The organism is Cupriavidus sp. GW821-FHT07C08, assembly GCF_059419025.1.
Genome location: NZ_JBWKQZ010000005.1, coordinates 56241 through 169506, shown reverse-complemented (window position 1 = coordinate 169506; position 113266 = coordinate 56241). Strand labels below are relative to the sequence as shown.

At 67.6% G+C, this 113266-nt stretch carries 100 protein-coding genes (2 of these 100 only partly in view); 52 read left to right on the top strand and 48 right to left on the bottom strand.

Translation table 11 applies throughout. The annotated features are described in order from the left end of the window. The 3 genes in view from AC07UK_RS09075 to AC07UK_RS09065 are tightly spaced (at most 44 nt apart) and all read left to right on the top strand, a layout consistent with a single transcriptional unit that may run on beyond the window. Positions 1 to 747: the final stretch of an FAD-dependent oxidoreductase gene (locus AC07UK_RS09075; protein WP_436224538.1), read on the top strand. Its footprint begins 936 nt before the window's first position; only the last 747 of its 1683 coding nucleotides appear in the window; its start codon lies beyond the left edge, outside the window; it ends in the stop codon at positions 745 to 747. Continuing rightward, on the top strand, positions 737 to 916 hold the full coding sequence (locus AC07UK_RS09070) for a hypothetical protein (protein ID WP_494685875.1): 180 nt from the start codon (positions 737 to 739) through the stop codon (positions 914 to 916). The genes AC07UK_RS09075 and AC07UK_RS09070 overlap by 11 nt, the downstream gene beginning before the upstream one ends. Before the next feature lie 44 nt (positions 917 to 960). Next, positions 961 to 1431: a MarR family winged helix-turn-helix transcriptional regulator gene (locus tag AC07UK_RS09065; RefSeq protein ID WP_436224537.1), complete on the top strand. Its 471-nt coding sequence runs from the start codon at positions 961 to 963 to the stop codon at positions 1429 to 1431. 4 nt (positions 1432 to 1435) lie between these two features. Here the strand turns inward: AC07UK_RS09065 and AC07UK_RS09060 are convergent, their stop codons facing one another. Further along, on the bottom strand, positions 1436 to 1891 hold the full coding sequence (locus AC07UK_RS09060; protein ID WP_013954082.1) for a YccF domain-containing protein: 456 nt from the start codon (positions 1889 to 1891) through the stop codon (positions 1436 to 1438). A 387-nt stretch (positions 1892 to 2278) separates the two neighbouring features. On the opposite strand from AC07UK_RS09060, the gene AC07UK_RS09055 reads away from it, so the two are divergent. From AC07UK_RS09055 to AC07UK_RS09045, 3 genes are all read left to right on the top strand, one after another. Beyond that, positions 2279 to 3214 carry a 2-hydroxyacid dehydrogenase gene (locus AC07UK_RS09055; protein WP_494685874.1) on the top strand — a complete coding sequence of 312 codons (936 nt, stop codon included), beginning with the start codon at positions 2279 to 2281 and terminating at the stop codon, positions 3212 to 3214. A gap of 190 nt (positions 3215 to 3404) precedes the next feature. Further along, entirely contained in the window at positions 3405 to 3983 is a 579-nt protein-coding gene (locus AC07UK_RS09050) for a ComF family protein (RefSeq protein WP_494685873.1), read from the top strand. Positions 3984 to 3993: 10 nt separating this feature from the next. Beyond that, on the top strand, positions 3994 to 4554 hold the full coding sequence (locus tag AC07UK_RS09045; RefSeq protein WP_436224534.1) for a hypothetical protein: 561 nt from the start codon (positions 3994 to 3996) through the stop codon (positions 4552 to 4554). Positions 4555 to 4560: 6 nt separating this feature from the next. Here AC07UK_RS09045 and AC07UK_RS09040 read toward each other — a convergent pair whose 3' ends face one another. Genes AC07UK_RS09040 through zwf form a run of 5 tightly spaced genes read right to left on the bottom strand, consistent with a single transcriptional unit; the run spans position 4561 to position 9824 of the window. After that, complete coding sequence (locus AC07UK_RS09040; RefSeq protein ID WP_436224533.1) at positions 4561 to 5886, bottom strand: sensor histidine kinase; 1326 nt, start codon at positions 5884 to 5886, stop codon at positions 4561 to 4563. Further along, positions 5886 to 6599 carry a response regulator gene (locus AC07UK_RS09035; RefSeq protein ID WP_436224532.1) on the bottom strand — a complete coding sequence of 238 codons (714 nt, stop codon included), beginning with the start codon at positions 6597 to 6599 and terminating at the stop codon, positions 5886 to 5888. Before AC07UK_RS09035 ends, AC07UK_RS09040 begins: the two co-directional genes overlap by 1 nt. 2 nt (positions 6600 to 6601) lie before the next feature. After that, on the bottom strand, positions 6602 to 7615 hold the full coding sequence (gene glk, locus AC07UK_RS09030; RefSeq protein ID WP_494685872.1) for a glucokinase: 1014 nt from the start codon (positions 7613 to 7615) through the stop codon (positions 6602 to 6604). 36 nt (positions 7616 to 7651) lie between these two features. Next, positions 7652 to 8332 carry a 6-phosphogluconolactonase gene (gene pgl, locus AC07UK_RS09025; RefSeq protein ID WP_494685871.1) on the bottom strand — a complete coding sequence of 227 codons (681 nt, stop codon included), beginning with the start codon at positions 8330 to 8332 and terminating at the stop codon, positions 7652 to 7654. A gap of 34 nt (positions 8333 to 8366) precedes the next feature. After that, on the bottom strand, positions 8367 to 9824 hold the full coding sequence (gene zwf, locus AC07UK_RS09020; RefSeq protein WP_494685909.1) for a glucose-6-phosphate dehydrogenase: 1458 nt from the start codon (positions 9822 to 9824) through the stop codon (positions 8367 to 8369). Positions 9825 to 10052: 228 nt separating this feature from the next. Here zwf and edd point away from each other — a divergent pair, with 228 nt between their 5' ends. Continuing rightward, positions 10053 to 11900, top strand: a complete 1848-nt coding sequence (edd, locus tag AC07UK_RS09015; RefSeq protein WP_436224529.1) for a phosphogluconate dehydratase — start codon at positions 10053 to 10055, stop codon at positions 11898 to 11900. Here the strand turns inward: edd and AC07UK_RS09010 are convergent. Together AC07UK_RS09010 and AC07UK_RS09005 are read right to left on the bottom strand one after the other, a co-directional pair. Beyond that, complete coding sequence (locus AC07UK_RS09010; protein ID WP_436224528.1) at positions 11897 to 12853, bottom strand: mechanosensitive ion channel family protein; 957 nt, start codon at positions 12851 to 12853, stop codon at positions 11897 to 11899. The genes edd and AC07UK_RS09010 overlap by 4 nt on opposite strands. A gap of 460 nt (positions 12854 to 13313) precedes the next feature. Then, entirely contained in the window at positions 13314 to 14561 is a 1248-nt protein-coding gene (locus tag AC07UK_RS09005; protein ID WP_436224527.1) for an MFS transporter, read from the bottom strand. Between the two features lie 351 nt (positions 14562 to 14912). On the opposite strand from AC07UK_RS09005, the gene AC07UK_RS09000 reads away from it, so the two are divergent. After that, positions 14913 to 17081 carry a TonB-dependent receptor family protein gene (locus AC07UK_RS09000; protein ID WP_494685870.1) on the top strand — a complete coding sequence of 723 codons (2169 nt, stop codon included), beginning with the start codon at positions 14913 to 14915 and terminating at the stop codon, positions 17079 to 17081. A gap of 90 nt (positions 17082 to 17171) precedes the next feature. Here the strand turns inward: AC07UK_RS09000 and AC07UK_RS08995 are convergent, their stop codons facing one another. Together AC07UK_RS08995 and AC07UK_RS08990 are read right to left on the bottom strand one after the other, a co-directional pair. Then, positions 17172 to 18773 (bottom strand): peptide chain release factor 3, encoded by a 1602-nt coding sequence (locus AC07UK_RS08995; protein ID WP_494685869.1) that lies wholly within the window; start codon positions 18771 to 18773, stop codon positions 17172 to 17174. A gap of 173 nt (positions 18774 to 18946) precedes the next feature. Continuing rightward, complete coding sequence (locus AC07UK_RS08990) at positions 18947 to 20017, bottom strand: YihY/virulence factor BrkB family protein (protein ID WP_436224524.1); 1071 nt, start codon at positions 20015 to 20017, stop codon at positions 18947 to 18949. Between the two features lie 103 nt (positions 20018 to 20120). Here AC07UK_RS08990 and AC07UK_RS08985 point away from each other — a divergent pair, with 103 nt between their 5' ends. From AC07UK_RS08985 to AC07UK_RS08975, 3 genes are all read left to right on the top strand, one after another. Continuing rightward, positions 20121 to 20315, top strand: a complete 195-nt coding sequence (locus tag AC07UK_RS08985) for a hypothetical protein (RefSeq protein ID WP_235205753.1) — start codon at positions 20121 to 20123, stop codon at positions 20313 to 20315. 424 nt (positions 20316 to 20739) lie between these two features. Further along, the gene (locus AC07UK_RS08980) at positions 20740 to 20955 is read left to right on the top strand and encodes a hypothetical protein (protein WP_494685868.1); all 216 of its coding nucleotides are present in this window, start codon (positions 20740 to 20742) and stop codon (positions 20953 to 20955) included. A gap of 145 nt (positions 20956 to 21100) precedes the next feature. Beyond that, positions 21101 to 21490: a hypothetical protein gene (locus tag AC07UK_RS08975; protein ID WP_494685867.1), complete on the top strand. Its 390-nt coding sequence runs from the start codon at positions 21101 to 21103 to the stop codon at positions 21488 to 21490. 130 nt (positions 21491 to 21620) lie between these two features. On the opposite strand, the gene AC07UK_RS08970 is transcribed toward AC07UK_RS08975, so the two are convergent. From AC07UK_RS08970 to AC07UK_RS08960, 3 genes are all read right to left on the bottom strand, one after another. Continuing rightward, the gene (locus tag AC07UK_RS08970; protein ID WP_494685866.1) at positions 21621 to 22988 is read right to left on the bottom strand and encodes a sigma 54-interacting transcriptional regulator; all 1368 of its coding nucleotides are present in this window, start codon (positions 22986 to 22988) and stop codon (positions 21621 to 21623) included. 125 nt (positions 22989 to 23113) lie between these two features. Further along, entirely contained in the window at positions 23114 to 23584 is a 471-nt protein-coding gene (locus AC07UK_RS08965) for a hypothetical protein (protein WP_013954098.1), read from the bottom strand. Between the two features lie 711 nt (positions 23585 to 24295). Then, positions 24296 to 25672: an NCS2 family permease gene (locus tag AC07UK_RS08960; protein WP_494685865.1), complete on the bottom strand. Its 1377-nt coding sequence runs from the start codon at positions 25670 to 25672 to the stop codon at positions 24296 to 24298. Between the two features lie 419 nt (positions 25673 to 26091). Here AC07UK_RS08960 and AC07UK_RS08955 point away from each other — a divergent pair, with 419 nt between their 5' ends. The 3 genes from AC07UK_RS08955 to AC07UK_RS08945 all read left to right on the top strand — a co-directional run bounded on the left by AC07UK_RS08955 (position 26092) and on the right by AC07UK_RS08945 (position 29034). Beyond that, on the top strand, positions 26092 to 26295 hold the full coding sequence (locus AC07UK_RS08955; RefSeq protein WP_010811149.1) for a cold-shock protein: 204 nt from the start codon (positions 26092 to 26094) through the stop codon (positions 26293 to 26295). Between the two features lie 1478 nt (positions 26296 to 27773). Continuing rightward, entirely contained in the window at positions 27774 to 27923 is a 150-nt protein-coding gene (locus AC07UK_RS08950) for a hypothetical protein (RefSeq protein WP_436224520.1), read from the top strand. 16 nt (positions 27924 to 27939) lie between these two features. Continuing rightward, entirely contained in the window at positions 27940 to 29034 is a 1095-nt protein-coding gene (locus AC07UK_RS08945) for a replication protein RepA (RefSeq protein WP_078198664.1), read from the top strand. A gap of 177 nt (positions 29035 to 29211) precedes the next feature. On the opposite strand, the gene AC07UK_RS08940 is transcribed toward AC07UK_RS08945, so the two are convergent. Next, a complete protein-coding gene (locus tag AC07UK_RS08940; protein ID WP_006159056.1) occupies positions 29212 to 29415 on the bottom strand; it encodes a cold-shock protein in 204 nt (67 codons plus the stop codon). A gap of 389 nt (positions 29416 to 29804) precedes the next feature. On the opposite strand from AC07UK_RS08940, the gene AC07UK_RS08935 reads away from it, so the two are divergent. Beyond that, the gene (locus AC07UK_RS08935; protein WP_226797974.1) at positions 29805 to 30452 is read left to right on the top strand and encodes an AAA family ATPase; all 648 of its coding nucleotides are present in this window, start codon (positions 29805 to 29807) and stop codon (positions 30450 to 30452) included. Positions 30453 to 30454: 2 nt separating this feature from the next. After that, the gene (locus AC07UK_RS08930) at positions 30455 to 31468 is read left to right on the top strand and encodes a ParB/RepB/Spo0J family partition protein (RefSeq protein WP_494685864.1); all 1014 of its coding nucleotides are present in this window, start codon (positions 30455 to 30457) and stop codon (positions 31466 to 31468) included. Positions 31469 to 31519: 51 nt separating this feature from the next. On the opposite strand, the gene AC07UK_RS08925 is transcribed toward AC07UK_RS08930, so the two are convergent. Next, the gene (locus tag AC07UK_RS08925) at positions 31520 to 33091 is read right to left on the bottom strand and encodes a phage integrase family protein (RefSeq protein WP_494685863.1); all 1572 of its coding nucleotides are present in this window, start codon (positions 33089 to 33091) and stop codon (positions 31520 to 31522) included. Positions 33092 to 33603: 512 nt separating this feature from the next. On the opposite strand from AC07UK_RS08925, the gene AC07UK_RS08920 reads away from it, so the two are divergent. The 6 genes from AC07UK_RS08920 to AC07UK_RS08895 all read left to right on the top strand — a co-directional run bounded on the left by AC07UK_RS08920 (position 33604) and on the right by AC07UK_RS08895 (position 40908). After that, positions 33604 to 34461 carry a helix-turn-helix transcriptional regulator gene (locus tag AC07UK_RS08920; RefSeq protein WP_494685862.1) on the top strand — a complete coding sequence of 286 codons (858 nt, stop codon included), beginning with the start codon at positions 33604 to 33606 and terminating at the stop codon, positions 34459 to 34461. Positions 34462 to 34743: 282 nt separating this feature from the next. Continuing rightward, positions 34744 to 35202 carry a DNA-binding response regulator gene (locus AC07UK_RS08915; RefSeq protein WP_436224516.1) on the top strand — a complete coding sequence of 153 codons (459 nt, stop codon included), beginning with the start codon at positions 34744 to 34746 and terminating at the stop codon, positions 35200 to 35202. A gap of 124 nt (positions 35203 to 35326) precedes the next feature. Then, positions 35327 to 35641, top strand: a complete 315-nt coding sequence (locus AC07UK_RS08910; RefSeq protein ID WP_114135888.1) for a hypothetical protein — start codon at positions 35327 to 35329, stop codon at positions 35639 to 35641. Positions 35642 to 36177: 536 nt separating this feature from the next. Next, entirely contained in the window at positions 36178 to 37161 is a 984-nt protein-coding gene (locus tag AC07UK_RS08905) for a DUF1839 family protein (protein ID WP_436224515.1), read from the top strand. A gap of 510 nt (positions 37162 to 37671) precedes the next feature. After that, entirely contained in the window at positions 37672 to 38394 is a 723-nt protein-coding gene (locus tag AC07UK_RS08900; RefSeq protein WP_013951734.1) for a Crp/Fnr family transcriptional regulator, read from the top strand. A gap of 78 nt (positions 38395 to 38472) precedes the next feature. Beyond that, a complete protein-coding gene (locus AC07UK_RS08895; protein WP_436224514.1) occupies positions 38473 to 40908 on the top strand; it encodes a polysaccharide biosynthesis tyrosine autokinase in 2436 nt (811 codons plus the stop codon). A 120-nt stretch (positions 40909 to 41028) separates the two neighbouring features. Here the strand turns inward: AC07UK_RS08895 and AC07UK_RS08890 are convergent, their stop codons facing one another. The 4 genes from AC07UK_RS08890 to AC07UK_RS08875 all read right to left on the bottom strand — a co-directional run bounded on the left by AC07UK_RS08890 (position 41029) and on the right by AC07UK_RS08875 (position 46786). Next, positions 41029 to 42651, bottom strand: a complete 1623-nt coding sequence (locus tag AC07UK_RS08890; RefSeq protein WP_494685861.1) for a glycosyl hydrolase family 28-related protein — start codon at positions 42649 to 42651, stop codon at positions 41029 to 41031. 255 nt (positions 42652 to 42906) lie between these two features. Next, on the bottom strand, positions 42907 to 45138 hold the full coding sequence (locus AC07UK_RS08885; protein WP_211979518.1) for a polysaccharide biosynthesis tyrosine autokinase: 2232 nt from the start codon (positions 45136 to 45138) through the stop codon (positions 42907 to 42909). Beyond that, positions 45135 to 45608 carry a low molecular weight protein-tyrosine-phosphatase gene (locus AC07UK_RS08880; protein ID WP_013951738.1) on the bottom strand — a complete coding sequence of 158 codons (474 nt, stop codon included), beginning with the start codon at positions 45606 to 45608 and terminating at the stop codon, positions 45135 to 45137. Before AC07UK_RS08880 ends, AC07UK_RS08885 begins: the two co-directional genes overlap by 4 nt. 11 nt (positions 45609 to 45619) lie before the next feature. Further along, positions 45620 to 46786: a polysaccharide biosynthesis/export family protein gene (locus AC07UK_RS08875; protein WP_436224511.1), complete on the bottom strand. Its 1167-nt coding sequence runs from the start codon at positions 46784 to 46786 to the stop codon at positions 45620 to 45622. A 652-nt stretch (positions 46787 to 47438) separates the two neighbouring features. Between AC07UK_RS08875 and AC07UK_RS08870 the strand changes: the two genes are divergently transcribed. Further along, positions 47439 to 48692 (top strand): oligosaccharide flippase family protein, encoded by a 1254-nt coding sequence (locus tag AC07UK_RS08870; RefSeq protein ID WP_013951740.1) that lies wholly within the window; start codon positions 47439 to 47441, stop codon positions 48690 to 48692. A gap of 47 nt (positions 48693 to 48739) precedes the next feature. After that, positions 48740 to 49921 (top strand): hypothetical protein, encoded by a 1182-nt coding sequence (locus AC07UK_RS08865; protein WP_494685860.1) that lies wholly within the window; start codon positions 48740 to 48742, stop codon positions 49919 to 49921. Positions 49922 to 50014: 93 nt separating this feature from the next. On the opposite strand, the gene AC07UK_RS08860 is transcribed toward AC07UK_RS08865, so the two are convergent. The 3 genes from AC07UK_RS08860 to AC07UK_RS08850 all read right to left on the bottom strand — a co-directional run bounded on the left by AC07UK_RS08860 (position 50015) and on the right by AC07UK_RS08850 (position 53833). Continuing rightward, a complete protein-coding gene (locus AC07UK_RS08860; protein ID WP_494685859.1) occupies positions 50015 to 51178 on the bottom strand; it encodes an acyltransferase family protein in 1164 nt (387 codons plus the stop codon). A 130-nt stretch (positions 51179 to 51308) separates the two neighbouring features. Further along, a complete protein-coding gene (locus AC07UK_RS08855; RefSeq protein WP_436224507.1) occupies positions 51309 to 52625 on the bottom strand; it encodes an NAD(P)-binding domain-containing protein in 1317 nt (438 codons plus the stop codon). Continuing rightward, positions 52622 to 53833: a carboxylate--amine ligase gene (locus AC07UK_RS08850; RefSeq protein WP_013951744.1), complete on the bottom strand. Its 1212-nt coding sequence runs from the start codon at positions 53831 to 53833 to the stop codon at positions 52622 to 52624. Before AC07UK_RS08850 ends, AC07UK_RS08855 begins: the two co-directional genes overlap by 4 nt. 465 nt (positions 53834 to 54298) lie before the next feature. Here AC07UK_RS08850 and AC07UK_RS08845 point away from each other — a divergent pair, with 465 nt between their 5' ends. After that, positions 54299 to 55849, top strand: a complete 1551-nt coding sequence (locus AC07UK_RS08845) for a glucosamine inositolphosphorylceramide transferase family protein (protein ID WP_494685858.1) — start codon at positions 54299 to 54301, stop codon at positions 55847 to 55849. On the opposite strand, the gene AC07UK_RS08840 is transcribed toward AC07UK_RS08845, so the two are convergent. From AC07UK_RS08840 to AC07UK_RS08815, 6 genes are all read right to left on the bottom strand, one after another. Next, positions 55812 to 56930, bottom strand: coding sequence for a glycosyltransferase family 4 protein (locus AC07UK_RS08840; RefSeq protein WP_436224505.1), 1119 nt, complete (start codon positions 56928 to 56930; stop codon positions 55812 to 55814). The genes AC07UK_RS08845 and AC07UK_RS08840 overlap by 38 nt on opposite strands. Next, entirely contained in the window at positions 56918 to 58912 is a 1995-nt protein-coding gene (gene asnB / locus AC07UK_RS08835) for an asparagine synthase (glutamine-hydrolyzing) (RefSeq protein WP_494685857.1), read from the bottom strand. Before asnB ends, AC07UK_RS08840 begins: the two co-directional genes overlap by 13 nt. Positions 58913 to 58929: 17 nt before the next feature. Continuing rightward, positions 58930 to 60015: an NAD-dependent epimerase/dehydratase family protein gene (locus AC07UK_RS08830; protein ID WP_494685856.1), complete on the bottom strand. Its 1086-nt coding sequence runs from the start codon at positions 60013 to 60015 to the stop codon at positions 58930 to 58932. 60 nt (positions 60016 to 60075) lie between these two features. Further along, a complete protein-coding gene (locus tag AC07UK_RS08825; protein WP_228772429.1) occupies positions 60076 to 61353 on the bottom strand; it encodes a nucleotide sugar dehydrogenase in 1278 nt (425 codons plus the stop codon). 149 nt (positions 61354 to 61502) lie between these two features. Next, entirely contained in the window at positions 61503 to 62666 is a 1164-nt protein-coding gene (locus AC07UK_RS08820; protein WP_494685855.1) for a glycosyltransferase family 4 protein, read from the bottom strand. Then, positions 62644 to 63819 carry a glycosyltransferase gene (locus AC07UK_RS08815; protein WP_494685854.1) on the bottom strand — a complete coding sequence of 392 codons (1176 nt, stop codon included), beginning with the start codon at positions 63817 to 63819 and terminating at the stop codon, positions 62644 to 62646. Before AC07UK_RS08815 ends, AC07UK_RS08820 begins: the two co-directional genes overlap by 23 nt. 218 nt (positions 63820 to 64037) lie before the next feature. On the opposite strand from AC07UK_RS08815, the gene AC07UK_RS08810 reads away from it, so the two are divergent. Genes AC07UK_RS08810 through AC07UK_RS08790 form a run of 5 tightly spaced genes read left to right on the top strand, consistent with a single transcriptional unit; the run spans position 64038 to position 68728 of the window. Continuing rightward, on the top strand, positions 64038 to 64637 hold the full coding sequence (locus AC07UK_RS08810) for a sugar transferase (protein ID WP_013951752.1): 600 nt from the start codon (positions 64038 to 64040) through the stop codon (positions 64635 to 64637). Positions 64638 to 64693: 56 nt separating this feature from the next. Further along, entirely contained in the window at positions 64694 to 65878 is a 1185-nt protein-coding gene (locus AC07UK_RS08805; protein WP_114136263.1) for a DegT/DnrJ/EryC1/StrS family aminotransferase, read from the top strand. Beyond that, entirely contained in the window at positions 65878 to 66630 is a 753-nt protein-coding gene (locus AC07UK_RS08800; RefSeq protein ID WP_114136252.1) for a phosphatase, read from the top strand. The genes AC07UK_RS08805 and AC07UK_RS08800 overlap by 1 nt, the downstream gene beginning before the upstream one ends. Continuing rightward, a complete protein-coding gene (locus AC07UK_RS08795; RefSeq protein ID WP_494685853.1) occupies positions 66627 to 67706 on the top strand; it encodes a hypothetical protein in 1080 nt (359 codons plus the stop codon). Before AC07UK_RS08800 ends, AC07UK_RS08795 begins: the two co-directional genes overlap by 4 nt. Continuing rightward, positions 67703 to 68728 (top strand): GNAT family N-acetyltransferase, encoded by a 1026-nt coding sequence (locus AC07UK_RS08790; protein ID WP_494685852.1) that lies wholly within the window; start codon positions 67703 to 67705, stop codon positions 68726 to 68728. The genes AC07UK_RS08795 and AC07UK_RS08790 overlap by 4 nt, the downstream gene beginning before the upstream one ends. A 90-nt stretch (positions 68729 to 68818) precedes the next feature. Here AC07UK_RS08790 and AC07UK_RS08785 read toward each other — a convergent pair whose 3' ends face one another. The 5 genes from AC07UK_RS08785 to AC07UK_RS08765 all read right to left on the bottom strand — a co-directional run bounded on the left by AC07UK_RS08785 (position 68819) and on the right by AC07UK_RS08765 (position 74560). Continuing rightward, the gene (locus tag AC07UK_RS08785; RefSeq protein WP_494685851.1) at positions 68819 to 70888 is read right to left on the bottom strand and encodes a polysaccharide biosynthesis protein; all 2070 of its coding nucleotides are present in this window, start codon (positions 70886 to 70888) and stop codon (positions 68819 to 68821) included. A gap of 493 nt (positions 70889 to 71381) precedes the next feature. Then, positions 71382 to 72314, bottom strand: coding sequence for a glycosyltransferase family 2 protein (locus AC07UK_RS08780; RefSeq protein WP_436224495.1), 933 nt, complete (start codon positions 72312 to 72314; stop codon positions 71382 to 71384). A gap of 78 nt (positions 72315 to 72392) precedes the next feature. Further along, on the bottom strand, positions 72393 to 73349 hold the full coding sequence (locus AC07UK_RS08775; protein ID WP_436224494.1) for a response regulator transcription factor: 957 nt from the start codon (positions 73347 to 73349) through the stop codon (positions 72393 to 72395). 718 nt (positions 73350 to 74067) lie between these two features. Further along, positions 74068 to 74385 carry a hypothetical protein gene (locus tag AC07UK_RS08770; RefSeq protein WP_494685850.1) on the bottom strand — a complete coding sequence of 106 codons (318 nt, stop codon included), beginning with the start codon at positions 74383 to 74385 and terminating at the stop codon, positions 74068 to 74070. A gap of 49 nt (positions 74386 to 74434) precedes the next feature. Then, entirely contained in the window at positions 74435 to 74560 is a 126-nt protein-coding gene (locus tag AC07UK_RS08765; protein WP_255519748.1) for a hypothetical protein, read from the bottom strand. A 495-nt stretch (positions 74561 to 75055) separates the two neighbouring features. Between AC07UK_RS08765 and AC07UK_RS08760 the strand changes: the two genes are divergently transcribed. Then, positions 75056 to 75193 (top strand): hypothetical protein, encoded by a 138-nt coding sequence (locus AC07UK_RS08760; protein WP_436224493.1) that lies wholly within the window; start codon positions 75056 to 75058, stop codon positions 75191 to 75193. A gap of 88 nt (positions 75194 to 75281) precedes the next feature. Beyond that, complete coding sequence (cynS, locus tag AC07UK_RS08755; RefSeq protein WP_316155497.1) at positions 75282 to 75725, top strand: cyanase; 444 nt, start codon at positions 75282 to 75284, stop codon at positions 75723 to 75725. Here cynS and AC07UK_RS08750 read toward each other — a convergent pair. Further along, a complete protein-coding gene (locus tag AC07UK_RS08750) occupies positions 75719 to 76972 on the bottom strand; it encodes a cyanate transporter (protein ID WP_494685849.1) in 1254 nt (417 codons plus the stop codon). The genes cynS and AC07UK_RS08750 overlap by 7 nt on opposite strands. Continuing rightward, a complete protein-coding gene (locus AC07UK_RS08745) occupies positions 76965 to 77423 on the bottom strand; it encodes a nucleoside deaminase (RefSeq protein WP_494685848.1) in 459 nt (152 codons plus the stop codon). The genes AC07UK_RS08750 and AC07UK_RS08745 overlap by 8 nt, the downstream gene beginning before the upstream one ends. 177 nt (positions 77424 to 77600) lie before the next feature. Between AC07UK_RS08745 and AC07UK_RS08740 the strand changes: the two genes are divergently transcribed. Then, positions 77601 to 78503 carry a LysR family transcriptional regulator gene (locus tag AC07UK_RS08740; RefSeq protein WP_436224489.1) on the top strand — a complete coding sequence of 301 codons (903 nt, stop codon included), beginning with the start codon at positions 77601 to 77603 and terminating at the stop codon, positions 78501 to 78503. On the opposite strand, the gene AC07UK_RS08735 is transcribed toward AC07UK_RS08740, so the two are convergent. Continuing rightward, positions 78482 to 78670, bottom strand: a complete 189-nt coding sequence (locus tag AC07UK_RS08735) for a hypothetical protein (protein WP_041228500.1) — start codon at positions 78668 to 78670, stop codon at positions 78482 to 78484. The two genes, AC07UK_RS08740 and AC07UK_RS08735, sit on opposite strands and share 22 nt — an antisense overlap. A 296-nt stretch (positions 78671 to 78966) precedes the next feature. Between AC07UK_RS08735 and AC07UK_RS08730 the strand changes: the two genes are divergently transcribed. After that, positions 78967 to 79662 (top strand): phosphoribosyltransferase, encoded by a 696-nt coding sequence (locus AC07UK_RS08730; protein ID WP_436224488.1) that lies wholly within the window; start codon positions 78967 to 78969, stop codon positions 79660 to 79662. 7 nt (positions 79663 to 79669) lie between these two features. Here AC07UK_RS08730 and AC07UK_RS08725 read toward each other — a convergent pair whose 3' ends face one another. From AC07UK_RS08725 to AC07UK_RS08710, 4 genes are all read right to left on the bottom strand, one after another. Continuing rightward, positions 79670 to 80197 (bottom strand): LeuD/DmdB family oxidoreductase small subunit, encoded by a 528-nt coding sequence (locus AC07UK_RS08725; RefSeq protein ID WP_494685847.1) that lies wholly within the window; start codon positions 80195 to 80197, stop codon positions 79670 to 79672. 47 nt (positions 80198 to 80244) lie between these two features. Next, complete coding sequence (locus tag AC07UK_RS08720; RefSeq protein WP_494685846.1) at positions 80245 to 81531, bottom strand: 3-isopropylmalate dehydratase large subunit; 1287 nt, start codon at positions 81529 to 81531, stop codon at positions 80245 to 80247. Continuing rightward, positions 81528 to 82568, bottom strand: a complete 1041-nt coding sequence (locus tag AC07UK_RS08715; RefSeq protein WP_494685845.1) for a tripartite tricarboxylate transporter substrate binding protein — start codon at positions 82566 to 82568, stop codon at positions 81528 to 81530. The genes AC07UK_RS08720 and AC07UK_RS08715 overlap by 4 nt, the downstream gene beginning before the upstream one ends. A gap of 110 nt (positions 82569 to 82678) precedes the next feature. After that, entirely contained in the window at positions 82679 to 83464 is a 786-nt protein-coding gene (locus tag AC07UK_RS08710; RefSeq protein WP_013951772.1) for a GntR family transcriptional regulator, read from the bottom strand. Between the two features lie 711 nt (positions 83465 to 84175). Here AC07UK_RS08710 and AC07UK_RS08705 point away from each other — a divergent pair. The 8 genes from AC07UK_RS08705 (at position 84176) to AC07UK_RS08670 (ending at position 92257) form a co-directional block, all read left to right on the top strand. Continuing rightward, positions 84176 to 85597, top strand: coding sequence for a hypothetical protein (locus AC07UK_RS08705; protein ID WP_436224485.1), 1422 nt, complete (start codon positions 84176 to 84178; stop codon positions 85595 to 85597). A gap of 200 nt (positions 85598 to 85797) precedes the next feature. Continuing rightward, complete coding sequence (locus AC07UK_RS08700; protein WP_436224484.1) at positions 85798 to 86193, top strand: hypothetical protein; 396 nt, start codon at positions 85798 to 85800, stop codon at positions 86191 to 86193. After that, entirely contained in the window at positions 86193 to 86891 is a 699-nt protein-coding gene (locus AC07UK_RS08695) for a C39 family peptidase (protein ID WP_494685844.1), read from the top strand. The genes AC07UK_RS08700 and AC07UK_RS08695 overlap by 1 nt, the downstream gene beginning before the upstream one ends. Positions 86892 to 86901: 10 nt before the next feature. Further along, positions 86902 to 87765 carry a flagellin gene (locus AC07UK_RS08690; RefSeq protein WP_436224482.1) on the top strand — a complete coding sequence of 288 codons (864 nt, stop codon included), beginning with the start codon at positions 86902 to 86904 and terminating at the stop codon, positions 87763 to 87765. Positions 87766 to 87850: 85 nt separating this feature from the next. After that, positions 87851 to 89290: an acetate kinase gene (locus AC07UK_RS08685; protein WP_013951777.1), complete on the top strand. Its 1440-nt coding sequence runs from the start codon at positions 87851 to 87853 to the stop codon at positions 89288 to 89290. A 215-nt stretch (positions 89291 to 89505) separates the two neighbouring features. Continuing rightward, complete coding sequence (locus AC07UK_RS08680; protein WP_013951778.1) at positions 89506 to 90018, top strand: hypothetical protein; 513 nt, start codon at positions 89506 to 89508, stop codon at positions 90016 to 90018. Positions 90019 to 90291: 273 nt separating this feature from the next. Beyond that, entirely contained in the window at positions 90292 to 91428 is a 1137-nt protein-coding gene (locus AC07UK_RS08675) for an ABC transporter substrate-binding protein (RefSeq protein ID WP_436224481.1), read from the top strand. 37 nt (positions 91429 to 91465) lie between these two features. Continuing rightward, entirely contained in the window at positions 91466 to 92257 is a 792-nt protein-coding gene (locus AC07UK_RS08670) for an SDR family oxidoreductase (RefSeq protein ID WP_494685843.1), read from the top strand. Positions 92258 to 92311: 54 nt separating this feature from the next. On the opposite strand, the gene AC07UK_RS08665 is transcribed toward AC07UK_RS08670, so the two are convergent. Then, positions 92312 to 93217, bottom strand: coding sequence for a LysR family transcriptional regulator (locus AC07UK_RS08665; RefSeq protein ID WP_436225347.1), 906 nt, complete (start codon positions 93215 to 93217; stop codon positions 92312 to 92314). A gap of 115 nt (positions 93218 to 93332) precedes the next feature. On the opposite strand from AC07UK_RS08665, the gene AC07UK_RS08660 reads away from it, so the two are divergent. The 5 genes from AC07UK_RS08660 (at position 93333) to AC07UK_RS08640 (ending at position 98163) form a co-directional block, all read left to right on the top strand. Beyond that, the gene (locus tag AC07UK_RS08660; protein ID WP_494685842.1) at positions 93333 to 94694 is read left to right on the top strand and encodes an acyclic terpene utilization AtuA family protein; all 1362 of its coding nucleotides are present in this window, start codon (positions 93333 to 93335) and stop codon (positions 94692 to 94694) included. Positions 94695 to 94706: 12 nt separating this feature from the next. Beyond that, a complete protein-coding gene (locus tag AC07UK_RS08655; RefSeq protein ID WP_436224478.1) occupies positions 94707 to 95060 on the top strand; it encodes an AtuA-related protein in 354 nt (117 codons plus the stop codon). Between the two features lie 42 nt (positions 95061 to 95102). After that, positions 95103 to 96068, top strand: coding sequence for a Bug family tripartite tricarboxylate transporter substrate binding protein (locus tag AC07UK_RS08650; RefSeq protein ID WP_436224477.1), 966 nt, complete (start codon positions 95103 to 95105; stop codon positions 96066 to 96068). Between the two features lie 186 nt (positions 96069 to 96254). Further along, positions 96255 to 97301, top strand: coding sequence for an MBL fold metallo-hydrolase (locus AC07UK_RS08645; protein WP_436224476.1), 1047 nt, complete (start codon positions 96255 to 96257; stop codon positions 97299 to 97301). 97 nt (positions 97302 to 97398) lie between these two features. Next, complete coding sequence (locus AC07UK_RS08640) at positions 97399 to 98163, top strand: NADPH-dependent F420 reductase (protein ID WP_494685841.1); 765 nt, start codon at positions 97399 to 97401, stop codon at positions 98161 to 98163. A 25-nt stretch (positions 98164 to 98188) separates the two neighbouring features. Here the strand turns inward: AC07UK_RS08640 and AC07UK_RS08635 are convergent, their stop codons facing one another. Beyond that, positions 98189 to 98578, bottom strand: a complete 390-nt coding sequence (locus tag AC07UK_RS08635; protein ID WP_010814084.1) for a GNAT family N-acetyltransferase — start codon at positions 98576 to 98578, stop codon at positions 98189 to 98191. A gap of 187 nt (positions 98579 to 98765) precedes the next feature. Here AC07UK_RS08635 and AC07UK_RS08630 point away from each other — a divergent pair, with 187 nt between their 5' ends. Continuing rightward, positions 98766 to 100253, top strand: coding sequence for an AMP nucleosidase (locus AC07UK_RS08630; RefSeq protein ID WP_011616336.1), 1488 nt, complete (start codon positions 98766 to 98768; stop codon positions 100251 to 100253). A 77-nt stretch (positions 100254 to 100330) separates the two neighbouring features. On the opposite strand, the gene AC07UK_RS08625 is transcribed toward AC07UK_RS08630, so the two are convergent. Both AC07UK_RS08625 and leuA read right to left on the bottom strand, forming a co-directional pair. After that, positions 100331 to 100975 (bottom strand): OmpW/AlkL family protein, encoded by a 645-nt coding sequence (locus AC07UK_RS08625; RefSeq protein WP_153954331.1) that lies wholly within the window; start codon positions 100973 to 100975, stop codon positions 100331 to 100333. A 343-nt stretch (positions 100976 to 101318) separates the two neighbouring features. Further along, on the bottom strand, positions 101319 to 103016 hold the full coding sequence (leuA, locus tag AC07UK_RS08620; protein ID WP_436224474.1) for a 2-isopropylmalate synthase: 1698 nt from the start codon (positions 103014 to 103016) through the stop codon (positions 101319 to 101321). Between the two features lie 795 nt (positions 103017 to 103811). On the opposite strand from leuA, the gene AC07UK_RS08615 reads away from it, so the two are divergent. Beyond that, positions 103812 to 105122, top strand: coding sequence for a hypothetical protein (locus tag AC07UK_RS08615; RefSeq protein ID WP_494685840.1), 1311 nt, complete (start codon positions 103812 to 103814; stop codon positions 105120 to 105122). 388 nt (positions 105123 to 105510) lie between these two features. Here the strand turns inward: AC07UK_RS08615 and AC07UK_RS08610 are convergent, their stop codons facing one another. From AC07UK_RS08610 to AC07UK_RS08595, 4 genes are all read right to left on the bottom strand, one after another. Then, positions 105511 to 105828 (bottom strand): DUF6587 family protein, encoded by a 318-nt coding sequence (locus AC07UK_RS08610; protein ID WP_494685839.1) that lies wholly within the window; start codon positions 105826 to 105828, stop codon positions 105511 to 105513. A 14-nt stretch (positions 105829 to 105842) separates the two neighbouring features. Further along, positions 105843 to 107699, bottom strand: a complete 1857-nt coding sequence (feoB, locus tag AC07UK_RS08605) for a ferrous iron transport protein B (RefSeq protein WP_436224471.1) — start codon at positions 107697 to 107699, stop codon at positions 105843 to 105845. Positions 107700 to 107714: 15 nt separating this feature from the next. Beyond that, on the bottom strand, positions 107715 to 108029 hold the full coding sequence (locus AC07UK_RS08600; protein ID WP_035820831.1) for a FeoA family protein: 315 nt from the start codon (positions 108027 to 108029) through the stop codon (positions 107715 to 107717). Positions 108030 to 108501: 472 nt separating this feature from the next. Further along, positions 108502 to 109422, bottom strand: coding sequence for a LysR family transcriptional regulator (locus AC07UK_RS08595; protein WP_494685838.1), 921 nt, complete (start codon positions 109420 to 109422; stop codon positions 108502 to 108504). A 120-nt stretch (positions 109423 to 109542) separates the two neighbouring features. Here AC07UK_RS08595 and AC07UK_RS08590 point away from each other — a divergent pair, with 120 nt between their 5' ends. From AC07UK_RS08590 to AC07UK_RS08580, 3 genes are all read left to right on the top strand, one after another. After that, entirely contained in the window at positions 109543 to 111339 is a 1797-nt protein-coding gene (locus AC07UK_RS08590; protein WP_494685837.1) for an acyl-CoA dehydrogenase family protein, read from the top strand. An 81-nt stretch (positions 111340 to 111420) separates the two neighbouring features. Then, positions 111421 to 112395 (top strand): Bug family tripartite tricarboxylate transporter substrate binding protein, encoded by a 975-nt coding sequence (locus tag AC07UK_RS08585; RefSeq protein ID WP_013951795.1) that lies wholly within the window; start codon positions 111421 to 111423, stop codon positions 112393 to 112395. 20 nt (positions 112396 to 112415) lie between these two features. Beyond that, positions 112416 to 113266, top strand: the 5' portion of a protein-coding gene (locus AC07UK_RS08580; RefSeq protein ID WP_494685836.1) for a CaiB/BaiF CoA transferase family protein. Its footprint extends 271 nt past the window's final position; the window shows 851 of its 1122 coding nt (coding positions 1–851); it begins with the start codon at positions 112416 to 112418; the stop codon falls past the right edge of the window.

The following is a 113266-nucleotide window of genomic DNA, read 5'->3' as shown; positions in this document are numbered from 1 at the left end:
GACGCCGCGCACCTGGTGCCGATCTTCGGCGTGCGCGGGCTCAACTCCGGGCTGGACGATGCCGGCAACCTGGCCTGGAAGCTGGCGTGGGTGCTGCGCGCCCAGGCGCCCGACAGCCTGCTCGATTCCTATTCGACCGAACGCGTGCATGCCACGCGGCAGAACATCGCCTACGGCGCCAAGAGCACCGAGTTCATGGCGCCGCCCGACTTCGCCTTCCGGCTGATGCGCGAGGCCACGTTGCGGCTGGCGCAGCACCAGCCCGCAGTGCGTTCGCTGATCAATCCGCGGCAGTCCGCACCGATTGCCTATACGGATTCGGCACTGAACGGTCCCAGCGACTTTGGCGACGACTGCCCTGGCGCCGCGCCCGGCATGCCCGCACCGGAAATGCGCGTGGCAGGCCCCGACGAGGTCGCGCACCTCACGCAATGCTTCGGGCAACGCTTCACGTTGCTGTACTTCAGCGATTCGACCACGCTGCCCGGGCCGCTGGCCGCGTTTGCGCACGCGCATCCGGACGCCGTGCAGGCACACGTGGTGGTCACCGGCGGCAACGTGGCCGGCGCCACGGCGCTGGCCGACATCGCCGGCCAGGCCCACGCCCGCTACGGCGCACGGCCCGGAACGCTCTACCTCATCCGTCCCGATGGCTATGTCCTGGCGCGCTGGCGCGAACCGTCATGGGACGCCGTGCGCGCCACCCTCGCCCCCCTGATGCAAACCGGAGCCCGCCATGCAAGCTGAAGACCTCGACCTCGCCTACATCCGCCTGTGCGAGGCCATGGGCCGTGCCGGCGAAGCGCGCACCCCGTTGCTATTGGCAATGGTGTGCCTGGGCCTGATGAGCCGGCAGGAGGCGCTGGCGCCGGTGCTGGCGCTGATCGACGAAGCCGAGGCGCACAGCCGGCAATAGGGAACATAGGACACTAGAATGCCGACGCCTGACAAGGACACGCCATGAAGCCACTGCCACGCCTCGACCAGTTCCTGACCTACCGCCTGCACCAGGTCAACAAGCTCAGCGACAAGGACAGCGCCGCCGCCTACCTGGAGCAATGCGGCCTGCCGCTCAGCGAGGGCCGCTGCCTGGCCGCGATTGGCGCCTTTGCGCCGCTGTCGGTCAACGAACTGGCGCAGGGCGCCAACCTGACCAAGGGCCAGGCCAGCCGCTCGGCGCAGGCGCTGGTGGCGCGCGGGCTGGTCAGCAAGGAGGCCAGCGAGGCCGACGGGCGCGGCGTGGTGCTGTCACTGACCGCACAGGGCAAGCCGCTCTACCGGCAGGCGATCGCGATGATCGCCAGGCGCAATGCGGAGATCTTCGGCTGCCTGAGCGACGCCGAACAGGCGCTGCTGGGCAGCCTGCTCGACCGGCTGGTCGCGCACGCCGGCCAGCAGCACGAAGACGGCGCCGAAGACGCCGGCGCCTGATCCGTCAGCGGCGCAGGTTGTCCACCTGCACGCGTGCGCCATCGCGGCGCGCGGCGTCGGCCACTTCATTGGTGACCACGGTCTGGCCGATCGGCGCCAGCGCAATGCCGGCCAGCTTCAGGTGCTGGATCGCAAACGGAATGCCGATGATGGTCACGAAGTTGGCGACCGCCGCCATCACGTGGCCGATGGCCAGCCACACGCCGGCGACAACAAACCACAGCACATTGCCGACCAGCCCCAGCGCACCGGTGCCGACATCGTCGCGCCCGGTCAGCTCGCGCCGGCTGATGGCCTGCTTGCCGAACGGGAAGAAGGTGAACGTGCCTATCACGAAGCAGGCCTTGCCCCAGGGGATCCCGATGATCGAGATAAAGGCCAGCAGCCCGGCCAGCCACCAGGCCAGGCCCATGACCACGCCGCCAAGGATGAACCAGAGGAAGTTGCCGATTGCGCGCATGCCGTTCGTTCACGAGTGAGGAAGAGAACACGCATGATACGCAATGGTGTTGTGCCGGCATGGCGGCGAGGGGGGTCGTGGCTACAAAGCGTACCCGTTTCTGCGTGCCTTGCCGGGACCGGCTGAACGGCGTCGCCGGTCCTTCGGGAAACGCGTTCGAGCCTTGTTTATAGGCATATTCCACTCTGCAAGACCGGTCGCAAACCCCGCTTCCGCAGGCAAAGCGTACCCGTTTCTGCGTGCCTCCGCGCGTGCTGGCGCCTTCGGCAAGCCCGACGCCGCAGCGATAGAATGTGACGCCGGCCCGCTATCCGCGCGCCAGCCCCCTGGGCAGCCAACACGCTGTCACCCTTCTCCGACTCCACCGTCTACTCCGCTGTCCCCGCCATGAAGCCCACGCTGCTGATCCTGACCCAGGTCGCTACCCACCACCGCGACGCCATTGCCGAACGATTCGAGATCCTCTATGCGCCGGACGCGGAAGGCCGCGCCGCGCAGATCGCCACGCAGGGCGAACGCATCCGCGCGGTACTGACCATCGGCTCCACCGGCCTGACCGCGGCGGAGATCGACGCGATGCCGGCACTGGAACTGGTGTGCGCACTGGGCGCGGGCTTCGAGAACATCGCCGTTGCCCACGCCCGCGCGCGCGGCATCGCCGTGGCCAATGGTGCCGGCACCAACGACAGCTGCGTGGCCGACCACGCCTTCGCGCTGCTGCTGGCGACCGTGCGCGCCGTGCCGCAACTGGACGCGGCCACGCGCGCCGGCACCTGGCGCACCGCGCTGCCGCTGCGGCCCAATGTCTCGGGCAAGCGGCTGGGAATCGTCGGGCTGGGCACCATCGGCCGGCGTATTGCCCGGCGCGGCGAAGGCTTCGACCTGGAGATCGGTTATCACAACCGCAAGCCGCGCGAAGACGCGGGGTACCGGTACTTCGACAGCATCGGGGCGCTGGCCGCGTGGGCGGACTACCTGGTGATCGCCACGCCGGGCGGGGCGGGTACGCGGCACCTGGTCGATGCAAGCGTGCTGTCGGCGCTGGGACCGGCCGGGTTCCTTGTCAATATCGCGCGCGGCAGCGTGGTGGATACCGAGGCGCTGGCTTCAGCGCTGCGCGCCGGCAAGCTTGGCGGGGCTGGGCTGGATGTCTATGAGAGCGAGCCGGCGCCGCCGGTGGCGTTGTTCGACTGTCCTAACGTCGTGCTAACACCGCATGTGGCAGGCTGGTCGCCGGAGGCCATCACGGCGTCCGTGATGCAGTTCCTGGAGAATGCGCGGCGGCATTTTGCGGGGGAGGGGGTGTTGACGCCGGTGGGGTGAGGGATCACCTGGCGGATCACCCCATCCGCCACCGCTACCCTTGCGTTGCCTGCATCGATTCAATCTGCATCCCGCATCGGAAACTGACACCGAGTAGCGGGGCCATTCCATTCGGTTTTCAGACTCGGCCCCTAGTTCTGAACCGTCGATCCCGCGAGCATGGCTTGAACGCGACGAATCGGAGAACGGGATGGATGTGCGGCTGCGCGAGCTCCACGGGAACTGGGACCGTGGCTTTGCACTGGACAAGCATACCCGTATCAGCACCTATCTCGGCGATGATGAATGGGGTCATCCAGTGTTCGATACGACGCGCTCCCCGGCTGGTGAAGCGCTCTATCAGCTGAAGTACCGGCACGACTGGAGCCAGACGCTACCCTTTGCGCTGCAAATCGCCGAAAACATCTATCCCCGCTTCCCCGACGTCGGCTGCATTGTTCCAATGCCCGCGTCCAGAGTACGCCCCCGGCAGCCTGTTCTGGAGATCGCGATTGCGCTTGGTAGAATCGTGCGTCGGCCAGTCCTTTCCAGTATCTTGTCCAGGGTGCCGACAGGACAAGCGCTAAAGGATATCGGAACGAAAGCAGTGCGCGCGGCGGTACTGGCCGGGCGGATCATGTTGCACGACGGAATACCGGGATCAAAGCGCCGAAATGTGTTGCTCGTCGACGACCGGTACGACACCGGCGCATCATTGGAGGAAGCCTGCCGGGTTTTGAGAGGTTACGCGAAAGTCGCAAACATTTACGTAGCGACCGTAACATGGTGAGGTGCAATGGATGAGCATGATCTTTGTAGCCGGCTCGATCAGTATCAAGCAGCTCGACCCCAAGGTCAAAGCGCGCATCGATAGCATTGTCGAGGGCGACCACACCGTGATCGTAGGGGACGCGGACGGCGCAGACAGCTCCGTCCAGTCCTACCTTTGCGGCAAAGGTGTGGCGGAGGCCATCGTCTACTGCAGTGGGGACACACCTCGAAACAACGCAGGCCGCTGGCCGGTGGTTCGTGTCGACGTCAAGCACGCAGCGCCCGGCTCCCGCGCCTTCTTTACTGCGAAGGATGTCGAGATGGCAAAGGCGGCTGACTTCGGCCTGATGATCTGGGATGCGCGAAGCACCGGCACCCTGCGCAACGTCATGGAGTTGCTGCGGCGCAGGAAGGCAACCGTCGTCTTTGTCAACAAGACCAAGTCATTCCTGACCGTACGTGATGTCGAGCAGCTCGAGCTCCTGCTGTCGTTCATGGCAGCGCCGGCCTTGCGCAAGGCAGAAGAGAAGCTCCATTTGCGCAGCAGCATCAGTCAGTTGCGGCACGAGCAAGCGGAGATGTTTGGCTGAACCAAGCTAAGCGGGAAACACCGCCCTCACCCGCAACCCGGGCCCCGCATCCTCCAGCACCACCCGCGCCCCATGCGACTGGGCAATCTCCGCCACGATAGCCAGCCCCAGCCCGCTCCCGCCGGTCGGTGCATCGGCCACCCGATAGAAGCGATCAAACACACGCGCACGCTCGTCAGCGGGGATCCCCGGCCCATTGTCGCTGACCACCAGTTCAACGGCACGCCCATCGGCGCTGCGACCCACCAGCACATCGATACGGCTTCCGGCAGGGATATAAGCCAGCGCGTTATCCAGCAGGTTGGTCAGCAGGATGCGCAACGCATCCACATCCCCCCGCACCACCGCCGGCGATGTGTCCTCGCTGCCGTCGAGCCCAAGGTCGATATTGCGATCTAGCGCGGCCTGCGCCATGTCCGCGACCACGCTTGCGGCCAGTTGGTGCAGCTCCACCGGTTCGTGCGGAGGAATGGCTGCGCCCGGCTCCTGCCGTGCCAGCGTCAACAGCTGGGTGACCAGGTGGGTCAGCCGCTCCAGTCCCTGGCGCAGCTTGCCGATCGCTTCGTCACGCGCTGCGCCGTTCTCAGCCCGTTCCACCAGCTGTGCCTGCAACTGCAGCGCGGCCAGCGGCGTGCGCAGCGCGTGGGCGGCGTCGGCGACGAAGGCGCGCTGGGTGTCGATGGCGTGCGAGAGCCGCGCCAGCAGCTGGTTCAGCGCCGCGCTCAGCGGAGCGATCTCGTCCGGCATCTGGCGCACAGCCAGCGGCGCCAGTGTGTTGGCGTCGCGCGCGCGCACCTCGGTGGCGATTTCGCGCAGCGGGCGCAGGCCGCGCCCCACTGCCATCCACACCAGCCAGCCCAGCAACGGCAGCAGCAACAGCAGCGGCGCCACGGTGCGCAGCGCCATACGCGCGGCCAGCGTGCGCCGTGCGCTCATCGGCTGCGCGATCTGCACCACGGTGGGCCCGAGCTGCATGCTGTACAGGCGCCATTCGCCCTGCTGCGTGGTCACATTGGAAAAGCCCAGCTCCGCGCGCGCGGGCAGCGCCGGGTGCGAATGCGACAGGTACAGGCTGCGGCCGGAGCCGTCCCAGATATGGATGACCACATCCTCGTCGGCGTGCGCCAGGTCGTCGGGCGCGCCCAGAAAAGGCGGCGCCACCGGGTCGGCGAACTGGCTGGGCAATGCCGCGGCCATCTGCTTCATCTGGTAGTCGAACAGCGCGTTGGCTTCCTGCCTTGCCTGCCCGTAGATCAGCGCCGTGGCGACGGCGATGCCGGCAAGCAGGCCCGCGGCCAGCCACCACAGCAGGGTTCGCTGGATGGAACGCATCAGGGGGTGTCTCCTGCGCCCGCGGATGCTGCATCCCCATCGAGGCGCGGCACCACGTAGCCCACGCCGCGGATATTGCGGATCAGCGCCGCGCCGAACTTCTTGCGCAGCGCGTGGATATAGACCTCGACGGTATTGCTGCCGACCTCGTCGTCCCAGCCGTACAGCCGCTCCTGCAATTGCGGCACCGACCAGACCTTGCCGGGCCGCGCCATCAACGCGGACAGCAGCGCGAACTCGCGCGCCGACAGCCGCACCGGCTCGCCGCGGTGGGTGGCCTCGCGGGTCGTGGGGTTGAGCACGATGTCGCCGTAGCTGACCAGCGGCTCCGCCCGGCCGGCGGCGCGGCGCGCCAGCGCGTGCATGCGCGCCGCCAGTTCCTGGAGGTCAAAGGGCTTGACCAGGTAATCATCGGCGCCGGCATTGAGCCCCGCGACACGATCCGCGACGGCATCGCGCGCGGTCAGGATCAGCACCGGCGTCGGCACGCCGCGCGCGCGCAAGCTGCGCAGCACGTCGAGGCCCGGGCGCCGCGGCAGGCCGAGGTCGAGCAGGATCAGGTCATAGCACGCCTGGCCGCCCTGCGCGGTGCTGGCCGCGGCCAGGCCCGCGTCGCCGTCGCGCACCCAATCGACGGTAAAGCCTTCCTGGCGCAGCGCCAGCTTGACGCTGTCGCCGATCATGGCGTCGTCTTCCACCAGCAGCACGCGCATGGCTATGGATTCCCGCCGCAGCCGTCGAGCCGCTCGGCCAGTGCGCGCGCCAGTCCCGGCAGCGCGGGGTGGCTGGCGGTGATGACATGGACCGGCACGGCCTCCAGCCAGCCGCGCATGCGGCCCTTGGCGACGAAGCGTTCGGCAAAGGCCGAGGCCTGCAGCGCCGGCACGAAGCGTGGCAGGATGCCGCCGCCCAGGTAGACCCCGCCACGTGCGCCCAGCACCAGGGCGATGTCGGCCGCAACCGAGCCGAGCAGGCCGAAGAACACCGCCATGGCGCGCTGGCACAGCGGGTCGTGACGCTCGAAGGCGCCGGTGGTGACCTGCTCCGGCAGCAGCGGCGCAAGCAAAAGCGTACCCGTTTCTGCGGCCAGCGCGGCATGGATATGCGACAGGCCGCTGCCGCACAGGAGCCGTTCCGCCGACACCCGGCCGACATTGCGATGGGCGGCGCGCCAGGCGACCCATTCGTCGTCAGTGTCGGGCATCAGCTCGATATGGCCGCCTTCGCCGGCGAGCGCCACCGCTGGTCCGCCCGGCGCCGGCACCAGGCCGGAAACGCCCAGCCCGGTGCCCGGACCGACCAGCGCAAGCGGCGCGGTGCGCACCGCGGTGCCGGCGCGCACGGGCACCAGCCCGTCGGCAGGCAGGTGCGGCAGGGCCAGCGCCAGCGCGGTGAAGTCGTTGATGGCCACCAGGGTCTGCAGCCCGAGCGCGCGCCGCATGCCGTCGATCGAGAACGACCAGTTGTGGTTGGTCAGCCGGACCTGGTCGCCGGTCACCGGGTTGGCCAGGCCGATCGCCGCGTGGCGCGGCACGGGCTTGCCCGACGCGGCCAGGCCGTCGAGATATTGGCGCAGGGCGGCTTCGAGCGACGGGAAATCGGCCACCTTCAGCGCGGTCACCGGGCCGATCCGCATTGGTGCGGTTTCCAGTGCAAAGCGCACGTTGGTGCCGCCCACATCGCCGAGCAGGCGGGGGAAGTCAGCGCAGGAGGATGCAGTGGTGGCCATGGCGTCGGGTATCGCTCCTCTTGGGAATCAGGTCTGTCAGGTCTTGAACACGTCAAGCCCGTGCCGGTGCCGTGACAGCACCAGGCTGACCGGCAACGACGGCGCAGGGCCCTGCAGCGCGCGTTCGAGCACCTCGGCCTTGGTTGCGCCGGACACTGACAGGAACACGCGCTCGGCAGCCAGCAGCGCCGCCAGGTTAAGCGTGATGCGGGCATGCGGCGCGACTGACGGGTGCGTGATCACGTAGCCGGGCTGCGGCTCGCTCAGCGCGCTCTGCAGTTCGGGCGCATCCGGGAACAGCGAGGCGGTATGGCCGTCCTCGCCCATGCCCAGCACCACCACGTCGGGCTGGCGAAATGCGCTGTTGGCCCGCGCCACCGCCTGTGCCGGCGCGGCAACGTCCTGCGCATCGGCAATCAGCGGTACGAAGGCGGCGCTGGCAGCGGCCTCGCGCAGCAGGTGCGCGCGCACCAGGGCGGCGTTGCTGTCCGGGTGGTCGGGCGGCACCACGCGCTCGTCGACCAGCGTGATGGTCACCGCCTCCCAGCGCACGTGCCGGTGGCGCAGCCGCTCGAACATCGCCACCGGCGAGCGTCCGCCCGAGACCGCCAGCACCGCCCAGCCCTTGACACGGATGGCCAGCTCCAGCGCATTGCCGATGGAGATGGCCAGCGCCTCGGCCTGGTCCATCGGGGTGGGATGTTCAAACTGGCGCATGATGGTTTCCTTTGCGATTCTGCGGGCGCATGGCTCAGGCTTCCTCGTGCCACAGCCCGCCATCGCGCGACATCAGCGCGGACGACGCGGCCGGCCCCCAGGTGCCGGCGGTATAGGGCTTGGGCGGCACGGTGCTGGCCTCCCAGGTGTCGATGATGGGTTCGACCCAGCGCCAGGCCTGCACTTGTTCATCACGGCGCACGAACAGGCCCAGCCGGCCGCGGATCACGTCGAGCAGCAGCCGTTCGTAGGCGCCGGCGCGGCGCACCTTGAACGAGTTGGCAAAGTCCAGGTCGAGCGAGGTCGGCGTCAGCTCCAGCGTGTCGCCGGGCTGCTTGACCAGGCAATACAGGCGGATGCTTTCTTCCGGCTGCAGCTGGATCACCAGCCGGTTCTGCGGCGACAGCGTCAGCGGCCGCGGGAAGATCGCGTGCGGCACGTCGCGGAAATGGATCACGATCTCGGCCACGCGGGACTGCATGCGCTTGCCGGTGCGCAGGTAGAACGGCACCCCTTCCCAGCGCCAGTTGGCGATCTCGGCCTTGATCGCGACAAAGGTCTCGGTGCGGCTGTCGGGCGCGATGCCCGCTTCTTCCTGGTAGCCCGGCACCGGCTTGCCGCCGATGGCACCGGAGCGGTACTGGCCGCGCACGGTCTTCTCGGCCACGTCCTGCGGCGTGATCGGTTTGAGCGCCTTCAGGATCTTGATCTTCTCGTCGCGGATGGCATCTTCGCTGAGGCTGGCCGGCGGCTCCATCGCCACCATGCACAAGAGCTGCAGCAAGTGGTTCTGCACCATGTCGCGCAGCGCGCCGGTGCGGTCGTAGAAGTCGCCGCGCGTTTCCACGCCGAGTTCTTCGGCGATGGTGATCTGCACGTCCTGCACCCACTCGCGCCGCCACAGCGGCTCGAACAGCGCGTTGCCGAAGCGGATCGCCATCAGGTTCTGCACCGACTCCTTGCCGAGGTAATGATCGATGCGGTAGATCTGCTCTTCGGCGAAGTACTTGGCCACTGCGGAGTTGATCGCCTCGTTCGATTCGAGGTCATGCCCCAGCGGTTTTTCCAGCACGATGCGCACGTTGGGCGCCTGGCGCGTGTTCAGGCCGGTGCGTGCCAGCTGCTCGCAGATCGACACGAACAGGTGCGGCGCGGTGGCGAGATAGCACACCACCACTTCAGGCTTGCGTGCCAGCACCTGCTCCGCCAGCGCATCGAAATGCGCGGGCACGCGTGCGTCGGCCTGCACGTAGACAATGCGCGCGCAGAACTTGTCCCATGACTCGGGCGGCGCATGGGCCAGCCCGGGGCGCACGGTCTGTTCCAGCGAGGCGAGGTAGTCCGCGGTAGAGAGCGGCTGGCTGCCGATGGCGAGGATCCGTGCGGCCGGATGCAGCAGGCCGGCGTGGTGCGCATCGAACAGGGAAGGCAGCAGCTTGCGCCGCGCCAGGTCGCCGGTGCCGCCGAACAGCACCATGTCGAAATCAGGCATGCTCACCCTGGGACTCCTTGTGCGGTTGAGGACCCGCCATGGGCGGGTTTGCATGGTGGCAAGTTTACGTGACTCGCCCCGGCTTGGCGAGGCGCAGGCTGCGGCACATGCCGCGGCAAATGCATGACCCGGGCCCAAAGCGTACCCGTTTCTGCGTGCATCGGTCAGTGCACCGTGCGGTACGCGGCAAAGTGCGCTAGGCTGAAAGCTCCCCCGCAGGAGAACCCCATGCCACGTCATCCAGTGCTCGAGCGGGTCACCGCCCGCATCGTCTCCCGCAGCGCCGCCTCGCGCCAGGCGTACCTTGACCGCACCCGCGCCATGGCCGGGCAGAAGGTCGAACGCGCGCAGCTTTCCTGTACCAACCTGGCCCATGCGGTGGCTGCCATGCCTGACGCCGCGAAGATTCGTCTGAAGGCCGATGAGCGGCCCAACCTGGCGATCGTCTCGGCCTACAACGACATGCTGTCGGCGCACCAGCCGCTGGCGGCTTTCCCCCAATGGCTCAAGGAAGCGGCGCTCGATGCCGGCGGCACCGCGCAGTTTGCCGGCGGCACGCCCGCGATGTGTGACGGCGTCACGCAGGGCCAGGACGGCATGGACCTGTCGCTGTTCTCGCGCGATGTGATTGCGCTGGCCACGGCGGTGGCGCTGTCGCACCAGATGTTCGATGCCGCGCTGTACCTGGGCGTGTGCGACAAGATCGTGCCCGGGCTGGTGATGGGCGCGCTGTCGTTCGGCCACCTGCCGGCCGTGTTCGTGCCGGGCGGGCCCATGACCACCGGCATCAGCAACGACGAAAAGGCGCAGACGCGCCAGCTCTACGCCGAAGGCAAGATCGGCCGCAAGGAATTGCTCGAGGCCGAGACCCGCTCCTACCACGGCCCCGGCACCTGCACCTTCTATGGCACCGCCAATTCCAACCAGATGCTGATGGAGATGATGGGCCTGCACCTGCCGGGCACGGCCTTCGTCAACCCCAACACGCCGCTGCGCGAGGCGCTCACGCGCGAGGCCGCGCGCCAGGCGCTGAAGCTGGTGCACGGCGGCGAGCGCTATACGCCGGTGGCCGAGGTGCTGGACGAGCGTGCCTTTGTCAACGGCATCGTCGGGCTGCTGGCCACCGGCGGCTCCACCAACCACACGCTGCACCTGATCGCGATGGCGCGCGTGGCCGGCATCGTGCTGGGCTGGGACGACTTTGACGAGCTCTCGGCCGTGGTGCCGCTGCTGGCGCGCGTGTACCCGAACGGCAAGGCCGACGTGAACCAGTTCCAGGCCGCCGGCGGGCTGCCCGTGGTGATCCGCGGGCTGCTGTCGCTGGGCCTGGTGCATGACGACGTGACCACCATCGTCGGCCGCGGGCTGCAGGATTACACGCGCGAACCCGTGCTGCGCGACGGCAAGCTGACGTGGATCGACGGCCCGGCCGCGCCGCTTGACGACAGCATCGTGCGCGGCGCCGACGCGCCCTTTGCCCCGGACGGCGGCATCAAGGTGCTGGACGGCAAGCTGGGCCGCGCGGTGATCAAGACCTCGGCGGTCAAGGCCGAGCACCAGGTGGTGGAGGCACCGGCGATCGTGTTCGAGCGTCAGGACGATGTGCTGCACGCATTCAAGCGCGGCGAGCTGGAGCGCGACTTTGTCGCGGTGCTGCCGTGGCAGGGCCCGGCCTCGTGCGGCATGCCCGAGCTGCACAAGCTCACGCCTACGCTGACGGTGCTGCAGGACCGCGGCTTCCATGTGGCGCTGGTGACCGACGGGCGAATGTCGGGCGCGTCGGGCAAGGTGCCGGCAGCCATCCATGTCTGCCCCGAGGCGCTGCACGGGGGCGCGATCGGGCGCGTGCGCAGCGGCGACATGATGCGCGTGGATGCGCCCGCTGGCGTGCTCGACGTGCTGGTGCCGGATGACGAATGGCAGGCGCGCGCGCCTGCCCGTCCGGACCTGAGCGCCAATCGCCACGGCGTGGGCCGCGACCTGTTCGCCACCTTCCGCCGCCATGTCAGCACTGCGGAAAGCGGTGCCTGCACGCTGTTTTCGGACGAGGGCGACGAAAGCAATCTGCAGCGCTAGCCCAGGTGCTGCACCGGCTGGCGCGGCGCCGCGCCGGTCGGGTGCGGCGCGCCGGTCGGGTGCGGCGCGCCCGCCGCTGGCGCGCTGTCGGCCACCTTCACCGCACCCGGCACCGAACCGGCGCCCGGCACGTGCAGTTCCTGGATCGGCACCGCCAGCTTGCTACCGGCCTGTTCCAGCGCGTGCTTGATGCGCTCGTAGAACGCGAAACGCACGTTCCAGTAGTCGTCATTCGAGGTCCAGTAGCGCACGTTCAGCGTGATGCCCTGCTGCGTGTAGTTGACCACCATGGTCTCGGGCTTGGGGTCGGCCAGCAGGCGATGCTCGCGCGCGAGCATCGCGCGCAGCGCTTCCAGGCTGCGCTGCACATCGCTGTCGAAGGTCACCGTGGCCTCGATGTCAGCGCGCCGCGTGGCGTTCTCGCTGTAGTTGGTGATGGCGCTGCCCCACAGCTTGCCGTTGGGCACGCGCAGGCACACCCCGTCGAAGGTGGTCAGCTCGGTCATGAAGAGGCCGGTCTCGCGCACGGTGCCGGCCACCCCCTGCGCATCGATGTACTGGCCGACGCGGAACGGCCGCAGCAGCACCAGCATGATGCCGGCGGCAATATTCTGCAGGGTGCCCTGCAGCGCCAGCCCGATGGCCAGGCCCGCGGCGCCCAGCATGGCGATGATGCTGGCGGTCTGCACCCCGAACTGCGACAGCACCAGCACGATGGTCAGCACGCGCACCATCCATTGCAGCGCGTTGGCCAGCAGCGGACGCATGGTCTCGTCCACGTGCGTGCCGCTGAGCGCGCGCCGGGCCGCGCGGCCCACGCGGGCCGACAGCCACCAGCCGGCCATCAGGATCAGGATGGCTGCCAGGCAGTTCATGCCCTGGTTGATGGCGAACTGGAGCAGGTAGGTCCAGCCCGCCTCCAGCTTGTTGGCATCGATGAAGTTCAGGTCCATGGGAGCGGCTCCGTTTGCGGTTCTTATGGAGGAGACAGGCGGTGCTGCGTACCCGTTTCTGCGTGCAGAAGCGGGCTGCCAGGCCGCACTCAGGCGCCTGGCGGAAAAATTCCTGCTTGACAAATTGCCGCGTGTTGCAAGCGCGATGTCAGACGATCACCGACAATGCCGACACGGCAACCCAGTGAAGGAGACAAGCAAGGCGGGAATTGGTTTCCGGTGCGGCATGCGCTTGCGTGCCGGCGCGCCAGCCCTTGTGCAATCAAGGCTGGCGGCGGATCAGAAAAGTCCGAGCGAGGGAGGGGCCAGGGGTAGCCAGGCCAAGCCCGGTGCGGCGGGCCAGCATTGCGGCACAACTTTCAGCGACGAAAGTTGGCGAAGGGGTGTCGGCGATACCGCCGTGCGGGCAGCGGCAGGCACGCAGAAACGGGTACGCTCCCTGCCCTGCCCCGGCAATGGGTCAGGCCGGATGATCGTGCAGCCGGTCGCGCGCGGCCAGCGCAGGAAAGAACCGCATCCACAGCGCCACCACCAGCAGCGTGCCGACGCCGCCCAGGATCACGGCGCCCACCGGGCCCAGCAATGCTGCGGTGACGCCGGACTCGAACTCGCCCAGCTGGTTCGAGGCGCCGATAAACACCGAATTGACCGCACCCACGCGCCCGCGCATGTCGTCCGGGGTGTCGAGCTGGACCAGCGTGGAGCGCACCACCACGCTGATCATGTCCGACGCCCCCAGCACCACCAGCGCCACCATCGACAACGGCAGCCAGGTCGATACACCGAACACCACGGTAGCCACCCCGAATAGCGCCACCGCGCCGAACATGATGCGCCCGGCGCGCCGGTTCAGCGGATGGCGCGCCAGCCACAGCGCCATTACCAGCGCGCCGACTGCCGGCGACGAACGCAGCAGCCCCAGGCCCCACGGCCCGGTGTGCAGGATGTCGCGCGCGTAGATCGGCAGCAGTGCCACGGCGCCGCCCAGCAGCACGGCGAACAGGTCCAGCGAAATCGCTCCCAGCAGCACTGGGCGGCTGCGGATATAGGCAAACCCCGCAAACACCGTGCCCACGCTGACCGGCGCGGTCAGGCGCTGCGCGGCCTGGCGCAGCGTGATGCCGCTTACCAGCACGGCGGCAATGGCAAAGAGCGTGGCACTCAGCCCATAGACCACGCCCGGCCCGGCCACGTAGGCAAAGCCACCGATGGCCGGGCCGATGATGATGGCGGCCTGCCCGGCGGAACTGGCCAGCGCCACCGCGCGCGGCAACTGGCGCGGCGTCACCACGCTGGGCAGCAGCGCCTGCAGCGTGGGGGTCTCGAACGCGCGCGTGGCGCCGATCAGCGCGACGAAGACGAAGATGTGATGACTGTCGATCCAGCCACTCAGGCTGGCCACGGCCATGCCGGCGGCCAGCAGCGCCTCGATCGCCTGGCAGGTGCGCACGATGCGGCGCCGGTCGAAGCGGTCGGCCACGTGCCCCGACATCAGGATCAGCACCACCGACGGCAGGAACTGCACCAGCCCGACCATGCCGAGCATCAGCGGGTCGCGGGTCAGGTCATACATCTGCCAGCCGACCGCCACCGTAAAGATCTGGTAGCCAATCGTGGTGCACAGGCGTGCGAACCAGTAACGGCGGAAAACGGCGTCGCCGAAGACGCTGTCCGGCGCGGCGGCCTGGACGGTGGCTGGGGAAGACATGGATGCGGGAGGGAGGCGGAGATGGCTGCGCACCGCACAGCGCCGCCGTGCCGTTGAGGACGCCACGACAGCCTTTGCAGTGCACAAAGGCAAGATTCTAAAGCGCCTGCTGAATACCTGCATACAGATGCCCACACGCGCACACCTATCGAAAAAATGTTAGTAATTCACCTCTTTTAGGTGTCCGGATGTCTGCACATTGATGCACATAAACCACAATCCCGGGCGGCGAATGCTGGCCGTTTCGCTTCTGAGAATCACTCGCATTTATAATCGCGGCCCATTGGCGCGGCCGCCCACGACGTCCCTCCCCTTGGCTTGCGGAACGCGCTGCTTTTCAGGAATTTCATCTTGCAGCCCGCTTTCCGCCTTTCCGGGGGTGCCATCGGCGCCACCCTGTTGTTCGCCCAGCTTGCCGCCCTGCCGGCCCACGCCGCTGATCCCGCACCTGCCTCCGCGCCTGCCGCCAACCCCGAAGCCACGCTGAGCACCGTCACCGTGGTCGGCAACTGGCTGGAAAACGCCAACGAGGCCAAGGTGCTGGAGCATCCCGGCGCGCGTACCATCGTCGACCGCGAGACCTTCCAGGAAGCCGGCGCCAACAATGTGCGCGAGGTGCTGCGCCGCATTCCAGGCGTGCAGGTGCAGGAGAACAACGGCACCGGCGGCAGCGATGTGTCGCTCAACGTGGGCGTGCGCGGGCTGACCTCGCGCCTGTCGCCGCGCTCGACCATCCTGATGGACGGGGTGCCGCTGGCAGTGGCGCCCTACGGCCAGCCGCAGCTGTCGATGGCGCCGCTGTCGCTGGGCAACCTGGAGACCATCGACGTGGTGCGCGGCGCCGGCTCGGTGCGCTACGGCCCGCAGAACGTGGGCGGCATCATCAACTTCGTGACGCGCCCGGTCCCGAAGCTGTTTGCGGCCGATGCATCGGTATCGACCGACATCTACAGCCATGGCGGTAGCGTCAAGACCAACCCGACCGCATTCATCGGCGGCACCAACGACAACGGCCTGGGCGGCGCGTTGCTGTACTCGGGCATCCATGGCAACGGCTATCGCGAGAGCAACGACCACGTCAATATCGACGACCTGATGCTCAAGGGCGCGTACCGGATCTCGAAGACCGATGAGCTGAGCGCGGCCTTCCACTACTACGAGGGCAGGGCAGGCATGCCCGGCGGCCTGACTTCGGCCCAGTATGCCGCCGACCCGTTCCAGTCGGTGCGGCCCTACGACAATTTCGATGGCCACCGCAGCGACTTCAGCCTGAAGTACAGCCACAACGACAACAACCGCAAGTTCGAGGTGCTGACGTACTACACCGACAGCTTCCGCGGCAGCAATATCGAGCAGCAAGGCACCGGCGCGCAGGCCAACCTGCGCCGCCTGACCGCGGCCCCGCGCAACTACCATACGTTCGCGATCGAGCCGCGCTACTCGCAGCTGTTCCGCGGCGAGAGCATGAGCCACGAGGTCAGCGTCGGCTACCGCTTCCTGCGCGAAGCCAGCGACGAAAAGGCATCGCGCACGCTGTTCTACACCCCGGGCACCATCGACCCCACCACGCTGCCGTCGCCGGTGTACCAGTCGCGCACGGGCGGCACCACCGCCAATGCGGTCTATATCGACGACACCATCAACGTCGGCAGCTGGACCATCACGCCGGGCCTACGCTACGAGTTCATCCGGTCGTACGTGACCGACAACTTCAGCGGCGCGCGCAACGACGTCTCGTCCAACGAGCCGCTGCCGTCGCTGGCGGTGATGTATCACGTCAGCGACCAGTGGAAGCTGTTCGCCAATGCCGGCGTCTCGTTCGGGCCACTGCAGTACTTCCAGATCGCGCAGACCACCAACGGCCTGACGCCCGAGAAGGCCAAGACGTATGAGGTCGGCACGCACTTCAACGCCAACGGCTGGGGCGGTGAGCTGACGCTGTTCAATATCGACTTCGACGACGAGCTGCAGCTGCGCGGCGGCACCGGCGGCGCGCCGGATGCGTGGACCAACCTCGGCGCCACCACCCACCGCGGCGTGGAATCGTCGCTGCGCTATGACTTCGGCGCGCTCGACAAGTCGCTGGCCGGCCTGTCGGCGTACGCGACCTACACTTTCACCGAAGCTACCTACAGCCAGGGCAATTTCGCTGGGCGCGACCTGCCGTTCTATTCGCGCCACGTGGCCACCGTGGGCATGCGCTATGCGCGCAACCGCTGGGCGCTCAATGTCGATGGCTTTGCGCAGTCGAAGCAGCATTCGCCGGGCGATCCGAGCACGTCGACCAGCTACCAGACCGCGGAAAGCGCAAACGGTGCGCTGGGCGATATCCCGGGTTATGCGCTGCTGAACATGCGGCTGGGCTATGACTTCGGCAAGTCGGCGCAGAATCTGAAGGTGGCGGTTGGGGTGAAGAACGTGTTCGACAAGCGCTATTTCACGCGCTCGACCGACAACAATGCGGGCAAGTATGTGGGGATGCCGCGGACGTTCTATATCCAGGCGTCGCTGGCGTATTGAGGCGCAGTCTAGCGCCACCGCCCCCCACCCCTCAGGAATGCAAAACGGGTCGCCATGGCGACCCGTTTTGCATGTTCAGCGATGGGATCGTTAGACGATCTCGCGCGTCTCCAGGAACTGCAGCTCCGGGAACCGCTCCTGTGTCAGGCGCAGGTTCACCATGCTCGGCGCCAGATAGACATGGTCGCCCGCGCCATCGAGCGCCACGTTATGCCCCGCCTTGGCGATCAGCTTCTCGATCTCCGCGGGCGTGCCCTTGAGCCAGCGCGCGGTCGCGCATTCATGCGATTCGAAAATGGCATCGACGCCGTACTCGTGCTCGAGCCGGTGCGCGACCACGTCGAACTGCAGGATACCGACCGCGCCCAGCACCAGGTCGTTAGAAGCAAGCGGGCGGAACATCTGTGTGGCGCCCTCCTCGGCCAGCTGCTGCAAACCCTTCTGCAACTGCTTGACCTTGAGCGGGTTGTTCAGGCGCGCGCGGCGGAAGAACTCTGGCGCGAACGACGGGATGCCGGTGAACTTGAGCGGCTCGCCCTCGGTGAAGACATCGCCCAGGCGGATGGTGCCGTGGTTGGGCACGCCGATGATGTCGCCGGCGTAGGCTTCTTCCGTCGTGTTGCGGTCCTGCGCCATGAAGGTGATGGCGTTGTTGATCGCCACGGTCTTGCCGGCGGACACGTGCAGCAGCTTCATGCCGCGCTCGAAACGGCCCGAGCACACGCGCACGAAAGCGATGCGGTCGCGGTGGCGCGGATCCATATTGGCCTGGATCTTGAAGACGAAGCCGGTGAACTTGGGCTCCTGCGGCTCAACCACGCGCGAATCCGTGTTGCGCGCCAGCGGCGGCGGCGACAGCTCGCACAGCGCATCCAGCAGCGACTGCACGCCGAAGTTGTTGATGGCCGAACCAAAGTAGACCGGGGTCTGCTTGCCGTTGAGGAACGCATCCTTGTCGAAAGTGTGCGAGGCACCGCGCACCAGCTCGATCTCGATGCGTAGCTCTTCGGCCTGGCTGCCCAGGATGCGGTCCAGCTCCGGGTTGTCCAGCCCGTCCAGGATCGCGGCCGTGCCCTTCTCGCCGTGCGGATCGAACAGCTGCACCTTGTCGTCGATCAGGTGGTACACGCCGCGGAAGGCCTTGCCCATGCCGATCGGCCAGGTCATCGGCGCGCACTGGATCTGCAGCACCTCCTCGATCTCATCGAGCAGCTCGATCGGCGAACGGCCTTCGCGGTCGAGCTTGTTGATGAAGGTGAGGATGGGCGTGTCGCGCAGGCGGCAGACGTTGAGCAGCTTGATGGTCTGCGCTTCCACGCCGTTGACCGAGTCGATCACCATCACCGCGGAGTCCACCGCGGTCAGCGTGCGGTAGGTGTCTTCAGAGAAGTCCTCGTGGCCCGGGGTGTCGAGCAGGTTGACGATATTCTCCTGCGCCTTGCCATCAGCGGTCTCCCGGCGGTAGGGGAACTGCATCACCGACGAGGTCACCGAGATGCCGCGCTGCTTTTCCAGCTCCATCCAGTCCGAGGTGGCGTGGCGGTCGGCCTTGCGCGCGCGCACTTCGCCCGCGACCTGGATGGCGCCGCCGAACCACAGCAGCTTTTCGGTCAGGGTGGTCTTGCCCGCATCGGGGTGGGAGATGATGGCAAAGGTGCGTCGACGCGCAATTTCAGAAACGAGCGAGCTCACGGCAGCGGAGTTTGACTGGGAAATATTGGATGGCCCGGCGGGCGGCCGGGCCAGGGCCGGCAGCGCCCGCAGGCGATGGCGGGGCCGGGCTCTGCGGGCACGCGAAGGGAATGGGGCGCTATTTTACCGGTTTTGCGCACCGCTCCGGGTTTGTGGCGGCCCGGTTCGGCAAGTTATTCCGCCAGCTTATCCGCCGGCTTGCCGCGCAGGCTGCCGAACTGCAGCGCGTATTGGCGCGTCAGTTCCGCGCCGAAGAAGAATATCTGTGCCGAGTAATACACCCACAGCATCAGCGCCACCACCGAACCCGCGGCCCCGTACGACGAGGCCACGGCGCTGTTGCCCAGGTACAGGCCGATCAGCCGCTTGCCGATCGAGAACAGCAACGCGGTGATGACCGCGCCCATGGTGACGTCGCGCCAGGCAATGCGCGCGTTGGGCAGCATCTTGAAGATCACCGCGAACAGCGCCGTCACCACGGCAAAGGAAAAGGCGGTGGAAATCACGTCGGCCACCGGCGCGAACCACGACTGCGTCCACAACTGGCCCCAGAGGCGCTCCACCACGGCCAGCGCCGCATTGACGATCAGCGACACCAGCAGCATGAAGGCCAGCACCAGCACCAGGCTGAACGACAGCAGGCGCGCGCGCAGCAGCTGCTGCCAGCCCGCGGTCGCGGGCACCGGCACATGCCAGATGTCGTCCAGGCTGCTCTTGAGCTCGGCAAAGGCGCTGGTGGCGCCCACGAACAGGATGCCCGTCGCCACCAGCGCCGCCATGCCGCTGCCGCCGGCGCGGTGCGTGGCCGCCAGGATTTCCTGGATGGCCGCGGCGCCCTGCTCGCCCACCAGGCCTTCAAGCTGCGAGAAAATCTCGCCGCGCGCCGCCTCGGCGCCGAAAAACAGGCCGGCGATCGAGATCACCAGCACCAGGATCGGCGCCAGCGAGAACAGCATATAAAAGGAGAGCGCCGCCCCCTTGCTGGCCGCCCGATGCGCGAACCAGGAGTTGATGGCGGCGGCGACCACGCGCAGGGTGCGCGTGCCGGTATGGCGGTCCGGCAGCCAGTGCGGGCGGCGCCGGCGGGGCTGTGGCGCCACGCTGCCGGCGGAATTGGTCGGGTGTTCGGTGTTGTCGGTCACGGCCTGGTGCTGGCGCGATGCGCCAAGCGGATCGCGGGTGCGTTGCGCATGCCTTCGCGTCGCGGTCTGTGCGAGGGCCCGTGCGTTCATCATACTGCGCATTGCGCGCTGCCCCAAGCCGGCGCACGAGGGGCAACCTGCTACAGTAGGACGAGGCACACCTGCCGGCGCAACCCGTGCCCGCGCGCCGGCGCAAGGAGGCACCGTGACCTGCAACCTCCGCACGCGCCCAGCGGCCGTGCTACTGATCATCGGGATGCTGGGCTGCGCTGGCTGCGAACGCAGCCAGCCGGGCCCCAAGCCCATTTCCGGCACGGCGGCCAGCGCCACCCCGGGCGCGCCCGCCACGCTCAATCCCGCCGACACACCAGGCGCGCCGGCCTCCGGGCAGCCACGCTGACGGTGCTACAGGCACTGCAGGCACCGACCGGGGCGTACCCGTTTCTGCGTGACCCATCGGCGGCCGGCGCAGGTGTTGTCGGGCCGCGCCCACTGCAAGACCGGTTTCAGGCGTGCAACGCGTTGCAAGGCCGCGCCTGCGGGCGTGGCGCAGCGCGTTGTCCCGCACCCGGCGTACGCAACGGGCAGCCTGCGCCACACTAGCGCGGCCATCACGCGCGCCACCGCGCGCAGGGCGCGTTGCAGCGGCGAAACCAATTGGTCTGCCACTGCGCCCCGGAGTCTGCCCGCGCTCGCCCCGCACGCCGCAAACCCGCGTGGCATAAGCCTTTGCGGCCCTTGGCACACTTGTCGCTCAGGCTGGACAGGGGCACATGCGTCCGTGTCCGTTGAACCCGTCATTGCACGCAGGAGAAAACCCAGCCATGCGTCATCCGCCATCACGCATGACGGCGCGCCGGCGCTCCTACCGGCTCGCAGGCCCGCCACCGTCGGTGGTGGATCTGCTGTCGTCGCCGCTGTTGCCCCATCCGCGTGCGCGCACGCCGCCAGCGGCGCAAGGCGCGGGCTGCGCAGCGACGGCAAGGCAGGGGGTTGCCAGGACTGCCTTCCGGCGCCATGCGGGCAAGCGGCGCGCGTGACCGCAGGCAGCATCGGCGACGCAGGCATTCGCGGCAGGCTGGCGCCGCAAACAGAATGATGCGGGCACACGAGCCAGCGTGCCCGCGCGGATTTGGTGCTCCGTCCCCCGGCGGGCACCGTTTTTTCCACAGGGAGGCACCAACCATGACAGCCGGATTGCTTGCCGCCACGGTGCTGGCGGTGTTTTCGACCAGCGCCGCCGCGGCAAGCTACGCCTGGTTCGACCGCCCCGAAGCGGCCAGCGCCAACAGCCACGCAGCGGTCAGCAATGACGTCTACGTGCGCGGCTTTGGCTGGGCCTGGGGGGAACTGCAACTATCCCCGGACACATCGTCCGGTGGCGCCATGCCAACGCCAGGGCGGCAAGCGCGCGACAAGCCGGAGCGCGGCGCGATCGTGCCGTGGCGCCAGCATGACGAGAACGGGCCGCCGCGCCATCCGCGCGGCAAGCTCAGCATGAACCTTGCCGCCGAGCCGATGGATGCGGCCAGCGGCGGGTCCGGGGCCAGCCAGCCCCGTGCGGTGGTGCGCTGACGTGCCGACGGGCACGAGGAAAGGCGGAACCGGCGAGCGGACGTCGCCTGTTCCCCTTTCCTGCGGCGCCTGGGATTGCGCCCGGCTACCGGCAAGCTGCGCCGGCTGAGGCCCGCCAACCGCCAACCGTTTACTCGCCCGCCGTCGGCTGGCTCTCCACGCGAATGTTGTGCTTGTGCATGAGCCGGTACAGCGTCACGCGCGAGACATTGAGTTCGCGCGCGGCCGGTACCACGTGAAAGCCGTGGCTGGCCATCACGGTGCGGATGGCCTCGCGCTCGGCCTCTTCGCGGATCGCGTCGAGGGTCTTGCGCGGCAGTTCCGCCCCGCCATGCAGCTGCAGGTCTTCGGCGGTGATCTTGCGGTTGTCGGTCATCACGATGGCGCGGCGCACGCGGTTGATCAGTTCGCGCACGTTGCCCGGCCACGCGTACTGCATCATTGCCTGCGTTGCGCAGGCCGAGAACCCACGAATGCGCCGGTGCGCCTCGTGCCCGTGCTCGGTCAGCACCGCGTTGGCCAGCTGCAGGATGTCCTCGCCGCGCTCGCGCAGCGCCGGGATGGTCAGCGTCAGCACGCACAGCCGGTGGAACAGGTCGGAACGGAAACGCCCGTCGGCCTGTGCCGCCACCAGGTCCACGTGCGTGGCCGAGATGATGCGCAGGTTCAGCGGGATCGACTGGTGTCCGCCCAGGCGGGTGATCATGCCCTGCTGCAGGAAACGCAGCAGCGCCACCTGGCTTTCCAGCGGCAGGTCGCCGATCTCGTCCAGGAACAGCGTGCCGCCCTGCGCCTGCTCGATCCAGCCGATCTTGCGCTGGTTGGCGCCGGTGAACGCGCCCTTTTCATACCCGAACAGCTCGGACTGCACCAGGTGCGAGGGAATCGCACCGCAGTTGATGGCGATGAACGGTCCCTTGCGCCGGCTCGAGGCATCGTGGATCGCCTGCGCGGCGAGTTCCTTGCCGGTGCCGGACTCGCCGGAAATGAACACCGGTGCCTCGTTGTGCGCCACCTTGGCCAGCGAGCGGAACATCGCCCGCATGGCCGCGCACTCGCCGATCATGGTGCCGCGCGAGGCGGTCTCCTGCGGGCGCGCGCCGTGCAGCGACGCCATGCCCTGCGCATGCTTGAGCGTGTAGAGCAGCTCCGGCATCGAGAACGGCATGCGCACGTAGTCGACGCAGTAGTCGCGGATCAGCCGGCGCACGCGCTCCTGCGCCAGCATGTCATCGGAGGTGATGGCCACCCACGTAATATGCAGGTACTGCAGTGCCTGTTCGAGCTGCGCGAACTCGGCATCGCTGTAGTCGGACTGCAGGTCGATCACGCCTGCCATGGGCGGGCAGGCCCGCACCACGCGCTCGAGGTCGCGAATCTGCTGGACCCGGCGGATTTCCCATCCCGCGGCTGTGCCTGACGGGTCAAAACCAAAATCTTCATGACGCGACACGACCACGATCTGTGCAGTGCGTGACGCCTTGCACAGTCGGTCCATCACGATCTCCCGGACGTTAGGCTTGTTTTTGGTTCCGGCACCCGTGTCCGCCGTCGCGGGCTGGGGCCGCGGCGGACGGTGGGGCTGAACTGGCTGCGGGCACGCACCCGCGCGCGACGTCGGTATCACGAGCTGGACAGACTGCGGAGTTGCTCATCGGGCGCGGCAAGATAGTCCGCACCTGCCTGGAGCTGATCGCGGATACGCCGCCGCACAGTCTCCTTTTCACGCATCAACTCCAGGCGCGGCGCCTGCGGCGACTGGCCGGAGTATTGGTAGTAGAGCGTCTTGTAGGTCAGCTGGCTCAGGATCCATTCCTGCAGCAGCGTGCGCTGGCGTGCCAGTTCGCCCTCGAGCAGGCGATGGCGGCGCAGCAGGTTGGCCACGGCCGCGCGCGCGCTGTCGCTGAGTTCGCTGTCTTCGGCAAGCAGGGCGGCCACGTCGGCCGTCGCGCCCTCTTGGACTGCCCGCTTGCTGGGCGCTTCGCCTGCGGCTTCCCCCACGGCAGCCCAGGCATGATGGATGGATCGGATGGAGCGGTTATTAGTCTCCCTGACAGGCCCGATGGCGGGTCGCCGGATCTCTCCTGCGGTCATGATAATCCCCGTTGAACAACATCCCCCGGCACTACACGTCTGCGGTTACCACTTGTCAGTCTTTGAACTGGTTTTTGTCTGCGTGGCGCGCGTGTTTCCCGCACGCTCCCGGATGGTGGCTATGCCGCCTTGTTGACGGTCTGGTCCGAAATGTCCCCCCACTGGCGAACGGCGCTCAAGCGCTCTCGGTTGGCTCCGACATCCTGCCGCATGCACCGGAGTCAAGAAGGGGCGCCTTGCCGCGCCCCTCTTTGCCACGTCTATAGTTCAGTGCATTTGGGGCACTTTGTCCAGCCCCGCGTGGGTGGCTTACAGCCAATCTCATACTTTGGTATGAGGCCGCGAGCACACTAGCTGCCGGCCTGCGAACACACCGTTGTCAGGCGCATTCCCGGCGGCCAACGTTAGCATATATGCTACGCAGAAACGGGTACGCTTTCACACCCCCGAACGGGTGATAACGACTCCGTCTCCGCGGGAATGGCAAGCCGCGCCTCATGCCGCGAGGGCGTGGCGGACTGTCACGCAGAAACAGGTACGCCCGGCCTGTGGGCCCGCCTGCGCGGTACGCAGAAACGGGTACGGCTGACGAATGCGGGACGGCGCTGCGGCACCGCCCGGCATCACGATGGCGATATCATGACAGCGGCGCACCATGAAAAAAAAGGCGGCCCTGGCCGCCCTTCCTTCATCCCATGCCGGCTGGCACGCTCAATGCCCCGGCAGGTAGTAGAACTTGAAGATGAACACCACCGCGATGATCCACACCATCATGGGCACGCTGCGGGCGCGGCCAGTCAGCAGCTTGAGCGCCCCGTAGCTGATAAAGCCGAACGCAACGCCGTTGGCGACCGAGTACGTGAACGGCATGCCAAGTGCGGTCATCACCGCGGGCACGACTTCGGTGACGTCATTCCAGTCGACCTCCAGCAGCTCGCGCAACATCAGGCAGGACACATACAGCAACGCCGGCGCAGTGGCATAGGCCGGCACCGTGCCGGCCAGCGGCGCGATGAACAACGCCGCGAGAAACAGCACGGCCACCGTCACCGCCGTCAGTCCGGTGCGCCCGCCCGCCTGCACGCCGGACGCGCTTTCGATATACGCCGTGGTGGAAGACGTACCGAGGAACGAGCCCGCCATGATCGCGGTGCTGTCGGACATCAACGCCTTGTTCAGCCGGTCCATTTTCCCGGCCTTGAGCAGGCCCGCGCGGTTGGCCACGCCCATCAGCGTGCCGGTGGCGTCGAACAGTTCCACCAGGAAGAACACCAGCACCACGTTGATGATGCCGATCGACAGCGCGGCGGAGATATCGAGCTTGAACAGCGTCGGGCTGAGCGACGGCGGCGCGGAGAACACGCCGTGGAAGGTATTGCCGGCAAATGCAAAGCTCAGCAGCGTGGTCAGCAGGATGCCGATCAGGATCGCGCCCTTCACCCGCAGGTGGTCCAGTGCCACGATCACGAAGAAGCCGATGATCGCCAGCACCGCCGAAGGCTGGTGCAGGTCGCCGATGGTCACCAAGGTGGCCGGGCTGGCGGTGACGATGCCGGCGTTCTTCAGCGCGACAATCGCCAGGAACAGGCCGATGCCCGCGGTGATTGCCACCCGGATCGAATGCGGAATGCCATTGACGATCATCTCGCGCACGCGGAACAGCGTCACCAGCAGGAACAGGCAGCCGGAGATAAAGACCGCGCCGAGCGCCGCCTCCCACGCAAAGCCCATGCCCTTCACCACCGTATAGGCAAAGTACGCGTTCAGGCCCATGCCCGGCGCCATCGCGATCGGGTAGTTCGCGTAGAAGCCCATGATCAGCGTGCCGATCGCCGCGGCCAGGCAGGTGGCGACGAACACCGCGTCCTTCGGCATGCCCGCATCGCCCAGGATCGACGGGTTGACGAAGATGATGTAGGCCATCGTCAGGAAGGTGGTGACGCCGGCGAGGATCTCGGTGCGCACATCGGTCTGGTGTTCGCGCAGCCTGAACAGGCGCTCGATCAGCGAAGGCGCGGCCTGGGGATGGCCGTGCGGCGGATTGGCGGTTGACGTGCCCGGCTTGGAAGCGGGTTCCGGCATCGACATGACTGGTCTCCTGATATCGTTATCGTGTGCGCGGCGACAAGGACGGCGCGGCCGCCGGTGGCTGGCTTCGGCCTGAAGCAGCCTGCGACGCCCCGCTGTGCGGCAGGCGTACTCTGGTGCAGGTCAGCCCCGCTTCGCCATGGCACAGGCGAATAAGCGATATGCAAAAGGCATGATGATCCCACAGCGCACACCGCGGAAGCCAGCGCCGCAACGGGCGCATTCCGGGGCGTCCCCAGCTTGACGCTCGCGGCAATCCCCCGTATAAAGCCGCCTAGATTCAAGCGACGAGGCAACAGTTCATTCGTTAGCCACCGTCTGGTACTTCGGTTGTCCATGGTGTCCTTTCCTTGAGTTCCCCGTGTCGGATGACGTTTTCGTCATGCGATGTTTTTTGTCCTTTTTCTGGAAAGCAAATCATGCAAACCGGTATCGTCAAGTGGTTCAACGACGCCAAGGGCTTCGGCTTCATCAAGCCGGACGCGGGTGGTGACGACCTCTTCGCCCATTTCTCGGAAATCCGCGCCGACGGCTTCAAGTCGCTGCAGGAAAACCAGCGCGTGCAGTTCGAAGTCAAGAATGGCCCGAAGGGCCTGCAGGCCGCGAACATCACCCCGCTGTAAGCGTTGACTGCCGGCGCGCCCCGTGCGCGCCGAACAGCATAGAACCCCGCCCGATGGCGGGGTTTTTTGTTTTCAGACGCGGATAGCGCCACTGGCGGCGCTACCAGCGCCACCTTCATCACACCCCGGCTCGCCCCCGATCGGCGGCCAGGCGCCCCGCTCTTGCTCCCGCCCGCCGATGCGGCCGACAGCCAGCACTCCTGGCCTTGCGCGGCACGCCATCCCGCTCACCACCCTGCCTCTCGCCCCACGCAGAATCGGGTACGCCCTGCTGCGCCGCACGAAGTCCAAGGCTGCCCGTGGGCGTCGCAGAAATGGGTACGGTCGGCCTGCCGGGCCAACTCGCGCGCTGTGCCGCGATGTACGCAGAAACAGGTACGCCCTGCGGCGGATGTGGCCTTTCCAGAGGCCTTCTTGCACGCAGAAACGGGTACGCCTGGATTTTTCTTCACATTTGATTCGGTCGATGGCAGCGCTTGTCTGCTCCCGCATTCCGCTGAGATATCCACAAAACGGGACAGGGCCGACGACGCAGAAACGGGTACGGCGGATGCTGCAACGCAGTAGCCACCTGAAGGCCTGAGGCTGCCCGCACCCAACGCAGAAACAGGTACGCCGGCGGGAGCAGGTGCACAACGCCATGGCACGCAGAAACGGGTACGCCCCCAAGATGCGAGGCGGATGGCCACCAGGTCGCGCCGCGGCAACCATGGCGTGTCTGCGCAGAAACAGGTACGGCACGCACCTTGGCGAGTTTGTCACGTATACGGTGAGTGTAAGCGCTAGCTTTTTCTGCAGCACTCATGTACAATGGAAACTGGGTGGAAATTCCGTTGACGCAGCCGCAGAAGTCTACGCAGAAACGGGTACGCTTCGCCGCGCACAAGACTCCCAGGGCGGGACGCAGAAATGGGTACGCTTCGCCGCGCACAAGACTCCCAGGGCGGGACGCAGAAATGGGTACGCCGCAGAAACAGGTACGCTGCGCCGGCACGGCGGTCGCTTTTCAGGCCAGCGCAGAAACAGGTACGGTTTCAGGCTTCGGGACGCAGAATCGGGTACGCATGGCGTGCAAAACGCCCGGCGGCAGATCGGCAAGTGAACCTGTTTCTGCGTGGATAACCGGGCCCTGGCGGTGCGTTTCTGGGGAAGGAAGGCTCAAAACGCTCGTAAACTGCGTATACCCGGCGCTCGCTCGCAGAAACGGGTACGGTTTGTGGGGTTGCCGCTGTGGAAAAGGCTGTGGAACCAGCGAGTTATCCCCGCAGAAACCAGTTCGCGCCACCCGCAGATACAGGTTCGGCTCGCCGCAGATACGGGTTCGGCCTTTCGCAGAATCGAGTACGTTTGTCCGCAGAATCGGGTTCGGCGGGGTCGCTTTTTCCCTTATGAATCAGGGCGCTGAACCTCACGTATACGGTTTACAAGTAGTTAACCCATATCGGTATCGTTTACTGGTAGTGGATGGCTGGCGAACCGTGGACAACCCTGGCGGGTTGCCCACCGTCCGCCACCATGCGACCAATCGTGAGATCCCCGGCTGGCAGAAAACAGGCGAGCAGGGCAAAGGCTTCGCGTACCTGTTTCTGCGTGACAACCTTTGCGGCTTCGAGTACAAAGGCGGGTAATCTGAAGCTCGCCAATATGCCCATCAAACGCTCCCCGGCCACCACGGGGGATCGACGCGTCCTCGACCTGGACGCCGAACCCTCCCGCATCATTGTTCCCGGCAACGAGAACAACCTGGTTCCGTCCGAGAAATTCCAGCGTCTGTTCGACGAAGCGCAGGCCATGGAACGTGAAGACGCCTGGCAAAGCGGCGAAGTCGGCTTCCTGAGCCGCGCCAGCGTTCAGGTGACGCTGCCCTACCGTGCGCCCAAGGGCGCGCCGCCAGTATGGACCCGCACCAGTGGCAATATCTCGCTGATGATCCAGCCTGGCTACTTCACGCAGCAACGCTCCGAGCGTGCCACCAACGGCCGCCAGAAGCTGGTGTCCGAGACCGTCTCGCTGGGCTACCCCTATGGCTCCTATCCGCGGCTGATGCTGGCCTGGATCGGCAAGGAGATCATGGCAAAGAAAAAGCGCGGCGAATTCACCGGCACGGTAGAAGACCGGCGCATTTCGCTGGGCAATTCGCTGTCCGAGTTCATGTACAACCTCGGTATTCCGATGGCCACCGGCGGCAAGCGCGGCACCATGACGCTGGTGCGACAGCAGATGATCCGCCTGTTCTCGGCCACCATTGCCATCGTTCAGAACAAGTCGACGCCGAGCCAGAACCAGAACCCCAACCACGAGCCGCTGTCGATCGACCGGGTGGGCTACCTGCTGGCTGACCAGTTGTCGACCTGGTGGGACCCAATGCAGCCCGGCCAGGGGTCCATGTTCGAGAGCTTCGTGGTGCTGTCCGAGCCGTTCTTCAACGAGCTCGTCAACCGTCCGGTGCCGGTGGACATGCGCGCCCTGAAAGCGCTGAAGCAGTCGCCGTTCGCGCTGGACGTGTATTCGTGGCTGACCTACCGCTTCTTTACGATCCAGCGCCGCACGGAAATCCCTTGGGAAGCGCTGCAGATGCAGTTCGGCACCGAGACCGAAAGCGAGCGCAAGTTCCGCGCGTTGTTCCGCAAGGCCCTGAAGGATGTATTGGTGGTGTACCCCGGTGCCAAGGTCGATGCGGATTCGTCCAAGGCGCTGATCCTGCAGCCCTCCCGGACCAGCGTACGCAAGCTGGGCTGATCTCCTGACTACCGGCCCGGGCCGCGCCCGTCGTTGCGCGCGCTCTCGGGACGGCAGCAGCGGAAGGCGTTCACCATGCCCGCCCCCTGAATGCAGAAAAGGCAAGCGTTGAACGCTTGCCTTTTTTGGTTTGCCCGCTGCGGACGGGTCCGCAACGGGCGGGTCAGCCGAGGCTGGTCAGGCCGGCTTGATTGCCGAAGCCTGCAGGCCCTTCGGGCCTTGCTTGACTTCAAACGTCACGCGCTGCCCATCCTTCAGGGTCTTGAAGCCCGAGCCCTGGATTTCCGAGAAGTGCGCGAACAGGTCTGCACCACCGTCGTCCGGGGTAATGAAGCCAAAGCCCTTGGTCTCGTTGAACCACTTGACCGTACCGGTTGCCATAGGAATTTCCTTTTCGAAGCAAGTTCTTGTACACAACGCAAACAACCGTTCAAGCACGTTGAGTTCTCGTAGATACCGAACGGAAGCCGACGAGGTTGACACGACTTGACTCGACTGTAGCGCGCATCATAACCACTTTGGATTGCGGTGTCATGTGCGGCGTAATGCGCACTACTGATACTTTAGGCACATTCCGGCCTGCTTTTCAAGCAATTTTACGGTCCGGCCTGATTGCGGCTGCCAAATGGCGGCCAGTGCTCCCATCGGCGGTAACATATATTTTGTAAATTTGAAAAACGGTTGAAGCATCACCTGGTTTTGGCTACAGTTGCGCCTTAAGAATCAACCGCGCTTTCAGCGCTGAAAGAGAGGTCGCAGTGCCAGCCAAAATCATCACAGTCTTTAACCAGAAAGGCGGTTGCGGCAAGACCACGGTCAGCATGCACCTTGCCGGTACGCTCGGCCTGCGCGGCGCGCGTTCGATGCTGGTCGATATGGACGAGCAAGGCACCGCCACCCGATGGGCGGCGCAGGCCAGCGACGAGCGGCCTTTCCCGGCTTCCGTGATCGGCCTGGCGCCCTCGGGCGGCGCCATGCACCGCGAGGTCCGCAAGTTCGTCCAAGATTATGACTACATCGTCGTGGATTGCCCGCCTGCGGTGCATTCGGCAGCGCCCTCGAGCGCGCTGCTGATTTCCGACCTCGCCATTATTCCGGTGGTGCCTTCGCCCCCGGATCTGTGGGCGGCGGTAGCGGCCAAGACGCTGGCGCAACACGCCCAGGTCCAGAATGAATCCTTGCTGATCCGCGTGATGGCCAATATGGTCCAGCGCCGCGTCTCGATCGCGCGCCAGGCAATCGAAATCCTTGGCGACGACGGCGACGTACCGCTGTTGAATTCGATGATTGGGTCGCGCTCGGCATTCCGGGAATGCCAGGCGATCGGCTGCACCGTGCACGGCGTTGCCGGCGCGCGCGAGGCGGTGCAGGAGGTCGACATGATGGTCGACGAAATACTGTCTTTGATTGAGCACTAGGCATGGCTACCAAACTGAAGAGCCTCAAGGCTGGCATGCTGGCCGGCATGGCGGCCGAAAAGAACCGCAACGAAACGCTGGACCGCTTCGCACGCGCGGAAGCGGCCATTTCCCAGCATCCGAACGGCTTGCTGCAGGGCAGGGGAGCCGATGGCACGCCCGTTTTCAGCGCTGAAAGTCTCGGCGAAGCCGCCACGGGCCGGCAGCTGATCAGAATCCCGCTGGCGCAACTGCACGACAATCCCCTCAACGCTCGGCGCCTCTACGATCCGGCCGTGGTGCAGGAGCGGGCGGCATCCATCGCCACGCACGGCCAGAAGACACCCGGCCTGGCCGCGCCCGACCCGGCGCGCCCCGGCCATTACATCCTGATCGACGGTCATTACCGCAAGCGAGCCCTGGCCTCTGCCGGCAAGCTCGAGATGGAATGTTTTGTCGAAGACGACCTGAGCGACCTGGACTTCTACCGGCTGTCGTTCATGCTCAACGAGCAACGCTCGGACCAGTCGGCGCTGGACAATGCGATCGCCTGGCGCCAGCTGCTGGACGAGGGCAAGGTCCAGAAGGAAGAGGAAATCTGCGAGCTGACCGGCATCTCGGCCGGCACCGTGAACAAGACGCTGGCACTGCTGCGCCTGCCCGAGTCCGTGCTGGGCGTGATGCGCGAGCGCCCGAGCGCGATCGGCATCGCCGCGGGCTATGAACTGACCCTGTACTGCAAGCTGGCGGGCGAGGAGCGCACGCGCGACCTGGCCGCGCGCATCATCAATGACGGCCTGTCGAGCCGCGAGGTTGAAGCCATCCGCAAGCATGCGCAGGAGGGCAAGGCGCGCAAGGTCAAGGAAATCAGCCGGCAATACAAGATCCGGACCGACAGCGGCCAGTTGCTGGGCACGATCAAGGAATGGGACTCGGGACGCGTGATGCTGGACGTGCAACTGAGCGACCGCAGTGCCCGCGAGGCGCTGGTCGAGGCCCTGAAGGCCCGCTTCGGGTTGGACAAGACGCTGCTCTGAGCCGGACAGGCAAGTCATGATGCTGCGGCGGCAGTACTGCCGCCGCAGAGCTCAGGCCAGCAGGTCGCGCGGCGACCGCGCTCCGAACTCCGGATCACAGGTCTTGCGGTAGCGCTCAAGCATGCTGGACAGCAGGGCGTGAAGGCCGCGCACCGAGTAGCCGGCCTGGGGCAATGCCGCCAGCTTGTGCTGCGCGCGCCGGGTCGGCGGCGCGGCGGGTGGAGCGATCAGCGAGGCGTCTTCGGTGCCCGCGCCATCCCACTGGAGATTGCGGTCACGCCAATGCCGGGCCAGTGCGTGCTGCGTGGCCGGGCCAAAGCCAGGCGTTCCGTCTGGCGCAGCGCTTCCCATATCGTCTTCCCGGTTCCGCACAGGCGGCTGCTTTGGGGCCAGTGAACGCCGCGTGACCGAGGTCAATCGGTCCAGGCTGAGCCGGTGCTCCCGTAACAGCAGGATTGCCGCATGGGCCGTCCGGTAGCGCTGGCCATCGCCGTCGCCTCCCCGGCGTTCCAGCCATGACAGGAAGGGGGTCAGGCTGCCTGCGGGAAGCTGCGCGGTGTCCGACCGCGCCGCCGCAGTTGCCGCCGATGCTTCGGTGCTGTCCGGGACCTGCGCTGGCCAGAGCGATGCGCCGGGGAATCCGTTGGCATGCATCCAGCGGAAGAGGGCGGCCAGCACCCGCATGCTGTGCCGCACGCTCGCCGGACTGAGCGGGCCGGTGAACGGACGCCATGCGGCCAGGTGGCGCGGTGCGCGCGGCCCGCACCAGCGGCTGGCCGGTTCGGGCTGGGCCAGGAAGCCCAGGTAGGCCCGGCGGTCGTCCAGATCGAGCTGGGACAGGCCCTTGCGACGCTCCAGCGCTGCCCAGAGCAGCAAGCGCTCCGCCTCCTTGCGGTAGGCCGAAAACGTGCTGCCGCTGTCGCCGGCGGCATCGCGCAGCCAGGCCTGGACCACGTCCAGGCCCTGGCTGTACGGGCAACTGGCGTCAGGATCCAACGCGGGCGACGCGGTCATCCATTCGAGCGGCAACGGCTGGCGCATCCCTGGCCCCAGCCAGCCTTGCTCGAGCAAAGTGCGGTTGCCGACATGCGCGCCCAGCATCAGCTTGCCGTCCGGGTCCCGGAAGGCGGCGCGGTTCTCGCTGAGCCAGCGGTTGACGGCCGCGCCGGCCAGCGCGCCAATGCGCGGGACGGCTCGCCACCAAGCGCCGCCGCGTTGGTTCGCGAGCGCAAAAAGAGTATTAAGCGTCACAATTTCGGCTTTGCGCAGGCGCCGGGCCAAAGCCGGAGCAAACCACAACTCCACGCCATGCTGGGGGCGCGGCGCCGCCGTGCCCAGCCGTTCGAGCTCGGCCAGCGCGTCCACCCGGCGGTCCATGCCGCGGTTGGAGCGGCCGGGGCCTGCCAGCAGCAGTTCGGCCAAGTCTGCCCGGCCATGCAGGTGCGCAAGCTGGACCATCCGGTCGCGCAGGGCAAGCAGGATACGCAGTGAAGACTCGGCCCCGTCTTCGTCGTCATCGGTTTCGTCGGCCAAGTAGCGGGGCACCACCATGGCCGCCGGCATGCCCTGGACATAGGCGCGCACCGCCGCAAATTCGCTGCGGGTGAGGCTGACCGTCATCATTCCAGGAATCATGGGCACATATGCGCTGAATGGCTAACTTCTTGATTTATAAGGCACTTGAAGCGAGCGAGAATTCATCCACCCCAAAATGCATAGCGAAATGCAATGCCGATAATTTTATGCGTGTTTTCACTGGAAAGTCATCCCCGCTAGCCTAGTGCGATCCGTATGCTGGCGTCAGGCAGTGCTCGGGGAAAACCCGTCGCAGCGCACCATCACCTTGCATTCGCACTACGCGTTTCATATGCTGCAGGTCAGGAGTTATAAATACTTAGATCAGACTTCAGTCGTATCTAAGACTGTTTCTACATAAGCGTCTTAACACGCAAAACGGGGCGATCCGGTATCTCCACGGGAAGGACGGGACCTGCAGCCTGACGGGAAGGCTGCAAGGCGGTCTGGAGCGATGGCGGATCGTATGGAACTGCAACCGCAAGATAGCGGAGCATTTCCGACAAGCAAGCGCGGATTGTCGCAGGGTCCGTACTTGCCGCAATAATAAGAGAGCGGCCATGGCCACCATCCTCTTGATCGAGCCTCACCCCCTCCTGCGCCTGGGTCTGCGCCATCTGCTGGCCCAAGCACATATTCCTGGTGACCTGATCGATATCGATCCCCTCGCCCCAGTCGATTCGGATTTGTGGCTTTACGATGCCGACCTGCTGATCTATGGTCTGCCTGCCGACCACGCCGGCGGCTGGGCCATGCTGGACGACCTGTGCCAGCGGCTACGCCCGCAGCGCGTGCTGGTCCTGAGCGATCAGGCGGCACCATCGCTGCCGGATGCGGGCTTGCCTGACCCGGTGCGCGGTTGCGTGGCCAAGAGCTGCAGCGCGGATGCGCTCGATGCGGCGGTGCGGCTGGTGCTGGCCGGCGGCGAGTGTTTCCCGGCGCGTGCCCAGGGCAGCCACGCCTGGCAACCGGAACTCGAAGCCGGCCCTGCCCCGGTGGCAGGCAGCGCAGGGCAGGGCGAGGCCCGGGTTGTGGCGCTGCGTGCAGGCATCGGCGAAGCCGTGCTCGACCACGCGGCGCCAGCGCCCCAGCGCCATTTCCAGGCGCATGCGACGTACCACGAAACCCCGTCGGCCGGCGCGCACCTGCTGAACATCACCGAACGCCAGTACGAAGTGCTTGCGCTGCTGGCGCGGGGCTATCCCATCAAGACGGTCAGCCGCATGCTGAATATCTCGGTGGCCACCGCGAAGACGCATGCCTGCACGCTGTACCAGCGCCTGCACGTGCGCAACAAGGGCGAAGCCGTCTACGTTGCCCTGCAAAAGGGTGCCACGCTCAACTGGGCCGGGCCCGCCACGCCCGCCAATCCGGTGACCCGCGTGCCGGCGCCCGACCACACCTGCCAGGCTGCATGACTGGTGGCGGCGCGGGGTTCCAAGGGGGCAGGCGCGGATCAGCGCGTGGCGCCAGGGCGCCCCGGGCCGGCCGCGCCTCATCCTTATTGCGCGCGGCTCTCGGCCAAAAGCATGAGGCAATGGCGGCGGCGGCTTGCTACCTTGTGATGAAAGGCATCTGCAGACACTTTTGCCGGCGGCCGGCGCTGCCCTGATGCCCTGCAAGGCGGGCCGCGCCGCGGCCCGGATCCCGACCGGGTGGCAAGCGCATCTGCGGCCCGGGCCCGCTGCCAGACCGAGTCAATGCCGACCTACCTCATCGCCAGCAATGAAATGATGTGCCGTGTCCTGGCGCGTCGCCTGAACGCACTGGACGTGCCGCAGCCGATCACGTGGCGCACGCCGCAGTGGCTGCATGAATCCGTGAGCGCATCGACGCAGGCCTCGTCGTCGGAGCCGTCGCCGGACCCGGCCGATATTGCGCTGATCGATTGCAGCGCGCTGGAGGGCGACCCGCGTGCGTTGCTGGACCAGTTGCAGGCACGCCTGGCGCCACGGCGCTGGCTGGTGCTGTCCGATCGCCTCGATGCCACGCTGATGCTGCATGCCGCGCTGCTCGGTGCCAGCGGGTGTCTCCTGCTGCCGGCACCGCTCGAACTGGTCTGCGCAGCCACCGCGCTGGTCTGGGCCGGCGGCCAGTGCTTTCCGCGCATGGCGCTGTCACTGACGGGCGCCAACGGGACGACCGCCTCCCTCCTTTGAGCGAGCAGACCTACATCCACCGGAGGAGTGCGCATTGCACCCGATTGCCTATGCTTGATTCGCCCGGAGGCAGAAGCCAGCCCCAGTTTGCAGGCAGGCCGCCCCGGGGAAGTAAGGGGGTCATATGGAGGCCGGACTGGAATTCCTCGTCGTTCGCGGCTTTGCTGTGCGCGAAGGCAGAGGCAAGTGGGCGTGCTGCTTTGAGATCAGGCTGGCTGCCAGCCTGGACGATGGTTGCCACGTGGGTGCCAATGAGGGCAGCGATGAGCCGCTGCTCTACCGCGGTGAACTGCACGGGCGTCAGTTTGACTGCGAGCTGGCCGCCGCCGACGCGGCCCGCGCGGCCGGCGAGCGCGAAGCGCGGCTGCGTGTGGAAAGCCTGAGGGCGCTGATCATTGCTCAGCATCGGCATCGCGTGCCGCCGCCACTCGTAGCCTGAACCTGCAGGCATCCCGCGAGCATCATGCACAGTGGCACCCGGCGGCCTCGCCGGGTGCCACTGTGCCTTTGTCATTCCCTTCGTGATCGCGCAGCTATTGTCCTGTTCCGTAGATGGCAAGGTAGCTGCGGAACAGGACACGAGCCGGCGAGCCAAAAAAGAAGCCCGCCGACCGGGGGACCATGCGGGCTTTGAAGGCGTGCGAGCCATACTGCCCGCCCACACGTCTCCTTGACGATAACCAATCGGCTCGCCCTCCTCCATCAACCAGAAGCACCATGCGCGCATATTTGCGGCTGAGTGCCCCTGAACTGCCTGCCTGTTTGTGCGCCGTCCAACAGACTGGCCTGAACCGTGCGCGCCAAGATCGCCATTACGGCCAATGGCAGCAAGAATCTGGCTCGGGTTCAGGGGGAGACGGAAATGACTGGTGTCAGCGCTCGGCCTGCCGTATCGCACGTCAGGCACGCGCGCGGGCCCGGCATGGGCCGCCCGTACCCGCTCGTGAAATGGCAGGGCAGGCGCGGAGGTCACTAGTGCACGGCGACACCAGGATGCGTGGGCGGGGCGGACCGGGGTTGCGCGGCGGCAATCCGGTGTGGTCGCACGTCAACTGCCATATCGACCTTTGGATCGAACTGCTGCACGGGCTGGACCTGCCGCCGGTCGCGGCACTGGCCTGCGCGGTGCGGCAGGACTTCGAGGCCGACCACTTCACGCAGTGCCGCTTTCCGGACGCCGACCTGGAGCGGCTGTACGGCCTCACCGTGCACGCGCTGGCGTTCTACGACTCACTCGAGTCGCACGTCGCGGCACAGACCTCGCGCGGCCATATCGTCGTGATGGAGCTGGACAGCAGCCAGCTGCCGCCACCGCGCGGCGCCGGCTACCTGCGCCATTGCACGCCTACCTGCATTGCCATCGATGTGCTGATCCCCGAGGCCGGCGCGGTCGGCTACTACCACTCCGACGGCTACCACACCGCGACCGGCGAGGACTACGCCGCCATCATTCGCCTGGCACCGGGCGTGCGCAGTGCCGAGGCGCTGCCCTTCATGCATGCCGACGTGGTCCGCCGCAACGGGCACCCGCACGCTGCCGAGACGCTGCTCGAGGCCTCGCTGGCATTGCTGCGCTTTCACCTGGGCAACCGTCCGCGCGAGAACCCCGTCACCCTGTTTCGCGCGGTGTTTCCCCAGCATCTCGAGCGGCTGATGGCGCGCGGCGAGCCGGGCTTTCACCACTACGCGTCGGGCGTGCTGCGCCAGCTGGGCGCCAATTTCGAGCTGCTGGCGCGCTACCTGCGCTGGCTGGTGATGCACGGGCAGGAGGTGCCTGAGAAGGCGGCGCAAGCCTGCTACACCATGGCCTCGGAGGCGATGGTGATGCAGTTCCGCCTGATGCGCGCGGTCATCAGCCGCAAGCCGGACCGTTGTGAAGACTGCCTGGACCAGCTCGAAGCCTCATACCTGGCCAGCGTGCCGTTGCTGGCCGCGCATTTTGGCGAGTTCACGCCATGAGCCGGCTGACCGTGCCTGCAGTGGGCAACCGGTGGCCTGCGTGCCGCCTCTGGTGCGCGGCACAGAACCGGTTTGATCCGGCGCCGGGGGCAACCCGGTGCATCCGCCTTTTGCACGATAGCCCGCATCTCATGCCGACAGCGGAGGGCATGCCATGTATCCAGCCTTGCGTGCCTGCCTTGGCTGACTAGCCCGGAACTGCTTCCAGCCGCGGGGCCGCCTCGCCTCGCGCGGCGGCGGCAGACATCGCAGCCGCCGCGGGCGCATGGTGCCTTTGTCAGCGCCCGCTTCACTCTCGCCTTTCCGTCCAACCTCCCGATGGATGACCGTTTCCCAGCCGTTCGCCTACTGTCGGAGCGTGCTGCCATGACGCTAAATAGAGGCACTGGCTTGCAAAGAGCGCCGCATCTGGGTCGGTGGCGCAGCCAGCCGGTTCTCGGATAGCAGTCATGCCGAGCCAGGCCGGCAGAGCGTTGTTCCCGCACACGGGATTGGACAGGGGGTACGAAAATGATTACGCATCGATCGGATCTGCATGTCAATCACCTGCTCAGCGCACTGCCGCGCGGCGAGTGGGAGACGCTGGCGCAGCACTTCGAGCTGGTCCGTCTGCGCGCCGGTGAACTCCTGACTGATTCCGGCCAACGCATCGTCCACGTCTATTTCCCGACCACCGCGGTGGTGTCGCTGCTGTCGCTGCTCGAGGACGGCGCGACGGTCGAGATTGCCGCGGTCGGCAACGAAGGGCTGGTCGGCATCCCCGTGGTCACCGGCGGCGACACCATGCCAAGCCGGGTGGAGGTGCGCAGCCCCGGCATGGCCTATCGCATTCCCGCCCGCCTGCTGCGCGGCGAGCTGCCGCGCTTGCCCACGCTGCAGCGCGTGACGCTGCTGTACGTGCAGGCCATGCTCACGCAGATCGCACAGACCGCGGCCTGCAACCGCCACCACTCCCTGAATAAGCAATTGTGCCGCTGGCTGCTGCTGGCCATCGACCGGCTCAGCTCCAACGAGCTGGTGATCACCCAGCAGGTCATCGCCAACATGCTCGGCGTGCGCCGCGAAGGCGTGACCGAAGCGGCCGGCAAGCTGGAAGACCTGGGCCTGATCCACCACAGCCGCGGCCATATCACCGTGCTTGACCGCTGCGGGCTGGAGAAGCATTCGTGCGAGTGCTACAAGCTCGTCAAGCGCGAGTATGACCGCCTGCTGCCCGCGCTGGCCAGCGCCTGAGCGATTCGCTCCGGCGCGTGTGGCCTGCGAAGCGCGGCGTGCATACGCCGCGCCGATCCCATTTGAGGAGCTGTAGTCGTGAGCAGACTGTCATATGCCGGTGGCCCGGCTGAGAGCGCCACCCCGCGCCGTGAGGCCCAGCCGGGCGTCACGCAGGCGCGCGCGCTGATGGACCACCTCGGCTGGATCGCCGCGGCTGGCGTGGCCGGTGCGGCCGCAGGCTTGCTGGTGGCGCTGTCGGCGCCGCCGCAGTATCGCGCGCAGGCACTGGTGCAGGTCGAGGGGCGCGATGGCGGCATGCGCAGCGTCGCCCAGATGCAGGGCCCGGCGGCCTTCGACGCGGGCCTGCTCAAGAGCCGCGCCGTGGTCGGTCCGGTGGTGGAGCGGCTGCGGCTCGATATCACCGCGCAGCCGCTGCGTGCGCCGCTGGTGGGCGCGCTGGTCCAGCGCTTTTCCACACCCGGCCAGCCGCGCGGCACCTGGCCCGCCAGCCTGGGCTATGCCTGGGGGGGCGAGCGCCTGGTGATCGCCAGCATGACCGTGCCCGAGGCGCTGGTAGACCAGCCGCTCACGCTCGAGGTGCGCGGCGAGGGCCGCTACCGCCTGAGCCAGCAGGACACCGTGCTGCTCGAAGGGCAGGCCGGCGAGACCGCGATGGCCAATGGCATTGTGCTGCGCGTGGACAAGATCGAGGCCGGGCCCGGTACGCGCTTCCAGCTCACGCGGCACGACCTGGCCCGCACCGCCGAGTCCGTGCGCCGCGGGCTCACGGTGGAAAGCGAACGCAGCGAAACCCCGGCGAGCCTGGGCGGCGCGGCCGACCCCCTGACCGCGCCGGGCGGCACCGTACGCGTGAGCTGGGAATACCCGGACCGCCAGCTTGCCGCCCAACTCGTCAACGGCGTGACGCGCGCCTATATCGACGGCCAGACCGATAAGCGCCGCCAGGACGCGGCCGGCACGCTCGCGTTCCTGTCGGGCGAGCTGCCGCGCGTGCAGAGCGAACTCACGCGCGCCGAAGAGGCGCTCACGCGCTACCGCGCGCGCACGGGTTCGCTGCAGCCCAGCCGCGACGCGCAGTCGTTCCTCAGCAACAGCATGGAGTACCAGCGCCAGATCGCAGCGCTCAAGCTTGAGCGCACGCGGCTGCTCCAGCGCTTCACGCCCGAGGCCAACGAGGTCCGCACCGTCGACAGCCAGATCCAGCAGATGACTCGCGAGCGCGCGGAGATCGACGCGCGCATGCAGACCCTGTCCGCCTCAGAGCGCGAATCGGTGGCGCTCACGCGTGACGTCAAGGTGGCCGAGGACATGTACATGTCCTTGCGTAGCAAGGTCGAGCAGCTGTCGCTGATGCTGTCCGACAGCTCCACCCAGATGCGCGTGGTCGATGCCGCAATCGCGCCGGTCACTCCGGTCGGTCTCGGCACGTGGCCGTTCGCCTCCGCCGGCGCCTTGCTCGGCCTGTGCCTGGGCGTGGCCGCGGTCAACCTGCGCCAGCGCATGCGCCCGTCGGTAGCCAGCGCCGCCGATGCCGAAGAGCGCCTGGGCATGGCCATGCTGGGCGATATCGCCTTCAGCAACGAGCAGACCGAGCTGGAACGGCTGGTCGATGCCAAGCGCCGCCTGGGCATCGCCTCCGGCTTTGTGCTGCCGCCCAATGTGCGCCTCGGCTGGCCCGACTCTGTCACCAGCGTGATCGACGCCGCCACGGCCGCCGCCCCCGAGGACGAGCGCGCGCGCGCCGAACGGCTGATGCGCCAGGGCCTGCACGACCAGTTCCTGCTGGCGCGGCGCGCCCCGCATTCGCTCGCCGTGGAAGGCCTGCGCACGCTGCGGGCGGCGCTGCATTTCGCGTTGCGCGATGCGCCCAACTGCGTGGTTGCGGTGACCAGCCCCGCCGCCGCCGCCGGCAAGACCTTCGCCGCGGTCAACCTGGCGGTGCTGTTCGCTGAAGCCGGCCAGCGCGTGCTGCTTGTCGACGCGGACCTGCGCCGCGGCCGCGTGGCGGACTGGTTCGACCTGCCTGCCGAGCCGGGGCTGGCAGAAGTGCTTGCGGGCCGCAGCGCGATCGCCGACGCGGTCAAGCCGAGCGTGGTCAACGGCCTGTTCCTGCTCAGCCGCGGCGCGGTACCTGCCAATCCGTCCGAGCTGCTGATGCTGCCCGCGCTGGCTGAATCCCTGCGGCTGTGCGCGGGGCGCTTCGACCTGGTGCTGGTGGACACGCCGCCAGTGATGGCGGTGGCCGATGCCACGCTGGTGGCCAACCTGGCCGGTTCCACGCTGGTGGTGGTGCGCGCCGATGTCACGGCGACGGCGCAGGTCGATGAAACCCTCAAGCGCCTGGCGCATGCCAATGCGCGGCTGGCCGGCGGCATCCTCAACGGTGTCATGCCCCGGCGCAGCAACCGGGCGGACTTCAACACCATCAACCCCTATCTGGGCATGCCCCTGCCGCCGCCACAGCTCAGGCATCCGGCGCTGGCAAAGTCAGAAGCGCCCGGGCAATCCTGAGCGGCAGGACGCCGGCCGTACCCATTTCTGCGTGCGGTCCGTTAGTGTCCTGCCGCAGGAATGGGCCGCGGCGGCAACGCGATGGCGTGCAAGTCAGGTCAGCGCGCCGGCGCGAGGCCGCTATGGCGCGAGCAGGATATGGGCACCAACGACGTTGTTTGCAGCATCGGCACCGGCGCCCACCTTGATGGTGTAGTTGCCACCGGTCAGGTCCGTCGTGATCGAGTTGTTCATGAACGTGGCTGCCTTGATGACGCCGACCACCGATCTGGAGCCGAAGTTCTTGTGCGGATAGGAAAGCTTGTTGCCTGAGAAGCTGGCAACCCCGGCCCTGATATTGGGAAAATCGTCGCGGTAGTCAGGCCCGTGCGTGCTGATGAAGGTGTTGTTCTCGATCACGACGCTTGCCCCCGCATCGGCCGCCTGGAGCCCGACGCCACTGCTCCTGATGGTGTTTCCCCTGACGATCGTATTCACTGCCTTCATGTCGCCAATGCCTTCCGAGAAGGAGGGATAAACACCGCCGTCGATGGTATCGATCTGATTGTTTTCAATGACGGCTCCGGGCGCCGACAGGATGATCACGTAAGGGTGCTTGTTCCCGGCCCGGCCGACGAATTCCGAATTCCGGATGGTGACGTTCTCGGTGTTCCGGCCATTGTCGCCGCCGACGAACTGCGAGCCCTTGTTGTTCACGAAGCGGCAGGCATCGAAGACCATGTCTCCGGTTCTTGCGGTCACGCCGTCGGCCGGCGTCCCGTCTGGCTCGATATCCACCCCGGCGGCGGGCGCGTGGGTAGGGTAGGCCCCGTCGGTCAGGCCCGTGTTGCGGAATGAGGAGTTGGTGATGCGGAAGGATCTTGCCTGCATGATGCTCATGCCCTGACGGGCATTGTTGTACGAATCCACCGCGTGGATGGTGCCATTGAGATCGGCGGTGAAATCGCCGCCGATGAACAGGCCATCGCAGGCAAAGTGATGGATCTTCAGGTGGCTGAGTTCATAGTTGGAACTCGCGTGCGTCTGGATGCCGAAGGAAGGCGTTTCACTCAGGGGCTTGCCATTCGCCGAGGGCGGCCGCGACAGCTTGTCGACGTTGCCGTTGAGCTCCAGGCCCGAGATCCTGAAGTTGCTGGCGTTCCTGATCTCGAAGCCGAGCTGGTGCCTGGCCGAATACCATGATCGGCCAGAGAAGTGGTCGTTGGTGATGGTGAAGTTCCCCTTGAAGGAAACCACGGACCCGGTGCAGCCGATCAGGCTGAAGTTGCTGGCTTTCAGCAGCCGGATATTCTGGTTATGGTTCGTCCAGGGACCGCGGGTGACGGCGTAGCGATCGATGTAGTAGGTGCCCTTGGGGAAATATACGATCTGGCGCCTGGTAAACCGTTGATTGGAAATATCCGCCGCCATCATCTGGAAGGCCAGATATTCATCCGTGACGCCATCTCCCCTGGCCCCGTAGGAGGTGATGGACCTCACGGTGGCGCCGGGATAAGCCTGTTTCTCGGCGCTCAGGAGCGGGCAGGGATCCGCGCGTCCGGAAGGCTTCGTGGCCGCGGCGTCTGCCGCGCCTGCGCCCGATGGGTTGCCGGAACCTTGCCGGGTCTCATTCGCACTCCCGCTTGTCGCCCGGGATCCGGCCTGCGCGTAGCTCGGTAGCAGCAGGAACGAAGAACAGGCGACTGCGGAGACGGACGGCCAGAGGCGTTTCGATTTCTTTCGCTTGTGCGGAGCAGACATCATGTCCCCCTGAATGACCGCTGGCTGTGGTCGGGCCAGCATCGGCCCGAGGTCAGCATCGGTGATCGCGGATCATGCCGCTGGTTTTCTCCCCTCTCCCGCTTGCGGGAGAGGGGCAGGGGGTGAGGGCAGGCGGCGGCATACCACCGGAGGTACTTCGTGGATACACCGGCCCTCACCCCAACCCTCTCCCGCACGCGGGAGAGGGAGCACACCAACGGTTGTCCGAAGCCCGTGGCACTTGCCGGCTGACCTTCCTCAGGCCCGCTTTGGCGGCTTGGCGCTGTACTCGCCAAGGTAACGGTATTTGCCGAAGTAGTAATGCGCCCGGTACCAGCGCCCCTCGATGCGCAGGCCGTTGAGCAGCACACCCTTGACGTCCGCCCCGCTCTGCTTGAGGGCCCGATACGATGCCTGCAGTTCGTTCACGGTGGTCTTCTCGGCGAGCGCCACCAGGAAGACCGCCGCGGCCTTGCCCGCCAGGATGCCGGCGTCGGTGGCGGCCAGGATGGGCGGGGTGTCGATCAGGACCAGGTCGTAGCGCTTGGTGAGTGTGTCGAGCAAGTTCTCCATGGCGGGGCTGAGCAGCACATCCGCCGCATGCGGCGGCTCGCTCCCGGTCGAGATGAAGTCCAGGCCAGGCGCGACCTCTCTCTGCACGACCTGTTCGAACGGCGCGCCCAGCAACAGTTCAGTGAGCCCGGGCGTGCGCTGGGCGCCAAAGCGGCGATGCAGCGATCCGCGCCGCAGGTCGGCGTCAATCAGCAGCACACGCCGGCCGCTGGCGGCGATCGCCGAGAAGTTCGCGCAGATAAAGGACTTGCCGACGCCGGGCGCCGGACCCGTGATGACCACGGTCCGGTTCTTGTTGCCGGCCAGCGCGAACTGCAGGGCGGTGCGGAAGCTGCGCAGCGTCTCCACGGCGGGATCGTCCGGCTGCTCGCGTACCAGCAAGCCGCCACCGCTTGCGGCGTCCCGCGTCTGCGCTTCCTGCGGGGCGAAGGGGATCGTGGTGTAGACCACCAGGCCCGTCCTGCGCTCGATCTCGTCGGCGTCCGCGACGCCGCCGTTGAAGGCATGGCGCAGCACCACCGCAGCCAGGCCGGCGATCAGGCCGAGCACGACCGCCAGCGTGGCAATCACCTCGCGGTTCGGGCGGATCGGGCCGAGCGGCACTTCCGCCGCGTCGACCAGGCGCGAGTTGCCCACCTTGCTGGCCTTCATCAGCCTGAGCTGCTGCACATCGTTCAGCAGGGACTGCAGCATTTCGGTGCTGACCTTTACGTCGCGCATCAGGCGCAGCACGTTCTGCTCGACGTCCGGCAGCTTCTGGATGCGGCCCGCCAGGCCGTTGATCTGGGCGTTGACGCTGGCGATCTGGGCGTCGATCAGGGAAATGATGGGGTGGTTGGGCATGAAGCGCGCGTCCAGCTCCTGCCGCTTCTGCCGAAGCTCTTGCAGCTTGGTCTGGAGCTGGACCGACTGGTTCAGCATCAGCTTGGATTCCTCGGGCAGGTCAACCGTGCCGCGCTGGTTGCGCATGGCGTTGTAGCGGTTCTCCGAGGTCTCGACCTGCTGCTTGAGCTGAGGCATCTGCTGTTCCAGGAAGGCCAGCGACTTCTCCGCTTCGGCAGCCTTGCGCAGCACGTTCTGCTCGACATAGGCGTTGCCGATCTCGTTGAGCGTGGCCGCCACCATCGCAGGGTCGTCGCCTTCCAGCGAGATGCCGATCACGCCGCTTTGCCTGCCGCGCTCGGTGATCACGAGCTTGCCCTGCAGGCGTGCGATGGCGGTGCTGCGTGGCAGCCGGCGCAGTTCGAACCTGGCGCCGGGGCGTGCGTCGAGCTGGCTCACCAGCAGGCGGACGGCGCCGGCCGGCGTGGCGATCGACAGGGGCGCGCCGACCTTGCCGCTGGCCCTGGCGTCGCCGCCATTGAACGACACCGAATAACCGCCGTTGCCGGTCGCGGTCAGGTCGATCCTGCGGTCTTCCATCGATTCCGGCACCTCCAGCTCCTTGACCGCAATCGATTCGCTGCCCCAGGCATAGCCACCCCAGCCGAACAGGCCCGGGTTGGACAGTTCGCGCTTGAAGTGCGCGATGGTTTGCCCGATCAACGGAAAGTAGCGCGGCTGCGCCTCGACATCCAGATGCAGGGATGCCACGGCCTTGCCCACCACCATGCGCGAACGCAGCAGCTCCATTTCCGCCGTAGCCGCCGGCTTGATGTCCAGCACCGGCGATATCGACGTGGCCAGCTTGCTGGCACCTCCGCCATTGCTCTCTTCCACCTGGACCACGATGTCGGTGCGGTAGACCGGCGAGGCCACCATGGCGTAGAGCAGGCCCAGCGTGACGACGAAGATGGCGACGCCGCAGAACGTCCAACGGTAGCGGACCAGAATGTCGAGGTAGGCGGTCAGGTCGACAGACTTGTCCTGGTCTGCGGCTTCCTCGATCGCGTCATCTCGGTTGGTTATCGTTCTCATGTCGCCTCCCTGTGGCTGTCAATCGACGCAATGGCGTGTTCCTGTTCCAGTTGCGACGACCAGGACAAGATTCCCTGCTTGATCATCTCCAGGACAATGCTGAACATCTGCTGCGAACTGCCGTACGGGTCGGGCACGTCGAGATCCATGCCTTCGCAAAGCCGGAACGTCTTGCCGCGCGACTGCGGGAAGCGCTGTTCGAGCGCTTCCCGCTGGAGGCTCTCCATGACCAGTACCAGGTCGGCGGACTCCACCAGGACGCTATCGACCGCGCGTGCCCGATGGCCGGCGAGGTCGCAGCCCTCGTGGGCCAGCAAGCGCACGGCACGCGGATCGGCCGCGGCGCCGACAGGCGGCGCGAGTCCGGCCGACGTCACGTCGAAACCGGGCAGGGCGCGGTTGAGCAGCACTGCCGCCATCGGGCTGCGGCAGATATTGCCGAGGCAGACGACGAGGATGGTTCTGGGCATGCCTGTTTCACTCACTTGATCCCTGCCGCAGTGCCGATCAGCGACGTGGACGGCAGCAGCAGGTTCATCACGCGGCTCCAGCGAACCAGGTCGCGGGCGTCGACATAGACCACGTCTTTCGGCTCCAGCTCAAAGCCTTCGGCAATGGCCAGCGCCGCCGGCGAGGTGCCGTCCAGGTGGAACACCGAGGGTTCGCCGTTGGGCGCCTTGCGGATGACGAAGATCTGCTCCGCGTTGGCCGTGCCCGGGTTCACGCCGCCGGCGTCGCCGAGCGCCTCGTTCAGCGTCATGCGGCCATTGCGCATCAGCAGCGATGTCGGTTTCCCCACTTCGCCGGTCACGAAGATCTTGTTGTCCTCGCGCTGCTCCACGCGCACGATGTCACCGGAGCGCAGCATGATGCGGGCCGGATCGGTGCCCCTTGCCAGCAAGGCCGGGATATTGACGTACCAGCTGCGCTCGCCGCGCGTCACGCGTATGCGGCTGTTGTCGCCGGTCAGGTTCAGCACGCCGCCGGCACGGTTGAGCGCCTCGACCAGCGTCATCGGCGCATCGTCGATGGCGAGCATGCCGGGCGTACGCACTTCGCCGTCGACATAGACGCGCTGGCTGCGGAAGCCCAGCACGCGCACGGTCATTTGTGGATTGCGCACCACGCGGGAGAGGATGCGCGCGGTTTCGTCGCGCACCTGGTTGGCGGTCTTGCCAGCGACCTTGAGCGAGCCGGCATAGGGAAACTGGATGTCTCCCTGTGCGCTCACCACGTAGCCCGGCAGGTTGGAGCCACCGGTCGATGCGGGGATTTCGAAGCTCGCGCCGGGGCTGTAGGTCTGGGTCGGGAAGACCAGTTCGGGGTGGTCCCAGACCACCACTGAAATGATGTCGCCCGGGCCGATCCGGTAAGGCTGCGCCGGGGCATACAGCTCTTCGACGCGCTCGTTGGCGGGCTTGATCTTGTGGCGCAGTGCGCGCACCAGATCGAGCGTGATCGGCGTCACGGTGGTGGTCGCGTTGGGCCCGACCGCCTTGACCGGTGCGTTGCTGTCGAAAACCATGCCGGGGGAGGCGGCGCATGCCGTCAGCAGTGCACTGGCCAGGAGAGGCAGCAGCGACGCCGCAGGGCCGCGGCGCCGCGGCTGGTTGGAGCGCTGGATGGCACAGCTGTAGATTGATCTCACGGCGATCTCCTCGCGAAGCGGGCAGGCAACCAGGCCGGTACTTCACCCACGATGCATTAATCGTAGGAATGCCGGCTGAAAGTCTCGGTGCGCTGACACACATTGCTTTCAAGCGAGAGCTCCGACCACGGCACGACCGAAAGCAGCACGGCACGGACGGCGGTTCCCCTCCTCCATCAGGAGGAGACGGCCATCTGGATGATGGTGCCGCCACGGCCAGGCTGTAGTCTGCGGGAACACACAGCCGGCACGGCTGCATGTCTGGTCAGCGAATGGAGCATAGGCCACGGCCATGGGGGCAGCCCTGACGGGGCGCCCCGCAGTGTGCGGGGGGCAACAGTGAGCGCGGTTGCTGGGGGGCAGAATACTTAGAATCGGTGCAAGCGCCCGGTCAACCGGGTGGCAGCGCCAGGCGCAGCCGCGGCGACTGAGGTTCAGTGCCGGGAGGCGTCATCAGAACGAAGCGGAGACGGTCCTGGCAAGGCGCGCGGCCCCGGACAGCAACAGTTGTACGGCAGGACCGCGCAACGAAGCCAGCGTGCTTTTTGATAGGGGTTCCAACGAAGACCGGCAAGACTGGCAGATGCGCGCGGCACATCCGGCGGCCCTGCCGGCAACGACTTTTCCGATCTTCTTTCCGGAGAGACCTGGCATGCAAATGCAGATCGCCCGCAATGTATTCTGGCTGGTCTTCGAGCGTGGCCTGCAGGTGGTGTTCGGCATCGTGAGCGTGGCCATGATCGCACGCGCCGTCGGCCCCGAAGGCTTTGCCGAGTTCCAGTACGCTCAGTCGCTGGTGCTGATTGCATCGGCGGTCGCCCTGATCTGTGGCAATGAAGTGGTCATCCCGCGCCTGGTTGCGGACCAGGCGCCGGCCGCGCAACACCGGCTGCTGGCCCATGTATTCGGGCTGCGCGAGATTGCCGCCGTGGTGGGCTACCTGCTGCTGGTAGTGGTCGTGGCAATGACGGAGGACGACGAGGTCATTGTCGTGATCGTTTTCATCACTGGCATCCCCATGCTGTTCCGCGAACCCTTCGGCGCGGTCCGGACCTGGCTGCAGGCGCGTACCGACAGCCGCCCTGCCGTGATCTTCAGCATGGTCGGCCTCGCCTTCCGGATGATTGCGGTCTCCGGGCTCTACCTGGCAGGCACGGACTCCGCGCCGGTCTTTGCCTGGGTAGTGGCGGTGGAGTCGCTGTTGTTTGCCGTGCTGCACGCCCGCTACTACCGCAAGCGCAGCCCCCGCGTGGCGGTCGAGCTTGACTGGTCTCTTGCCAGGAAGCTGTTGCGCGACGGCACGGTGTTCTGGGCGAGCATGATCCTGATGCTCTGCGCCAAGCGCATCGATCAACTCCTGCTCAAGCCGCACATTTCCCTGTTCGAGCTTGGTGGCTATGCCGCCTCCATGCAGGTCCTGGACAACTTCATGATGCTCAGCGCGATCGTCGCGAGCTCGGTGGCGCCGTTGATGATCTACGCGCAGCCGACCCTGACGCTGGTACGGCGCAATGTGCTGTACGTCGTCGCCGGCATGGTCTTCATGGGGGTCGCGGGAGGCGCAGTGCTGGCTTACTGCGCGCCCTGGATCATCGCCCTGATCTACGGCGATCACTATGATGCCGCGGCCAGCCTGCTGCGGCTTTCCGCGATGGCATCCGGGCTGGTGTTCGCCGATGCGGCCCTGTCGCTGCTGGTGATCTACCTGCGCAAGCCGAACTGGCTGGTGGAGAAATGGCTGCTGGTGCTGGGCACCATGATCCTGGTGGATCTGATCGCGATCCCCATCCACGGTGCCCGGGGCGCCGTCTATGGCTATATCGCAGGCAATTTGGTAGCGGTGATTGCCGGCATCGGCTTCTTCATCCGCTCCCGTGAGCCGGTCGCAATGGAGCAGGCGGTGTGACCGGCTGGCGCGCCTGAGGCGGCCAACTCTTGCTTGGGGTTTCGACCATGGAATACGCATCTTCCGCGTGGCATGTCATCAGCGCGACGCTCGTGCTGATGCTGGGCGCACCCGTGGCGGTGAGCATGGGCCGCAAGTTCGGCACCCGGCCGAAATGGGGGCTGTTTCTCTATGTCTGGCACACCATTTTCTGCATATTCTACGCCAAGCTGGTGATGGAGAGCGGCGGAGACGCCGCGGACTACTTCGAGGCGTCGCTGGCGCCGTCACCCGAGTTTGGCATCGGCACGCGCGGCGTGAGCTACTTCACGCATATCTTTTCCATATACCTCGGCTTCTCGTACGTGGGGGTGTTCTTTGTCTTCAACATCTTCGGGACGATCGGCCTGCTGGCGTTTGACGCGGTGCTGCGCACGGTGACACAGGACAGGAGCCGATTCCTGCGCAGGCTGGCCGTGGTGATCGTGCTGCTGCCGTCGATCAGCTTCTGGAGCGCCGCCATCGGCAAGGATTCGGTCGCCTTCATGGCCACCAGCCTTGCGCTATGGGCAAGCATGTCCATGCCGCGCCGCAGCTGGCTCATGATCATCGCCATCGCCTGCATGTTCCTGATGCGGCCGCACATCGCGGCGATCATGATCCTGTCGCTCGCTGCCTCGATGGTGTTCTCGGCGAAGGTCCCCTGGAAGTGGCGGGCCGCGCTGGTCAGCGTGGCATTGGCCGCCTCCGCGGCTATCGTGCCGTTCACCATCCAGTACGCGGGCCTGGAGATGCCGGCGGACGGCGATTCCATCGAGACCTATGTCGAAAAACGCCAGGGCTACAACCAGCATGGCGGGGGCGGCATCGACATCGGCAGCATGTCGCTGCCGATGCAGCTCTTCACCTATGTCTTCCGGCCCCTGCCGTACGAGGCAAACGGCATCTTCGGCCTGGCGGCGTCGCTGGACAACGTGGTACTGCTGGTGCTCGCGGTGCTCGGTGTCTGGGGGATGATTCGCCGGCGAGGCGATCGCGTGGTACTGAGGAACGCGGCGTTTCTCTGGATCTACTGCGCCGGCACCTGGCTGATCCTGGCGCCGATGACGGCGAACCTGGGCATCTCCGTGCGGCAGAAGTGGATGTTCGTGCCGATGCTGGTCTGCCTGCTGATCTGCAATGTCAGGGAAAGGCAGGTCAGGCGCCGGGCTTCGGCCGCTGAGTACCAGCCGCTCGGTACCAGCCGCTGAGTTTCAGCCGCTTGCCGCCACGTCGGCCCGCCTGGCCATCACCATCATCCGCCGCCCACACAACGATCCGCGCAGATGGGCGGCGTCGCCCCCTTACCCAGCCCTTGATCCAGTGCCCCGTGCGCGCCTGCCTTGCTGACCTGAGGCGGCTGCGTACTCCCTGTCTCGCGAATCAGTGGGTCGCTCTGATACCTCCACCGGCTTTGCCCTGGCACCAAAGCGGCGATTGATATAAATCCGCATCGGCTTCTCGACGACGAAATGCAGCAGGATGGCGATGCCGACCGTCAACGCCAGCAGCAACGCTGCCTGCGCTACCCCCGGCAGGGCGGCAAGGCTCGCCATCTTGCCCCGCGCGAAGGCGAACATGTATTGCGGAATGCGCTGCACGATATAAATGCAGTAGGAGACCTCGCCGAGGAAGACGAGGCTGCGCAGCGACAGCACGCGGGTAAGAGCATCCTTTTCGTAGGAGAGGAAGAACACCAGCCCGGCCGCGCCGGCGACGAACAGGACATCCAGCCCCAGTCCGACGCCGAGCACGCAGACAGCCAGCGACAGCATGCCGCCAGCGGCGAAACCGTTGTGGCGCGGCATCGCTTCGCGCAGCCGGCAGAGCAGCACCCCCAGCAGGAATTCCGGAACCAGCCGTGCCACGCCGCCGCTCAGCGACAGATGGTCGGGCGCGGTGGCTTCCACTGCCGCGAGGGCCGCCAGGGCCAGGCAGCCGGCCATGGCGATGCGGGCCTTGTTCAGGCGTGGCGCTGCCAGCAGGAACAGCGGGAAGAAGACATAGGCAAACCATTCGGCGCTGACCGACCAGCCGACGTCATTCCACCCGCTCGGCCCGGCGTACTGCCACGCGCCCAGCATCAGCGCTTCCGGCACGAAGCTGGACAAGGTGTAGTTGCCCGTGCCGACGGTGTGCGTATGCAGGCCCAGGTCGCGGACGATCACAGCAAGCGCGAAGGCGAGCAGGCAGAAGAGGTAGACGGGGTAGATGCGGGCGATCCGCGCCACGATGAACTTTTTCCACTGCAGCTGCTGCCCCGGCGCCGGATCGTAGTTGTAGGCGAGGATGAAGCCGCTCAGGATAAAGAAGCCGTCGACGCCCAGGTAGCCATGATCGAAGTACGTGCTGGTGAAGCCGATGTTGAAGAGCATGGCGTCCGGCTCGTAGACATGGAAATAGTGCCTGCACAATACCCATAGGGCCAGGAACAGCCGCAGGCTGGTGAGTGGCTTGAATTGTTGCATCGAACGCTCCCGTTTCTGTCAATGCCGAAGCCGGCTGGTGGCCGGTCTGATAGATGTGGGTCCGCCTGTTGCTTCGGTCACCGCCGCACGCCGGCCTCGGCTGGCGATGGACCGCTGCTGGCGCAGGGTGCTATTCGGCGGGGCTTTTCGCTTCCTGGAACGCCGCCGCCGGAGGATGCGATAACACGCCGGTGCGGCTCTCGGCCAGGGGCTGCGGCACGGCGGGCGCATCGAAGGCACGGCTGCCGCCTTCCGCGGCGTGGCACCGGCTGATATGCCGCGCGATGCGGGGCGCGGCATACTTGGCGCCATAGACAAAGCGCAGTACCGGCCCAAAGCTCAGCGCCGACGCCGGTCCGGTGATATAGAGCCCCGGCATGGCGGATTCGAAGTTGCGCGACACGTCCGACCAGCCATCGACGAGCGACAGCGCGCTGACGATTTCCGGCGACAGGAAGGCATGCCTGGCCAGGTCGACCTTGAACCCGGTGGCGGCGACGACGTGGTCGCCGGTGATGGTTGCCGGTCCGTTCTCACCGCTTACCTCCAGCACCACCTCGTCGTTGCGGATCGCGACGTGCCGGACCGTGGTGTTCATCCGGAGCTCGATCTTGCCGGCCACCCGGTCACGCAGCCACCACGCCCCGGAGGGGCCGAACGAGGCCTCGGCGATGCGCTTGCGCGTTCGCTGCCCGACACCCCGGAACAGGTACGGGAACTCAGACAGGACATAGGGATACCAGCCCTGGGCCAGCCCGCCCTCGGGACGCAGCATGCGCGACAGCAGGCTGCGTCCGACCTCCGGATCTTCGTTCCAGGAAATGATGCCGCCCCGGACCAGCACGCGGACATGGGCGCCCAGTTCGTTGAACAGTGCCGCCAGGCCAAGCGCCGACTGCCCGCCGCCGACGATCACGATGCGCTTGCCCCGGGCCCATGCCAGGTTGCCGATCTCACCCGAGTGCAGCACATGCGGCCTGGGCAGCCCCTGCAGCACTGTCGGCGTCTGCTCGAACCCCTTGAGCCCGAGGGCGACCACCACGCGCCGTGCGGCCAGGGCGCTCCCGTCGCTCAGGGACAGGAGGAAGCCGTCGTCCTGGCGGCGCAACTCCGTGACGTCCACCGGGCGGACGTGGCCAACGAGCTGCGACTGGAACCAGAGCCCGTACTCGACAAACCGTTCAAGCGGCAGGCGCATGCCGATGGGGGCATAGGGCAGGTGCATGAGGCGGCAGTAATCCTCCAGCCGGTAGCCGGCGTGGGGCGCGTACAAGTCGGAGGCGAAGGCCTCCGATCGCATCAGCATCCCGGGCGGCATGAAATTGCGCCAGGCCAGCATGGGTTCCCCCAGCACCTGGTGGGGCACGCCGGCGTCGCTAAGGTGGGCCGAGATCGACAGTCCATACGGGCCCGCCCCGATAATCGCAGTGTCTGTGGTCGAGATCATTGCTGTTCCTGTTGGACCTGGTCGCGGCGCGTGGAAGGAAACCAGCCGCTCCAGTGCAGCAGGAAGCGGTCGAGCGGCATGCTCAGGCAGTAGTGCTGGATGGCAGGCAGCGGGTCATCCCAACGGAAATAACCGTCGAAAATGCGCGCGCCGTGCGGCATCAGGCTGCGCGGCGCGGAACGCAGGAAGGTCGCGCGCCAAACCGCGCCGCCGGGCGGGGGCGTGGCTGCCGGCAGGTCGGGCAGGCCCAGTTCATGCCGGTAGGCCGCCAGCGGGATATTGACCCCGCACAGCGTGGCGATTTCCTCCTGCCAGTCGATCCGTCCGACGGTCGGTTCGATCATCACGAAGCGCCGGTGGATCTCGTCCCACTTGTATTCCATGCTGCCCATGCCGTAGAAGCTGGCGCGCTCGGCGAAGGCCAGCGTGATCGGCTCCAGTTCCTCGCTGGCTTCGGGGGCCGCAACGCAGACGGCGGTGCTGCCGATTTCCGGCGGCCAGCAGGCGAGCTTCCTGCCCGTGAACACCGCCGCGGCCTTGCCATCCATGCCGCGGTAGAAGAGCGTGAAATGGATATTGCTCTGCGGGCCTTCGATCCATTCCTGCGCCACGATGCCGCCGGGGGTGCGCAGCATGGCGCGAGCGTGGGCTTGTCCCTCGGCAAGCGATTGCACGCGGATTGCGCGCTCCTTGTCTCCGGTCAGGGCCTGGCGCTTGTCGTCGGGCTTGATCACGGCGGGATAGCGCAGGCCGGACAGCAGGGGCACGTCGAGTTGTCCGTTCATGATGACCGTGCGCGGCACCGGGAAGCCGTTCTCTTCGGCAAAGCAATGGAAGGCCGACTTGCTGCTGAGCATGCGCACGCCTTGCGCCGGCGGCACGCAGAACCGGAACCATTCCGACAGCTCATCCCGGTTTTCCGAGACGCTGTGCACGGCATCCTCGTCGGTCAGGAACAGGACGGGCCGCTGGCCGAGACGCCGGGCCAGCGCAATCAGGTCTTCGGTGAATTCGCGCCCGACCAGGCTTCGAATGATGTGCCGGCGCGCATGGCGGGACCAGGACGCCGGCGTGGTGTGCCCGGTGTCTGCCAGGAGGACGGGAATCCCCTTGCCCGCCAATGACCGCACTAATCCAAGCCCGCCGAGTTCGCCGCCGACGACTACCGCCGCGGTTGTCTCTGCCGGATCCAGCGTGCTTTTCATCATGATTTCCGGGAAGTGTTAGGCGCTGCACTGAGGCCGGAAGGGGCCATAAAAAGGGCAGGAAGGGGGTGCCTGGCGCGGTCCGCACGGTCTGCCCGTCGCGTCGATACCGGTGCCCGGCATGCGCACAAGTCGACGAATGCAATCTAGATCGATGCACATGGCTTATCCGTACGAGGACACACACACCGTTTGAAGCAGCCAGCACGGTCCTGCCGTCCTGTCGACACGGGTGCCGGCAATGCGCACCGGGTCGGCACTGGCAAGCTACCGCGACGCAAACGGGTGATCCGTACGGGGGCACACACATGCCGGCTTTTCCAACACTCGCGCACGGCAGCCGGCGTCACCACAGGCCGGCTACCTACCGAAGGATGATTGCGGCTCCGCCCTAAGGCTAATGTCGGGGCGCTGCATCCCGGCGCCAAATACCAGGAGCCATTGCACCCGATTGCCAGGGAGGAAGACATGTCCTGTCTGTTGCCAGAGACCGCCGCGCGGGAGAGCCTGGTCATCATGGTCACTACAACCGAGCCCGCAGGCTGGGAGCGGTTGGTGGTGCAGCGTCTGCAAGCCTCGGGAACGTGCCGAGTGGTCGAGCGCGCGCTTGGCGCAATGAACGCGCTGGAGGAAACGAGCGGCACTGCCGATCGGGCGATGGCGCTGCAGGCGGGCGGGCCGGTGACCGCCATCGTCGACCTGACCGGCAGGCTCGATACCGGCTGGAGCCGCCACGCCGCAGAGGGCGTGTGGCGCCTGTGCGACGCGCGCGGCCTTGCCCCGGGCGACCCGCACCACGGCCTGGAGACCCACGCCAGCGGTGCCGGCATCCGCCTGCACCTGGTGGCCTGGACGCCCTCGCATGCGTTCTTGGTCGACACCGCCTCCGGCTATGCCGAACCCTGCGAGAAGGTTCGCCCCGAACGGCTTGCCGTCATGGGTGCGTCGCTGCTTGACGGCGCCCTGCGCGAGATCCGCGCCCTGGGCGGACTGTCGGGGCGCCAGGCGTGGACGGGGTGCCACGGCCGCGTGCCGGCATGGCGGCGCCTGCTCTGGCGCCTGCGCGCCCTCGGCAGTCACGCCATCATCCAGCTCAAGGGCTTCGTGCTGGTGGAGGAATGGATGGTGGGCATCGTCGAGATGGCGTTTGCCGACGCCGTGCGCGCGCAGCGCCTGCCGGTGCGCTGGCTCGGCACTCGCATGCCGTCGTACTGCTGGGCCGATCCTTTCGGCGTGCCCGGCAGTCCGGACGAGATCTATTGCGAGGAAGTCGACTTGCGGCAGAACATTGGCCGCATCGTCAGGCTCAAGCTGGACGCGCACGAGGCGCCGTCCAGCGCGGGGCAGGTCGATCTCGGGCTGCCGGGGCACCTGTCGTTCCCGTATCTGTTTCGCCATGACGGGGCGCTGTATTGCGTGGCGGAGTCTTCGCAGAGCCGGCGCTGCGTGCTGAACCGGCAGGAGGAAGGCGGGCGCTGGCAGCAGGTCGCGGTGCTGCTGGAGGACGTGGCCGCGGTCGACCCGACCATCTTCGAGCATGAAGGCCGTTTCTGGCTGTTGTACACCGACGTCGCGATGGGGCAGTTCGACAACGTATGCCTGTGCTATGCGGATAACCTACTCGGTCCCTGGCAGCCGCACCCGCAGAACCCGGTCAAGTTCGACCACGGCTCGGCGCGCGCGGCCGGCTCGGTCATGCGGGAAGCAGACGGGCTGCTGCGCGTGACGCAGGTCTGCAAGACCGGCTACGGGCAGGCCATCGCCGTCAACCGCATCGTGCACTGCACGCCCGAGTTCTATCGGGAGGAGACGGTGGGGGTCATCAGCCCGGCGGGGGATCGTGTCAACCCGCACGGCTTGCACACCTTGTCGGCGTGGGGCGGGCGCGTCGTGGTGGACGGCAAGCGCCATGGTTTCAATGGCGGCGTGCTGTGGCACAGGATCGTGTCGCGCGCCGCCCGCGCCTTGCGCCTGCCGCTGCCTACTCGAACCCCATCTCGCGCAGCATCACGGCGTTGACCTTGCGCACGTCGTACTTGGACTCGGCGATCTGGCGCGAGCGCTGGCCCATGCGCACGACTTGCTCCCAGTCCTCGATCAGCTGCATCATGGCCTGCTCCAGCGCGCCCACGGACTTGACCGGCACCAACAGGCCGTTGTCGCCGTCAACCACCGTCTCGCGGCAGCCTGGCGCATCGGTGGTGATGATGGGACGGCCCATCGCCATGGCTTCCAGCACAGAGCGCGGCGTGCCTTCACCGTAGGAAGGCAGCACGTAAACGTTGCAGCCGGCAATGGCGGGGCGCACGTCGGACAGGCGGCCGAGGAAGTCGACGGTTCCGTCCGCGACCCATGCGTCCAGCTCGTCCTGCGCGATGGCGTCGGGGCTGGCATCGATCCAGCCCACCAGGCTGAAGCGCGCACCGGCGCCGCGCGCCCGGATTCTTCGCGCGGCCTCGGCATACTCGCGCACGCCCTTGTCGCCCAGCAGGCGGGCGATCAGCAGGAAGCGCGGGCCGTCGTCGGGCAGGGGCGCGACCTCGAAGCTCGCCACGTCCACGCCGGAACCATTGACAATGCACGAACGCTTGCCGGCCGGCAGGATTTGCGCGCGGCGGAACAGCGCCTCGTCGTCGGGATTCTGGAAGAAGGTCGTATGGGCGCGGCTGAGCGCCAGCGCGTAGAGCCGCTGCACCACCGCGCGCAGCCGGCTTCTGCCGCTGTCCTCGCGAAAGGCATAGCCCAGCCCGGTGATCAGCGCGAAGCGGCGCGGCACGCGCGCCAGCCAGCCCGCCAGCATGCCGTAGATCACCGGCTTGATGGTGTAGCTCATCACGCAGGCGGGCCTGACCCGCCGCATCAGCCGATGCAGGGCGAGCAGCGTGCGCGCGTCCGCCAGCGGGTTCATCCCGGTACGCTGGAGCGGGACGTGATGCACGACCACGCCACGCGATTCCAGCGCGGCGCGCACCTGGTGCCCCGCTGGCAGGTCGGGCGCGGCGATATGCACCTCCAGGCCCTTGTCCTGCAGCGCCGCGATGAGCGGGCCGCGAAACGCGATCAGCGAGTCGGCATAGCTGGCGATCATCAGGAAACGCATGCGGGACTCCTTTCCGGTGCGGTCTGGTGCGCGAGCCATGCCTGGAACATCAGCACGCACCAGAGCTGATGCTGCCAGTTGCGCCGCCCGGAAAGATGCTCGGCCCAGCGCTTGCGTATCGGCTCCGGGTTCAGGTAGCCCTCGCGCCGCAGGCGCCGGGGATCGATCAGGTCCTCGGCCCAGTCGCGCAGCGGCCCGCGCAGCCACGCGTCGATCGGAATGCCGAAGCCCATCTTGGGCCGCTCGATCAGCGTGCGCGGCACATAGCGGTCCAGCACCTGGCGCAGCACCCATTTGGTGGTATAGCCCCGTGCTTCCCTGCGCAACTTGTAGGCCAGCGGCAGCCGCCACGCGAATTCGACCACGCGGTGGTCGAGGAACGGTATGCGGGTCTCAAGGCTGTGATGCATGGCTGCGCGGTCGACCTTGGCCAGGATGTCGTTGGGCAGGTAGCTCAGCATGTCCAGCGCCATCATCCGCTCCACGTCGGTCAAGGCGCTGAAGGCCTGCGCGCTGCCGTCCAGCACCGTGGCCGCCTCCGCGCCGCCGACGACGAGCATCTCCGGGTGGGGCCAGTGGGACACCATGCCGCGGTACAGCTCGGCCGACGAGCGCGCCGCCATGACGCCGGCGCCCTTGTGGATCTTCTCGCCCACATTGGCCCAGCGCGAGGCGACGGGGAACGCGGCTGCGATCCGGTTGATGCGGTGTGGCGGGCATCGTGTCAGGCTCCATGCCGCAGCTGCCCGTAGCGGGGCGGGAATGCGCGAGAGCCGGGGCCACAACTCGGCCGTGATCTGGTAACGGTTATAGCCGCCGAACAGTTCGTCGCCGGCGTCGCCGGAAAGCGAAACGGTGACATGCCGCCGCGCCAGCTCGCTGACCAGCAGCGTTGGGATCTGCGAAGAGTCGGCGAATGGTTCGTCGTAGATCCGGGGCAGGCCGGGGATGACCGCCATCGCATGCTCGGGCGTGACGTACAGCTCGGTATGGCTCGTGCCAAGATGCCGCGCCACCGCCTTCGCGTGTGCGGCTTCGCTGTAGTCGGAATTGTGAAAGCCAATGGAGAAGGTGCGGATAGGCTGCGACGATTGCGACTGCATCAATGCCACCACCGTCGAGGAATCGACCCCGCCGGACAGGAAGGCACCGAGCGGGACGTCCGCCATCATCTGGCGGCCTACCGCATCACGCAACAGCATCTCCAGCTGGTCCACGGCTTCGTCCGGGCTGCCGGCGAAAGGATGCTGGACGCCGTCAAGCGCGGCCCCGGCGCCGGACCAGTAGGGCCGCAGCACGGGCTCGGGCGCCCCCAGCGAGACCGTCAGCAGATGCGCCGGCAGCAGCTTGGCGACATTGTGGTAGATCGAATGGCTGCCGCTCACATTGTTGTGGCGCATATACAGGCACAGCGCGTCGCGGTTGATGCGGCCCTCGAACGCCGGATGCGGGCGCAGCGCCTTGAGTTCCGACCCGAACAGGAAGGCACGGCCCCTGCCGGTTGCCTGCCAGCCGTAGTAGAGCGGCTTTTCGCCGAGCCGGTCGCGCGCCAGTGTCAGCGTGCAGGTCCGCCGGTCCCACAGCGCAAACGCAAACATGCCCACGGCGCGCCGGACCGTGGCCTCGGCGCCCCAGGCGTCGATGCCGGCAAGCAGCGTTTCGGTGTCGGAGTGGCCGCGCCACCGGGGCGCGACGCCGGCACGCTCCAACTCGGCGCGGATGTCCAGGTGGTTGTAGATCTCGCCGTTGAAGGCAATGACATGGCGGCCGCTGGCGGCGGTCATGGGCTGGTGTCCGGCCGCGGACAGATCGACGATCGCCAGGCGGCGGTGGGCCAGCCCGAACGGCTGGTCCGGATCGCACCAGGTGTCGCCGTGGTCCGGTCCGCGGTGGCGGATCTGGTTGGCCATGTCAGCGAGCAAGGCCGCCCGGTCGGCCAGGGTGGCGGGCGAGCCGCCAAGAAATCCTGCAAATCCGCACATGGCTATGTCCCGGTTGCTCAGGCGTTCAGTGCCTGCTGCATCTGCACGTACCAAGGCATCGCCTCGGCCAGGCCGTCGCGGACGCGGTGGGTAGGCAGGTATCCCAGCAGGCGTTGTGCCTTGCCGATGTCGGCCTGGCTGTGGCGCACGTCTCCGGCCCGGAAGCCGCGATAGACCGGCTCGGTGCCGGCGGCGACGCCGTAGGGCCGCAGCCCGTCGCGAAGCAGCTCGAACAATGTGGCCAACGTGGTGCGGTCGCCGACCGCCACGTTGTAGACCTGGCTGTCCCCCTCGCAGTGGTCGCTGGCGGCGGCGAGCAGGTTGGCCTGCACGGCGTTCGCGACGTAGCAGAAATCGCGGCTGGTTTCTCCGTCGCCGTTGATGTAGACGGTTTCGTGCCGCAGCAGGGCTGCGATCCATTTGGGAATCACCGCCGCATAGGCACCATTGGGATCCTGGCGCGGCCCGAACACGTTGAAGTAGCGCAGCCCAGTGGCATGCACGCCGTAGCACCGGTGAAAGACGTCGGCGTACAGCTCGTTGGCGTACTTGGTGACCGCGTAGGGGCTCAGCGGCTTGCCGATGCGGTCTTCCACTTTCGGCAGGCCCGGGTGGTCGCCGTAGGTGCTGCTGCTCGCCGCATAGACGAAGGTACTGACCTGCGCGTCGCGGGCGGCGACCAGCAGGTTCAGGGATCCGCTGATATTGACACTGTGAGTCGCGATCGGGTCTTCCAGGCTGCGCGGCACGGAGCCGAGCGCCGCCTGGTGCAGCACGAAGTCCACCGGGTGCAGGCCGTTGGCTGCGCCCTCGCGCCCGGGCGCGCAAAAGCGCATGGCGCTGCGGCAGTGCTCGAGGTTGCGGATATCGCCTTCGATAAAGCGGAAATTGGCCCACTGCCGGGGCGACACCAGCGCCTCGACCTCGATGAGGTTGCGGCGGTGCCCGGTGGAGAAGTTGTCCAGGCCGACCACGCGCTGGTCGAGGCGCAACAGCGTTTCCAGCAGGTTGCTGCCGATGAATCCGGCGACGCCGGTGACAAGCCACGTGCGCGGCGTGGCAGCCAGGCGGGCCTTGAGGTGCGCGTAGGCGTTCTCTTGCATGGGGACGGTGGTTCCGTTGCGCCGCTTCCGGCGGGTTTTCCGTGCGTGGCCGCAAGGCGGCTACAGGCGTGCGTCGATTTCGCTCCTCGGCAGGATGCCCTTGACGTCGAACAGCACCGCATGCGCCTTGCCGAGGGCCTTGATCGCCCGCACGCCCATGGTGACGAACTGGTGGTGCGCGACCGCCAGCACGATGGCGTCGTACTGGTCGTTGCGCGGGGCCTCGCGCAGGCAGGACAGGCCGTATTCGTGCTCGGCGTCTTCGATATTGATCCACGGGTCGTAGACATCGACCTGGGCGTTGTAGCTGCGTAGCGTGGTCACGATGTCCACGGCCTTGGTGTTGCGCACGTCAGGGCAGTTCTCCTTGAACGTCAGGCCGAGCACCAGCACGCGGCTGTCGAGCACCGGAATGCCCCGGCGCAGCATCAGCTTCACCACCTCGTCGGCAACGTGGATCGCCATCTTGTCGTTGATGCGTCGGCCTGCCAGGATGACCTGCGGGTGATAGCCGACCTCCTGCGCCTTGTGCGTCAGATAGTAGGGATCGACCCCGATGCAGTGCCCGCCGACCAGGCCCGGGCGGAACGGCAGGAAATTCCACTTGGTGCCGGCGGCCCGCAGCACTTCGAGCGTGTCGATGCCCAGCTTGTGGAACAGCAGGCTGAGTTCGTTCATCAGCGCGATGTTGACATCGCGCTGGGTGTTCTCGATGACCTTGGCGGCCTCCGCCACGCGGATGCTGCTGGCGCGGTGCGTGCCGGCCACGATGATCCTGCCGTAGAGCTTGTCGATGGCCTCGCTCGCCTCGGGCGTGCTGCCGCTGGTGACCTTGCGGATATCCGGCAGCCGGTGCTCCTTGTCGCCGGGGTTGATGCGCTCCGGGCTGTAGCCGCAGAAGAAGTCCACGTTGAACTTCAGGCCGCTGTGCCTCTCCAGCACCGGCACGCAGATTTCCTCGGTGGCGCCCGGGTAGACGGTCGATTCGTAGATCACCACGGCGCCCGGCGCCATCGCCCTGCCCACGGTCTCGCTCGCCAGGATCAGTGGCGTCAGGTCGGGGCGCTTGGCCCGGTCCACCGGTGTGGGCACGGTCACGATAAAGACCTGGCAGTCCCTCAGCGCTTCGGGATCGTTGCTGTAGCGCAGGTGGTGCGCGCTGCGCAGCTCGTCCGGGCCGACCTCCAGCGTGGCGTCGTGGCCGGCGCGCAGTGCTTCGATGCGTGCGGCATTGACGTCGAAGCCCAGCACGGGCTGCTGCTTGCCGAACTCCACCGCGAGCGGCAGGCCGACATAGCCCAGCCCTATGATGGCGACTTGTGCGTGACTGAGTTCCATGACCGTGATCTTCCGAGTAGTCGAGCCTGTCGTCGTCGGCATGGAAAGGCAGACTCGTTGAAATTATCGTGCGTGGGCGGCGTGCCGTGCGCGGCGGTTCGTGTCTTGGCGTACACAAGCCCGCAGCCGTGCGGCAGTGGTAGTCCGCGTCATGCCATGCCGATTTCGCTGGTGGTGGTTTCTCCGGATGTGCCGGACAGCAGGCGTTCCCAGTGCGTGCCGATTTCGCCCGGCGTGAACCTTTGTGCGTGACGGCGGCCCGCTTCGGACAGGCGGGCCGCCAGTTCGGGACTGGTGATGACCGCCGCGATCCCACGCGCCAGCGCGGCGGGGTCGTCGACCGGACTGAGCTGGGCGTTTTCTCCGTGAGTGAGCATGGCCTTCACCCCGGTCTCGCAGTTGGTGGCGACCACCGGCAGGCCATATGCCATCGCCTCCAGCAACACCAGCGAAAAGCCTTCAAAGCGGGAACTGAGGCACAAGAGAGAGGCGTCGCGGTACACCGACTCGATATCGCTGCGTGCCGGTTCGATGTGTACGCAGTCCTGCAGGCAGAGCCGGTCGCGCAGCTGTGTCAGGGATTCGAGCAACTCGCCGTTGCCCACGATCCGCAGCCGCCAGTCCGGAAACGCCCTGGCGATGGGCACCCACGCTTGCAGCAGCACGTCGAAGCCCTTGACGTCGGCCAGGCGCCCCACGGCAACAGCGGTGCGGGACGTGCGCGCAGCCGGCTCGGCGGGGATGGGGAAGGTCAGGATATTGGGGATGACGTCGATATTGGTGCAATGCAGGCTGCGTACCCATTTCTCGCGGTCCAGCTCGGTCAGCACCACGATCCGCTCGCAGGTGCGTGCGGCGAGGCGGCGCGCGATGCTGCGCAGCGGCAGGCCCAGGTCCTGGTCGAAGTTGCAATGCTCCCAGGCAATGCGGCGCATGCCCAGCCCCAGGCATGCCGGCAGGGTGAACAGCGTCAGCAAGGGGTCGACTTCCACCAGCACGGCAATCTTGTGCTGCCGGAGGTAGCGCCGCAGGCGCGCGATGGTGGGCAGGAATTGCGAACGGAAGGAAGGGCGCCGATCGAACAGGGCGTCGTGCCGGACCGCCGGATCGAGCCGGAAGCAGCTGCGCGGATCGCACAGGCTGAGGATGTGGATGTCGTGGCCGCGCCGCGCCAGCTCGTTCGCCACCGTGGCGGCCATGCGCTCGGCCCCGCCGAATACGTTCAGCGTGCCGGTCAGGAAGCAGATCGCCGGCGCCGTCGTCGCGTCGGCGCCCTGGTGCCGGCCCGGGCTACTGGTAGCGCGCGGCCGCATCGGTGGCCTCCACGTGTGGCGCCGCGCCGGCGCTGGCGAGCCTTGCATACAGACGCAGCCACTCGCGGGCAATGACCTCGATGTTGAATGCCGCCGCGATATGCTGGTGCCGCGCCGCTTCGTCGGCAGGCTCACCGCGCCCGTGCGCGACCGCGTCGCGAATGGCGCGCGCCAATGCCGCGGTATCGCCACGAGGGACCAGGGTGCCGATGGTGCCGAGCATGGCCGGGACGCCCGAGGCATCCGTGGCGACCACCGGGCATCCGCACGCCAACGCTTCGCCCACGACCAGCGGCATCCCTTCGATCAGGGACGACAGCACGAACAGATCCGCCGCATTCAGCAGCGCCGGCACGTCCGCCCGCTGGCCCAGCAGACGCACGCGCCCGCTCAGCCCGTGCTGTGCGATGCGCTGCGCCAGGGCATCGCGCAGCGGCCCGTCGCCAGCGATCATCAGCACCTTGCCGGGCCCGGGGCAGGCCTGCGCGAAGGCATCGATGAGGTCGGCCTGGGCCTTGTCCTGCACCAGCCGGCCCACGTTGAGGACGAAACGGTCGCCCGGGCCCAGGCCGAGTTCGGCGCGGGTGGCGGCGCGCTGTCCAGCGCTGGGGCGGTAGCGGGTGGTATCGAAGCCGTTGGGCACGTAGATGATGCGCGACTCGGGGGTAGCCCGCACCTCGATCATGCGCTGCCGGCCTTCGTCGCTGACCTGGGTGGTGAGGTCGCCCCAGCGGTCGGTGAGGCGGTACGCCAGCATGCGCCAGCGGCTGCCCTCCATGTAGTTGTGCGCCGTGCAGATCGTGGCGGGGACCGGGCACACGCGTGTCAGCAGGCGCGCGACCAGGTTGGCGTGAACCATGTGGGCATGGATGACGTCGGGGCGCCAGCGCAGCACGAAGCGCCGGATCTGCATGAGTGTGGCCAGCAATGCCAGCGGGGTCTTGCGTATCGCCAGCATCAGGGTTTCGACGCCTTGCGGAAGCTTCACCTCGCAGCCCGGCATCAGGCTGATCACTGAGACCGCGTGTCCCAGCGACAGGTACTGGCGCGCGAGCGCGGCCACCTGCTGTTCCGCGCCCCCCATCTGCAGGCAGGTGATGAGCAGGGTGATCCGCATTGGCCCGGCTGGCTTTCCGGATTGGCTCTGGTCCATCCTGTCTCCTCGGCATGGTTGATGCGGTCCCAGGCACGCTACCGCTGCCTGAGCGCGGCATCTGTTCGGCGTCGAACGCAGGCGCTTGCCCCCTGCGCCATGACGGCCGGCGAGGTTCTGTGGTGTACGACACGTTCCCGCGCGCTCGGGTGGTTCACAGGGGCGGGCGAATCGGATTTCATATCTCCTGTACATGGCACAGGCGGCGGGAATCGATCATGAAGCGCGTTCTGGATGTTGTCCTCACGTCGGTGGCGCTGGTGGTGCTGGCGCTGCCCTTGCTGGTCGTGATGGGGCTGGTTCGCTGGAAGCTTGGCGGTCCGGTCTTCTTCCGGCAGACGCGGGCAGGCCTCGACGGCAAGCCCTTCGAAGTCATCAAGTTCCGCACCATGACCGATGAGCGCGGTCCCGATGGCGAACTGCTGCCCGACGCGCAACGGATCACGCCGTTCGGCTGGATGATCCGGCGCACCAGCATCGACGAGTTGCCAGAGCTCTGGTGCGTCCTGAAGGGCGAGATGAGCCTGGTCGGGCCGCGCCCGCTGCCCACGTTCTACCTGCCCCTCTACTCGCCGGAACAGGCGCGGCGGCTGCTGGTCCTGCCGGGCATCACGGGCTGGGCGCAGGTCAACGGGCGCAATTCGCTGAGCTGGGAGGAGAAGTTCCGGCTGGACGTCTGGTACGTGGATCACCAGTCGTTCTGGCTCGATCTCAGGATCCTGTGGCGAACCATCGGCACGGTGCTGGCCAAGGAAGACATCAGTGCCGCCGGCGAAGTCTCGGCGACCCGCTTCTGCGGGAGCAAGGAGGCGCCATAGACGCCATGGATGCCATCGGCGCCGTGGCCCGCACCGCAACCCCTGGGGAATAGCCAATGCTCGATACCGGATTCTCGCCCTGGCCCAGCTTCAGCCGCGAAGAGGCGCAGGCAGTGCAGCGCGTGCTGCTCTCGAACCGTGTCAACTACTGGACCGGCACCGAGTGCCGCGACTTCGAAAAGGAGTTCGCGGCATGGTGCGGCGCCGAGTACGCCGTCACCCTGGCGAACGGCACGCTGGCGCTTGACGTGGCGCTGCATGCGCTGGACATCGGGCCTGGCGACGAGGTGGTCGTCGCGCCCCGCACTTTCCTGGCCAGCGTTTCGTGCGTCATCAATGCGGGGGCGAAGCCGGTGTTCGCGGACGTCGACCCGGACAGCGGCAACCTCAGCGCCGACACCATCGCGGCCGCGCTGACGCCGCGCACGCGCGCCGTCATCTGCGTGCACCTGGCCGGCATGCCGTGCGACATGGACCCCATCATGGCGCTGGCGCGCGAGCACGGCTTCAAGGTGATCGAGGACTGCGCGCAGGCGCACGGCGCCGTCTACAAGGGACGCATGGTCGGCACCATCGGCCATATCGGGGCCTGGTCCTTCTGCCAGGACAAGATCATGACCACAGGGGGCGAGGGAGGCATGGTCACCACTGACGATCGTGAGCTGTGGTCGCACATGTGGTCGTACAAGGATCACGGCAAGAGCTGGGAGGCCATGCATGGCCGCGCGCATCCGCCGGGCTTCCGCTGGGTGCACGACGCCTTCGGCACCAACTGGCGCATGACCGAGATGCAGGCCGCGATCGGCCGCATCCAGTTGCGGCGCATGGCTGACTGGCACGAGCGGCGCACCGCCAACGCCATGGCGCTGGCGGATGCGCTTGGTGCTTGCGATGCCCTGCACGTGCCGCTGCCGCCCGCCGGGATCGAGCATGCCTGGTACAAGTTCTATGCATTCGTGCAGCCCAGGGGCCTCGCCGAGGGCTGGAGCCGCGACAGCATCATGGCTGCCATCAACGCCGCCGGCGTGCCCTGCTATGCGGGCATCTGTGCCGAGGTCTACCTCGAGAAGGCCTTCGACGGCACCGGATTGCGCCCGCCCGCACGGCTGCCGGCAGCGCGCGCGCTGGGCGAGACCAGCCTGATGTTCCTCGTGCATCCCACGCTGACGGATGACGAAGTGCGCATGACCGGGCAGGTGGTGCGCAGCGTGATGCAACAGGCAACGCGCGTGGCGGCTTGATGGCGACTTTCCTGTGGAACCACTACCTCTATTTCGGCGAAAGCCGCGTGGCATTGCCGCTGGTGGCCTGGGTCGCGGTCTGCTTCGTCGTGGCCGGGCAAGGCTGGCGCGCGTTGCGCTGGGCGGTCTCGTTCGGCGTCGGCGGCGCATTGCTGATGGCGGCCAAGTCCGCGTTCAGCTACGCCGGCTGGTCCCTTCCGACCATCGGCGTCTACAGCGTCAGTGGGCACGCCATGCTGACCGCCGCGGTGTACCCGGTGCTGCTGATGCTGCTGGGTTCCGTGCTGGGCAGGCAGATGGCATGGCTCGGACTGGCGACTGGGGTGGGGCTGGCCTTGTTCATGCCCGTGGTGCTGGTGACGGATTTTCACCATACGATCGGTGAGTCGCTTGTCGGGCTGGGTGTCGGCTTTGCCGTTGCCGGGGTGACCCTGTGGCGCTGGCAGCCGGTTGGCTTTCTGCACGTCGGCGCGACCGTGGCATTGCTGGTACCGGTGGCGCTGTTGTTCGACCCGCGCGACGCCGTCGAAGACTTGCAGGGCGCGTTGCGCAGCCGCGTCATGCTCTGGACTGGAGCGACCGGCGAATACTGGCGCAGCATCGACCCGGATCCGGCAACGGGAAGGCGGGTCATCTCCGTCGGGTTTTGGAGTGAGAGAGATACGTCAGGGCAGGTCCCCCATCGGCGCCGGCATCACAGCACATGGCCGTCGTATGAAGTCCTCATTGAGCGCGCTGGACGGCACCCATGAAATCTGCCACGGAATTCGGCTCATTCTTCCCGCTCGACTCCGCCGTCCCCCTGGGCGGTGAGGCCTGGCTGCGCCCGGGCGACCTGCTGACCGGCACCGGCCGCGATGCGCTGCGCGCGATGGTGGCGCAAGGGCGCTCGCGCGGATGGCGGCGGCTCTATGCGCCCAGCTACTACTGCCATGCGGTGCTGGACGACATCGCCGGCGACATCGACGTGCGCATGTATCCGCATGCCCCGTTCGGCGGCCCGGCGCAGCTTGCGCTGGCCGACGACGAGGCCGCGATCGTTCCCGAATACTTTGGCCTGCAGGCCGAGGTGGAGGTGCAGGGCGGCAGCGTCCTGCTCGACCGCTCCCACGACCTGCTCGCCACCTGGTCCTACGCGCGGGCGCCGGACTATGTGTTTGCGTCGCTGCGCAAGACCCTGCCGGTGCCCGATGGGGGACTGGTGCGGCCGCCGCCCGGGCAGCCGTTTGCAGGTTCGCTTGCGCCCACGCCGACACATGTGCGCGCCGCCGCCAGCATGGCCGCGGCCATGGCGATGAAGGCGGCGTACCTGGCCGGCGCGCAGGTCGCCAAGGCGGCCTACCTGGCGCTGGCCGCCGAGGCCGAGGACAATCTGCGCAGCGATGCCGAGATCTCCGGGCCATCGGCGCTGACGCGCGTGCTGGCACCAGCCGTCGATCTTGGCTGGATGCGGCAGCGGCGGCAGGAGAACCTGGCGCTGCTGGCCCGCTGTTTCGCCGCCCCGCACGCCGCCCCGCACGCCGGCCTGCCCGCCGGCATGCAATGGCGGGAAACGCCGGCCTTTGGCATCCTGCTGTGCGCCGATGCGCCGCAGCGCGAGCGCGTCCGGCAACGGCTGATCGGCGCGGATGTCTATCCCGCGGTGCTCTGGCCCATGACCTGGCCCGGCGTCCCCGACGACAACCGCCGCCTGTCCGGGCGCATACTGGTCCTTCATGCCGATTACCGCTACGGCCCGCACGACATCGGGCGCCTCGGCGAGATCATCCTGCAGATCGCCGCCAGCATTGCAGCAAATCCCGATACTTCCGACGAGGACCGACGATGATGAAGATCAATCTGCTGGAGACCTCCAGCGCCGAGTGGCTCGACGTGCTGCAGCGTTGCCGGCACGACAGCCACCATATGCCGGGATGGCTGCGGGCGGCGCAACATGAAGGCAGTGGCAAGGCGTTCGCCGTCCATGTCATGGATGACGGCCATGAACTGTTCGTGCCGCTGCTGAACCGCGACATCAACGGCAAGGACTGGGATGCAAGCTCGCCCTACGGGTTTGCCGGCCCAGTCGTCAGCGACGACGCGCCGGACGGGTTCGTTGACACCGCCTTGTCCGAGGCCCTGGAACTGCTGCGCGGGCGCGGCTGTGTTTCATGCTTCATCCGGCTGAATCCGATTGTCAACGCGCCATGGCGCAGCGCCGTCGGCACGCTGATTGATCATGGCATGACGATCTCGATCGACCTCTCCAAGAGCGAGGCCGAGCATTGGCACGACACCTCGCACGGGCACAGGCTGGAGATCTCCAAGGCCATGCGCGCGGGGGTCACGGTGCGGCTGGACGAGACGCTGGAAACGCTGCCGCATTTCATCCGTCTCTACAACGCATCGATGGACCGGCTGCGTGCTTCCGACTACTACTTCTTCGACGACGCTTACCACTACACCCTGGCCCGCGAGCTCGGCGACCGGCTGCGGCTGTTCGTGGCGGAGGAGGATGGCGTCATCATCGGCGGCGCGACCGTCACTGTGTCTGACGGCACCGGCATTCTGCAGGGCCACTTGATGGGTATCGACGCACGCTACCGGCACCGTCAGCCCAGCAAGATCATGCTGCACGCCATCCGGCAGTGGGGACGGGAGCAGGGCTACCGCTATTACCACCTTGGTGGAGGCCTCGGCGGCTCGGCCGAGGATTCGCTGTTCCGCTTCAAGCGCGGGTTCTCGCCGGACACCCATGTATTCCGCACGCAGCGGGTGGTAGTGGATCCCGGCAAGTACCTGGCGCTGTGCGACGGCACGCCCTCGGTGCTTGAGGATCTGAGCGGATACTTCCCTGCCTATCGACGGTAGGCCCGGCAGGGCCCGGGCACGGATGACGAACGACAGCCGCCCTTTGAGGCGGCTGTCGTGTCTGGCAAGCAGCGCTCGGGGGATGGCGAATTAGAGCTTGCCCGGGCTCGAGAGCGACACCGGCTTCGCTTCGCTGGCCAGCTCGGGCTGGCCCAGCGCGTGGGACGCGACCCGGCGCAGCACGACCTGGCGCGGCACCCTGGCGTCGTCCGGCGTGTCCTGGATGGCCTGGCCGCTTTCGGCGGGCACGGCGGCAGGCACCGGCTTGCGGCTGGCGTCGTCGAGCGAGGTATACGGGGCGTATTCCGGCACGATCGCCTGCACCATCGTCTGGATCCTCAGTTCGTCGCGGGCGTCGCAGGCCGCGTAGAGCCGGGTCAGCATCTCCCACAGTTCCGCCTCCTCCAGGCGTGGCTCCTGGGAGCACATGATGCGTTCGTGGTCGCTCGGCGTGACATTGCCGCCGATCAGCAGCTCCTCGTAGAGTTTCTCGCCCGGGCGCAGGCCGACGAACTTGACCTCGATGTCCCCGTTCGGGTTCTTGGGGGTGCGCTCCACCAGCCCGGCCATCTCGATCATGGTCCTCGCCAGATCCACGATCCGCACCGGCTGCCCCATGTCCAGCACGAACACCTCGCCGCCGCGGGCCATCGCGCCCGCCTGGATCACCAGCTGCGAGGCTTCGGGGATCAGCATGAAGAAGCGGATGACATCGGGGTGGGTGATCGTGATCGGCCCGCCCGCTTCAATCTGGCTGCGAAACAGGGGAACCACGGAGCCGGAAGACCCCAGCACATTGCCGAAGCGGACCATCGCGAAGACCGTGCGGGTGCCGGGCCGTGCCGCCGCGGCCTGGAAGATCAGCTCCGCGATGCGCTTGCTCGCGCCCATCACGTTGGTGGGGCGGACGGCCTTGTCGGTCGAGATCAGCACACAGGTCTGCACGCCGAAGCGGTCAGCCATGTTGGCGATGGTGAGCGAGCCCAGTACGTTGTTGCGAATGCCCTCGGGCATGTTGCTCTCGACCAGGGGCACGTGCTTGTAGGCCGCGGCGTGATAGATGGTATCGACCTGCTGGCCCTGCATGGCGGCGGCCACGGCATTGGCGTCGCACACCGAGCCGATGCGCGCCAGCAACGGCACCCCGGGGAAGTTCCGGCGCAGGTCCTGCTCCACCATGTACAGCGCCCATTCGGAATGGTCGAACAGGATCAGCTTGCGCGGCTGCTGCGTGGCAACCTGGCGGCACAGCTCGCTGCCGATGGAGCCGCCCGCGCCGGTCACCATGACGACCTTGCGGTGCGTGCACTTGGCGAACAGCGCCTCGCGCGGCGGCACGGCTGGCCGGCCCAGCAGGTCCTCGACCTTGACCTCGCGGATCGACTGCATGGTGATCTTGCGGTCCACCAGCTCGAGCAGCGTGGGCAGGGTGCGCACGCTCACGGCGTATCGGTGCAGCTTGTCCAGGATGCGCTTGCGCCGGTCCGGCGACAGCGAAGGCACCGCCAGCACCACTTCGTCGATGCCCAGCCGCTGCAGCTGCTCCCGCATGCGCGAGGTATGGAACACAGGCAGGTCGGTGAAGGTGTGGTTGTCCAGCGAAAGGTCGTCGTCGAAGAAGCACACGGCCTCATGGTCGACGCTGGCGCGCATGGCGTTGGCGAGCTGGAAGCCGGCCTCGCCGGCGCCAAAGATGCCCACGCGCCGGGTCGGGCGCCCGCGGGCGCTGCGCCACAGCTCAGTGCGCCGCAGCATGGCGCGGATCAGGAAGCGCGAGATCACGATGTAGGCGAAGGCGATGAACCAGTAGATCAGCAGGCCGGCGCGCGGCAGCCGGCTGTCATTCATGAGAAAGGACACGGCGTAGGTCAGGCCGACCATGGCTGCCATGCTGATGCCGGCGGCCCACAGCACCTTGAGGTCGATGTAGCGCAGCACGGTCCGGTACAGGCCGCTGAACGAAAACACCGGGATCGTGCACGCCGCGATGAACAGCGGCGGCAGCAGGCCGTACTGGACGATCAGCTCCTGATTGCCGGAGCGCAGCAGCAGGGCCAGCGCGAAGCACAGCGGCAGGGCCAGCAGGTCGACCGTCATCATCAGCACGATCTTCTGGCGGCGCGAAAGGGATAGCAGGCGCAGGGAGCGCGGGGCTGTCATGCCCGGAACTCCTGCAACGCCACCGCCGCCATTGTCACTGCTACCCGCATGGCCCACAGGCTCTGGCTGGCGGGAACCGCTCGATGCATCCATATCGGTGTGTCCATTGCACGGCTCTTCTGCCCGGAAGGCGCCGGCGTCAGCCTGCGACTGGCTGTGATGCCATGGGTCGCCGTGGCTTCACGCATCACCGTGTGCCGGCGTGAATCCGCTTTCCTGCAAAGCTATCGTTTCTGCGTGGTGTGGCGCAATCAGGCTACGTGCGCTGCCGAACGTGGAATGCCGATGGACCCGGGCACGCAGAAACGGGTACGCATGCCATTGCCGCCAGCTGGTGTCGTCATCGATTGCGCCAGGGAAGGCTGGCGCAGAGGAAGCACGGGAAAAGGGCGTTATTGCAGCGGCGCAGGCGCTGCTAGCGGGTACGTGCGTTGCCGCACAGGCGCTGGCGAGGGAGCGCAGAAATGGGTACGCTCCCGGGCCTGCGTGGCTGTCAGTCGCGCGGCAGAGGCGCGCTGAGGCCGCTGCTCCCTGACCCCTGGCGCCCGGCTGGTCGCGGGCCGCGCAGCAGCTGCCACAGGCAAGTCGCCGTGTCATAGAAGGTGCCGGCGCCGCGCAGGCCCGCTGCACGCAGATGGTGCGCAAGGTCGTGCGGCAGGGCCAACAGCAGGAACATTGCCGTCTTCAGCGGGTGCTCCGGGCCATGGTCATAGCGCCGGCAGGCCACATACAGCCGTGAGGCGTCGCTGGCGGGGCACGGCCGGTCGGCCGGCACCGATGGCAGGCGCTGGTTGACTGCGCTCGGGACCATTTCGATGCGGTAGCCGAATTCCTGCACCGCGCGTCCGGCCAGTTCCAGGTCGTCGTAGCCGACGGCAAGGTGCTCGTCGAACGACAGGTTCTCGAACAGCTCGCGCGGGAACACCGCGCTGTGCAACAGCACCGAGCACAGGCGCTCGCCGCGGCGGTAGTCCAGTGTCGGGTAGCCCAGGAACGCCGGCTTGCGCGGAGCGCCGCGCCGCCCCTGGCAGACCTCGGTCCCGGTCAGGATGAGCGGCGTCGCGCAGCCGGCGGTGGCCCGCCGGAGATGGTCGTCGGCAACGGACTCGGTCATCTGCTGCAGGAAGGTTGCGCCCAGCAGGGTCTGGTCATCCAGGAACAGTACGTGCGAGCCGGTGGCCGCGCGCAGGGCGCGGTTGCGGTTGGCGGCCCTGGAGCGGCGCGGGCCTTCCAGGTAGGTGATGTCCGGATAGTCCCGGCGCATCATCTCGCGCGTGTCGTAGCCACTGCTGTCGTCGGTGACGATGAGCTGATGCGGCGGCATGGTGGAATCTGCGACCGATTGCAGCGTGTGCCGCAGCTGCTCGGGATGGTCGCACGTGGAGATGCACACCGAAACGGTGGGCAGGAAAGAGCTTGCCGGCATGGTGACCCCTCCAATGTTCGGCAGATGGCAGACGCCTGCGCCGGCCCGTCTGGTGCGGGCGCGGCGCAGGGTCCTGAATTACAGCACCGGGCTGGCGGCCTGGAACGCGGTGTCGCTGGTGCGGGACGCAACCACCGGGCGCGCGGCGCTGCCGCGCGTGAAGCGTTCATCGCCGCTGACCCACTCGAGCGTCGCGCCGCGTTGCAGGGCGGCATAGACGGCCTCGCCCTTGTTGCGTACCTTCAGGCGCTGGTACAGCGTGCAGGCGTGGCTCTTGACCGTGGCCACCGAGATATTGAGCATGCGGCTGACGGTCTTGATCGGGTAGCCGCGTGCCAGCAGCACCAGCACCTCGTACTGGCGCGGTGTGATCTTCAGCATTTCGGCTTCGTCGTAGCTGGGCTCTTCCTCGACCAGCGGCGCTGCGCCGGTGGCAGCCGGGGCCGATAGCGGCTGCCCCGGCCGCAGGCAGGTGAGGTCGCGCACCGCCACGGTGGTGCGTGCGGCACCGGGCGTGCCGGCGCATGCCACCAGCGACAGTTGCTCGCCTGTGAGCGCGTGCGCAGGGTTCAGCGGCAGCGGCGCGGCCGAGGCCAGCGACTGCACCGCCGGCATGGCCGAGCGCGACGCCGACGGCATGGAGCCGGTCTCGGCCGAGAACAGCAGCCCCTGCACGCCTGACACCGCCAGCCGGATGGCCGCCTCGATCACCGCCAGCGAAGCGGATTTCGGCAGGCAGCCGCATACGCCGCGCGCGCTGTCCGCGTTGGGCACATGCAATGGCAAGATGTCCGCCAGGATCAGGATGCGGTGCGGCGACAGGGCTTCGCGAGCCTGTTCGAGTTGCGGCCAGCCAGACCCCACATCGGCGGGCATGCCGAATACCAGCAGGTCGGCATTGTGGTGCCGGGCATCCAGCCTGCCGATGTCCGCGGGCGCAATGGCGGCAACCTGGGCGGACTCCTGGATGTTCTCGAGCATCTGCAACAGCCCGAGCCGGAGCAGTGGATGCTCCTCGATCAGCAACGCATTCATTGTCTTCACTCCCCGTTACTCGGGAGCGGACTGCGGGGCGCTTTGCGTATGGAGGGGCATTGCAGGACAACAGTCACCCGCGGCGACTGGCTGCTTGTCTGACCCCCATGCTTCCATGCTCCCGCAGTTCCGTTCTTCTGGATGGAACTTGTCGGCGGCTGGAAGGTTGACCCGAACCCGGACCCGAAAGATTCTCGCTCCTAAATCGGCTTAAATTCATCTTATGGGCTGGTTGAATGGAATGCAAGCAGGCCGGTCTGGGACGAGTAGGGGTGGGAATGAAAGGGCATACATAATCCTTTCAAAAATCACCCAAACGCGCCGGTCCAGGTTCCGCAAACGCCGCGCTGACGCGGGGTCCAGGAGGTTTCATGGATGTGACATCCGGATTTAATTTGGTTGCAGCCTTGAAACAGATAGCATTATCGACACCCCCCGTAAGTAGTGTTCTTAACCCCATCGTGGGGTATCGGTAATATATCTGCGGCGGATTGCTCCAATCATGAAACGCCGGTTTCATATGTTTTTTCGAAATAGGCCTGCCTGATTTTCAGGCAGGTCGGGCGCATGGCCTAATGCTTCTGGATGAGAGACGTCTCCCACCTCGGGATGAGCCCTGCGGCGCTGGCTGCACCGGCCTGCACCGGGTTTGCCACCGCCTGCCGGGAGGGCAGGGCGGCGGGCCCGGGGCCGGCCGGCAGGTCCGCCCGCGGAGGCGTCAGCGGGCCCAGTGGCCGGGGCGCATGACCCAGCCGTGCGGGCCGCGCACCCAGCGCTCGGGCACGTAGCGGTAGCCGGCACGCTGCGCCTGCCAGTAGCCGCCGCGCCAGTCGTAGCGCCCGCCGTTGGCGGTCCAGTGGCCCGGCACCCAGACCTGGCCGCGGCGCGCGGCGGGGTGCGGTTCATAGCGCGGCGGCGGGGGCGGATGGCCATAGCCGTGGGCGACCACCACCGGCTGGGCCTCGGCGGGGGCGGTCAGTCCGAAGACGCCGCCCGTGGCGAGGACGGCTGCGGCAAGCAGGAGCTGGCGTTTCATGTGGATTCTCCTTGGGGCGGTTGGAAACGGTTGGAAGCGGCTGGATCGATCAATAGCGGTCGTAGTGGTGGTGGTAGCGCGGCGGCGGGCCGCCGCGCGGTGGCACTACGATGCAGGCGGACAGCAGTGCGGCCGTGGTGGACAGCAGCACCACCAGCGAGAGGGCGCGTTTCATATGGACTCCTGGCGGGTTCGCGTTGGACATGGCTTGAATGTAGCGAGCCGGCCCCGCACCGCGTGCTTGCACTTGTAAGGCTGTCTCACATGGGCTTGTCCTTTGGCGCAGGCCTGCGCCGAGCGCGCGGCATCCTGGAAGCCCTTGCGTATCAAGGCGTTGCGCGCATGGCGGGAGGCCCACCGCATGGTGTGCGCGTGCCGGGTCGGAGGTAATGTGACGTTACACCGGAAATAATTCTCGCAAGGCAACGGGCCCCGGAGCGGGCGCCGCACCCTTTGTGGGCGGCCTGGCCAGGCACGCAGAAACGGGTACGCCGCGATGGTGCGCGATGCCTCGGCATGGCCCGGCGGGGGCGTACTGGTAGTGTGACGGCGCCATCGTGGTGCCGTCACGGGCATTCAGGCGCGCATTTCCGTGGGGCGGAAATGGCATGAAGCTTGCGCCATGGGCTATACCAGTCGGAAGTGGCCTCGTGTGCTTGAAGGAGGCGTCATGCCGGTCATGCTCATCGTGCTTGCCCTGCAATGGCTGCAGGGGTTGTCGCCGCCCGCCGCGGCGTTGTTCGCGCTGCCTCAGGAGATGGCGCCCGTGGATGCCGCGACCATCATCGAACCCGCGCTGACACGCTGACATGGGCTGACGCCGGGGTGGTATGACCACCTTGCCGCCATGGCAGTCCGAGTGGTTCCATCCAACCTACCACTGTCATGGAGTCAGCATGAACCGCAGCGACGTCACCGACCTCATCATCGAAGCCAAGGTCACCCGCGGCATTACCTGGGCGCAGGTGGCCGAGCGCGTCGGCCGCAGCAAGGAATGGACAACCGCGGCGTGCCTGGGCCAGATGGCATTCGACGCCGCCGGCGCGCGCGCGGTGATGGAGGTATTCGGGCTGCCGCCCGAGGCCGAGCCCTGGCTGCGCGAGGTGCCGTACAAGGGCTCGCTGCCGACGCAGGTGCCGGCCGATCCGCTGATCTACCGCTTCTACGAACTCATCAGCGTGTACGGCACCACGTTCAAGGCGCTGATCCATGAAGAGTTTGGCGACGGCATCATGAGCGCGATCGACTTCCGCATGGACCTGCAGCGCGAGCCCGATCCCAACGGGGACCGGGTGCGCATCGAGATGTCGGGCAAGTTCCTGCCCTACAAGACTTACTGAAGGGCGACTGCGCGCACGGGCGGCAGCGCAAAGGACACGCCATAGCGCGCCGGGTCCAGGCGCATGGTCAGCACGCCCACCAGCGCGGCGCAGGCCAGGTGGTACCACCAGCCGGCGGCGAAGTCGCCGGTGCGTTCGTGCAGCATGGCGGTGATCCAGGGCGCCAGCGACGCCAGCAGGAAGCCGCCGCCCTGCATCAGGGCGCTCAGCGCGCCGGCGCTGTCGGGGTCCGGCAGGTGATCCAGCGCCACCACCAGGTACAAGGCAAAGCAGCCACCCAGGCCGGCGCCGCCGATCACGGCCCACGCGTGCGGCGCGGCGTCGGGCCATAGCGCCAGTCCGCCGAAGCCCGCCACCTGCATGGCCAGCGCCAGCGCCATCCAGGCGCGGCGGTCCAGGCTGCGTGCGGCCAGCACCGGCAGCAGCAGTGCCGCGGCGGCTTGCGCCACCGCCATCAGCGCCACCAGCGACCCGCTCGCCGAAGCGCTCCAGCCGTGGTCCTGGTAGAACGGCGCAAGCCACGCCACCAGCGACGCATAGCCGCCGTTCATCACGCCAAAGCAAGCCATCAGCAGCCAGGTGCGCGGACGCCGCAACAGCGCGCGAGTTGCCCCCGCCGGGCGGCTTGCGGGCATCCCGGGGCCGCGCGCCGCGGCGCGCGGCAGCGCCACCCAGGCCAGCGCCAATGCTGCCAGCGCGGGCATGGCCCACAGCGCCAGCGCATCGCGCCAGCTGCCGGCCAGCGCCGTCACGTAGGGCGACAGCTGCGCGCCGAGCGCGCCGCCGCCCATCAGCGCGGCGGAGTACAGCCCCATCACCGGCGCCACGCGCCCCGGGAATTCCTGCTTGACCAGGCCCGGGCAGGCGGCCTGCACCACGGCCACGCCCAGCCCGCACAGCGCGGCCGAGGCGATCAGCCAGGTGCCGTCAGCCACGCCCAGCCGCAGCGCACAGCCGGCACCCAGCAAGGCTAGCGCGCCCAGCACCGCGGTGCGCGCACCCAGCCGCTCGCGGATGGCCGGCCCGAAGAAGGCGCCCACGCCCATCAGCAGCATCGGCAGCAAGGTCAGCCAGGCCATGCCCTGGTAGCTGAGGCCGGTGCCGGTGCGGATGGCCGGGGCCAGCGGCCCCACCGCGGTCAGGAACGGCCGCAGGTTCAGGCCGATGCCGGCGACCGCGGCCAGCACCAGCCAGCGCGGGGTGGTGCGGACCGCGCTGCCGGTGGCGCAGCGTGCGCTCTCATCCACGGGGCGAGCGCGGGCCGTAGAGCTGCGCCGCAGAGAGATCGACCGGCACCCGCGTGAGCGGCAGCGGCGGCGGGTTCAGCGACAGGCGCAGCGCCTGGTAGGCGGCCTCGCTCGACATGCCGTAGGGCGCGGCATCATGGTTGTCGAAGGCGTAGTAGACCGCCTGCACGCCGGCCATGGTCATCGCCGCCAGACACATCGGGCAGGGGTGGCCGCTGGCGTAGACCACGCTGCCGCGCAGGTCGGGGCGGCCCAGCTTGCGCGCGGCGGCGCGCACCGCCTCCATCTCGGCATGGGTGGTGGGGTCGTGGCTGTGGACGATGTCGTTGACGCCAGTGGCGACGGCCTCGCCGTCGAGCACCAGCACCGCGCCGAAGGGGCGCGCGCCGCGGTCACGGTTGGCCGCGGCAAGGCGAACCGCCTCGCGCATGAATTCCTGGTGAGTGGTCATGGTTGGCAAAAAAGTGAGTGCATGCTCGCGAGCAGGGCGGCATGGGTCTTTGAGGGGCGTTCCCGGTGGCCGCAGGGCGCGGGCCGGGGCAGCGTGGCAACTGTACGCCGGGGCTTGGTAATTGGGAAATTAAATGATGAAATCGCCGGCAGTGGAAAAACCAATGGATAACCGGCCATGCAGGACCCTCGCCTCGACCCCGTGCTGCTGCAGAGCTTTGTCGCCGTGGCGGAAAGCGGCAGCTTTACCCGCGCCGCGCAGCGCGTGCACCTGACCCAGTCAACCGTCAGCCAGCAGGTGCGCCGGCTGGAAGACCAGCTCGGCTGCGTGCTGCTGGACCGCGGCGGCCGCTATGTCACCACCACGCCCGAGGGCGAGCGCCTGCTGGGCTACGCGCGCCGCCTGCAGCAGCTGATGGCCGAGGCGGTGGGGCAGCTGCGCCAGAGCGCCGGCCAGGGCGAGATCCGCATCGGCGTGCCCGAGGACTTTGCCGCGCGGCCGCTGACGCCGGTGCTGGCCGGGTTTGCCGATGACTGGCCGGGCATGCGGCTGGAGGTGACCAGCGGCATGAGCCATGAGCTGTGGCAGCGCTACCAGGACCGGGAACTGGACCTGGTGCTGGTCAAGCAGCGGATCGGGCAGGCGCCGGGGTTGGCCAGCTGGCCCGAGCCCCTGTGCTGGATCGACAGCCGCAGCCGCCCGGCGGTGGCGCGCGACCCGGTGCCGCTGGTGGCGTTTCCGGTGGGCGGGCTGTACCGCGGCGAGATGACGCACGCGCTCGACGCCGGCGGACGGCGCTGGCGCGTGGCCTTTGTCAGTGCCAGCCTGGCCAGCATCCTGGCCGCGGTGGCCGACGGCCTGGGCGTGACGCTGCTGCCGCGGCGCCTGGCCACGGCCCAGCACCAGGTGCTGGAGGACGACGGCTGGCCCGCCGCGGTGCCCGACGTCGAGCTCAGCCTGCACGCGCAGCCGGACCTGCCGGCCGCGGCGCGCGACATGGCCGCACGGCTGGCCGCGCTATGCGAGACCGTGATGGGACCGGGCGAGCCGCCCGCGGATCAGCCGAAGAACTCGTTGTAGTAGCGGGTGCAGGTGCCGGCCGGGCGGAAGGTGTAGGGCAGCTCGGCCATCGCCGCGGCTTCCAGCGAGCCGAACGGGATGTCGGGCGCGGCCAGGGGGCCGGCTTCGGGGGCGGATTGGTGGTCGGGGCGCGCAAGCTGGGCGCGGGGGTTGGATGGCGAAGTCATGTCAGGCTCATTCTCAAGGGCCGGGCACTGCACCCGGCAACTGTGGATCGGCGTTGTCAACGCGTGCAGCCATCCTAATGCTGCAGCGCGGCGCAGTCAGCCACCCCAGCCTGAACACACTGTTGCGCAATCGGGCCCAATCGGGGCGACTTGCCCGGCGTTGCCCGCGCCGGGGTGCCGCCGGCGACTTGTGCCAACGCCTTGCGCGGCAGGGTCTATATTTGGCTGAGGGTTGCCTGCGCCGCTTGCCTTGCGGCCAGCGCGGCCCGAGTGCCGCCGACCTTTCGGAGCGTGCCATGTCGATGCCACCATGCTTTGCCGATCGCCGCGAGGCTGGCCTGTACCTGGGCCGCCGCCTGGCCGAGCTGGGTTTCGGCGCCGCACAACTGGGCCAGCCCGCGCTGGTGCTGGCGCTGCCGCGCGGCGGGGTGCCGGTCGCGTTCGAGGTGGTGCGCGCACTCGACGCGCAGCTGGACGTGCTGCTGGTGCGCAAGATCGGCGCTGCCGGCTATCCCGAGCTGGCGCTGGGCGCGGTGGTGGAGGGCGATGCCGGCGGCGGCGGGCCGCACACGGTGGTCAATGACGATCCCTGGGCGCGCCGCGCCGTGGAAAGCGGCAGCTTCGATGCCGAGCGCGGCCGCCAGCTCGACGAGATCGCGCGGCGCCAGCAGCGCTATCGCGGCGGTGCGCCGGTGCCGGCGCGCGCCGGGCGCACGGTGATTGTGGTCGATGACGGTGTGGCCACCGGCGCCACCATGCGTGCCGCGCTCGAAAGCGTGCGCATGGCCGGGGCGGCGCGTGTGGTGGCGGCCACGCCGGTGGGGTCAGGGGAGGGGCTGGCCAGCCTGTCGGCCGCGGCCGACGAGGTGATCTGCCTGAACACGCCACCCAGTTTCGGCGCGGTTGGTGCCTTCTACCTGGATTTCTCCCAGACCAGCGACGAAGAGGCGCTGGCCCTGCTGCGCGCGGCGGCGGCGCCGCCTGCGCGCTGAGGTTCGCTCAGCCCTGGTCCGCCTGGCCCTTGCCCAGGCGCGCCTTCAGGTGCGGCACCAGCCCGCCGGCGGCCAGGATCGCGCGCAGGAAGTCAGGGATGGGCTCGCACGCGACCAGGCTGCCGTCGTCCAGGCGCAGTTGTGCCGACGCGAGGTCCAGCACCGCGTGCGCGCCGTCGGCCAGGCGGCTGGTGTCGGCGCAGACCAGCACCGGCAGGCCCAGGTTGATGGCATTGCGATAGAACAGCCCGCCGAAGGACTGCGCCACCACGGCGCCCACGCCCAGTTCGCGCAGTGCCTGGGGCGCCTGCTCGCGCGAGGAGCCGATGCCGAAGTTGGCACCCGCCACCAGCACGTCGCCGGCGCGCACGCTACCGGGAAACTCCGGGCGCAGCGAGGCCAGGCAATGCCGGGCCAGCACCGGCAGTGGCGATTTCATCAGCACGGCGGGGGCCATGGCATCGGTGTCGATGCTGTCGCCGAAGCGCCAGAGGCGGCCAGCGGGGGCGGGGGCGGGGGCGATAGCAGAGGTCATGCAAGAAGTCTGTCCCGCCAGGCGGGCACGAAGTCAGGCCCGCAGCGTTACTCCAGCAGGGTGCGGGGATCGGTAATGCGGCCGGTGACGGCGCTGGCGGCCACGGTCATCGGCGAGCCCAGCCACACGGCGCTGCCGACGTCGCCCATGCGGCCGGAAAAATTGCGCGCCGTCGACGCAATCGCGCGGCTGCCCGCCGGGAAGCGCGCCGCGCCATAGCCGGCGCAGGCGCCGCAGGCGTTGGGCAGCAGCGTGGCGCCGGCGTCGGTCAGGATGCCAAGCGTGCCCTCCTGCTCGGCCAGCAGCTGGTCGCGGCGCGAGGCCGGCGCGACCAGCAGGGTCACGCCCGCGGCCACGCGGCGCCCGCGCAGCACGCGCGCGGCCATGCGCAGGTCTTCCAGCTTGGCGCCGGTGCAGGCACCCAGGTAGGCGATCTGCACGGGCTCGCCGGCGGCCTGGCCTACCGGCGCGCTATTGGCCGGGGAGTGAGGCGCCGCCACCTGCGGCACCAGTGCCGCGGCGTCGAAGCGGTGGGTGGCCAGCACCGGCGCGTCGGGGTCGGTGCGCCAGTGGGCCAGGTCGATCGCGGCCAGCGTCTGCGCCGGCACGCCGGCCTCGGCCAGCCAGCCGAGCGTGACCGCATCGGGCGCCACCAGGCCGGTCTGCGCGCCGAGCTCGGCGCTCATATTGGCCAGCGTCATGCGCTCCTGCATCGGCAGCGCGGCGACGGCGCTGCCGGTGTACTCCAGCGCCTCGTAGCGGCCGCCGCCCATGCCGAGCGTGGCGCACAGGAACAGCATCATGTCCTTGGCGCAGACGCCCGGTGCAAGCTGGCCGTCCCATTGCAGCCGGATGGTATGGGGCACGCGCAGCCAGATCTCGCCGGTGGCCAGCACGCCGGCCATCTCGGTCGCGCCCACGCCGAACATATAGGCGCCGAAGGCGCCGCCGGTGGGGCTGTGGCTGTCGCCGCCGACAATCAGGCGGCCCGGCAGCACATGGCCGCGCTCGGGCAGCACCACATGGCAGATGCCTTCGGCGTCGATGAAGTGGGCGCCGGACTGGCGCGTCCAGTCGCGCGTGAAGCGCAGGATCGACTCGGCCTGGGCATCGCCGCCCGGCACGAAATGATCGGTCACCACCACGTAGCGCGACGGGTCCCACACGCCGGTGCCAAGCTCTTCCAATAGCGGCGCCACGCGGCGCGGGCCGCTGGAGTCGTGCGACATGGCCAGGTCGACCCGGCAGATCACCACCGTGCCGATCTCTGCATGCGCCAGCCCGGCGGCGCGCGCCACCAGCTTCTGCGCCAGCGTGGCGGGGGTGTGGCTCATTCCGGCGAGGCTCCCGAATACTTGACCACGGCGGCCCAGCGCTTGACGTCCTGCTTCACGAATGCGGCGAAGGCTTCGGGCGTCGTGCCCATCGGCTGCGCGCCGTCGTTCTCCAGGCGCTTGCGCACCGCAGGTGTTTCTAGCCCCTTGCGCGCGGCCTGGTACAGCGCCTGGGTGACGTCGTGCGGCATGCCGGCCGGACCGAACAGGCCGAACCATGCGCTCGACTCGAACCCCTTCACGGTGGCGCCGATCGGCGCCGCGCCCGGGAACTGCGGCAGCGGCGCGGGGCTGGTCACCCCCAGCACCTTGAGCTTGCCCGCGCGCACGTGCGGCAGCACGTTGATGGTGCTGGCGAACATCAGGTCGCACTGGCCCGCCAGCACGTCGGTGAGCGCGGGCGAGGTGCCCTTGTACGGAATATTGACGATGTAGGTGCCGGTCATCATCTTGAACATGTCGCCGGCCATGTGCAGCGACGAGCCCACCGAGCCGATGGCAAAGTTCAGCTTGCCCGGTTCGGAACGCGCCAGGCGGATCAGCTCGGGCACATTGCTGGCCGCCAGCTTCGGCGTGGCCACCAGCACGCTCGGCACGGTGGCCACCAGCGTGATCGGGGTGAAGTCCTGCACCGGGTCGAACGGCAGCTTCTTGTACAGCGTGGCGTTGATGGTGTGGCTGGTGAAGCTCATCAGCAGCGTGCTGCCGTCCGGCGCGCTCTTGGCGACCAGGTCGGCGGCGATATTGCCGCCAGCGCCGGGGCGGTTCTCGACCACCACCGGTTGGCCCAGCTCCTGGGACATTTCCTGGGCGATGGTGCGCGCCAGCGTGTCGGTGGTGCCGCCGGCGGGCGCGCCCACCAGGATCCGGATCGGCTTGCCGCCGGCCACCTGGGGGTGCCCCTGGGCGGCTACGGACAGCGTCAGGGCCACCGCGCACGCGGCCAGGCTGGCCATGGCCAGGCGCTGCACCGCGGCGCGGCGGTGGATCGAAGGCAGACGGGTCGGGCTGGACGAGACCAGGCGGAACACTGGCATGGCGACGGCTCCTCGCTTGATGTGATCAGAGATGCGCAGTATCGCCCGGAACGTTCCGCGGTGCATCCCTGGCAGCGCCGCCTGCGGGAAGTCCGCGGCGGTCCGCGGGGTCAGTCGCGCAGGCCCGGGCGGGTTTCGCTTTCCACCCAGACGTTGGCGCTGTCCACGCCGGCCGGCGACAACTCCATCCGGTATTCATAGCGGTCCGGGCGGTACTGGCCGAGCAGCAGCTGCACCGGGCGCCCGGCCGCGTCCTTGACCACGCGGCGCACCGCCAGCAGCGCGCCGCCTACGGGCACGTCCAGCAGCGGCGCCACCACCACGTCGGCCAGGCGCGCGGACAGCACCTGGGTGGCACGGCCCAGCTTCACGCCGCCGGCCTCCAGCAGGCGCAGCACCGGCCGCTCTTCCAGGGACTGGCGCGTGATCGGCCGGCCCAGGTCGGCGGGCAGGTAGACCGTAATGTGCGACAGCGGCCGGTTGCGGTAGTGGCGCACGCGCACGATCTTCACCACCGGATCGCCCGGCTCGATCTGCAGCGATTCGGCCACGTCGGGCGTGGCATGGACTTCATCGATCGAGATCACCTTCACCGACGTCTTCTGGCCCATGTCGATGATGTTGTCGAGCAGGCTGGTGCCGCGTTCCTCGCCGGCCGCGGCCGCCGGACGTACCGGATGCGGATTGACGAAGGTGCCAAGCCCGCGGTGGCGGCGCACCAGTCCCTCCTGCACCAGGCGGTCGAACACGCGCCGCATGGTCACGCGCGAGGCGTGGAACTGCTTGGCTAGGTCGATCTCGCCCGGCAAGGGGCCCTGGCCGAAGCGGCCTTCCACGATCTGCTGGCGCAATACGACGTAAATCTGGTGATACAGGGGAACGACGGCTTCACTCATGGTTTCCCTTGCGGAGAGATGACAAGTCTGTAATGCCTCTAATGTACTTTAAATCAGACATAGAGCCTAGCATGGATAACCGCAGTGGCGCTTGCGGAACAACGTCGCCGGCGCAGTGTTGCAGCGACGCATCCCGTTTCCGCCAAGACCTCTTGGCTGATTGCGCCAGTGCGGGTGAAGTCGGTTCGGCGCCGCTGCATGCGTTGCAGGGCGGACCACGCCGGCCGGCGGACCGGGCTTGTGCCGGGCGGCGAGAACATGACATCAGGGCGGCGCTGCTGCAATGTGGGATGCCTGACACGGGCGGCGGTGACGGCACCCTCGGCGTCGTGTTTCAGTCCCGATACGTACGGTCGTGCCTCGGGCAAATCCTGACTGCCTGCATAAGACACTGAAAAATAAGGCGTTTTCCTACCACTCCGGACCCCCTCCAGGCGGGCTGGGAGTGGCCGTGTCACAGCGATGTGACATGTCGGCTGCCGTGCACAGCAGCGAGGGCGGTGGCGATCGCGCAAAGCAGCGGAAAGTTCCCGTCAGGGTGCCGGGCAGGCCTTGTAATACAAGGAGTTGGCGCCTCAGGTGGCGCAGCTGGCACCGATTATGCGCAGGGGGAGTCTGGTTTGGCAGGGTGCCGGACCTAACCTCCAGCCGTCGTTCGGCACGAGCGCCGGCCGGAGGCTGAGCCGCTGTACATCTTCCTGGGAGCTTCGTATGAATAAGACCTTACTGGCATCGGCGATTGCGCTGGCGTTTGGCGCTGGCCAAGCCTTGGCGAACCCGACCAACAACGCCGACGATAGCGGGACCACTAATACCCAAAACGCGACCGCGACTTCCACGCAGAGCGGCAGTGGCGCCGCAGCCAACGAAAACTCGACTGCTGTGCAGGCCAATGACAGCAGCACCAACACAAAAACCAGTACCCGGACCTCAACCCGGACCAGCACAAATACCAACTCCAAGAACCGCACAGATCAGGATATGCGCGGCTATGGCAATGCGGCCGCGGCCAATGGCAGCACGGCGACCGCCAACTTCTCCAACGCGTTCAACACCAGCAAGGCGCTGGCGATCAGCAAGCTGGAGGGCTATGTATCCGGTAACACCATCGCAGCGATGGGCAACCGTGCCGGCAACTGGGGTGACGCCAATGGCGGCCTCGGTGGCAAGGGCGGCAGGGGCATTGGTGGCGTAGGCAACGGCGGCAACGGCGGCAACGGCGGCAACGGCGGCAACGGCGGTAGCGGCGGCAGCGCCACCAACGGCAGCGCCACCAACGGCGCAGCCACCAACTATGGCGCACGCGCGGGTAGCGGCGGCGACGGCGGCAAGGCGGTTGGCTGGGCTGGCGATGGCGGCAACGCCAAGTCGTATGGCGGCGACGCGCTCAGCGCGGCGGCCACCCGGGGCGGCAGCGGCGGCGACGCTATTGGCGCGGGCGGACGCGCTCTGAGCGCTTCGCTTGGCGCCGGCGGTCGCGGCGGCAGTGCACTCGGTGCCAGCCTTGGCCTGGGCGCTGCGGGCGCGGCGGGTGGGTCCAGCGGCAACGGTGGCGCCGGTAACGACACGGTCGGCGCGGGCGGCGCAGCCGGTGCGACTGCCGCCGGTTCTGCTGGCGCGGGCACAGGGACTGGCGGTGCGGGCGGCGCCGGAACGTCGTCGGCTGGCGCAACCGGCGGTGCCGGCAGCGGTACCGGCGGTGCAGGTGGCGCAGGCGGCACAGGGACCTCGACGGCCGCGGGTGGTGCATCGACCAGCACGGGCGGCGCTGGCGGCTCGCAAGCGAGCGTTGGCGGTGCGGGCGGCGCAGGCGGTGCGGCCACGAACGGCAGCGCTTCGAGCTCGGCGACCAACGGTAGCGCCACGGCTGGCAATGGTGCGACGGGTGCTGTCGGTGCTACCGGTGGCGCTGGCGGCGTTGGCAACGGCGGCACTGGCAACGGTGCAGTCGGCGGCGCTGGCGGCGCAGGCGGAACTGTCGCGGTTTCTGCCGGCTCGTTCAGCCTGTCCAACGTGATGACCAGCGTCGGCCAGACCGCCGCGGGCATCATGGTCGCCAACCAGAATCTTGGCGCAGCTTCGCTGGTTCAACAGAGCGTCAACGTCCAGGCCAACCTGAGCGTCGGCCGCTAAGACGTGAGCCGGGCCGGCCGGCCAGCCATATCCAGCCTCTGGCGGATGGGCGGGCCGGTCGGTGCCGGTGCAAGTCTTCAAGCCGACGGGGGGCATCCCGGCGAGCGATTCGCGCTGGGATGCCTGCCTGGCACAACCTGTAAGTTCCGCAGCGGCTGGCTGGATGGGGCTGGGCGCGGCGGGCATGGAGGAGACGCATCATGCAACCGATCCACACTGCTGTCACGGCGCTGACGGCAGCATTTCTGGCCTGGCCGTTCATGCAGGCTCAGGCAGGACCGCTGGCGGGCGATGCCGCCGTGGCAGCGCCTGTCGCTGCGGTGGCCCCGGCGGCGAGCAATCCTTTTGGCACGGCCGCGGTAGCTGTCGCGAGCGACAAGCTTGATGGCGTGCGCGGTGGTGCGGAAGTGGTGGTCAACGACATGCGGCTGCATGGCACGGTGGCGGACAACGCCGCGGTCCATACGCTGTCCGGCACCAACATGATCACGGAGGGCGCCTTCGCGAATGCCGCGGGCATCCCGACGGCCATCCAGAACTCGGGCAACAACGTGTTGATCCAGAACGCCACCATCGTCAACGTCCAGTTCAAGTGATGAAGATGCTTCAAAGACTGCTGCGGGCGCTGCCCTTTGTCCTGGCCCTGGGTGGTACCACGCCGGCACTGGCTGACCGGATCAGCATCTACGGGCCTGTCGGCGAGTACTACAGCGTGCCGGTGACCAGCCTGCGCGAAGCACGCTTCAAGACAACGATCCGTCAGCAATACGATTTCAGCTGCGGCTCGGCCGCGGTGGCAACCCTGCTGACCTACCAGTACGGGCAACCGGTCAGCGAGGAACTGGTCTTTGCCAACATGTTCGTCAATGGCGACCAGGCCAAGATCCGGCAGGAGGGATTCTCCCTGCTGGATATGAAGCGCTATCTGGCGTCGCAGGGGTTCCTGGCCGACGGGTATGAACTGCCTCTGTCGAAGCTCGAGGAAACAAAGATACCCGCGATCGTGCTGATCGCCGAGAACGGCTACCACCATTTCGTGGTGGTGAAAGGGGTCCGCGGCGATCGCGTGCTGATCGGCGATCCGGCGCGCGGCACGCGCTCCATCTCGCGCGAACACTTCGAGAGCATCTGGGAAAGCCAGTTGCTGTTCGTGATCCATAACCGGACCGAGCAGGCCCGGTTCAACCTGGCGGCCGACTGGCGCGTAGCGCCATCGGGCCCTTACTGGATGGGAGTCAACCGGGACAGCCTGTTCTTCACCGTCATGCCAAAGCATGGCGCCAGCGATTTCTGAGGAACACATCATGTTCGAGACATCCGCCCCGAATACCACCGCTTGCCGCAGCAGGGGAGCCGGTACGGCGACTGCAGCGGTCCTGTTCGGCGCCGGCATGGCATGTGCCACCGCCGCGCAGGCGAGCGAGCAGCCGCTGCCGGACGCCCTTGACGCGGCCGCGGTTCCTGCACAGACTGTATTGGACACGCAAGAGAACAAGCAAGACCAAACACTGGCTGCCGCTACCCATGGCAGCATGGCCGGCTGGAAACCGGTCTCGGAAGACAAGCTGGATGAAATGCGCGGCGGCTTCGACGCCGGCGGACTGCAGGTTTCGTTCGGAATCGAACGCGCGGTGTACGTCAATGGCGCCCTGGTGGTGGCCACCAGCATTAACATACCGGACATTGCGCGCATCACCAGCGACCAGGCCGCGAAGCTGGCTTCTGCGCTCGGGCCGGCCATTGTGAGCAATACGTATGCTGACGTGAACAGCGCGATGGCGGGCAACCCGGCCACGGCGGGCGTTCAGCTAGGCAGCAATGGCAGCAGCAGCGCAGGTGCAGCGGGAACGGCCACGGCCGTGGCATCGAACGGAGCATCGGCAAGCAGCGCCGGTGCGGCCGGCCTGCCGTCAACCGCGGTGACGACACCAACCGGCCAGGTCGTTACCAACGGGCTGCTGGCGGTAATCCAGAACGGCGCCGGCAATTCCGCGGCGGTGGCCAATGGAACGTCGCCGATGACCGTAATCCAGAACACCTTGAACAACCAGAGTATCCGGAGCCTGATGACAATCGACACGAGTGTGAATACGCTCCAGGCATTCCGGTCACAGGTCGCCAACGCAACGCTGAACAACGCGCTGCTGCGAGCCGCCAGCATGAGGTAGGAGTAGCCGTAACCGTAGCTTTGATGCGCAGGAGGTAGCGCGCGCCTGCAAGATCCAGTCTGCCGTCCCGGGGGAGGAAGACGTCATGAAGAAGCGGTCGATGCAGGGCATCCGCAGCGCCGGGTGCTCGACGTTGCTGTTGCTTGGAGGCCTAGCGCACGCCCAGACCACACTCGACGCGGGGCCACCCGCCGCCGGGCTGGAGTCCTTGCAGAACCAGCTGGCCGAGCAGGCCAGCCAGCTCGACGCCATGAAGCGCGCGCTTGCCGAGCAGGAAGCGTTGATCCGTGAGCTGCGCAGCGTGATCGGGCCGGAGGTGCTGTCCCGCAAGCGCGGCGGCGCCGGGCCCGGCGTCACGCCGATGGATAACGCCACCAATGCCGCGGCTGCCGCGGCCGGCGCCAGCGCGACGCAGGGCGTGCCCAACGCGGTCACGTCGCCGCAGGCGACCCAGGGTGACCAGCCGCCGCAGATGGTGGTGCAGCCGGGGCAGCCGCAGCAGGGCGAGTCGACGTACCAGCAGGTGGTCGCGGACGAGCCCGTGGGCAAGCCGCCCGAGCGCGATACTCGCCCGCCCGAAATCGCGCCGATCACGGAACAGCCGGGCGTGCTGACGGCGCAGGGCAAGCTCGTGATCGAACCCGGCTTCCAGTACGGCTATTCGTCGAACAACCGCGTGGCGCTGGTCGGCTATTCGATCATCCCGGCCCTCCTCATCGGCCTGATCGATGTGCGTGAGGTCAAGACCTCGACCTACATCCCATCGGTTGCGTTCCGCTACGGCATCACCAAGCGGCTGGAGATCGAAGCCAAGGTACCCTATGTGCATAGCTCCGGTTCCACCGTCAGCCGCGAAGTGTTCACCGGTACCGCAGTCGATCGCGTGTTCAATGCCAGCGGCAGCGGCATTGGCGATGTCGAGGCGACGGTGCGCTACCAGCTCAACTATGGCAGCGAGAAGCTCCCCTACTTCATCGGCTGGCTGCGCTACAAGTCGAATACCGGCAAGGACCCGTTTGAAGTCGTCACCGACTGCGTGACGCGCTGCGTGGGCAATGCCACCGGCACCGGGTTGCCGCTGGGGCTGCCAACCGGCACCGGCTTCCAGGCGATCCAGCCCGGCGTCACCTGGCTGCTGCCGACTGACCCGGCCGTGTTCTTCGGCACCTTCAGCTATCTGCACAACTTCGCGCGCGACAACGTGAGCCGCACCGTGCTGAACGGCGAGAAGGAACCGCTGGGCAAGATCGCGCCGGGGGACATCTTCGAGTTCAGTTTCGGCATGGGCCTGGCGCTGAACGAGCGCGCCTCGTTCAGTATTGGCTATGACCAGAGCATCATCTGGCCGACCAAGCAGAACGGCCAGACCGTGCCGGGTTCGGTGCGCGTGACGCAGGGCACCCTGCTGGTGGGCTACTCGTACCGCTTCAGCAACCGCTACACGCTGAACCTTTCAGTGGGTGCGGGGCTGACGCGCGACACCCCCGACCTGCAGGTGAATGTGCGCCTGCCGATCACTTTCTGACGCGCTTTTCTGCGCATTTCCGCGCGACGTGACGCGTGCCCCGCATATGCGGGGCACGCGTGCGCATCACATCCGCGGCCAGGGTGCGCAGGTACGGAAACGCGCCTTGCGCTGGCCCCTTGAACGGCGTACAAAGAAATAACCCCGCGCCGCCAGCGGTACTTTCTCACCAGGTTCAAACTCACCGGTGGTGCGGCCTGAAAAAGGAGAGAGACATGCGCAAACGCATCTTCTGGTTGTTGCCCGACCTGGCGAGTGCCCGTCGCACCATGGACGACCTGCTACTTGCCCGCCTCGAGAACAGCCACATCCACTTCGTGGCGCGCGACGGCTCCGACATGACGGGCCTGCATGAAGCCAACCTGTTCCAGACCTCCGACATCGTGCATGCCGCCGAGATGGGCCTGATGGTGGGCGGCGGCGTGGGCGTCGTGGCCGGCGTGGTGGTGGCGATGTTCCCGATTGTCAGCGACACCCCGCAGTGGGGCCTCGTCGGCGTGCTGGCGGTGCTGGGCGCGGTATTTGGCGCATGGGCCTCGAGCATGATTGGCAGCTCGGCACCCAACAGCCGGCTGCGTGCATTCGAGAAGGACATCGAGGCCGGCAAGATCCTGCTGATGGTTGACGTTCCGCGCAGCCGTGTCGAGGAAATCGAAACCCTGCTCGCAAACGCGCATCCGGAAGCCAGCTTTGCGGGGTTGGACCCGGCTGTACCGGCTTTCCCCTGAGCCATCGGCTTATCGCCGCTGGTTGTTGTTCAGCGCTGTCGCATCTCTTTCCGCGCGCCCTTGCGGCGCGCTCTGACGCGCATCATTTCGCGCGCCCCGGCTCACACCGGAACTGCCTGCGCGGTTCCGGTGTGATGCTGCTGCAACACTCCGATCTTTCCCGGTTTGCTCCCATGAGACGCATGCGGTAACTTGCGTGACGGCACACGGCCGTGCATGCCGTGCCGCAATAAAACGATGAAGTCAGCCGGACAGGCGCAGGGGGTCGAGACAATGAAAGCGAAATGGATCGCGTGCGGCATGCTGGCCGCCACGCTGGGATGGGCCGCGCAGACGGCCCTGGCGGAAACGGGCGTGACCCGCAATACCATCCGCATCGGCCAGTCGGCCGGCATCACCGGTCCGGTGGCCGGTTCGGTCAAGGAGCAGATCGCCGGCGCGCAGGTGTACCTGCGCACCATCAACGCCAGCGGCGGCGTGGCCGGGCGGCGCATCGAGCTGGTGACCCACGATGACGGCTTCGATGCCAAGCGCACGCCCGACAATGTGCGCAAGCTGATCGACGAGGACAAGGTGTTCGCGCTCTTCATGGTGCGCGGCACGCCGCAGAACGAAAGCATCCTGCCCATCATCGCCGCGCAGAAGGTGCCGCTGGTGGCGCCGCTGACCGGCGCCATCACGCTGCACCGGCCGGTGAACCGCTACGTGTTCAACGTGCGCGCCAAGTACCAGGACGAGGTGGCGCGTGCGATCAACCACCTGGCCACATCGGGCATGAGCCGCATCGGCATCTTCTACGCCAACGACGGCTTTGGCCGGGACGTGCTGGAAGGTTACAGCGCCGCGCTGCAGGCGCGCGGCGTGCAGCCGGCGGCGACGGCAAGCTTTGCCCGGCCCATGGGCGATATCACCCAGAGCGTGGCCGCCATGAACAAGGCCAACCCGCAGGCGGTATTGGTGATCGGCTCGGGCTCCGAGGCGGCGCGCATCATCCGCGAGCTGCGCCGCGCCGGCAGCGAGGCACAGTTCGTCACGCTGTCCAACAATGCGGCCGATTCCTTTATCCGTGAACTGGGCCCCGATGCGCGCGGGCTGATCATCACGCAGGTGGTGCCGGGCACCAACTCCAGCCAGATGACTCTGGCCAGCGAATACCGCAGCCTGGCCAAGCAGCAGGGCGTGGAGCCGTCCAACGCCGGCATGGAGGGTTTCATGTCGGCCAAGGTGCTGGTCGAAGGGCTACGCCGCGCCGGCCCCGACCTGACGCGCGAGCGCCTGGTCACGGCGCTGGAAGGCATGCGCGACTACGACCTTGGCGGCATCCTGATCAGCTACAGCGCCGAGCGCCATACCGGCTCGTCGTTCGTGGAAATGTCGATCGTCTCGTCCACCGGCAAGCTGATCCGCTGAATCCCGCGGGCAGGGGGGCTGCGGTATAGTCTTCCGCATGGCTACTCCTACCCCCTCCCCCGATTCCCGTACCCCGTTCTCGCTGCACGGCCGCGTGGCGCTGGTGACCGGCGGCGCGCAGGGCCTGGGCCTGGCGATTGCCGCCGGGCTGGCCGATGCCGGTGCCCATGTGCTGGTGGTGGCGCGCAATGCGCAGCGCGTGCAAGCGGCCGTCGCCGCGCTGGCCGCGCGCGGTGGCAGCGCCGAGGCGCTGGTGCTCGATATCACCGATGAAGCCGCCGTGGCGGCCGCGTTCGACCGCATTGACGCCGCCCATGGCCGGCTCGACATCCTCGTCAACAACGCCGGCGCGCGCAACCGCAGCACCATGGCGCAGCTCGATGCCGGCGACCTGCGCGCCATGCTCGAGACTAACCTGGTGGCGCCCTACACGCTGTGCCGGCTCGCGGCGCAGCGCATGCGCCGCGGCGACTACGGGCGCATCGTCAATGTGAGCTCGATCGCGGGCCAGGTCGCGCGCGCCGGCGACGTGCTCTACCCTGCCACCAAGGGCGCCCTGGACGCGCTCACGCGCGCCATGGCGGCCGACCTGGGGCGGCACGGCGTCACCGTCAACGCGATCGCCCCAGGCTACTTCGCCACCGAGCCCAACCAGGTCATGGTCGAGGACGAGGGCGTGGCCGAGTGGCTGCGCCAGCGCACCTCGCTGGGCCGCTGGGGCCAGCCAGAGGAAGTGGCGGGCGCGGTGGTATTCCTGGCGTCGCCGGCCGCATCCTATGTCACCGGGCAGGTGCTGGCCGTCGACGGCGGCTATCTCGGGCACTTCTGAGGCGCCGCCGGCAGCAAAGCGTACCCAATTCTGCGTGCCGTTCTAGCCGGGATTTCAGCGCCGCGCGGGCGGCTTGCCGCCGCGGTAGAACGCCTGCAGGCAGTCGATCATCGCGGCTGCCGCGGCCGAGTCGCCGCGGTCCTTGAGCCGCACCAGGCAAATATCGCGCACCAGCGACGGCAGCTGCAGCGGCCGGATCGCCAGCCCCTCGCGCCGGAACTGAAACAGCGCCAGCGACGGCACCGCGCTCACGCCCAGCCCCGCCTGCACCAGCGCCGCCACAGTCGCCAGGTGCTCCACCTCCATCACGCTGGTCAGGCGCAACGGATGCAGCGCGGCGTCCAGGTGCTGGCGCACGCTGGTCGTGCGCGACAGCTGGATAAACGGCAGGCCCGCCAGCATCTGCGGCGTGATGCGGCGCTTGCGTGCCAGTGGGTGGTCCGCCGGGCACACCAGGTGGAAGGTGTCGCGCACCAGCGGCTCCACGCGCAGGTCTTCGTCCTGGGCCGGCGCCGGGGCCAGCGCAAAGTCGGCGCGGCCCTGGCGGACCAGTTCGATGCAGCCGTCGGCGAGCTGGTCGAACAGCTCCAGCGCGATGCCCGGATACAGCGCGCGGAATTGCGCCAGCAGCGGCGGCAAGTCGCCGGCGGCCAGCGATGGCAGCGCAGCGATCGACACGCGCCCCTTGCGCCGCTCGGCGTGCGCGCGCAAGTCCTCGAACGCGGTTTCGAAATCGGCCAGCAGCCGGCGCGCGGTCTGCTCGAAGCGCACGCCGTCGCTGCTCAGCTCCACGTGCCGCGTGGTGCGTTCGAACAGCCGGCTGCCGGCCTGTTCCTCCAGCGTCTGCACCAGCGCGCTGAAGGCCGACTGCGACAGGTGGCAGGCGCGCGCCGCGCGCGTGAAGTTGCGGTAGGTGGCCAGCGCCACGAAGGCGCGCAGGTGCTTGACCGAGAGGTTCATGGGGGCCTGGTGCATTTATCCAGCAAATCGATAGATTAATCCAAATAATCCATTTTTTGGCTGGACGTCCCCGCCCTAGAATGGGATCGAGTCCACCAACAACCTGCCCCCGACCATGACTGCCCCCTTGCTGATCGGCTCCGGCGCCGGCTTCTCCGGCGACCGCACCGATGCCGCGCTGCCGGTGGTGCGCACGCTGATTGCCTCCGGCCAGCCGGCCGCGCTGATCTTCGAGACCCTGGCCGAGCGCACGCTGGCGCTGGCGCAGCTGGCGCGGCGCAACGATCCCGCGCAGGGCTACGAGCCGCTGCTCGATGCGCTGCTGGTGCCGGTACTGGGCCTGTGCCTGCAGCACCGCATTCCCATCGTCGGCAATTTCGGCGCCGCCAATCCGCGCGCCGCGGCGCGGCGCGTGCTGCAGCTGGCGCAGGAACTGGGCCTGCCCGCGCCGCGCGTTGCGGTAGTGGAGGGCGATGACCTGTCCGACGACGCGGGGCGCGCGCGCTTGCACGGCATTCTTGGCGATGCCTTTGACGCCGATCGCTTCGTCTGCGCCAATGCCTATATCGGCGCGCAAGGCATCGCCGAGGCGATCGCTGCCGGTGCCCAGGTGGTGGTGTGCGGGCGCGTGGCCGATCCGGCGCTGGCCGTGGGGCCGGCGATGGCGCACTTCGGCTGGTCGTGGGATGACTGGGACCGCCTGGCCGCCGCCACCATGGCCGGCCACCTGCTGGAATGCGGGGCGCAGGTCACCGGCGGCTACTTTGCCGATCCCGGCATGAAGGACGTACCCGATGTGCATGCACTGGGCTTCCCGATCGCGCAGCTCGATGCCGACGGCGGCATCGAGATCTTCAAGGCCGCGAATACCGGCGGCTGCGTGGACCTGCGCACGGTCAAGGAACAGCTGCTGTATGAGGTCCACGATCCGGCCGCCTACCTGACGCCCGACGTGGTGGCCGACATCGGCGCCGTCACCGTGGCGCAGCTGGGTCCGGACCGGGTGGCGGTGCGCAATGTGCGCGGCCACCCCCGGCCGGCGCAGCTCAAGGCCAATGTGTTCAGCCACGGCGGCTGGCTGGCCGAGGGCGAGATCTCATACGCCGGCCCCAATGCCGCCGCCCGCGCGCGGCTGGCCGCCGACATCCTGCGCCGGCGCATGCAGCTGCTGGGCCACGACGCGCCCATCCGCTTCGACCTGATCGGCGTGCTCAGCGTGCTGGCTGACGATGGCGGCGCCATGTTCGCCCGGCGCCAGCCGCATGAGCAAGCGGCGCAGGACGTGCGCCTGCGCGCCGCGCTGGCGCATGACGACCTGGCGGTGGCGCAGGCCCTGCAGCGCGAGGTCAATGCGCTCTATACCTGCGGCCCGGCCGGCGGCGGCGGCGTGCGCACCGCGCAGCGCGCGCGCCTGAATGCGGTGTCGTGCCTGGTGCCGCGCGAGGCCGTGACGGCCGCGCATAGCTTTATCGCCTGAGGAGGTCCGACCATGACTGACACTGCTGCGCTCTACCAGTTCGCCCACGGCCGCACCGGCGACAAGGGCAACCGTTCCAACATCAGCGTGATCGCCTACGACGCGCGCGACTACGACCACCTGATCGCGCACGTGACCGAAGACGCCGTGCGCGCGCTGTTCCGCGAGCGCCGGCCCACGTCCGTCACGCGCTACCTGGTGCCATCGCTGCAGGCGATGAACTTCGTCCTCGACGGCGTGCTCGATGGCGGCGTCAACGACGCGCTCAACCTCGACACGCACGGCAAGGCGCTATCGTTCCGCCTGCTGCAGCTTGAGATCCCTGTGCCGCCGCGGCTCGCGCCCGGCACCGCGGATAGCCACTGATCCATCGCTTCACACCGACAACAACTTCTACAGGAGACCACGATGCACCCATTTCTCAAGCCACTGGCCGTTGCCGCGCTTGCGCTGGTCCTGCCCGCGGGGCAGGCCTGGGCCGAGTTCCCGGACAAGCCGATCCGCTTCGTGGTGCCGTTCGCGGCCGGCAGCGCCACCGACCAGCTGGCGCGCGCCATCGGCCAGGCCATCACCGTGGACAGCAAGGCCACCGTGGTGGTCGACAACAAGCCGGGCGCCAACGGCTTCATCGCCGCGTCGGACGTGGCCAAGGCCGCGCCGGACGGCTACACCGTGCTGATCAGCACCAACACCACGCATGCGGCCAACGAGCACCTGTTCAAGAAGCTGCCCTACGACCCGGTCAAGGACTACGCGCCGATCACCGCGCTGGGCCGCGGCGGCCAGATCATGGTGGTCAACCCGCAGGTGCCGGCCAAGACCGTGGGCGAGTTCATCGCGCTGGCAAAACAGCAGCCGGGCAAGCTCAGCTTCGGCAGCGGCAGCTCGTCGTCGCGCGTTGCCGGCGAGCTGTTCCAGCAGATGGCGCATGTGGAGTTGCTGCACGTGCCGTACAAGAGCAACCCGCTGGCCATCACCGACCTGCTCGGCAACCAGATCCAGATGATGATCACGGACACGGCCACCGGCCTGCCGCAGGTCAAGAGCGGCAAGCTGCGCGCGCTGGGGGTGTCGGGCAAGACGCGCTCGCCGCTGGCGCCGGACGTGCCCACCATCGACGAAGCCGGCGTCAAGGGCTACGAGATGAGCTACTGGTTCGCGGCCTATGCGCCCGCCGGCACGCCGCAGCCGGTGGTGGCGAAGCTCAATGCGATGATGGTCAAGGCCGCGCGCGGCGATACTGCGGCCGGCTTCTACAAGTCGACCGGCACGGAGGTGTTCACCAGCACGCCCGCGGAGCTGGCGAAGTTCCAGTTGCAGGAGTCCGGCAAGTGGGGGCGCATCATCAAGGCGGCGAATATCCAGCCGGAGTGAGCGCGGGGCAGCGCAAGCTCCCATGCATGGAAAACGGGGCCAAACGGCCCCGTTTTTTACGCAGAAGTAGGTACGCTTTGGTGCTTCCGGCCTTGATGGACAAGGGCCGGCTAAGATATGTCCTGGCCGCGCGCCTTGCGGCTCCGGTCTTCTCCTCGACAACACCAACCAGAACAGGAACAGGATATGAAGCAGCAGTCCGTGGTGTGCCATGCAACCTTACGTCCGGGCCGTCGCCCGGTGCTGCGCCAGGCCGTATTGCGTGCCGCCATCGCCGTCACCATGGGGGCCGCCTTGCTTCCCGCCATCGCCACTGCGCAGACCACCACGCCGCCGGCGCAGCAGAAGACCCAGGTGCCGGGCTACTACCGCATGATGGTCGGCCAGCTCGAGGTCACGGCGCTCTATGACGGCTACATCGACCTGGACCCGAAGATCCTCAAGTACACCAGCGCGCGCGAGGTGCAGAGCCTGCTGGCGCGGATGTTCGTCGAATCGACGCCGGGCATGCAGACCGCGGTCAACGCCTACCTGATCCATACCGGCAGCCACCTGGTGCTGGTCGATACGGGCGCGGCTGCCTGCTTCGGGCCCACCCTCGGGCGCATCGGCGAAAACCTGCGGGCGGCGGGCTACGCGCCGGAACAGATCGACACCGTGCTGCTGACCCACCTGCACGGCGACCACGCCTGCGGCCTGGCCACCGACGGCAAGGCGGCGTTCCCGAACGCAACCGTCTATGTCGACAAGGCCGATGCCGACTACTGGCTCAGCGAAGCCAATGCCGCCGCCGCGCCGAAGGAGGCGCAGGGCCTGTTCGCCATGGCGCGCGCCGCGGTCGCGCCGTACCAGGCGGCGCAGCGCTTCCGACCCTTCAACGGCGGCGCCGGTGTCGAGCCCGTTCCCGGTGTGCGTGCGGTGCCGGCCAATGGCCATACGCCGGGCCACAGTGGCTACCTGTTCACCTCGGGCAAGGATAGCCTGCTGTTGTGGGGCGACATCGTGCACAGCCATGCGGTGCAGTTCCGCCGCCCGCAGGTGGCGATCGAGTTTGACGTGGACAGCCACCAGGCCGTGATCACGCGCCAGCGCATCCTGGCCGATGCCGCCAAGGGCCGGCTGTGGGTGGGGGGCGCGCATATGCCCTTCCCGGGCCTTGGCCATGTGCGCCGCGATGTGGCCGGATATGCGTGGGTGCCGGCGGAATTCGGGCCGATCCGCAACGACCGCTAGCCGACCACGCCGGGCCGTCGCTTTTTCGCCTAGAGTCATCCCAGCGGTCCGTATGACGTACGGTACGGATGGTCGTGTCCACTGCGGAGGATTTGCGATGAACGCCAGGGCATCCCGCTTCGATCCTGCCCGCCGCCGCTGGCTTGGCGCCAGCGCCGCGGCCCTGGTGCTGGCCGCGCCCCTGCCGCGCGCCGTGCGCGCCCAGCCTGGCCCGGCGGCCGGCCGCGAGGCCGCCGCGCAGCGCATCGGCGTGATCGGCTCGGGCCGCATCGGCGGCACCGTGGGCGGGCTGTGGGTCAAGGCCGGACACCCGGTCCTGTTCTCGTCGCGGCACCCGGAGGCACTCAAGCCGCTGGTCGAAGAATTGGGTACGCTGGCGCGCGCCGGCACCGTGGCCGAGGCAATTGCGTTCTCTGACGTGCTGTTCCTGGCCACGCCCTACGGCGCGCTGCCGCAGCTCAGTCGCGACCATGCCGAGGCCTGGCGGGGCAAGATCGTGCTTGATGCCACCAACGCCTATGAGCACCGCGATGGCCCGATCACCGAGGAGGCCAGGCGTGACGGCATCGGCATCACCACCGCGCGCTACCTGCGCGGCGCGCGCGTAGTGCGGGCCTTCAACTTCATGGGGGCGGCGCAGTTTGCCAGCGAGCATCACCGGGCGGGCGGCCTGGTGGCGGTGCCCATCGCCGGCGACGACAAGGCCGCGCTCGACGTGGCCGCGCAGCTGGTGCGCGACGCGGGATTCGAACCGGTGGTGGTGGGGCCGCTGGCGAGCGCGGATCGCTTCGCACCGGGCGGGTCGCTGTTCCGGCAGGTGGGTACGGCCGAGGAGTTCCGGCGCAAGATGGGCGCACGCTGACGCTGCGCCCGGGGGTGCTGGCGGATCAGGGCCGGCGCCGCTCCATTGCCACCATCGACGGCGTGAAGCCGAGCTGGCCGAAGAATGCGGCTTCGGAGGAACGCGCCGCGCGCAGCATCCAGGTGATGTCGGGGTCGTTGCCCACGATGTGCCGCACCAGGGCGCGGCCGATGCCGCGCCGGCGGTGGCTGGGCGCGACGGCAACCATCGACAGGAAGCCGTCGCAGACGTCGTCGCACAGCGCGCGGGCAAAGCCGACGATCTCGCCATGCTCCACCGCCACGACCACGCGTTGGGAGTTGGCCACCAGCCGTGCGAATTTCTCCGGGCCGCCCACCCGGTGGGCCCAGCCGTTGGCGATCAGTAGTTGTCTGGCTGCCTCGATGTCGTCTGGCAACAGGTTACGGATTTCCATCGGCGGCTCTCCCAGTAAAGCGTGTACGGCCCCTCGCCGCCCCTTGCCACGAGGGGCGCCGCGAGTCGAGAACAGCACGGGAACCCGTGCTGCGCAATTGGCGGAGTGTAGCGAGCGGGCGCGGGCGCGTCAATTTGGCTTCTGGCGGGGTCGGGTGCTGCTCACGCCGGCGCGCCGGCGCGGTATCATGGCCTCCATGAACGCCCCCGTCTTTTCCTCCGCACATCCGGCCGACCAGCTTGCCGAGTTCACCGACGCGGATGCGGCGATCGCACGCATCCGCGACATCTACGAAGCTTCGGTCGGCGCCGTGCGCGCGCGCTTCGACGCCTTCGCCAGCGGCAAGCCGCTGCCCTCGGCCGCGCATGCGTGCTATCCGTACCTGGGCATCTCGGTCAACATCGAGACCATGGTCACCGACAGCCGGCCGTCATGGGGCACCGTGGCCTACCCGGGCGTGTATGGCACCACCGTGACCCGCCCCGACCTGCTGGCGGACTACTACCGCGACCAGATCGAGCGGCTGATGCGCTATCACCGCGTGCCGGTGGTGGTAGGGCTGAGCCGGCGCCCGATCCCGCTGCCGTTCGTGATCGAGGCTTCGACCACCGACATCAGCTACACCCAGGCGCGCGAGCTGGAGGCATCGTTCGTGCTGCCCGAGCTGAGCCGCATCGACGACGGCATCGCCAACGGCACCTATGAGCCGATTCCGGGCGAGGCCTGGCCGCTGTCGCTGTTCCCCGCCGAGCGCGTGGACCTGGCCCTGCAGCGGCTGTACCACTACACCGGCACGGCACCGCAGCATTTCCAGCGCTTCGTGCTGTTCACCAACTACCAGCGCTATGTCGACGAGTTTGTCGAGCTGGGCCGGGGCCTGATGGCCAGCAGCGACGGCGGCGGCTACACCCGCTTTGTCGAGCCCGGCGACGTGATGCAGGAACTGGGCGGCGCGGAACCCGACGACGCCTCGCGCCCGCGCGCGCTGCCGCAGATGCCGGCCTATCACCTGGTGCGCGAAGACAAGCTGGGGGTGACGCTGGTCAATATCGGCGTGGGCCCGTCCAACGCCAAGACCATGACCGACCACCTGGCCGTGCTGCGCCCGCATTGCTGGCTGATGGTGGGCCACTGCGGCGGCCTGCGCCGCTCGCAGCAGCTGGGCGACTACGTGCTGGCGCACGCCTATGTGCGCGACGACCACGTGCTCGACCACGACCTGCCGCCGTGGGTGCCGGTGCCGCCGATCGCCGAGATCCAGGTGGCCCTGCAGGAGGCCGTGGCGCGCGTGACCGGGCTGTCCGGCAACGAGATGAAGACCCGCATGCGTACCGGCACGGTGGTCTCGACAGATGACCGCAACTGGGAACTGAAGTCCAAGTCGCTGTATGCGCGCTTCAACCAGTCGCGCGCGATTGCCATCGATATGGAAAGCGCGGCGGTGGCGGCCAACGGCTTCCGGCTGCGCGTGCCCTATGGCACGTTGCTATGCGTGTCGGACAAGCCGCTGCATGGCGAGCTCAAGCTGCGCGGCATGGCCAACGCCTTCTATCGCCAGCGCGTCAGCCAGCATATGACCATCGGGCTGGAGGCGATCCGCATCCTGCGTGAGAACGGGGTGGAGCAGCTGCATTCGCGCAAGCTGCGCAGCTTTGATGAGCCGGCGTTCCGGTAGGTCCGCATCCTCGCTCATCCGGAAAAGCAAAAGGCCGGCGCCTGATTGGCGCCGGCCTTTTGCATGGCACTGCAGGATCAGAAGCGATACCCCACACCCATGCTGAACAGCCACGGATCCAGGTTCACCTTGGACACCTTGACATCGCCGGCCTTCACATCGCTCGACAGCCAGATCTTCTTGATGTCGGCGTTCAGGAACCAGTTCTTGGTCAGCTTGTAGTCCATGCCGATCTGCAGTGCGGGACCGACGCTCCAGCTATCGAGCTGCAGCGCGTTGTTGGCAATGTTCTCGCCCCAGATGCGGGTGAAGTTCAGGCCCGCGCCGATATACGGGCGGAAGGTGCCGTTGGGGATGAAGTGGTACTGCACCAGCAGCGTCGGCGGCAGATGCTTGAAGGTGCCGACCTTGTTGCCGTCCAGGTAGACGTTCTGCTTCTGCGGCACGGTCAGCACCAGTTCGGCGGCGATGTTCGGCGTGAAGAAGTAGGTGACGTCGAACTCGGGAATCCACTTGTTGTTGACCGTAATGCGGTCCGACGGGCCGACGCCGCCGACGGGGTCGGAGCTCTTGGCCATGTCGAGATAGGTGCCGCGCAGGCGCACCATCCAGTTGCCCTGGGCATCGTCCGCGGCGGCGGCAGGGGTGGCGAAGGCGCCCAGCATGGCGCAGGCGGCGATGGCGGAACAGGTGACCCGGGTGCGAAGAGAGAGTGTTTTCATGAGGTTCTGCTTGGTCTGGTATCAAATCCGGGCCCAGTTTGGCCGAGCAGGCCGGGCTGAGCTTTGACCCAAAACAAGTAGCGGGGAACGGGGCTAGCTGCGTCGCGCAGGCGCTACAGCGAGGGAGGGCGCCGCGGTGCCAGCTGCGCCGACGCTTCTAAACACATGCGGAATTATTCGTGGCGCGGTGCGATGCTGCCCCTTACGCTGTGCGAAAGATCCGAGCACGCCAGCAGCGTGTGCGGATCGGCACCGAGCATGTCGTGGGCGTCCGCAAGGGCGTCTTTCCGGGTGTGCCCCGTGGGGGCGGGGCACACCGGTTTTCTTGCGGCGGCCAGCGGTGTCAGGCCTCAGCGGCCTCTGCGGACTGCGGGGCTTGCGCCAGTCCAAAGCCGGCCTGCAGGTGCCGGTTCACGCCCGAGATCACCGCGCGCAGCGAGGCCGTGACCAGGTTGGCGTCGATGCCGGCGCCGAACCCTGTCGGCGAATCTCCCACGCGCACTTCCACATAGCAGGCAGCGCGCGCATCGGCGCCGGCGGTCATTGCATGCTCGTGGTAGTCCATCACGCATACCGGCAAGTCCAGCGCATTGACGAAGGCATCGATGGGCCCGTTGCCGGTGCCGCGCGCGCTGCACGGCTTGCCGTCGCGCACCATCTGCACTTCGATCTCCGTGGCGCCGCCGCTGTCAGACACCAGCTGGTGCGATACATAGCGCAGCGGTGTCTGCTGCGCGAGGTACTCGCGCTGGAACAAACCATAAAGATCATCGGCACTTGCCTCAAGCCCGGTGTCGTCGGTCATGGCCTGCACTGCGCGGCTGAATTCGATCTGCAGGCGGCGCGGCATGTAGATGTCATGCACCTGCTCCAGCAGGTAGGCCATGCCGCCCTTGCCGGACTGGCTGTTGACACGGATCACCGCGTCATAGCTGCGGCCGAGATCGGCCGGGTCGATCGGCAGGTAGGGCACTTCCCAGATGCCGTCCGGCTGCTGCTGCGCAAAGCCCTTGCGGATCGCATCCTGGTGCGAGCCCGAGAACGCGGTGAACACCAGGTCGCCCACATACGGGTGGCGCGGATGCACCGGCAGCTGGTTGCAGTGCTCCACGCACTGGCGCACCGCGTCGATATCGGAGAAGTCCAGCTCGGGCGCCACGCCCTGCGTATAAAGGTTGAGCGCCAGTGTCACCAGGTCGACATTGCCAGTGCGCTCGCCGTTGCCGAACAGGCAGCCTTCGACGCGGTCCGCGCCTGCCATCAGCGCCAGTTCCGCGGCCGCCACCGCGGTGCCGCGGTCGTTGTGCGGATGCACTGACAGCGCGATGTGTTCGCGCCGTGCCAGGCGGCGGTGCATCCATTCGATCTGGTCGGCGAACACGTTGGGCGTGCTGCATTCGACCGTGGTCGGCAGGTTCAGGATCATCGGCCGGTCCGGGCCGGCCTGCCAGGCGGCAGAGACGGAGTCGCTGACTTCCAGCGAGAAGTCGAGCTCGGCCAGGCTGAAAGTCTCGGGCGAATACTCATAGGTCCATGCCGTCCCGGGCATGGCATCGGTCAGCGATTTGATCAGGTGCGTGCCCGAGACCGCGACTTCCTTGATCTCTTCACGCGAGGCATTGAAGACAATGCGCCGCCAGGCCGGTGCGATCGGGTTGTACAGGTGCACCGTGGCCCGCGCTGCGCCGCGCACGGACTCGACGGTGCGGCGGATCAGGTCTTCGCGCGATTGCGTCAGCACCACGATGTTGACGTCGTCGGGGATGCGCTGCTCTTCGATCAGCATGCGCACGAAGTCGAAATCGGTCTGCGAGGCGGCGGGGAATGCCACTTCGATTTCCTTCAGGCCGATCTTCACCAGCTGCTCGAAGAAGCGCAGCTTGCGTGCCGGGTTCATCGGCTCGATCAGGGCCTGATTGCCGTCGCGCAGGTCGGTGCTCATCCAGCGCGGTGCGCGCGTGATGGTGCGGCCGGGCCAGGTGCGGTCAGGAATGTCGACGGTGGCGGCGGGCTGGTACTTGGTGGCGGGATTGCTGAGCATAGGGGGTCTCCTTCCTCGCTAGCCCGCTGAATCATTGAAATGGGAGGTGAAGGACATGCCATGCGGGATACAGCGCTAGGCGCAAAGCGCAGCAATAGCACAGCTATTGCGAGCATTTGCAACGACGCGATGTGCCCGCATGGCATGGCAGGCACCGGCCCATTTCAGTGATTCAGCGGGCCTGGGAAAGCAAAAAAAAGAAAAACGGGAAAAGGGTGGCGAAAGGCTGCCGAACTGCCACGGGGCACTAGGCCCGGCAACCGATCGATAGGCTTAGCAGTAGCGAGGAAGCGCGCAGGGCGCGGCCCGATGCCGGGGCAGCCAGCACGCGAGCGCGGGCAGCGATGCGGGACGCATCGGCAGCCTGGCTGAGTGTGCTGGTGTAACGGTTCATCGTGCCTGGAGGAGGGCCGGGGGCCGCTCGTGGTTGGTGCGCATCCGGCAGGCGCCGGATGGCCTGCAAAGGTTAGTCGACAAGGCCGGCCCCGGTCAAGCGTGGGAGCGCGCCGGGTGCGGGCGTGGCCCGATCGGGGGACTGCCATGCGCGGGTTGCGCCAAACGGCTGGGCCCGGCTTGCGGGCGAAACCCTGCCGGTCATATTTGCCTCGCCCGAATGGCGGTGCCGCTGCGCTGAAAGGATGAACCACGCGCATGTTCTGTGCGCCGCACCTCAGTCCTCTGGCCGGTATTGCGCTGGCACCTTTGTGCCTAGGCTGGTAGCGCGGGAAAAAACACACGACTGGGGGGAACATCATGAGACTGAGAACGTGGGCATCCTGGCTGGCAGGCGCTGCCATGACTTTGCTGCTGGCAGCGTGCGGCGGTGGCGGCGGCGGTTCGGGCACGCCCACCACGCCAAACGCAGGCGGCACCACGCCGCTGACCTATACGGTGAAGATGAGCGTGACCTCCGGCGAGGTCGGCGTCGGCCGCACGATCACCATCAGCGCGCTGGCGGTGGACAGCAACGGCATCGACGTGTCCGGCAACACCACCTTCAACTGGACCAGTACCGACAGCGGCATTGCCACCGTGGAGCCGAGTGCCACCACGCCGGGCAGCGCCGTGGTCAAGGGCATTGCCACCGGGACGACAACCGTCCAGGTGGTGGCGAGCGTCAAGGGCGCCGACAACACAACGGTGCAGCTGCCCGCGCAATCCGCCACCATCACCGTGGTGCCGGCCTCGGCGCTGAGCTACAGCCTGTCGATCCCGAACAGCAGCCTGTCGATGAGCGACGGGCAGACGCTGCCGGTCAAGGTATCGCTGGTCGACAGCAACGGCGCCGATGTGTCCGCCAGCGTCAACAGCTGGGCATGGTCCAGCAGCGGCACCGCGGTCCAGGTCACGGCCAGCCAGAACAGCGCCACGCTGAAGGCGAGCAACAGCTCACCCACTGCCGTGGCCACGGCCAGTGTCTCGGTGTCGGTGACCGCGCCGGACGGGCATGCCATTGCCGGTGTGATCGCGGTGACGGTGCAGAAGAACGGCGCCGCCGCCTATCGCGTGGTGACGACCAAGGGCGGCCGCGAGGTGAATGCGCTGCAGGTCTTCAGCAACCGTCCGGAAACCTTCACCTCGCGCGTGCTGCGCCACGATGGCCAGGACGTGACCGCGGACTTCGACGGCGCCTGGACCTACACGGCGACCTCGGCCACGCTGTCCGCATCGGAAGCGGCGGGTACGCATGACGCCACGGTCAGCACCAGCCTGGCCAACGACAAGGGCCCGGTCCAGAGCAGCCTGACGGTGACCGCAGTCAGCACCAAACTTGGCGAGCGCCGCAGCGCCACGCTGACGGTGACCGAGAATCCGGTCTGGGCGCTGGTTGGCGACAACCAGGACCCGATGACGCTGCTGCTGATGCCGCCGATGAGCATCCCGGTGACCGCGCGCATGAAGCACCTTGGCGACGATGCACAATACACCGCGTGCATCAACTGGGCGTGGACCAGCACCGGCCCGGTGGAGTTGTCGCCTGGCGTCGCGGATCATCAGAAGTACGTCACGGGCACAGCGCAGGGCGACTTCACTCTTACCGTGACCTGTAACGCCGTCGCCGACAATACGCCGCTGAAGCTGGTCTTCTACGGTACGGTCAAGTAAGCAGCAGGTTCCCGCGCCTGGCGAAACGCCCTCCATCCGGAGGGCGTTCTGCTTTGGGGCATACCAGTGGCCGTCGGAAGGGAAGCCGTCAAAGCGTACCCGTTTCTGCGTGACCGGCGCCAGGCGTGCCAGGCGCTGCCGGGGCCTGCCGGCAAAGGCCTCCGGACCAGGCCGGGCCTGCCTTTGCGGGACGTCCCCGAGCTGCGTGCCAGGCCAGCCAGCGCGCAAAGCGTACCCGTTTCTGCGTGCAGCGGCGCAAGCCTTTCCAGGCGGGTTTTATCGCCACCAGACCGTCAACAGGCGAGCGCAAAACGCTGCTTCCGCACCGGGCGGAAGCAGCGGGCGTACCCGTTTCTGCGTGGATCTGTCGAGGCGGAAAGCGCGCCGTTCAGCGCTTGCGCGCGAAGCGAATCACCTGTTCGGCAGGCTTGTCCTGCGCGCCGGAGGTGGTGTTGGCGGTGTTGGATCCGCAGGTATTGCAGCCGCCGTCGTCGCAGCCGCTGGCGCAGCCCGCGGCGGCCTGCGGGGCCAGCCAGCGCACCAGCCGGGCGCGCCAGCCGGCGGCGGCGCTGCCGCCCAGGCGCGCGGCCAGCGTCGCCTTGACGCGCTCGCGCGTGCGCGGCGCGTAGCGCGCGATCACCTGCACCGCGCACGCCAGCACGATCAGCGGGACCAGCAACGTTTCGATGGCGTGGTAGAGGGTCATGGCGGCGTGGTGCCTCAGCTGAGCATCAGCGCGACGCGGTAGGTCACGAAGGCCGCCAGGTAGGCCAGCCCGGTCAGGTAGGCCGCCGACAGCGCCATCACCTTCCACGAGTCGGTCTCGCGCCGGATCACTGCCAGCGTGGAGATGCACTGCGGTGCGAACACGTACCAGGCCAGCAGCGACAGCGCGGTGGCCAGCGACCATTGCGCGGAGATCATCGGCGCCAGCTGCGTGGCCACGGCCTCTTCGCTGCCCGACAGTGCATAGACGGTTGCCAGCGCGCCCACGGCGACCTCGCGCGCGGCCAGGCCCGGCACCAGCGCGATGCAGATCTGCCAGTTGAAGCCCACCGGTGCGAACACCTTCTGCAGCGCATGGCCGATCATGCCGGCAAAGCTGTAGTCGATGGCCGGCGCGGTCGCGCCCACGGGCGCGGACGGGAAGGTCGACAGGAACCACAGCAGCACCGTCAGCGCCAGGATCACCTTGCCCACCCGCGACAGGAAGATGCGGGCACGCTCCCACAGGCCGATGGCCACGTCGCGCGGATTGGGGATGCGGTACGACGGCAGCTCCATCAGCAGCGGATGGTCGGTGCGGTCGCGGCGGAAGAACTTGAGCGCGTAGGCCACCACCAGCGCGCTGACGATGCCCGCCACGTACAGCGCGAACAGCACCAGCCCCTGCAGGTTGAACAGGCCCATCACGGTGCGCTCGGGGATGAAGGCGCCGATCAGCAGCGCATACACCGGCAGCCGTGCCGAGCAGGTCATCAGCGGCGCCACCAGGATGGTGGTGAGCCGGTCGCGCGGGTCCTGGATGGTGCGCGTGGCCATGATGCCGGGGATGGCGCAGGCAAAACTGGACAGCAGCGGGATGAACGAGCGCCCCGACAGCCCCGCGCCCATCATCAGGCGGTCCAGCAGGAAGGCCGCGCGCGGCAGGTAGCCGGATTCCTCCAGCGTCAGGATGAACAGAAACAGGATCAGGATCTGCGGCAGGAACACCACCACGCTGCCCAGGCCCGCGACCAGGCCGTCGACCAGCAGGCTCTTGAGCATGCCGTCGGGCAGGTACGCGCCCAGCATCTCGCCGGCCCAGTGCACGCCGCCCTCGATGCCGTCCATCAGCGGCTGGGCCCACGAGAACACCGCCTGGAACATCAGGAACAACAGCACCGCCAGCAGCAGCAGGCCGATCACCGGATGCAGCACGATGCGGTCGAGGCGGTCATCCAGCGCGGCGGTGCGCGCCGGCATGCTCACCGCGGCCGCCAGCAGGCGGTTGACCTCGGCATGCACGTCAATGTCGTTGGCGGGCTCCGGCGTAGCCGGCGGGGCGGGCGGCAGGGTGTCGTCAAGCAGGCTGACCAGCGCCGCGGCACCGTCGTGCTTCACCGCCACGGTGCTGACCACCGGCACGCCGAGCGCGGCCGACAGCTTGTCGCGGTCGATCCGGATGCCGCGCCGCGCGGCGGCGTCGCTCATATTGAGCACCACCACCATGGGCAGGCCCAGGCGGCGCAGTTCCAGCACGAAGCGCAGGTGCAGGCGCAGGTTGGTCGCATCGACCACCGACACCAGCAGGTCCGGGCGCTGCTCGCCGGCGCGCATGCCCAGGCAGACATCGCGCGTGATGGCTTCATCGAGGCTGGCCGCGTGCAGGCTGTAGGCTCCCGGCAGGTCCAGGATGCGCACCTGGCGCCCGGCCGGCGACACGAAGTAGCCTTCCTTGCGCTCGACGGTCACGCCCGCATAGTTGGCCACCTTCTGGCGGCTGCCGGTCAGGCGGTTGAACAGTGCGGTCTTGCCGCAATTGGGATTGCCGACCAGCGCAATGCGCAGGGCAGAAGTGGAAGGGGCTGCAGACATAATCCGGGGGAAGGCTCAGGCAGTCCGTTTTGCGGACGGTTTGGCGGTCTGGTCGCCGCCCTGCGTGGCGGGGGCGATGCTGGTGACCGAGGCGCTGGCGACCTCTACGCCGATGCGCGCCGCTTCCGAGCGGCGCAGCGCAAAGCGGGTGAAGCCTACCTGCGCCACCAGCGGGTCCATGCCGAAGGGGCCGTAGGCGATGATCTGCACGGCTTCACCGGGGACGAAGCCCAGTTCGCGCAGGCGGCGCGCGACCGGGTCTCCCGGGGTGGCGTCGTCCACCGATTGCACAACGGCGGGCGTGCGCCGAGGAAGTTCAGACAACCGCATCATGCTTCCAGTCCGTGGCGCGGTCTGCCGCCAAGCGGCCAGCGCGACCACGCCGGGGTGTGTAAATGAAAATCGTTTTCATTGTATCGCAAGTAAGGCATGACGTTGCCCCCTCAAAGGGCGGGGCACGCCGGCCTGCTGCCGCGTCATTGCGCCGCAGGAGGCAAATGATAACCGCTCGGGGTGGGGGTGACCGGGGTGCGCGGGCGGGTAATGCTGCCCAGGTAACGCTTCTTTCGCCTACCGTCATCCCCGCGCGAGCAGGGCCGCGGGCGGCCCGACTGAAGTGTAGAAGGCTGCGCATGAATTCAGCCCGATGCAGCACAGTTCGGCTTTGCGAAGCCGAATGCAACCAGATTCAGGCAGCGCCGATCAATTACTACATTTGCGTTATTGGATGCCGTAAGCCGGCAGGGTTAAGCTCCAAGCACGCTGAACACCCCGTTCCACGCGTACTTCACAAGCCATCGGTCTATGGACCGGTGGCTTTTTCTTTGTGGCTGCCCTGCGCGGCGGCTGTCATCTCCCGCACCATGCCGACAAAGTGATCGCGCGCCGGATGGTCCGGCGCCGTCTTCCACGCGCAGTAGACCTCCGAGCGCACCGCCGCGTCCGCCAGCGGCCGGAATGCGGCCCCGGCCATGCCGGAGCGCGCCAGCGCAGCCGGCACCACCGCCACGCCCATCCCCTGCGACACCAGCGACACCACCGACAGCCAGTGCCGCACCTCATGCCGGATCTGCGGGTAGAAGCCCTGCGCCGCGCACATGTCGAAGATGCGGCTGTAGTAGTCCGGCGAGGCCTTGCGCGAGAACAGCACGAACGGCTCGCCCCGCAATGCCGCCAGCGGCAACTCCGGCAGCGCGGCCAGCGCATGGTCGGCCGGCAGGCAGCAGACAAAGGGCTCGCTGTGCACCAGCGTCGCCTGCAGCGTGTCCGGCACGCGGCCGGTGTGGATAAAGGCGGCGTCGAGCTCGTCGTGCAGCAGCGCGTCGATCTGCTCCTGTGAGTTGAGCTCGGTCAGCGCCACCTGAATGCCGGGATAGGCCGCCTGGAACCCGCGCAGCGTCTGCGGCAGCCCGCGATACAGCATCGAGCCGACAAAGCCCACCCGCAGCCGCCCGACTGCGCCCGCTTCGATCTCGCGTGCCAGCACCCGCGCCGCCTCGGCCTGCGCCAGCAGCGCCGTGGCCGATTCGCGGAAGGCCCGCCCGGCCGCGGTCAGCCGCACGCCGCGGCTGTCGCGGTCGAACAGCCGGGCCCCGACCGAGGCCTCCAGCTGCTGGATATTGAGCGACAGCGGCGGCTGGGAAATGGCAAGCCGGCGCGCGGCCCGGCCGAAGTGCAGTTCCTCGGCCAGCACGAGGAAGTAACGCAGGTGGCGGAATTCCATGGCGATACAGAAATTATATGGATCAAGCCAATTTTAGAATTAGACGCGAATCTTTGGGGTTCCAATAATGGAGGTCAAAGGGGCCGCAAGCCGGCACCAGCCAATTCCAGGAGACCAGCCATGCCGTCCAGCGCCGTGCGCGACACCACACTTCAAGCCCACTCCGCCGCACCGGCCGCTGCCCACCCGGTACCCGACCGCCAGGGCGGCAGCCTGTTTGCCGCCGACCCGGACCTGCGCGCGCTGCTGCCGCTCTACCTGCCATCCGACCTGTTCAACCACCTGCTGCCGCACCTGGAGCGCATGGGTGCGCTGGCCGGCGGCGTGCTCGACGAACTGGCCGGCGTGGCCGACCGCCATCCCCCCGAACTCACCTACCGCACTCGCGCGGGCGTCGATGCGCAGCGCATCGACAAGCATCCGGCCTATGTGGAGATGGAGCGCGTGGCCTTTGCCGAATTCGGCCTGGCGGCGGCGTCGCACCGGGGCGGCGTGCTGGGCTGGGACAAGCCCATGCCGCCAGCAGCTAAGTATGCACTCACATATCTGTTTGTGCAGGCCGAGTTCGGCCTGTGCTGCCCGCTGTCGATGACCGACTCGCTGACGCGCACGCTGCGCAAGTTCGGCGACCCGGCGCTGGTCGGGCGCTTTCTGCCCAACCTGACCACCCAGGTCTTTGACGATCTTTACCAGGGCGCGATGTTCATGACCGAGCAGGGCGCCGGCTCCGACGTCGCCGCCACCGCCACCCGCGCGGTGCGCGACGCTTCGGCCGAGGGCGGCTGGCGCCTGCTGGGCGACAAGTGGTTCTGCTCCAACCCCGATGCCGCGCTGGCGATGGTGCTGGCCCGCGTGGAGGATGAGGCCGGCAACGCCGTGCCGGGCCACAAGGGCGTGTCGCTGTTCCTGCTGCCGCGCAAGCTGGCCGATGGCAGCGACAACCACTACCGCATCATCCGCCTGAAGGACAAGCTGGGCACGCGCTCGATGGCCAGCGGCGAGATCCGGCTGGAAGGCGCGCATGCCTGGCTGGTCGGCGAACCCGGCCGCGGCTTCGTGCAGATGGCTGACATGATCAACAACTCGCGCCTGTCCAACGGCGTGCGCGCCGCCGGCCTGATGCGCCGCGCGCTGACCGAGGGCCTGTTCATCGCGCGTGAGCGCCAGGCCTTCGGCAAGCGCCTGCAGGACATGCCGCTGATGCGCCGCCAGCTGCTCAAGCTGACCCTGCCCACCGAGCAGGCGCGCACCATGGTGTTCCAGACCGCAGAAGCACTGCGCCGCGCCGATGCCGGCGAGGCCGACGCCTACCCGCTGATGCGCATCCTGACGCCGCTGATCAAGTTCCGCGCCTGCCGCGACGCGCGCAAGGTCACCGGCGACGCCATGGAGATCCGCGGCGGCTGCGGCTATATCGAGGAATGGAGCGATCCGCGCCTGGTGCGCGATGCCCATCTCGGTTCGATCTGGGAAGGCACCAGCAATATCGTCGCGCTTGACGTGCTGCGCGCAGTCCGCCGTGAAGGCGCGCTGCCGGTGCTGCAGGCACACCTGGCCGGCCTGCTGGCCGATACGCCGATGCATGCGGCGGCGCGTGCCGTGTTCGAAGGCGCCATCGCCGCAGCGGCGAAGCTGGCCGCGCAAGCCGCCGAGGCCGGCGCCGACGGCGAACTGCTGGCGCGCCAGGCGGCCTCGGCGCTGTACCACGTCACCAGCGCGGTGGCGATGGCCTGGGAGGCCGGTCGCATCGGCTCGGTGCGCCGCATGCGGCTGGCGCAGCTGGTGCTGCGCCATCGCGTGCTGCCGCAGGACCCGCTGGCCGCGCAGGCCGAGCCCGAGTGGCTGGCCGAGACCGTCGCGCCGGCTGACGGCACCGTGCATGCCGCTGGCGCGGTCGACCAGGTCAACGTGTTCTGACCGGATCCACGTCCGGCACCAATCCCCCGCAACACCATCCCGCCAGCAGCGGGAGACGTCCTATACCCAGGAGACAACGCCATGAAACTCTGGCACCGCGTAGCGGCCATCGCCGCCTGCTCGCTCTGTATCGCCCCCGCCTTCGCGCAGAAGGACTTTCCGTCCAAGCCGATCATGATGGTCGTCACCTACCCGCCGGGCGGCCCCACCGATGCCATGGCGCGCACGCTTGCCGCCGCGCTCAAGACCAGCCTGGGCCAGCCGGTGGTGGTGGAGAACCGCGCCGGCGCCGGCGGCAATATCGGCGCAGAGGTGGTGGCGCGCGCCGAGCCCGACGGCTACACGCTGATGTTCGGCACCTCCGCGCCGCTGGCGATCAACGTCAGCCTGTACCGCAAGATCAACTACGACCCGGTCAAGAGCTTCGCGCCGGTGATCCAGATCGGCCAGCTGCCCAACGTGCTGGTGGTCAACCCGTCCGTGCCGGCGAAGAACGTCACGGAGCTGATCGCCTATGGCAAGGCGCACCCGGGCAAGCTGACCTATGCCTCGTCCGGCAACGGCGCGTCCTCGCACCTGGCCGGGGTGCTGTTCAACAACGTCACCGGTACCGATTTCCAGCACATCCCGTACAAGGGCACCGGGCCCGCGCTGAACGACCTGCTGGGCGGGCAGGTCAGCATGACCTTCACCGACGTGCTCACCGCGATGCCCTTCATCAAGAGCGGCAAGGTGCGCGCGCTGGGCGTCACCACCAAGGCGCGCTCGCAGGCGCTGCCGGATGTGCCGACCGTGGCCGAGCAGGGCGTGCCAGGCTTCGATGTATCGGTGTTCTTCGGCGTGGTCGCACCCGCCGGCACGCCGCCCGAAGTGATCGGCAAGCTCAACCGTGCCTTTGCCGATGCGCTCAAGCAGCCCGAGGTGCGCAAGACCCTGCAGGCGCAGGGCCTGGAGTTCGCGCCGTCGACCACGCCCGAGCAGCTTGGCGGCTTCGTCAAGGCCGAGGTCGGCAAGTGGCGTGCCGTGGTGCAGAAGTCCGGCGCCCAGCTTGACTGAACCGCACAGGAAAACCAGCCATGACCCAAACCAGCCCCGGCGCGCTCGCCGGCATCCGCGTGGTCGACCTGTCGCGCATCCTGGGCGGCCCGTACTGCGGCCAGATCCTGGGCGACCACGGCGCCGACGTGCTCAAGATCGAACCGCCGCAAGGCGACGACACCCGCACCTGGGGGCCGCCGTTCAAGGACGGCGTGGCCTCTTACTATTTCGGCCTGAACCGCAACAAGCGCGTGATGCGACTGGACCTGACCGCCGACGCGGATCGTGAGGTCCTGCTTGCGCTGCTGGCCGAGGCCGACGTGCTGGTCGAGAACTTCAAGACCGGCACCATGGAGAAGTGGGGGCTGGGCTATGACACGCTGTCCGCGCGCTTCCCTCGGCTGGTCCATTGCCGCGTATCCGGCTTCGGCGCCGATGGCCCGCTGGGCGGCCTGCCCGGCTACGACGCCGCCATCCAGGCCATGTCCGGCATCATGAGCATCAACGGCGAGGCCGATGGCGATCCGCTGCGCGTGGGTTTGCCGGTGGTGGACATGGTGACCGGCCTGAACGCCGTGATCGGCGTGCTGCTGGCACTCCAGGAGCGCGCGCGCAGCGGGCGCGGCCAGTTCGTCGAGGCCGCGCTCTATGACTCCGGCCTGTCGCTGCTGCATCCGCATGCGGCCAACTGGTTCATGAGCGGCAAGACGCCGCAGCGCACCGGCAATGCGCATCCCAACATCTACCCGTACGACACGGTGGCGACCGCCACGGACCCGATCTTCCTGGCGGTGGGCAACGACCGGCAGTTCCGCATCCTGTGCGAGCACCTGCGGCTGCCTGCGCTGGCCGATGACGAGCGCTATGGCACGGCGGGCGCGCGCTCGGT

Excerpts from the sequence above, each read along its gene's own strand:
- AC07UK_RS09070 (WP_494685875.1), top strand. The coding sequence starts at position 737 with ATGCAAGCTGAAGACCTCGACCTCGCCTACATCCGCCTGTGCGAGGCC.
- AC07UK_RS09065 (WP_436224537.1), top strand. The coding sequence starts at position 961 with ATGAAGCCACTGCCACGCCTCGACCAGTTCCTGACCTACCGCCTGCAC.
- AC07UK_RS09060 (WP_013954082.1), bottom strand. The coding sequence starts at position 1,891 with ATGCGCGCAATCGGCAACTTCCTCTGGTTCATCCTTGGCGGCGTGGTC.
- AC07UK_RS09055 (WP_494685874.1), top strand. The coding sequence starts at position 2,279 with ATGAAGCCCACGCTGCTGATCCTGACCCAGGTCGCTACCCACCACCGC.
- AC07UK_RS09050 (WP_494685873.1), top strand. The coding sequence starts at position 3,405 with ATGGATGTGCGGCTGCGCGAGCTCCACGGGAACTGGGACCGTGGCTTT.
- AC07UK_RS09045 (WP_436224534.1), top strand. The coding sequence starts at position 3,994 with ATGAGCATGATCTTTGTAGCCGGCTCGATCAGTATCAAGCAGCTCGAC.
- AC07UK_RS09040 (WP_436224533.1), bottom strand. The coding sequence starts at position 5,886 with ATGCGTTCCATCCAGCGAACCCTGCTGTGGTGGCTGGCCGCGGGCCTG.
- AC07UK_RS09035 (WP_436224532.1), bottom strand. The coding sequence starts at position 6,599 with ATGCGCGTGCTGCTGGTGGAAGACGACGCCATGATCGGCGACAGCGTC.
- glk (WP_494685872.1), bottom strand. The coding sequence starts at position 7,615 with ATGGCCACCACTGCATCCTCCTGCGCTGACTTCCCCCGCCTGCTCGGC.
- pgl (WP_494685871.1), bottom strand. The coding sequence starts at position 8,332 with ATGCGCCAGTTTGAACATCCCACCCCGATGGACCAGGCCGAGGCGCTG.
- zwf (WP_494685909.1), bottom strand. The coding sequence starts at position 9,824 with ATGCCTGATTTCGACATGGTGCTGTTCGGCGGCACCGGCGACCTGGCG.
- edd (WP_436224529.1), top strand. The coding sequence starts at position 10,053 with ATGCCACGTCATCCAGTGCTCGAGCGGGTCACCGCCCGCATCGTCTCC.
- AC07UK_RS09010 (WP_436224528.1), bottom strand. The coding sequence starts at position 12,853 with ATGGACCTGAACTTCATCGATGCCAACAAGCTGGAGGCGGGCTGGACC.
- AC07UK_RS09005 (WP_436224527.1), bottom strand. The coding sequence starts at position 14,561 with ATGTCTTCCCCAGCCACCGTCCAGGCCGCCGCGCCGGACAGCGTCTTC.
- AC07UK_RS08990 (WP_436224524.1), bottom strand. The coding sequence starts at position 20,017 with ATGCGCAGTATGATGAACGCACGGGCCCTCGCACAGACCGCGACGCGA.
- AC07UK_RS08980 (WP_494685868.1), top strand. The coding sequence starts at position 20,740 with ATGCGTCATCCGCCATCACGCATGACGGCGCGCCGGCGCTCCTACCGG.
- AC07UK_RS08975 (WP_494685867.1), top strand. The coding sequence starts at position 21,101 with ATGACAGCCGGATTGCTTGCCGCCACGGTGCTGGCGGTGTTTTCGACC.
- AC07UK_RS08970 (WP_494685866.1), bottom strand. The coding sequence starts at position 22,988 with ATGGACCGACTGTGCAAGGCGTCACGCACTGCACAGATCGTGGTCGTG.
- AC07UK_RS08965 (WP_013954098.1), bottom strand. The coding sequence starts at position 23,584 with ATGACCGCAGGAGAGATCCGGCGACCCGCCATCGGGCCTGTCAGGGAG.
- AC07UK_RS08960 (WP_494685865.1), bottom strand. The coding sequence starts at position 25,672 with ATGTCGATGCCGGAACCCGCTTCCAAGCCGGGCACGTCAACCGCCAAT.
- AC07UK_RS08955 (WP_010811149.1), top strand. The coding sequence starts at position 26,092 with ATGCAAACCGGTATCGTCAAGTGGTTCAACGACGCCAAGGGCTTCGGC.
- AC07UK_RS08945 (WP_078198664.1), top strand. The coding sequence starts at position 27,940 with ATGCCCATCAAACGCTCCCCGGCCACCACGGGGGATCGACGCGTCCTC.
- AC07UK_RS08940 (WP_006159056.1), bottom strand. The coding sequence starts at position 29,415 with ATGGCAACCGGTACGGTCAAGTGGTTCAACGAGACCAAGGGCTTTGGC.
- AC07UK_RS08930 (WP_494685864.1), top strand. The coding sequence starts at position 30,455 with ATGGCTACCAAACTGAAGAGCCTCAAGGCTGGCATGCTGGCCGGCATG.
- AC07UK_RS08925 (WP_494685863.1), bottom strand. The coding sequence starts at position 33,091 with ATGATGACGGTCAGCCTCACCCGCAGCGAATTTGCGGCGGTGCGCGCC.
- AC07UK_RS08920 (WP_494685862.1), top strand. The coding sequence starts at position 33,604 with ATGGCCACCATCCTCTTGATCGAGCCTCACCCCCTCCTGCGCCTGGGT.
- AC07UK_RS08915 (WP_436224516.1), top strand. The coding sequence starts at position 34,744 with ATGCCGACCTACCTCATCGCCAGCAATGAAATGATGTGCCGTGTCCTG.
- AC07UK_RS08910 (WP_114135888.1), top strand. The coding sequence starts at position 35,327 with ATGGAGGCCGGACTGGAATTCCTCGTCGTTCGCGGCTTTGCTGTGCGC.
- AC07UK_RS08900 (WP_013951734.1), top strand. The coding sequence starts at position 37,672 with ATGATTACGCATCGATCGGATCTGCATGTCAATCACCTGCTCAGCGCA.
- AC07UK_RS08890 (WP_494685861.1), bottom strand. The coding sequence starts at position 42,651 with ATGATGTCTGCTCCGCACAAGCGAAAGAAATCGAAACGCCTCTGGCCG.
- AC07UK_RS08885 (WP_211979518.1), bottom strand. The coding sequence starts at position 45,138 with ATGAGAACGATAACCAACCGAGATGACGCGATCGAGGAAGCCGCAGAC.
- AC07UK_RS08880 (WP_013951738.1), bottom strand. The coding sequence starts at position 45,608 with ATGCCCAGAACCATCCTCGTCGTCTGCCTCGGCAATATCTGCCGCAGC.
- AC07UK_RS08870 (WP_013951740.1), top strand. The coding sequence starts at position 47,439 with ATGCAAATGCAGATCGCCCGCAATGTATTCTGGCTGGTCTTCGAGCGT.
- AC07UK_RS08865 (WP_494685860.1), top strand. The coding sequence starts at position 48,740 with ATGGAATACGCATCTTCCGCGTGGCATGTCATCAGCGCGACGCTCGTG.
- AC07UK_RS08860 (WP_494685859.1), bottom strand. The coding sequence starts at position 51,178 with ATGCAACAATTCAAGCCACTCACCAGCCTGCGGCTGTTCCTGGCCCTA.
- AC07UK_RS08855 (WP_436224507.1), bottom strand. The coding sequence starts at position 52,625 with ATGATCTCGACCACAGACACTGCGATTATCGGGGCGGGCCCGTATGGA.
- AC07UK_RS08850 (WP_013951744.1), bottom strand. The coding sequence starts at position 53,833 with ATGATGAAAAGCACGCTGGATCCGGCAGAGACAACCGCGGCGGTAGTC.
- AC07UK_RS08845 (WP_494685858.1), top strand. The coding sequence starts at position 54,299 with ATGTCCTGTCTGTTGCCAGAGACCGCCGCGCGGGAGAGCCTGGTCATC.
- AC07UK_RS08840 (WP_436224505.1), bottom strand. The coding sequence starts at position 56,930 with ATGCGTTTCCTGATGATCGCCAGCTATGCCGACTCGCTGATCGCGTTT.
- asnB (WP_494685857.1), bottom strand. The coding sequence starts at position 58,912 with ATGTGCGGATTTGCAGGATTTCTTGGCGGCTCGCCCGCCACCCTGGCC.
- AC07UK_RS08830 (WP_494685856.1), bottom strand. The coding sequence starts at position 60,015 with ATGCAAGAGAACGCCTACGCGCACCTCAAGGCCCGCCTGGCTGCCACG.
- AC07UK_RS08825 (WP_228772429.1), bottom strand. The coding sequence starts at position 61,353 with ATGGAACTCAGTCACGCACAAGTCGCCATCATAGGGCTGGGCTATGTC.
- AC07UK_RS08820 (WP_494685855.1), bottom strand. The coding sequence starts at position 62,666 with ATGCGGCCGCGCGCTACCAGTAGCCCGGGCCGGCACCAGGGCGCCGAC.
- AC07UK_RS08815 (WP_494685854.1), bottom strand. The coding sequence starts at position 63,819 with ATGGACCAGAGCCAATCCGGAAAGCCAGCCGGGCCAATGCGGATCACC.
- AC07UK_RS08810 (WP_013951752.1), top strand. The coding sequence starts at position 64,038 with ATGAAGCGCGTTCTGGATGTTGTCCTCACGTCGGTGGCGCTGGTGGTG.
- AC07UK_RS08805 (WP_114136263.1), top strand. The coding sequence starts at position 64,694 with ATGCTCGATACCGGATTCTCGCCCTGGCCCAGCTTCAGCCGCGAAGAG.
- AC07UK_RS08800 (WP_114136252.1), top strand. The coding sequence starts at position 65,878 with ATGGCGACTTTCCTGTGGAACCACTACCTCTATTTCGGCGAAAGCCGC.
- AC07UK_RS08795 (WP_494685853.1), top strand. The coding sequence starts at position 66,627 with ATGAAATCTGCCACGGAATTCGGCTCATTCTTCCCGCTCGACTCCGCC.
- AC07UK_RS08790 (WP_494685852.1), top strand. The coding sequence starts at position 67,703 with ATGATGAAGATCAATCTGCTGGAGACCTCCAGCGCCGAGTGGCTCGAC.
- AC07UK_RS08785 (WP_494685851.1), bottom strand. The coding sequence starts at position 70,888 with ATGACAGCCCCGCGCTCCCTGCGCCTGCTATCCCTTTCGCGCCGCCAG.
- AC07UK_RS08780 (WP_436224495.1), bottom strand. The coding sequence starts at position 72,314 with ATGCCGGCAAGCTCTTTCCTGCCCACCGTTTCGGTGTGCATCTCCACG.
- AC07UK_RS08775 (WP_436224494.1), bottom strand. The coding sequence starts at position 73,349 with ATGAATGCGTTGCTGATCGAGGAGCATCCACTGCTCCGGCTCGGGCTG.
- AC07UK_RS08770 (WP_494685850.1), bottom strand. The coding sequence starts at position 74,385 with ATGAAACGCCAGCTCCTGCTTGCCGCAGCCGTCCTCGCCACGGGCGGC.
- AC07UK_RS08765 (WP_255519748.1), bottom strand. The coding sequence starts at position 74,560 with ATGAAACGCGCCCTCTCGCTGGTGGTGCTGCTGTCCACCACGGCCGCA.
- AC07UK_RS08760 (WP_436224493.1), top strand. The coding sequence starts at position 75,056 with ATGCCGGTCATGCTCATCGTGCTTGCCCTGCAATGGCTGCAGGGGTTG.
- cynS (WP_316155497.1), top strand. The coding sequence starts at position 75,282 with ATGAACCGCAGCGACGTCACCGACCTCATCATCGAAGCCAAGGTCACC.
- AC07UK_RS08745 (WP_494685848.1), bottom strand. The coding sequence starts at position 77,423 with ATGACCACTCACCAGGAATTCATGCGCGAGGCGGTTCGCCTTGCCGCG.
- AC07UK_RS08740 (WP_436224489.1), top strand. The coding sequence starts at position 77,601 with ATGCAGGACCCTCGCCTCGACCCCGTGCTGCTGCAGAGCTTTGTCGCC.
- AC07UK_RS08735 (WP_041228500.1), bottom strand. The coding sequence starts at position 78,670 with ATGACTTCGCCATCCAACCCCCGCGCCCAGCTTGCGCGCCCCGACCAC.
- AC07UK_RS08730 (WP_436224488.1), top strand. The coding sequence starts at position 78,967 with ATGTCGATGCCACCATGCTTTGCCGATCGCCGCGAGGCTGGCCTGTAC.
- AC07UK_RS08725 (WP_494685847.1), bottom strand. The coding sequence starts at position 80,197 with ATGACCTCTGCTATCGCCCCCGCCCCCGCCCCCGCTGGCCGCCTCTGG.
- AC07UK_RS08720 (WP_494685846.1), bottom strand. The coding sequence starts at position 81,531 with ATGAGCCACACCCCCGCCACGCTGGCGCAGAAGCTGGTGGCGCGCGCC.
- AC07UK_RS08715 (WP_494685845.1), bottom strand. The coding sequence starts at position 82,568 with ATGCCAGTGTTCCGCCTGGTCTCGTCCAGCCCGACCCGTCTGCCTTCG.
- AC07UK_RS08710 (WP_013951772.1), bottom strand. The coding sequence starts at position 83,464 with ATGAGTGAAGCCGTCGTTCCCCTGTATCACCAGATTTACGTCGTATTG.
- AC07UK_RS08705 (WP_436224485.1), top strand. The coding sequence starts at position 84,176 with ATGAATAAGACCTTACTGGCATCGGCGATTGCGCTGGCGTTTGGCGCT.
- AC07UK_RS08700 (WP_436224484.1), top strand. The coding sequence starts at position 85,798 with ATGCAACCGATCCACACTGCTGTCACGGCGCTGACGGCAGCATTTCTG.
- AC07UK_RS08695 (WP_494685844.1), top strand. The coding sequence starts at position 86,193 with ATGAAGATGCTTCAAAGACTGCTGCGGGCGCTGCCCTTTGTCCTGGCC.
- AC07UK_RS08690 (WP_436224482.1), top strand. The coding sequence starts at position 86,902 with ATGTTCGAGACATCCGCCCCGAATACCACCGCTTGCCGCAGCAGGGGA.
- AC07UK_RS08685 (WP_013951777.1), top strand. The coding sequence starts at position 87,851 with ATGAAGAAGCGGTCGATGCAGGGCATCCGCAGCGCCGGGTGCTCGACG.
- AC07UK_RS08680 (WP_013951778.1), top strand. The coding sequence starts at position 89,506 with ATGCGCAAACGCATCTTCTGGTTGTTGCCCGACCTGGCGAGTGCCCGT.
- AC07UK_RS08675 (WP_436224481.1), top strand. The coding sequence starts at position 90,292 with ATGAAAGCGAAATGGATCGCGTGCGGCATGCTGGCCGCCACGCTGGGA.
- AC07UK_RS08670 (WP_494685843.1), top strand. The coding sequence starts at position 91,466 with ATGGCTACTCCTACCCCCTCCCCCGATTCCCGTACCCCGTTCTCGCTG.
- AC07UK_RS08665 (WP_436225347.1), bottom strand. The coding sequence starts at position 93,217 with ATGAACCTCTCGGTCAAGCACCTGCGCGCCTTCGTGGCGCTGGCCACC.
- AC07UK_RS08660 (WP_494685842.1), top strand. The coding sequence starts at position 93,333 with ATGACTGCCCCCTTGCTGATCGGCTCCGGCGCCGGCTTCTCCGGCGAC.
- AC07UK_RS08655 (WP_436224478.1), top strand. The coding sequence starts at position 94,707 with ATGACTGACACTGCTGCGCTCTACCAGTTCGCCCACGGCCGCACCGGC.
- AC07UK_RS08650 (WP_436224477.1), top strand. The coding sequence starts at position 95,103 with ATGCACCCATTTCTCAAGCCACTGGCCGTTGCCGCGCTTGCGCTGGTC.
- AC07UK_RS08645 (WP_436224476.1), top strand. The coding sequence starts at position 96,255 with ATGAAGCAGCAGTCCGTGGTGTGCCATGCAACCTTACGTCCGGGCCGT.
- AC07UK_RS08640 (WP_494685841.1), top strand. The coding sequence starts at position 97,399 with ATGAACGCCAGGGCATCCCGCTTCGATCCTGCCCGCCGCCGCTGGCTT.
- AC07UK_RS08635 (WP_010814084.1), bottom strand. The coding sequence starts at position 98,578 with ATGGAAATCCGTAACCTGTTGCCAGACGACATCGAGGCAGCCAGACAA.
- AC07UK_RS08630 (WP_011616336.1), top strand. The coding sequence starts at position 98,766 with ATGGCCTCCATGAACGCCCCCGTCTTTTCCTCCGCACATCCGGCCGAC.
- AC07UK_RS08625 (WP_153954331.1), bottom strand. The coding sequence starts at position 100,975 with ATGAAAACACTCTCTCTTCGCACCCGGGTCACCTGTTCCGCCATCGCC.
- leuA (WP_436224474.1), bottom strand. The coding sequence starts at position 103,016 with ATGCTCAGCAATCCCGCCACCAAGTACCAGCCCGCCGCCACCGTCGAC.
- AC07UK_RS08615 (WP_494685840.1), top strand. The coding sequence starts at position 103,812 with ATGACTTTGCTGCTGGCAGCGTGCGGCGGTGGCGGCGGCGGTTCGGGC.
- AC07UK_RS08610 (WP_494685839.1), bottom strand. The coding sequence starts at position 105,828 with ATGACCCTCTACCACGCCATCGAAACGTTGCTGGTCCCGCTGATCGTG.
- feoB (WP_436224471.1), bottom strand. The coding sequence starts at position 107,699 with ATGTCTGCAGCCCCTTCCACTTCTGCCCTGCGCATTGCGCTGGTCGGC.
- AC07UK_RS08600 (WP_035820831.1), bottom strand. The coding sequence starts at position 108,029 with ATGCGGTTGTCTGAACTTCCTCGGCGCACGCCCGCCGTTGTGCAATCG.
- AC07UK_RS08595 (WP_494685838.1), bottom strand. The coding sequence starts at position 109,422 with ATGGAATTCCGCCACCTGCGTTACTTCCTCGTGCTGGCCGAGGAACTG.
- AC07UK_RS08590 (WP_494685837.1), top strand. The coding sequence starts at position 109,543 with ATGCCGTCCAGCGCCGTGCGCGACACCACACTTCAAGCCCACTCCGCC.
- AC07UK_RS08585 (WP_013951795.1), top strand. The coding sequence starts at position 111,421 with ATGAAACTCTGGCACCGCGTAGCGGCCATCGCCGCCTGCTCGCTCTGT.